Raw genomic sequence first — 115,343 nt, 5'->3', positions numbered from 1 at the left:
ATGTGCATGTCATTGTGTTTGATTTATTTGGGCACGGTTCTTCACAAGTAGAAGATAGTTACACAATGGACGAACAAATTGATGCCATTGACCGTGTGCTCGCAGGTTTTGACGAATTTGCGCTACTCGGCTACTCTATGGGTGGACGCACGGCGCTAAGTTATGCGGCAAAATATCCCCATAAAGTAACACACCTTTTATTAGAGAGTGCTTCACCAGGTTTGAAGCGTGCAAGTGAACGTGCTGAGCGTCGTAGTAAGGACGAGGCACTGGCTTGTAAAATTGAAGCAGAGGGCATTGAGGCCTTTGTGGATTTCTGGCAAGACATTCCTCTTTTTGCGACGCAACGAGATTTACCAGTAGAAGTACAGCAAATCATTCGTGAGGAGCGGCTTTCGCAAACAGAGGAGGGGCTTGCTTTAAGCTTGCGCTCGGTAGGAACAGGTGCGCAAGCTTCACAGTGGCATAATTTAAAAAATTTGCCGATGCCCGTGACCTTAATTACAGGAGCGCTTGACCAAAAATTTTGTGCAATTGCGCAGGATATGGCAGAGTGCATCCCAAAGGTAAAACATATTGTAGTTAACGGCGCAGGTCATGCAATTCATGTGGAAAATCCCGCTGAGTTTGCTACAATAGTAAAGGAACAACTTAAAACAAATTTAGGGGGCTAAACTAGTATGACTCGTCAATGGGAAACAATTCGTGAATACGAAGACATTAAATATGAGCTATACAACGGCATTGCTAAAGTGACGATTAATCGTCCAGAAGTACGCAATGCATTCCGACCAAAAACGGTTATGGAATTAATCGATGCATTTTCACGCGCGCGTGATGACCAACGCATTGGTGTTATTATTTTAACAGGTGAAGGCGAAAAAGCATTCTGCTCAGGCGGCGACCAAAAGGTACGCGGTCACGGCGGTTATGTGGGCGACGATGAGATTCCTCGCTTAAACGTTTTAGATTTACAACGTTTAATTCGTGTAATTCCTAAACCAGTTGTAGCAATGGTAGCAGGCTATGCTATTGGTGGCGGTCATGTATTACATGTAGTATGTGATTTAACCATCGCAGCGGATAACGCACGCTTTGGTCAAACAGGACCAAAAGTTGGCTCATTTGATGCGGGCTATGGTTCAGGCTACTTAGCACGTATTATCGGTCATAAAAAAGCACGTGAAATCTGGTACTTATGCCGTCAATATGACGCGCAACAAGCATTAGACATGGGCTTAGTTAACACAGTTGTACCTTACGCTCAATTAGAGGACGAAACGGTACAATGGTGTAATGAAATGCTACAAATGTCACCAACAGCATTACGCTTCTTAAAAGCTGCAATGAATGCTGATACAGATGGCCTTGCTGGTCTTCAACAAATGGCTGGTGACGCTACGCTTCTTTACTACACAACTGATGAAGCTAAAGAAGGTCGCGATGCCTTTAAAGAAAAACGTGAACCTGACTTCGGTCAATTCCCACGTTTCCCTTGATGTAACAAACTCCGTTTCGATGACGAAACGGAGTTTTTTTTATACAATAAAAGCAGGAGGGTGATAGCTTATGCAAAACTGGTTACTGCAACGTGCTTACTTAACACCAGAGCGTGCGGCGCTCACATATAAAGAAACAACCTATAGCTGGTATGAGTTAGTGGACGCAGCCAAACATCGTGCGCGTCAATTAACTACAGCTACCATTAAAAAAGGAGAACGAGTGGCGATACTTGCCCCAAGTACAGACGAGCTTGTTATTACGATTTATGCTTGTATGCTATTACAATGCGAAATGGTAATGCTAAATCGCCGTCTTTCAGCAACAGAGCTAGCGTATCAAATTACAGATGCCGAAGTAGATCATGTAATTGTAGCGCGCTGTGATCGTGATAAGGTAAACACGACCTATGTATTATTGGAAGATGTACGCGCATTAGCGCCAAGTCGTGTATTACTTGATGAGCAGTGGCAAGAGAAAGCTACCTTATCCATTATGTATACTTCAGGCACAACAGGCTCACCTAAGGGCGTGCGTCAAACGTATGGCAATCATCAAGCAAGTGCCTTAGCCGCTGCATTAAATGTGGGCGTTTCGCCAACAGATGTTTGGCTATGCACAATGCCTATTTTTCATATTAGTGGTTTGTCGATTTTAATGCGTGCTGTCATTTATGGCAATGAGGTTGTATTATACGAAAAATTTGATGTCATTAAAGTAGTAGAGGCGATTGTGCAGGGGCGTGTGACGCATATGTCAGTCGTAGCTTTTACTTTACAACAAATCCTTCAGCAAATGACAGAGCAAAACATTGATGTGCCACCGAGTTTTAAACTAATGCTAGCGGGTGGAGGCGCAATACCAGAGGCGTATTTAACTAAGGCAAATGTATTGGGCTTAGCTGTAGCACAAACGTATGGTATGACCGAAACCGCCTCGCAAACGGCAACGCTTGCGCCAGAGTATGCGCTTAGTAAACTAGGTTCTTCAGGTAAGGCATTATTTTTTAATACCATTCGTATTGATGGTGCAACGGCTGCCTATGAGCATGGAGAAATTTGTATTAAAGGGCCGCATATTACGCCTGGCTATGTTGGGCGCTTTAACGAACTGTCTGCGACTAGTGACGGTTGGTTGTACACGGGTGATATCGGTTACTTTGATGAAGAAGGCTTTTTATATGTTGTTGACCGTCGTTCGGACTTAATTATTTCAGGTGGAGAAAATATTTACCCAGCTGAAATCGAAAATGTCTTGCATGCGCATGCTGCCGTACATGAAGCGGGTGTTTGCGGTGTTACAGATGATAAGTGGGGGAGTGTGCCTGTTGCCTATGTGGTAACAAAGGAAGCAGTTACTGCCGAACAATTACGTGAGCATTGTACAGCGCAACTTGCTGCTTATAAAGTACCAAAGCAAATTTACTTCGTGGACGCGTTACCACGTAATGGTGCTAATAAATTATTGAGACGTAAATTAAATCAATCTGAATAAAACAAGAGTCCTGCTTAAAGTAGCGGGGCTCTTTCATTTATTCGTGTATCGCGATGCTTTCAAACACAGCACTTAATGCTTGCTCTAATGTAAAATCAATCTCTTGCTCATAGTTTGTAATATTGTGTGCCATTGTAGCAATAATTGATTGGTCTGTTAACTCATCTAATGATTGTTCGTTTAGCTTACGCACAATACCGCGTGCATTTAAGTAGTGAAAGTTTTCTTCTTCTGGACCAGGTAGGAAATGGTCAATAAAAATTGGGATACGTTTACGCATCACCTCAGCCATTGTAACACCACCTGGTTTTGTTACGATGGCTGAGGTGTTTTCATAGAGTGCATTCATTTCAGCGCGTTCTGTAATATAGCCTTGAGCAATTAAGCGTTGGTTATTAGCGCCATCAACTTTAGCAAATAATTTTTTATTATTACCACATAGCACGGTAAAAGTTGTATCAGGCATACGGTTTGTTAGTTCAATTAAGTCATCAACATCTAAAAAGCCAATATTGCCACCAGCAAGTAAAATATTTGGTTGAGAAGGTGTAGCTTTTGTTTTAGTAATACCCGCATGTACAGGTATACCTGTTACAAAGATATTGTCAGCTGGGTGATGGTAGCTGGTAATGAGTTTTTGTTTTGCCTCTTGATGTGGTACAAAGTGAAACTCACTTGTTTGCTTTGCCCAAACATCATTCATAAAAAAGTCAGTATAAGCATTAATGACGGGGATGTTACTAAAATGCCCTTCACGTTTTAAAATCCCTAAAATGCTCGAAGGGAAGGCATGTGTACAAATAATAATATCAGGTGCGTGTTTAGTGACGAGTTGCTTCATCTTTTTTTGAAAAACTTTAGAAATTACAGGTAGCTCGTCGTTTTTTTCTTTTGTAGATTTGCGGTTAACGAGCTTGCCATACATAAATTGATAAGTTTTAGGTGAAGATTGAATCCACTTAATATAAAAAGAGCCAACGCCTTTTTCTAATACGGGATTGGTATAGCTAAGCAAATCAACCATATCAATTGTGGCAGTAGGGTAAACACGTAAAATGGCATCTTCTATCGCTTCGGCAGCTTTAGTATGCCCTGTAGGAAATCGGAATAATGGCAGTAATAAAATTTTCATTTGGCGTTTGCCCCTTTCAGCTTGTTTTTAATAAATTGAATAATGAGATGTAGCACAAATAAACCAAATAATACAAAGCCGATTGAGGATATATAAACTGGCGGGATTGCAAATTTACTACCGATTAAGTAGCCAGCGCCTAAATAGGGCACTACCCATAAAATAGCGCCAAGCACAGCATAAAAGAAAAAGAACGGAAATTTTAATTTGGCGACACCTGCGACATACGGGCTAATTTGACGGATACCTGGTAAGTAAAAGCCACCCATAATGGCAAGGCGACTACGTTTTGTATATTTGTGCTCAACCTTTTCCCAGCGTGCCATAGTAAAGCCAACAAACTTGCCCCAGCGCGCCATAATAGGAAGCCCTAAATATTTACCTAATACATAACCTACGACCATACCAACAACAGTACCTGCAATGGCTACAAGACTTGCTTGCATAAAATTCATGGTGTGATGTACGCACGCCATGCCAATAATAACGAGCAATGATTCTTCTGGTGCGGGTATACCAATAATGCCAAAGAAGGCACAAATAAAAATAATAATATAGCCGTAAGTAGCAAAGGCATGAATAATATAATCAACACTCATTGTCTTCACCAGGCAGTGCTAAAAATTGTTGAGTGGCTGTTGCTAAAAATCCTTCAAGGGCTTTAAGCATTACTGAAGGTGCTGTACTATCCGCGCCTTTCGTGTCACCATTGTCATGCAACAATAAAATAGAGCCATCTGCAATAGGGTGCTTTAATAAATGTAAGTTGTTATGTGTGGCCTTCCAGTCTTTAAAAATATGTGACCATAATACAACATAATCATGCTTTGCAATATGCATCGTAGCGGCATTAAAATGTCCCCAAGGTGGGCGATAAAGATGTGTACGTACACCTGTAATAGCATAAATAATGCGTAGCGTTTGCTCAATTTGCTGCTGTAGTTGATGTGGTGTTAATTGCCATGCTGATTTATGCGCGTAATGATGGATACCAATCGCGTGACCTTCTTTATGCATACGACGTAGTAAATGAGGGTATTTTTGTGCTAACTCACCTACCACAAAAAACGTTGCCTTTGCATCGTAGCGTTTTAAAAGGTCTAACAGTTGCGGTGTGTAGTAAGGGTTAGGACCATCATCAAAGGTGAGATATACTGTGTTAGGTGAGGCTAAGCTACGTGTAATGCGACTGGGCTTTTTCATGCGCGCATACAGCGTTGCACCTACTGTATATGCGAGTGGAAGTGTAGCTAAAGCTAACCATTTTTTCATAGGGATTACCTCCTTTGTCATAGAGTAAGACTTCTTTTATACTGTTTAGTTGCCTAATAGGTTTCAAAAAGCTTGTAGTAATGCTATACCCCTATATTGCCAATTAAAAAACGAGCACGCTTAATTAAGTGTGCTCGTACAAGTTATTGCAATGCTTTTTGCAATGCTTCTTTATTTTTTTGCATCAATGTAAAGTAGTCTTCCTTATTGGCGATGTCGTCTGTTGTTAACACACTTAAATTGTGCAACACAGCAGCTTCAGCACCAACTTCTTTTTGGATAACTTCTGTTAATTTTGACGAAACATTTTGCTCAAAGAAAATTGTTGAGATTTTTTCATCTTTTGCTTTTTTAACGATTTGCATTAAAGCTTTTTGAGAAGGCTCACTTTGTGAATTTAAGCCAGCAATCGGTACTTGATGTAAACCATAATTACCTGCAATATAACCAAAAGCTGCATGGGATACAAAGAAGGTATGTTGTTTAACATCTTTCAGCGCGTTACGGTAATCAGCATCGAGTGCATCGAGTTCTTTTACAAGTGCGTCATAGTTTTTTGTAAAGGCTTGCTCTTGCTCAGGCATTTTTGCGACTAATGTTGTTAAGATTTCTTTTGCAAGCTGTTGGCTAATTTGTGGTGATAACCATACATGTGCATCTACTTCTTCGCCTTCGTGTCCATGGTCATGCCCTTCATGCTCATGATCATGTCCGTGTTCGTCTTCCTCAGCATGCACATGCCCTGTGCTTACATCAAGTAACTCATGAGGTACTTGATCAGCTGTTGCTACAAAAGTAATATTATCACTTTTAGCTAGTGTTTTTTGTGCTTTATCCACAAATGACTCAAGTCCTAAGCCAATATAAAAGAATACATCTGCCTCAGCAAGTTTCATCATATCCTTTTGTGTTGGCTCAAACGTATGCTCATTAGCACCTGGTGGATAAATAGATTGTACAGTAACCGCATCACCTGCAATACGCTCGGTAAAATAGGTTAGGGGATAAACGGTTGTATAGACATTGAGTTTTTCTTTAGTTGCGCCCTCATCACTCTTAGCACTACAAGCAGCTAATAAAGCTACGGTTGCTAGGAGAAGTAGCGAGACGATTTTTTTCATCTTTGCTCACCTCTTAATAGTAATCATTACGTTTTGTATTGTAACGTACTTATTTATAAAAAACAAGTACAAAAAAACCTTCGACAGCAATTATTTGTTCGAAGGTTTTTTTTCTGGCACAGGATCAAAGCCACCAGGATGGAAGGGGTGGCATTTTAAAATCCGTGTAATCGTTAAATAAAGCCCTTTTATTGCACCATGCTTTTCAAATGCTTCAAGCCCGTAAGCTGAGCACGTAGGATGGAAGCGACATGTGGGCGGTGTCATTGGCGATATGTAGTTGCGGTACACGTTAATAAGCCAAATGAAAACATGCTTCATTAGCGCACATCATCTTTAGAGTACGCTTTTTGCACTGGTGTTTCATCAACGGTTTGTTTTAACGATACTTTTTTCTTTTTAATAATAATAATAGCTGCCATTGCGAAGATAAACATAATCATGGCAATCATAATAATAATAGCTGTAGGTACACCCATGTTTTTTTCACTCCTCATCTACCTCTATTATAAGAGATAGTGTAGGGTTAATGAAGTGAATGAATTTCGACAAAGGTGGTAAACTACTAAGGAGGAGGTGCAGGATGTATACATTTACAGATATGAATGGTTTGCGAGTAGATTTATATTTTAATCAACGACCAACAACTCACTGTGGGCATGTTTTAGTGCTCGTAAAGCAACGTGACAAATGGCTGTGCACCGTACACAAACGCCGTGGCGTAGAGTTTCCTGGAGGTAAGGTAGAGCAAGGCGAAACTATCGAGCAAGCCGCTAAACGCGAAGTATTAGAAGAAACAGGTGTCGTAATTACACCACCACAGTGGTTTGCTTACTATGAAGTCCAAGATGCTAAACCATTTTGTAAAACAGTTTTTATTGCTCAAGTAGTGAGCGAGGGGCCAGTGCCTTATGATGACGAAACTATTGGCAAGCATTGGCTGACTGAGCAAGAAATTTTTGAGCAACCTAAACTCAGCTTTTATATGCGCGATGAGGGAATGCAAAAAATTATTGAGCGAGCGCGTACACTATGAATAATGGTGATATTATTGCGATGCGCTCATGTCCTTCGCCTAGTGATACAGTTGAGTTATATGAAATTACGTATTGGTCTGAGCGTACACGTGTAAAGGGTTTGTTAGGTATACCGCGTGAACCGACAGCAGATGGCTTGTTATATTTACGTGGAGGGATGCAACGTATCGGTATGGTGCGCCCTGCTCGTATTGTACAATATGCACAACAAGGCTTTGTCGTGTTTGCTCCTTACTACCGTGGCAATCGTGGGGGCGGAGGGCGCGATGAATTTGTAGGCGTTGACCGCTTTGACGCTGTTCATGGTGTAACGGTACTACGTAAGTTTATGACAGCTAATGTTTATGTGATTGGTTTTTCACGAGGTGGCGCAATGGCCTTATGGACAGCTATTTTACGCGATGATATCTGTGCTGTTGTGAGCTGGGCAGGTATGACAAATATTGCATTGACCTATCAAGAGCGCCTAGACATGCGTCGTATGATGAAGCGTGTTATTGGTGGCACACCAACAAAAGTGCCAGAGGCTTATGCCATGCGCACACCGCTTGAGCGCGTAAAAAATATTAAAGCGCGCATACTTATTATTCACGGAGAGCGTGATGAGCATGTATCATTCAAACATGCTGAGCAATTAGCCTCTGCTGCTAAGGGACGTGCAGATACATGGTATTACCCAAAGTTTGCGCATGCTTTTCCACCGAAGGAAAATCGTGAAGTTGTACGAGCATTAAGTGAATGGATGAAGGAGGGGAGCGTATGAAGAAGTTTTTATTTATGACGACAACAATTATTATTGCGGTAGCTGCTACAGCTTTACTAGCACCTGCAGCTGCACAAACAAATGAATAACAAAAAAGCTAGGACATCGTGTCCTAGCTTTTTGTATATTACGCTAATGGTCCGCCTTTTTTAGCAATAGCGTCTGACACATCAGCAAATTTTGTGAAGTTTTCTTTGAAAAGACCTGCAAGGTGAGCAGCTTTTTCGTCGTATGCAGCTGTATCTGCCCAAGCATCGCGTGGGTTTAATACTTCTGATGGTACACCTTCAACTGAAGTTGGAATATTTAAACCAAATACAGCGTCTTGTGTTGTTTCAACGTCATTTAATTTGCCGTCGATTGCAGCGCGTACCATTGTACGTGTGTAAGAAAGTTTCATACGGCTACCAGTACCGTATTCGCCACCAGTCCAGCCAGTATTAACTAGGAATACTTGAGCACCGTGTTGGTCGATTTTTTCGCCTAACATTTCTGCATACACTGTTGCAGGAAGTGGAAGGAATGGAGAGCCGAAGCATGTAGAGAATACTGGTTCTGGCTCAGTTACGCCACGCTCAGTACCTGCTAATTTAGATGTAAAGCCACTTAAGAAGTGGTACATTGCTTGCTCTTTTGTTAATTTTGAGATTGGAGGTAATACGCCGAATGCGTCAGCTGTTAAGAAGACGATTGTTTTCGGGTGACCTGCAACCGATGGTGTTACGATATTGTCAATGTAGTGAATTGGGTACGCTACACGAGTGTTTTCTGTTAAAGAGCCATCATCGTAATCAGCGATGCGTGTTTTGGGATCGATTACTACGTTTTCTAATACTGAACCGAAGCGGATAGCATTATAAATTTCTGGTTCTTTTTCTGCTGAAAGGTTGATTGTTTTTGCGTAGCAGCCGCCTTCGATGTTAAATACACCGTTGTCAGACCAGCCATGCTCATCATCACCAATTAATTTACGGTCAGCATCAGCAGATAAAGTTGTTTTACCTGTACCTGATAGGCCGAAGAATAAAGCAACGTCGCCAGCTTCACCTACGTTAGCTGAACAGTGCATTGGTAAAATGCCTTGCTCTGGTAATAAGTAGTTCATGATACCGAAAATTGATTTTTTCATTTCGCCAGCGTACTCTGTACCACCGATTAAAATGATTTTCTTTTCTAATGAAACAATAATGAATGTTTCAGAGTTTGTACCATCAATCTCAGGGTTAGCATGGAATGTTGGCGCAGAAACGATTGTAAAGTCAGCAACATGTGCTGCTAATTCGTTTGCAGTAGGGCGAATGAATAATTGGTGGCAGAAAAGGTTATGCCAAGCATATTCGTTTACTACTTTAATGCTTAGGCGGCTATCTTTATCAGCACCAGCAAAGCCATTAAATACGAAAACTTCGTCTTTAGCTTTTAAATAGTTCACTACTTTAGTGTATAATTTATCGAATACCTCTGCAGAAATCGGACGGTTAACTTTACCCCAGTCAATTTTATCCTTAGAGCCTTCTTCTTCAACCATATATTTATCTTTAGGTGAACGGCCTGTATATTTGCCTGTTTCAGCACAAACTGCTCCGTCAGCTGATAGTTTAGCTTCACCACGAGCTGTTGATTTCTCAACAAGTTGTGCTACAGAAAGTTGATCTTGAATATTGCTACCGCTTAATAATTCCTTCAGTTCGTTATGGATATCTACTGAATTCATCGCTTACATACCATCCTTTTTTATCGTATTCCCAAAATAGTTTGGGGAGAGTTTCCTAATTTCAAAATTAGTATAACACATTTGATTTAATAATCTATACTAATTATGCGAAAAGCATGTGAAAAATATTCATACTTTCGCAAAATGGACAAAAAATATTTGACATTGCTGAGCGCATTACGTAACATTGATGGCGAACGGATACTCTTATCCCGAGCTGGTGGAGGGTCAGGCCCTATGAAACCCGGCAACCTGCATTATATTTTTATATAAGGTGTTGGTGCTTAACCTGAATGCAAGGGGACTACCCTTGAACGATAAGAGTGAAAGGATACAAAACGTCAACTCCTTTCCTCACGCAAGTTAATGTGAGCGAAGGGTTTTTTTGTTTCTTCGATATTTAATAAGTTATGTACTCCCATTTTCCTTATTAAAGTACCTTTCTGTAATCCTTGTGTTAAAAGCAACTAACGGCTTTGTTGTTCACTACGAACTAACATGGGAAGAGTACCGTATCAATGCGTAAATTGCGCAAACATACTAGGAGGAAATTTTAATGACAAACCGACGTCTTTTTACATCTGAGAGTGTAACAGAAGGTCATCCGGATAAAATCTGTGACCAAATTTCAGATGCCATTTTAGACGCTATTTTAGCGAAAGATCCAAGTGCTCGTGTAGCATGCGAAACAACAGTAACTACAGGGCTTGTTCTTGTAGCTGGTGAAATTACAACTTCAACGTACGTAGATATTCAAGGTGTTGTACGCGCCACAGTCGAAGAAATTGGCTATACACGCGGTAAATATGGCTTTGATGCCGAAAACCTTGCTGTCCTAACAGCTATTGGCGAGCAATCACCTGATATTGCACAAGGTGTTGACCAAGCATTAGAAGCACGTGAAGGTACAATGACAGACGCAGCAATCGAAGCTATTGGTGCAGGTGACCAAGGATTAATGTTTGGTTACGCATGTAACGAAACACCAGAGCTTATGCCTCTACCAATTAGCTTAGCACACAAACTTGCACACCGTTTAACAGCAGTGCGTAAATCAGGCGAGCTAGGTTATTTACGTCCTGATGGCAAAACACAAGTTACTGTTGAATATGACGAAAATAATAATCCAGTACGTGTGGATACGATTGTTATTTCAACACAACATGATGAAGCTATTACATTAGAGCAAATCCAAGAAGATATTAAACGTGTAGTCATTGCACCAATCGTAGATGCAGCTTTATTAGATGACGCGACTAAATACTTCATTAATCCAACAGGTCGCTTTGTTATTGGCGGACCAAAAGGTGACGCTGGTTTAACAGGTCGCAAAATCATTGTAGATACGTACGGTGGTTATGCACGTCACGGTGGTGGTGCTTTCTCTGGTAAGGATGCCACTAAAGTAGACCGTTCTGCAGCTTATGCAGCACGTTACGTAGCTAAAAATATTGTCGCTGCTGGCCTTGCTGACCGCGCAGAAGTGCAACTTGCTTATGCAATTGGTGTTGCACAGCCCGTGTCAATTGCAGTCGATACATTTGGGACAGGCAAAGTTTCGGAAAGCGATTTAGTAACTTGGGTGCGTGAATTATTTGACTTACGCCCAGCAGGTATTATTGAAATGCTAGACTTACGTCGTCCAATTTATAAACAAACCGCAGCATACGGACATTTTGGTCGTACTGATGTTGCTCTTCCGTGGGAAGATACAACAATTGCTGAGCAGTTAAAGCAAAAAGCTGGTCTGTAAGATAACGCTGTTTTCAATGTTCTGATAATTTATCGAGCATTGAAAACAGCTCTTTTTTATTTTTGCATTGCTTTGTAGTAGCTACCCTTTTCGACATACTCTCGTACGATGCGTGCCATATCTTTTTTGTCCTCGTCGTTAAGTTCGCGCACAACTTTAGCAGGTCTGCCAAGTGCTAATGTATTTGGTGGTATTACCTTGCCAGGGGGCACTAAACTGCCTGCGCCAATAAAAGCACCTTCGCCAATTTCCGCGCCATCTAATATAATAGAACCCATACCAATTAATGCATTATTGCGAATTGTACAACTATGGAGGGTTACTTGGTGTCCGACAGTTACCTCATCCTCAATAATGAGTGGAAAGCTAGGGCTTTGATGTAAGCAACAATTATCTTGAATGCTTACGCGTTTGCCGATAATCGTTGGTGAAACATCACCACGAATAACTGCGTTATACCAAATGGATGTCTCAGCACCAATCGTGACGTCGCCTGTGACAACGGCGTAGTCAGCAATGAAAACAGAATCATCAATAGTAGGTTGTTTACCTTTATACGGATATATCAATAAAATACACCTCACCTTTACACAATGTACTCATATCGTATCAAAAGCTGAAATTAAAGCAAATAGTAAATTAATGTTTTGTAAATATTCGTTATAATAGAAAATAGAGAAGTGATAATTAAGGGGGATAAAATTATGTGGAAGTGGGAAGCTGAAGGGCAGCCAAGGGCAGTTGTTACGATTATCCATGGTGCTTATGAGCATCATGGTTGGTATGCTTGGTTAATTGAGCAACTGCGAGGCGAAGGCTATCACGTGTTAACAGGTGACTTGCCGGGTCATGGTGAATTAAATCGTAATTTACAGGCGCATGACGAGAGTTTTGAACGTTATGACCTGCATGTGAAAAAATTAATGAAGATGGCATTCTCTTATGATTTACCTGTATTTGTCATCGGTCATGGGCTTGGCGCACTGCTTGCTATTCAGGTAATGCGTAAAAAATATCCATTAGCGGGTGTTATATTTACGTCACCTTGGTTACAATTAAAACTACAACCAGGAAAGATGGTCAATGCATTAACGAGTATTAGTGCGCTCACTTCAAGCATGAAGGTAACACATGAAATTGATATCGCTATGCTGACAAAAGACAGTGAAAAAATCGAAACAATTATCGACGACATTCCTTACAATACAACCGTATCAGTGAAGTGGTATCGCGAGTTACAATTATTACAACGTGATATTACGATTTTAATGACGCATAAATTTCCGAACGTGCCAGTGCTTGTGATGACGGGGGAGAACGACCCCATTATTGATTTAACCGCGTCAAAAAAATGGCTGTATCAGCAAAAGCTATCAGAAGTGCATATGAAGGAATGGGCAAATTGTTCGCACAGCTTATTTCATGAGCCTGAGCGCGACACAATCTTTTTATTTATGGTTGATTATATGAACAATGTGCTTAGATCAATCGGCTATATTGTTAACTAAGGGGGACTTACATGGAGAGCGTATTAAAAACAATTTACAGTATAATTTGGGGACCAGCATTAGTTTATGGTATTTTACTTGTCGGTATTTTGTATACCGTGCTAACACGATTTGTGCAAGTTCGTTTAATTAAGGATAGTGTAAAATTAATGTTTGCAGGCGAAAAATCCGACTCAGGTGTTTCTTCATTTGAAGCACTGTCGATGGCACTATCAGGACGTGTAGGTACAGGTAATATTATTGGTACAGCAACTGCTATTGCTTTTGGTGGTCCTGGTGCAATCTTTTGGATGTGGGCGACAGCATTTATTGGTGCTGCCACAGCGTTTGTTGAGTCAACGCTTGCGCAAGTATATAAAGAAGAATCACAGGGCGTATACCGCGGTGGCCCTGCTTACTATATTGAAAAAGGCACAGGGCAACGTTGGTTTGGTTTAATATTTGCCTTTACAGCGATTGTGGCAACGTCATTCCTAATGACGGGTGTACAAGCTAATGCTATTTCGAGTGCAACGCAAAATGCGTTTGGTATTGCACCTTGGGTAACGGGGTTAGCACTTGTTGTTATTTTAGGTTTTATTATTTTTGGTGGTGTGCGTCGTATTGCGCGTGCAGCTACCTTAATCGTACCGTTTATGGCGGTAGTTTATATTGCTGTGGCACTTATTATTATTGTCATGCATATTACAGAAGTACCTGCAGTGTTTACCTTAATTATTAGCAGTGCTTTTGGTGTTAACTCAATTTTTGGTGGCTTAGTTGGTTCGGCAATTGCTTGGGGGGTTAAGCGTGCTATCTTTCTAACGAAGCGGGGCAAGGTAACGGGGCTCACCCAGCTGCAGCTGCAGAAGTATCGCACCCAGCAAAACAAGGACTTGTGCAAGCCTTCTCAGTTTATATTGATACCATTTTAGTATGTTCGGCAACAGCTTTATGATTTTATTTATGGGCACATATAATGTGCAAGATGGCAACGAAAATGGTGCTATGATTGTCGAAAACCTACCAGGGCAAAGCTACTCAGAGTATACACAAGTAGCGGTAGATACAGCATTTTCGGGCTTACAAGGTTTTGGCTCAGCTTTTGTAGCGATTGCTTTATTCTTCTTTGCCTTTACTACGATTATGTCGTACTACTATATTTCAGAAACAAATGTTGCCTATATTATGGGGGACCGCGATCAACGCTTTGGTGTTTGGCTCGTGAAAATAATCGTACTAGTAGCTACATTTTTAGGTACTGTGCGTACTGCCGATATGGCGTGGCTTGTTGGTGACATTGGACTTGGCTTAATGGTTTGGGTCAATGTGATTGGTATGCTTATTTTAACGAAGCCAGCAATTAAAGTGTTAAAAGATTACGAGCGTCAAAAGCGTGAGGGTAAGGACCCAACATTTGACCCGCGTAAGCTAGGGATTAAAAAAGCAGATTTTTGGACGAAAGAAAAATAAAAACGTTTGGCTCACGAGTTGGTGAGCCAAACGTTTTTTTACTGTGGAAAGGCTTTTGCCTTTTCAAGCGCAATAACAAAAGGTGGAGAGTTGAGTTGATTTAAAAATTGATACTGTAAAACATGAATGTATTTTTGGTCATATTCACTTACATAATCAATAATCGCATCACGCTCTGTAGCACCGCCCTCATGTCCATGATAAATAACAAGGACAATTACACCACCAACTTCTAGTAAATCAAGGATTTCGTCAATGGCACGCAGTGTCGTTTTAGGTGTTGTAATAATGTTGTGATCGCCACCAGGCAGGTAGCCTAAATTAAAAATCGCAGCGCTCACAGGTTGTTTTACATAGTTTGCTACACATTCATGTCCATCATGGATTAATGTTACACGCTCTTGTAAATCACCGAGGCGCTCCTTCGTATTTTTAAGTGCTTCTTCTTGCACATCAAAAGCATAAACATGTCCATCTTGTACAAGCTCTGCTAAAAATAATGTATCGTGACCATTACCAGCTGTTGCGTCAATCACGTGACTTTTGCTTGTAACAGCTTGTGTAATTAATTGTTGTGCATAGGGTAATACGCGTTGTAATTTCATGTCGTCGCCTCAAATTTCTTGCCTTGCCAGCTATTACGTCGTGCTAGCTCCGCATCAATGCCGTTCAGTACTTCCCATTTATTAACGCTCCACATTGGTCCAATCATTAAATCAATTGGTCCATCACCTGTAATGCGTTGTACTACCATTTCTGGTGGGATTACTTCAAGTTGGTCTGCTACAAGGTTAATATAAGCATCCTTATCTAAAAATTCTAGCATGCCTTTTTCGTATTGTTTGACCATTGGTGTTCCTTTTAATAGGTGTAGTAGGTGAATTTTAATGCCTTGGACATCAAGTTTAGCTACAGCTTTTGCTGTTTCCATCATCATGTCGTAATCTTCGAGTGGTAGTCCGTTAATAATATGGCTACAAATACGAATGTTGTGCTTGCGTAATTTTTCGACACCTTCTACATAAGTTTGGTAATCATGTGCACGGTTAATAAGTGTTGCTGTTTTTTCGTGTACCGTTTGAAGCCCAAGCTCTACCCATAAATACGTGCGCTCATTTAATTCAGCTAAGTATTCCACTACGTCATCAGGTAAACAGTCAGGACGTGTAGCGATAGATAAACCCATTACGCCTTCCTGCGCCAATGCTGCTTCAAATTTTTCTTTTAGCTCAGCTAATGGTGCGTGTGTATTTGTGTAAGCTTGGAAGTAGGCCATTGTTTTGCCGTCTTTCCACTTTTGTTGCATTTTTGCTTTGATTTCAGCAAACTGCACATCAATAGGATCTACACGATTGCCTGCGAAGTCACCACTGCCTGCTGCGCTGCAAAACGTACAGCCACCGAAAGCTACTGTGCCATCACGGTTAGGGCAGTCAAAGCCAGCATCAAGTGCTACCTTAAATACCTTATGCCCAAATTCATTACGTAAAAAACGATTCCATGTATAGTATCTTTTGCCGTCTGACGGAAAAGGAAATTGTTCTGTCATTGCTGTTCACTCCTCTAACCGTTTATTTTAGCACGACTTGCTATAAGAAGTAGAGAAAAATTAAATTCATCCGATATTTACTTATAAGCAGGGAGGCTGATAGTATGAAAATTTTAAGCGGCAGCGTTATGCAACAGGCAGCTATGCAAATGAAGCAGCAAACAATGAGCGATAAAAACACGCTGTTTCAAAAAAATATTGCGCGCAAGGAAGCGCCAATGGCACATAGCAGTAAATCGCTAGTAGCCGAAGTAATGAAAGAAAAGCTTGAAAAGGAAAATGTATTACGCAAGATTGCAAGAGGTGAACGTTTGAGTGAGCAGGAGAAGGCTAAGTTGGAAGAAATTAGTCCTGACGAACGCCAAAAAGCTGAAGCAGCAAATGAAGAACGTAAAAATTTGAGTCAGCGTGTAGCTCAAGCCAAAACCGAAAAGCAGGCGCGTGAAGTAATTGCACAAGCAAAAACAGGCGCACTAGCTATATTTGATAAGGGCGATCAATTGATGGGTATGTTATTGCTAGAAGTAGCAAATAAAGTTGAAGAAGAAATAAAAGGTCAAAAAACAACGGATTTTGGACTTCCTATAAAATATAGTGAACGAGCTAAGCAGTCGAAAGAAGATATCCCGCGACTTTTTGACCAAAAAAAATAACGAAAACAAGTGCTATAGCTCATGAGTTATAGCGCTTTTTTTGTGCTTGAAAAATCGAGCGTAAACCTATACACTGTTACAATTGATAATGTAGAGGGAGGTGCACCGATGCCGAAGAAAATGTGGTTTTTAATTATCGGTATGCTTGTGAATAATACAGGTGGTTCGTTTTTATGGCCACTGAATGCGATTTATATACATGATCATCTAGGGAAGTCACTCGTCATTGCAGGTTTAGCGTTAACGCTTAACTCAGCAGCTGGTGTTGTGGGCAATCTTGTAGGTGGTTTTTTATTTGATAAATTAGGTGGTTATCGTGCCATTATGATTGGCATCAGCTGTACGATTATATCTGTGGGGTGTTTGACGTTATGGCATGGTTGGCCGCAATATATGTGGTTTTTAACATTACTCGGTTTTAGTAACGGTATTGTATTCCCAAGTATGTTTGCGATGGCGGGAGCAGCATGGCCAGAAGGAGGCCGACGTGCATTTAATGCTGTATTTTTAGCGCAAAATGTTGGTGTTGCTGTAGGGCCTGCACTTGCTGGTATTGTTGCAAGCTATAGTTTCGAATATTTATTTATTATTAATTTAACAATGTTTGTAATCTTCTTCTTTATTGCACTGACAACATATAAAAATATTGGGGTAGACCATGTTGCGGATACACCGCGTTCGGTATTATCCGAAAGCCAGCCGATTAAATATAAATCGCCGTTTTACGCGCTGTTAATTGTTTCTTCAGCTATGATGCTTGTATGGGTAGCCTACTCGCAGTGGAGTGCAACAATATCGTCGTATACGCAAGATTTAGGCTTAACACTAAGGGAGTATAGTTTACTATGGACCATTAACGGTTTGTTAATTGTGTTAGGTCAGCCGCTTATTGCGCCACTGGTCCGACGTTGGGAAGGTAAGAGCAAACGCCAGTTAATCTTTGGTATTTGTATGGTGCTCGTATCCTTTATCGTCGTAGGTTTTGCCGAAAACTTAGCGATGTTTGCGACAGCCATGGTCATTTTAACTTTTGGTGAAATGTTCTTTTGGCCAGTTGTGCCGATGATTGCTAATCAACTTGCACCAAAAGGGCGTCAAGGTTTTTACCAAGGTATCGTTAATAGTGCCTCAACAATGGGACGTATGATTGGTCCTCTTTTAGGTGGTATTTTAGTAGAGTCTTACGGCTTTACTTTAATGGTAGGTGTGATGGTAGGTTGTTTAGCACTCGCAGTTGTACCAAGTTTATTGTATGATTTACCATTAAAAAAGCAAAGCGTAGCAAAATAAGTTGCACTCGATGTAGCTATAGCTTAAAATGAAGGCATACAAGATGGCTAAGATAAGGACTAGTAGACACAACAACTTTTATAGAGAGCTAGCGGGTGGTGTAAGCTAGTAAAGTCGTATGTCGAACTCACCTTGGAGTCAGCAGTAGCGAAGTAGTAGTAGCTAATGCCGTACGTCTGCGTTAAAGATTTTAAGCTGAGTGTCGTCACTAATTTGGGTGGTACCGCGGGAAAACTAATTCTCGTCCCTTTCTATTATGGAAGGGACGATTTTTTATTTCCAAAATTTTACGTAGGCAAGTTGAAGGAGGAAAAAACATTGAGTTATAATCACGAACAAATCGAAAAAAAATGGCAGCAGTACTGGGCAGATAATAAAACATTTAAAACGGTAAACGACGAAAGCAAGCCGAAGTTTTATGCATTAGATATGTTCCCGTATCCATCAGGTGTTGGCTTACACGTAGGTCACCCACTAGGTTATATTGCAACAGATATTTTAAGTTCATTTAAACGTAAGCAAGGCTACAATGTGCTTCACCCAATGGGCTGGGATGCATTTGGTTTACCAGCAGAGCAGTACGCATTAGATACAGGTAATGACCCTGCGGAATTTACTGCGAAAAATATCGCAACATTCAAACGTCAAATGAACGACCTAGGCTTCTCTTATGACTGGGATCGTGAAATTAACACGACTGATCCGAAATATTATAAATGGACACAATGGATTTTCATTCAACTATATAAAAAGGGCTTAGCTTATGTGGATGAAGTAGCTGTAAACTGGTGCCCAGCACTTGGTACTGTGCTATCAAACGAGGAAGTTATTGACGGGTTATCAGAGCGTGGTAATCACCCAGTTGAGCGTCGCCCAATGCGTCAATGGGTTCTTAAAATTACAGAGTATGCAGACCGCTTAATCGAAGACTTAGAAGACCTTGACTGGCCTGAAAGTTTAAAAGAAATGCAACGTAACTGGATTGGTCGCTCTGAAGGTGCTAATGTGACCTTCCAAATCGAAGGTACAGATAAAGACTTTACGGTATTTACAACACGTCCCGATACATTATTTGGTGCAACGTATGCCGTACTTGCGCCAGAACATAAGTTAGTTGCACAAATTACTACACCTGAGCAACAAGCAGCAGTAGATGCGTATTTAGATAAGGTCAAAACAAAATCAGATTTAGAACGTACAGATTTAGCTAAAGAAAAAACAGGCATCTTTACAGGTGCTTATGCAATTAACCCTGTTAACGGCGAAAAAATGCCGATTTGGATTGCAGACTATGTATTAGCTACGTATGGTACAGGCGCAATTATGGCAGTACCTGCTCACGACGAGCGTGATTATGAATTTGCGAAGGAATTTAATTTACCAATCATCCCTGTACTTGAAGGCGGCAATATTGAAGAAGAAGCCTTCACAGGTGACGGTGTTCATATTAACTCTGATTTCCTAAATGGATTAGGAAAAGAAGATGGTATTGAAAAAGCCATTGCATGGTTAGTAGAAAAAGGCGTAGGTGAAAAGAAAATCTCTTACCGCTTACGTGACTGGTTATTCTCACGCCAACGTTACTGGGGCGAGCCAATCCCAATTATTCATTGGGAAGATGGTACAATGACACCAGTGCCAGAGGATGAGCTACCACTTGAGTTACCAAAAGCGGATAATATCCATCCATCAGGCACAGGTGAGTCACCACTTGCTAACATTACGGATTGGGTAAACGTTGTAGATCCTAAAACAGGTATGAAAGGTCGCCGCGAAACAAATACGATGCCACAATGGGCAGGTAGCTGCTGGTATTACTTACGCTATATTGACCCAGACAATGACGAAATGTTAATTGACCCTGAACTAGCAAAACGCTGGTTACCAGTTGACATTTATGTTGGTGGTGCAGAGCATGCCGTACTTCACTTATTATATGCACGTTTCTGGCATAAAGTGCTTTATGATTTAGGTGTGGTTCATACAAAAGAGCCTTTCCAAAAATTATTTAACCAAGGTATGATTTTAGGTGAAGGGCATGTGAAGATGTCTAAATCGCTTGGTAATGTTATTAACCCAGATGATATTGTAGCTTCACACGGCGCAGATACATTACGTCTGTACGAAATGTTTATGGGTCCACTTGATGCATCAAAAGAATGGACAACAAACGGAGTAGATGGTGCACGCCGCTTCCTAGACCGTGTATGGCGTTTATTTATGAACGAAGATGGTACATTAAGTGCTAAAGTAAACGGCGAAGAAGGCGGAGAGCTTGAAAAAGTGTATCACCAAACCGTTAAAAAGGTAACAGAAGACTATGAGCATATGCGTAATAACACAGCGATTTCGCAACTGATGGTTTTTGTAAACGAAGCTAACAAAGTTGACCGTATCCCAACGAAATATGCAGAGGGCATTGTGCTATTACTATCACCAATTGCTCCGCATATTGCAGAAGAGATTTGGCAACAACTTGGTCACAATGAAACATTAACATACGCAGCTTGGCCAACATTTGATGAGGCAAAGCTTGAAGATAATGAAATCGAAATGGTTGTACAAATCAATGGTAAAGTGCGTGCTAAGCTTAAAGTAGCAAAAGACATTACTAAAGATGAGCTAGAGAAGGTTGCCCTTGCAGATGAAAAGGTACAAGAGCAAATGGCTGGTAAAGCATTAGTAAAATTAATTGCCATTCCAGGCAAATTAGTTAATATTGTAATTAAATAATAAATAAAAGAGAAGCCACTGTGCTTCTCTTTTTTAGGAGGAAAATAGATGAGTTTTTATATTGAAGTGCCAAAAAAATTAACACCGACAGAACAGCAGATGATGCGCGAATTAGAGCAAGATGCCTTTCCAGACTTTGGTGCAGTAGATGAGCAAACTTTTGTACCTATTGCACGCTACGGCAAATTAATTTGGTATAAACAAGAGCAAGACGAACGCCCTGTAGCAGTAGCCGAAGTGTTACGCGATTATGATGCACCTCAGACAGCGTATATTTTTGGCTACTATGTACGCTCAGATTATCAAGGGCAAGGTTTAGGCAAACAATTTTTACAAGAGGTATTACGTTTAATACAGGAGGATGGCTTTAATGATGTAGTATTAACGGTAGCCACGGCTAACCCTAGTGCCGTACGTGTATACGAAAAGTTAGGCTTTGTAATTGAAGAAACACGAGAGGATGAGTTTGGCGAGCAAGAGCACCGCTATTTTATGCGCCATACATTCTGTTAAGTAATGTTCATTTAAAGTTCATGTTGCCACCTTACACTGTAAGTAACATAGTACAAGTGAGGAGCAGACAGCATGAAAACATTACGTGAAAAGAAAAGATGGCTTGGTATTGTAGCCGTATGGTTAGTGGCGATGGTTGTATTAACAATGGTAGCGCCAACAGCCAAAGAGGTAACAACACCAGCTAAAAACTCAGGTTTACCTGATAACGCTCTATCAATAGAAGCAAAACAAATGATTAAGGAGTATTTCCCTTCCTCTGATGGCGCGCCATTATTTGTCGTTATGCATGATGAGGCAGGTTTTGACACAGCTAAATACGAAAAGACAATTGCTACTGTTGAAAAGCTCGTAGATGAAACAACATTAGATGCAACAGTTATCCCTTTATCAAAAATGCCTGAGCAAGCTTGGAAAGGCTTTACCTCTGAAAACGGAAAGACTTTCTTTATTCCTGTAACATTTACGGGTGAGTTAGAGGGTAAAGTCGTTAAAGCTGAGCTAGATAAAATGAAAGCCGAAGCGGATGCAACACTTGGCACAACAGACGTATACTTTACAGGTCCTGTGGGCATTGTAGCAGATGCGTACGAAATGTTTACTAAGGCTGACGTAGTACTAATGATTAGTACAGTCGTTGTCATCTTAGTATTACTTATTGTAATTTATCGTTCTCCATTACTAGCCTTTATCCCATTAGTAGGCGCAGGGATTGTATATATGGTAGTTGACCGCGTGATTGGGTTAGTAGGGGGAGCAGGCATTATTGCCATTGATGGGCAAGCATTATCTATTATGCTAATTTTATTGTTTGCGGTTGTAACAGATTATTCTTTATTAATTTTCTCTCGTTTCCGTGAGGAGCTCGAAAAAGATTTAAGCTCAACAGAAGCAATGAAAAATGCTATTAAGCATGTACGTGAGCCAATCATCTTTAGTGGTAGTACAGTTATGCTTGGTATGCTGACATTATTCTTTGCCGTATTTGAAATTTACCGTGTATTTGCACCAGTATTTGCGATTGCTGTGGCCTTTATTTTCTTAGCAAGTTTAACATTAATCCCAGCGTTATTTGCATTAGCGGGCGCAAAAGCATTTTGGCCATTCAATCCACGCGTAGCAAAAAACAAGCCAAAGAAAGAAGGCATTTGGCACCGTATTGCACGTTTTGTAACAAACAAACCTGTACTATCTATGGTTCCTGTTATTGTATTACTTGTGGTATGTACATTAAACATTAACTCAATGAAATACACATTTAACTTATTGGATTCTTTCCCAGACGAAATGTCATCAATTCAAGGCTACCATCAATTGGAGGATTCATTCTCTAAGGGTGATATTGCTCCAACTACGATGATTGTTAAGGCAAAGGAAACATTAACAGAAGATAAACTACAAAATGTAATTACTGTTATGGAGCAACAAGAGGGCATTCATACGGTAACTATGCAAGGTGGCGGCAATGCTATTTCTAAAGAGGATGACCATGTTGCTAAATTAAATGTCATCCTAGCAGAAAATCCGTACTCAGAAGTTGCGTTTGATCAAATTGAAGCTATTCAAGAAAATAGTGCGAGCATTATGAAAGAAGCAGCATTAACAGATGCTACATTATATATTGCGGGTGAAACTGCAGAGCAAGCAGATATTCGTGCAACAAGTAAAAGCGATATGTTACGCGTAGGGATTATTATGTCTATCCTAATCGCAGTAATGTTAGGCTTCCAAACACGCTCACTCATTGCGCCAATTTATATGATAGCAACAATTATCCTATCATTTGGTGCAGCACTTGGTATTACGGTATTTGTGTTCCAAGACATCCTTGGCTATGCAGGGGTAAGTTATCGTACGCCAATTTACGCGTTTGTATTCTTAGTAGCGCTTGGTGTCGATTATAGTATTATGCTAATGGCTCGTATACGTGAAGAGCAAAAGCATTTACCATTAAAAGAAGCTGTACTTGAAGGAGTAGGTAAAACAGGTGGCGTTATTTCGTCAGCAGGTTTAATTTTAGCAGCTACCTTTGCTGTATTAATGACACAGCCTGTGCTTGATTTACGTGTCTTTGGCTTCTCAGTATTTATTGGGGTATTAATTGATACCTTCCTTGTACGTACAATTGTAATCCCAGCGATTATTGTATTATTAGGTAAGTGGAGTTTTTGGCCAAAAAAACAATAAAAAATTAAAACACGTTAGCAAATGCTAGCGTGTTTTTTTGCCGTTGTATAACAGATGAAAAATACACATTGTAGCAAAATCCGAACATTAAGGAAAAAGTATGTGATTAAGTGCACAAAGAGCTAAAGTTTTTCACTTATAATGAAAAAAACATATAAAGCGTTGCGCATAAAGGTGGGTATTCTCGAATAGATTAAATATATCTATAAAATGTTTCTATTTTCTGCTTTAAGTATATAAAAATAGTTTATAACAGTATGTGAAGGTTTATGCAATTACATATATGGAAATAACTTTATATTATATGAATTATGTTATGAAGGTATTTTAGAAGTGCTTATGTGAATTATTAAACATTGAATCTAAAGCTTTTGACAACAATATTAACTATATTATTTTCTGCTTTATGTGTTGTATTTCTTTTGTTATATAATAATCTCTTTTCGCATGAAATAATAAAAAATGAAAAAAATAGCTTGCCAAGTTATAAATATCAATGGTATCTTGTTTAACATAGCCGTTCATAAAGTATTCACAAATAGCAAGAAGGGGGATTAGTGAGAAGATATGAATAAAAACAGATGGTTAATTGCATTATCTGCAATAGCAATCCACTTATCAATTGGTGCGGCATACGCATACAGCGTGTATAAAATGCCAATCGCAGAACAGATGGGGTGGAGCGACTCAAAAATTACAATTGCGTTCACGATTATGATGGGATTAGCGGGGTTTGCTGCAGCATTATTCGGTAGCTTCGTAGAAAAACAAGGACCAAGACGTTCAGCCATGTTAGCAGCTGTATTGTTCGGATTAGGTCAAGCAGGTGCTGGGGTAGCAATCCTGATTGACTCAGTAGTTTTATATTGGTTAACATACGGTTTATTAAGTGGATTAGGGATGGGTATCGGCTATATTGCGCCAGTTTCTACACTTGTTAAATGGTTCCCGGACCGCCGAGGTTTAGCAACGGGTATGGCAGTATTAGGATTTGGGGCAGGTTCGTTAATTACAGCACCTGTAGCTGTAAGTTTAATGAGTTCTGTAGGGATTTCAAATACGTACTTTATTTTAGGTGCAAGTTACTTTACATTCATGATGTTAGGAGCGCTTTACATTGCGCCACCACCACGTGACTATACAGTAGCAGGCATGGAAGCAGTCGTTGCAAAAGGCAACAAAAAAACAACTGCGGATTTAGCACAGTTGTCTGCAAGAGAGGCTGTTAAAACAAAACGCTTTTGGATGCTATGGACAATGCACTTAATTAGCGTTACAGCCGGTATTATGATGATCTCAGTTGCCTCACCAATGGCACAAGAAATTGCTGGTCTTTCGGTAGCAGGAGCAGCGACAATGGTAGGGATTATGGGCCTATTTAACGGTGGAGGCCGTTTAATATGGGCAGCAGCATCAGATTATTTAGGACGCGCTAACGTCTTTATTTTATTCTTTGCTGCAGAAGTAGTTATCTTCTTCCTATTACCAATGACAACAAACACATTGATTTTCCAATTGTTTATTTTCCTTGTAGTTAGCTTCTACGGTGGAGGCTTCTCAAACTTACCAGCATTTGCAGGTGATATGTTTGGTACAAAGCAACTTGGAGCCATTCACGGATATTTATTAACAACGTGGTCACTTGGCGGTATTTTTGGACCGATGATTGTGACATTTGTTAAGGGTGCAACAGGTAGTTATATTCCTGTGTTTTATATCTTTACAGTGTTAGCGGCTTTAGCACTTATTGTAGCAATTACACTGCGCATGGATGTTACACGTGAGCGTCGTAGTATTGCAGCTAAGGCACAAGCACAGCAAAACACAGCAGATACAGTTTCACATGCATAAGATAAAAGTAGCGTGCAGCGATGCACGCTACTTTTTTAGTGTTGGTTGTTGTATAACACAATTCGTATATTACACATACAATATAACAGCTCGTGCTTACTGTCAACAGTATTAAGCAAACTAATCAGAATAGTTCTTAACCTACAGAAATAGTGCTCAACAATTAGCGGCACTCATACCTGCAATACGGCCTGTAACTAATGCTGCAGTAATGTTGTAGCCACCTGTGTAACCGTGAATGTCTAAAATCTCGCCGCAGAAATATAACCCCTGCATTTTACGAGAAGCCATCGTCTTTGGTTCAATCTCTTTAACAGAAACACCACCGCCTGTAACGAATGCTTTTTCCATAGGTTGTGAGCCAGAAATTTGCATCGTAAATGTAGTGAGTTGCTCAGCAAGTGCGCGCAACTCCGCTTGAGAAACATCCGCTCCAGTTTTATTAGGATCAAGTCCAGCTTGTTCAAATAAAAATAATAGCCAACGTTCAACAGCTAATGCTTTGTACGTATTTTTTAGCGCTTTTTTTGGTTCATCCTTTGCAAGCTTTTGTAGTTGCTGCGTAACATTGTGGGCATTGTCTTCAATAGTTTGAATTTGCAAAGTAACAGGTTTGCCACCGTTTTTCATTTGCTCTTTTACCGCAAATTGACTACAGCGTAAAATGGCCGGGCCACTAACGCCAAAATGTGTGAAAAGCATATCCATTTTATGAGTGATTAACGTTTTGCCTTTGGCGTTTAATACACTAACTGCTGTATCACGTAAGGCAAGACCTTGTAGTGTTTTATTTTGAATGAATTTTTCTTGTGATAAAAGCGGTACTTCTGTAGGGAAGAGCGTTGTAACGGTATGTCCTGCGCGCTCAGCCCACGCATAGCCATCACCTGTTGAGCCAGTATGCGGTACAGCTTTACCACCAACAGCTACAATAACGGACGTAGCCATAAAATCAGTAGTAGCAGTACGCACACCAATAACATGTGTATCGTTCATTATTAATTTTTCTACTGCAGTGTGTAACATGATTGTTACATTTAAGCGCTCAAGCTCTTCAAGCAAAGTTTCGACAATATCTCTTGCGCGGTCCGAAACAGGGAACATACGCCCGTGGTCTTCTTCTTTTAATGCTACACCTTTACTTTCAAAAAATTGAATAATATCTTCGTTGTTATAAATACTAAATGGACCATATAAAAAACGTCCATTGCCTGGAATGTTTTTTATAATTTCTTCAGTGGGAAGACGATTAGTTACATTGCATCGTCCTCCACCTGATATAGCGAGCTTGTTACCTAATTTTGTTCCTTTTTCGAGCAGCAAAACTTTTTTATGTTGTTCAGCTGCGGCAACAGCCGCCATTAAACCAGCTGTACCGCCACCAATTACGATTACATCATACATATTCAATACTTCCTCTCTTAACGATATGCAACTTGCATACAAAAAATTACGTTTTCATTACAAAAGCATTTGAGTAAATGCTGTTTCAAGGTTAAACTATACTTTAGGTTTAATGCAATGTTTGATTTTTAATAGAATGGGTGGCTACTTAATGTCCTCGAATAGTTTAATGAAGGGCGCTGCGATTTTAACCATTGGGTTATTTTTATCAAAAGCGCTAGGTTTAATTTATATTTTCCCTTTTTACGCCATTATTGGCGAAAGTAATGTGGCCCTATACTCGTATGCATACATACCATATTCCATTATGCTGACGTTTGCCATTTCAGGTGCGCCAAACGCAGTCGCGAAGTTTGTATCAAAGTATAATACTTTAGGTGACTATGACACGGGGCGTAGGTTGATGCGCTCAGGGCTTTTTGTAATGCTAGGCACGGGATTGATTTCGTTTATTGCGCTCTTTACCTTAGCGACACCAATTGCTGAGATGGTTATTAAAAGTGAGGAGCAAGTATTTACGGTTGCACAAATTGCCAATGTTATTCGTTGGTTAAGCTTAGCGTTACTCGTTGTACCATTTATGAGCTTATGGCGAGGCTTCTTCCAAGGTTATGGCATTATGACACCAACAGCAATCTCTCAATTAGTAGAGCAAATTGTGCGTGTTGCCTTCTTATTAATTGCATCATTTTTAGTCATGATTGTTTTTAGTGGTAAGGTCGAAACAGCAATCTCGATGGCGGTATTTGCGGCATTTGTCGGAGCCATTGCTGCGATGTTTGTACTATTATATTACTGGCGTAAATATGTACCAGAGTTTGACCGTTTGCGTGCAACAAGTATTTCAAGTGGTGAACATATTTCTATGGTAACCATTTATAAGGAAATTTTAACGTACTCTATTCCTTTTGCTTTTGTTGGTATGGCAGACCCACTGTTCCAATTAGTGGATATGTTAACGTTTAATGATGCGATGACATCAATTGGGCTAGCGAAAGTAACAGATGAGTATTTTGGTATGATTAACTTTTTAACAAATAAAATTGTAATGATTCCCGTTATGCTTGCGTCAGGTTTATCTATGGCGTTAATTCCTGTTATTACGCGTTACTATACGCAAGGAGCACAAACATCATTACGTTATACAGTGGATAAAACTTTCCAAATTATTTTATTTGTTATGTTACCAGCAACAGTTGGTATTATGACACTTTCATATGAAATCTACTATGCGTTTTATTCGAAAAGTGAAGCAGGTGCTACAATTTTAATGCACTATGCACCAATTGCAATTTTATTTGCACTCTTTGCTGTAACAGCAGCACTTATGCAAGGTATCAACTATCAAAAATGGGTAGTGTTTAGCTTATTAACAGGTATTTTTATGAAGCTAGCACTCAACATTCCGTTAATTAAGCTTTTTGCGGCGGATGGCTCGATTATTGCAACAGGTATTGGTTACACAACAGCTATTGCAATTAATGTAGCAGTTATTGTAATAGTGTTAAATTACCGACCAACAGTAGTGTTAAAGCGTTTTGTATTAATTGCACTTGTAACAGCTACAATGGCAGTGGTTGTACTTGGCGTGAAGTGGATTTTAGCGCTAATTGTAGGCGAGCCTGATACGAAATGGTTAGCCATTTTATATGTAGTTGTTTGTGCACCTCTTGGCGCGCTTGCATATGCAGCGATTACCTTGAAAATTGGTTTAGCACAAAATGTTTTAGGTGAGCGTATTACACGTATTACGAATAAGCTAGGTTTATAAGGAGTTTGATTATGCGTTTAGATAAATTACTTGCTAATATGGGCTATGGCTCACGCAAGGAAGTAAAGCAATTAGTTAAGGATAAAGTAGTGTCAGTAGACGGCGTGGCAGCAAAGAGTACGTCACAGCATGTTGACCCCATAGCGCAGGAAGTTATGGTATTTGGTGAAGTTGTAGAGTACCGTGAATTTATTTACGTTATGTTACACAAGCCACCAGGTGTGATTTCAGCTACGGAGGATTTACGCGATACTACAGTGATTGATTTACTCGACCCGATGTTACAACATTTCGCACCGTTTCCTGTAGGACGTTTGGATAAAGATACGGAAGGGCTATTATTGATTACCAATGATGGTCAGCTGACGCATAATTTATTGTCACCTAAAAAGCATGTGCCTAAAGTATATTATGCACGCATTGAAGGTGAGGTAACAGAAGCGGACGGTGAGGCGTTTGCGAAAGGCGTTATTTTAGACGACGGCTACGAAACGAAGCCAGCAAGCCTAACGATTTTAGCGGCAGGGGAGCAATCCGAAATAGAGCTAACAATTCAAGAGGGCAAATTTCATCAAGTTAAGCGTATGTTTGAGGCAGTTGGTAAGAAGGTTGTTTACTTAAAACGCTTATCAATGGGGTCACTTCATTTAGATGACAGTTTAGCGCTTGGCGAATATCGTGAGCTAACAAATCAAGAGTTAACACAATTAAAAAGAGCAGGCGAGTAGCCTGCTAAACAGTAAAGAAATGACCCCGACGAAAGGTCATTTCTTTTTTGGGTTAAGATGGAATTTTTACTTTTTTGCTCGTCGTTGTCCATTTGCCACGACTTGGACTCTGTACCAAATCGTTAAATGCTAGTACGTTCAAATCTCTCTGAACAGTACGTGGAGTCATGCTAAATTCGTCGACTAAATCCTGTGTAGTAACAGTACCTCTATCTAAGATAAATAAATACACACTTTTAATACGATTAAGCATTCGGTCAGTAGTAGGTTTCATAAGTAAACCACTCCTTCATCTCAATTCTCTTGGCAAAGACTAGCGGACGACATGAATGTTTGTGCGGAGTGCACTAAGGCTTTTGTTTAATTGCCTGAGACATCCCCTTTTTTTAGTTGTAATTGTCAGTTGAATCTGACAACTTCATTATACAAAAAAAGTATAAAAAAAACTAGGGTATGCGCGGCTTCTTAACAAAGAAGCTATATCTTCTTTACAATGCACATAACATTCATTTGATGTATACCCGTTTTGTAAAAACAAAAACATCATATCAAAATGCAATAATTAATTGAAATTTCACTGATTAGGAGTAGAATAGCTTTAACAAGCATAGAAGGGGGCAATACAATTGGATTGGTTACAATTAGCCACTGAGAGACAACAAGAACTGATTACCGAGTTACAACAATTGATTTCAATTAAAAGTGTATTAAATGAAGAGGAAGCTTCAACAGCCACACCGTTTGGTAAAGGACCATTTGAAGCGATGCAATGGTTACTCACAAAAGGTGAGGAGCAGGGCATGACCACTAAAAATATAGATAATATGGCAGGGCATATTGAGATGGGTGAAGGCGAAGATTTACTAGGTATCCTGTGCCATGTTGATGTAGTACCTGCTGGTAACGAAGCAAATTGGCAGTACCCACCATTTGGCGGCATTATTGAAGATGGTAAATTATTTGGTCGTGGTGCAATTGATGACAAGGGGCCAACGATGGCAGCTTGGCTTGCGATGAAGTTAGTTAAGGACGCAGGAGTACCATTAACAAAGCGCGTGCGTATGATTATCGGAACAGACGAAGAAACGGGCTTCCGCTGTGTAGACCGTTACTTCGAAAAAGAAGAGATGCCAACGATGGGTTTTGCGCCTGATGCGGACTTCCCTTTAATTAATGCAGAAAAGGGTATTGCTGATTTATTATTGCGTCGTGATATGACAAGTGGTGAACAAGAGCAGATTGTATCCTTTACAGCAGGTCATCGTCTAAATATGGTGCCAGATTTAGCTACGGCTGTTTTAACGCAAATGCCAGCTACGACAAAGGCCGCATACGAAGCTTTTTTAGCAGCACAACAATTTGAAGGAACAGCAACAGTAGAAGGTAATGACCTTGTATTAACAATGAAGGGACGCTCTGCACACGCGATGGAGCCGTTTAAAGGACAAAATGCAGGCGTTAGGTTAGCAACATTTTTAGCAGATGTTGTAACAACACCCGCAAGTAAAGCATTCGCTACTTTTGTTACAACAACTTTCGCCAAAAGTTGTACGGGCGAGGCAATCGCACTTGATTTTAATGATGATATGTCAGGAGATACAACATTAAACCCTGGTATTTTTAGTGTTAGCGCAACAGCAGCTGAAATTAAAGTAAGTATGCGCTACTCTGTAACATTCCCATTTGAAGAAAAACTTACAGCAGCACAGCAAGCTGTACGTGAACATGGCTTTACGCTAGATGTGATTGATAACTCACCGCCCCACCATGTTAGTGCGGATAATGAATTAGTACAAGCGTTAGAAAATGTGTACCGCAAATACTCTGGCGACTACGAAACACCACTGCTATCTACAGGTGGCGGTACGTATGCACGCGCAATGGCAGAGAAGGGCAATGCACCTTGCGTAGCTTTTGGTATGTTATTTCCTGGTGAGCCTGATGTGGCACATCGTGCAGATGAGTTTGTTGTGGTAGAAAATTTAATTAAGGCCGCTGCTATTTACGCTGAAGCTATCGTAAAATTAGCAAGCACTGAAGAAAAGGACGATGCAAAGTGAGCTATGTTTTATACAAAGATCAAATCATGAAGCAAGATGAAGTAGTAATTTCTCAAGAGGACCGCGGCTATCAATTAGGCGACGGGGTTTATGAAGTGGTAAAGGTATATGATGGCCAGTTCTTTACAGCAAAAGAACACATTGACCGTTTATATGCGAGTGCAGATAAAATTAGCCTTGTGATTCCGTATACAAAGGATGTACTGCACAAGTTACTACATGACCTTGTCGAAAAAAATGAGTTAGGCACAGGGCATGTATACTTCCAAGTGACGCGCGGTGTAGCACCACGTAATCACATTTTCCCAGAGCCAGCGGTAGAGGCTATTTTAACAGCTAATGTAACCGAAAACCCACGCCCAAAGGCTAATTTTGAAAATGGTGTACGCGTTATTGTAGCCGAAGATATTCGTTGGTCACGCTGTGATATTAAATCTATCAGTTTATTAGGTGCTGTTATGTTAAAGCAACAAGCACACGCAGCAGGCTGTTATGAAGCGATTTTGCATCGCGATGGCGTTGTGACAGAGTGTTCGTCTTCAAATGTGTTAGCTATTAAAGATGGTGTACTATACACACACCCTGCAAACAATCTCATCTTAAACGGTATTACGCGCCAAGTAATTTTACAATGCGCAAACGAAATTGGTCTACCAATTAAAGAGGAGGCTTTCCGCGTTGAAGATATTGCAATGATGGATGAGCTAATTGTTTCTTCTACAACATCAGAGGTTACGCCAATTGTTGAAGTAGACGGCAATAAGGTTAACGGTGGTATTGTTGGCGAATGGACACGCAAATTACAGCAAGCCTTTAATGCAAAAGTAGAGGCACTATAATGTTACTGAGCTACCTGCGATTCGTAGGTAGCTTTTCTTATCGTAGTACAGGTAAAATAGATGTAATGCAAAATAAGGAAAGGTGAAGATATACATATGGCACAGCTAGTAAAATTGCAAGACTATACATCACGCTATCAAATCGACTTAGCGCGTTACCCAACACAGTTTGTACGTTTAAAGAAAAATCAATGGGACCGCGTAAAGCATCAATGGGAACAAGGTGATGAGGTAGATGATTGGCAACATATCGAAGAAGCGGAGGAGGAGAAGCCACGCTTTTCTTTTGTGCGTAAATTTTTTACGAAAAAGGAGCCATCAGCGTTAGAAGTTGCACCTGAGGAAATTGTAGGGGAGCAGGAGTTGCTCGCTAGTGAAGATGAAATCCCCGATGAAGAAACGACACTGACGTTTAATCCTAAAATTGTGTATGCACCGCAGACAATTAAAGAACTGCGTCAAATGTTTATGAATCAATTTTTTCATTTTCAATTGAAATGGGCGAGCTCTACACTACGCGAAAAATCCTATGTTGACCCTAAATTTATGCGCGACTCTTTTTTACGCACAGTGTTACTGCGTTTACCTGATACGTACCTTGTCTTTTATTATCCTATTATTAAAGTGAAAAAAGCGCCGATTGAGCTAGCTATTATTATTATTACACCAACAGAGTGCATTTGTATTAATAAGCTAGAGCAAGAGGATCAAGCTGTGTATGTAGCAGATGGCGATCGTTTTTGGACGAAAAAAGTAGGGAAGAAAGATAGCAAGGTGTTAAATCCTTTCATTAGTTTAAATCGTACCGAAGCGGTGCTAGAGCAATTATTTGATAGCGAAAATATTACAATTCCCATTCGTAAGGTATTGCTGTCACGCAACGGTTATTTTGATTATCCAGGCACTGCTTTTAATACGCGTTTAATTGATAAGCGTAGTTATACAGAATGGTTTGATCAATTAGCACGCTCAGCTTCACCGATGAAACATATGCAAATTCGTGCTGCACAGACGTTGCTCGCGCAAGCGCAAATCACATCTTTTAACCGTAATATTTGGCAAACTGATGAAGAAGAGCAAGACGGGCAAGTATAAAACTACAACCGACTGAATAATAAAATTCGTGACCGCCCCGTATAAAAGACGTACAATATAAAAGTATGTATACAACTAGCAAAAAGCTGAATAAGGTATAATGTCGTAATATGGCGCGAAAACGTAATAAAATTTTGCAATAGCGATATTTTTATCAGAAAATAGTGTACAATTTAAATTAGTAAGAAAAGAGGAAATAGCATTGAGATTACGAAATAAACCATGGGCAAATGACTTTATTGAAAGTCACCCAGAAATCATTATTCCAAACCCTGAGACGCATATTGGTAAATGGCATGAGGTGTTTGGCAATTCTAACCCCCTACATATTGAGGTAGGCACGGGTAAGGGACAATTTGTAACAGGCATGGCCTTACAAAATCCCGATATTAACTATATTGGCATTGAACTTTATGATAGCGTAATTGTTTGCGCGCTTGAGAATGCCATTGAAGCGAAATCTCCTGCCAATTTACGCTTGTTAAAAGTGAATGGCGCAGATTTAAATAAATACTTTGCGAAAAACGATGTTTCTCGCGTGTACTTAAACTTCTCTGATCCATGGCCTAAAGTACGTCATGCAAAGCGTCGTCTAACGCATGAAGGATTTTTGAAGTTATATGAAGATGTGCTGATTGATGAGGGTGCTATCCATTTTAAAACGGATAACCGCGGTCTTTTTGAGTACTCATTAACAAGTATTTCAGCTTATGGCATGTTATTAACAGATGTATCACTCGACTTACATGTTAATATGCCAGAGGATAATATTATGACAGAGTACGAAGAAAAGTTTTCTGCTAAGGGGCAACCGATTTATCGCTTAGAGGCACAGTTTCAACTGAAATAAGCAGATGATAAGGGGGAAATGTAATGGATAAATTTCAATTTCACGACATGACATTAACATGGCTAAACGGGGGCGTGACTTGCTTAGATGGTGGTGCAATGTTTGGTGTTGTACCAAAACCGCTATGGTCACGAAAGTATCCAGTTAATGAAAAGAACCAAATTGAGTTACCAACAGAGCCAATCTTAATCCAGTACCAAGGTAAAAATATGCTGTTAGATACAGGCGTAGGTTTTAATAAATTAAATGAAAAGCAACTCCGTAATTATGGTGTTACTCAAGAGTCGGCGTTAAAAAGTAGTTTGGATGAGCTAGGCTTAACTGCTGCTGATATTGATTATGTATTAATGTCACATTTGCATTTCGACCATGCAGGTGGCTTAACAGAGTGGCAGGACGATGTATTAGTGCCTGCGTTTCCAAAGGCTAAAGTATATGTGTCACAAATTGAGTGGGACGAAATGCGCGAGCCTAATATTCGTTCACGTAATACGTATTGGAAAGATAACTGGGAGCCTATCGTGGATCAAGTTGTTACTTACGAGGACCAAATTGAAATTATGCCTGGTATTGAAATGATTCATACGGGTGGACATAGCAATGGACATGCAATTTTAAAGTTTACACAAAATGGTGAGACAATTTTGCATATGGGCGATATTATGCCAACACATGCCCATCAAAATCCACTATGGGTATTAGCCTACGATGATTATCCAATGACATCTGTTTTTGCGAAGGAACGTTTAATGAAGGAAGCTTTAGCTAATGGTTATTGGTTTAGCTTCTATCATGATGCTTACTATCGCATGATTAAATGGGATGAAACGGGTAAAGAAGTTGTTGATTCTCTAAAACGTAGCAATGAAGCGAGTATTACATTTACAAAATAAGCAAAAGCATGGTGACATACGACAATTGTCATCATGCTTTTTTTCTTTGTAATAAAGCATGAGTAACGTTGGTGCTAAAGTAATGAAAGGGTTTTCAAAGTAGGTGTGTGTCAGTAACATAGTAATACTTTGTTAAGGAGTTAATACATGTTTGTAATATGTTTGTAACAAAACTTCTGTAAAGTAAGCCTCAGTGAGTTACAAAACACACCTATTGGAGGAAATAAAAATTGAAAAATAAAGTAGTTGCTCTTATCGGAGCTTTATTATTAAGTGCAGGCATTTACGCTTCAACAGCAAGCGCAGCAGAAGCACCAACGCATATCGTACAACCAGGCGAAACATTATGGTCAATCTCTAAAGTTTATGGCACGACAATTGAAGAATTACAAAAAATGAATAGCTTACAATACAACCTTGTGTACCCAACACAAAAATTAGTAGTTGGCGTAGCACCACCAGAGCCAGTTGTACAACAACCAGCAAAACCAACTGTTGAAACAATCAACGGTAAAGAAGTAGCTCGCACAATGCGTGTGTCAGCAACAGCTTATACAGCATTTTGCTACGGTTGTTCAGGTATTACAGCAACGGGTATTAACTTACGTGCTAACCCTAACTTAAAAGTAATCGCAGTTGACCCACGTGTTATTCCATTAGGTTCACGCGTATGGGTTGAAGGTTATGGCGAAGCAATCGCAGGAGATACTGGTGGCGCAATTAAAGGTAACCGTATCGACGTATTTATTAATAACACAAATCGTGCTTATGCATGGGGACGTAAAATGGTAACAATTAAGGTATTAAAATAACAGAGCAAACTTGGGCTCTCTTAGGATGTCAGCAAATGCTGGCATCTTTTTTTGTACAAAAAAACACCGACGCAATGAGCGCCGATGCTAATTATTTATACTTGTTGTAAATCGACAACTACGCCCGTACGCGCGTCAGCTGCGAATTCAAATGTTTCTGTGTTGCCATCTGTTACACGAGAAATTCCGCCGCGGTAAACAGGAACAGTTGATACACCGTTTGAGAACTCTTCAGTTTTCATGAAAATCCAAGAACCATCAATCGGGGCTACTTCTTTAAATTCATTTTTAATGTTTTCAAGCACTTTGTTAGCTGGTTTGTACGGAGCAACTTGCTCAGTAGTTTCTTTAATGATGACAGCAACAGCTAAACCTGTAGCTACACCAATTAAAAAGTCACGTAATTTCATTGTAAGAAAACCTCCTATTAGATAATATCTTTATTTTACCATAGCTTAGTTATATTATGCACCCTAACTGGTATGATACAATGAAATAAAAGCTAGCACGCTAGCAAAATGTATAACATAAGGGGAGAGTCAACGATGAATGAAGCAACACTACAAATGTTTAAAACATTAACAGAGTTACCAGGTGCACCTGGCGACGAAGGGGCAGTACGCAAATTTATGCGTGGCGAATTAGAACCATATACAGATGAAATTATTCAAGATAAATTAGGTAGTATTTTTGGCGTACGTAAAAGTAAAAATGCTGATGCACCAACTATTATGGTTGCAGGGCATATGGATGAAGTTGCTTTTATGGTAACGTCGATTACAGATAATGGCATGATTCGCTTTCAACCATTGGGTGGTTGGTGGAATCAAGTAATGCTAGCACAACGCGTAGATGTGTTTGCAAAGAATGGTAAGATACCAGGTGTGATTGCATCTATCCCACCTCATTTACTGACAGAGGCTGAGCGTAGTAAGCCAATGGACATTAAAAATATGCTAATTGATGTAGGTGCGGATAGCAAAGAGCATGCACAGCAATTAGGTATTCGTCCAGGTCAATCGATTATCCCAGTATGCCCATTTACGCCAATGGCAAACCCTAAAAAAATTATGGCTAAAGCATGGGACAATCGCTACGGTTGTGGTTTAGCATTAGATCTTGCTAAGGCACTTCATGGACAAGAAGTTAGCAATCATTTATATGTAGGTGCTACGGTGCAAGAAGAAGTAGGGTTACGCGGCGCACAAACTGCGGCTAATATGATTAAGCCAGATTTATTTTTCGCACTAGATGCTTCGCCAGCAAATGATGCAAATGGTGATAAAACACAGTTTGGTCAGCTAGGACAAGGACCATTACTACGTATTGTAGACCGTACAATGGTAACTCATCGTGGTATTCGCGAATATATTTTAGATACAGCTGAGAGCAATAACATTCCGTATCAATACTTTGCCTCACAAGGTGGTACAGATGCAGGTCGTGTGCACCAATCACAAGAAGGTGTGCCAAGTGCAGTAATTGGGATTTGCTCACGTTATATTCATACGGCAGCTTCTGTTATGCATGTGGATGATTATGCTGCAGCAAAGGAATTATTAATTAAATTAGTACAAGGCGCAGACCGTTCAACAGTTGATGCGATTCGTGCTAACGTATAATTTGACAAAGAGCTCCTTTAGGGGCTCTTTTTTTAAGGAGAGAATATATGATGAAGGTGGCCGTCGGTACAAAAAATAAGGCGAAGGTACAAGTCGTTAAGGCAGTAGTAACACAATTTTATGGTGCAAGTATAGAGGCGCTAGCAGTAGCTTCGGATGTAAGTGAGCAACCTATGACAAACGAAGAAACAAGACAAGGTGCTATTAACAGAGCAAAACATGCACTCTGCGAAGGAAACGCAGATCTTGGCTTTGGGTTAGAGGGCGGTGTTACGTTAATTGATGGGCAATTATATATTTGTAATTGGGTAGCACTAGCAACACCTCAACGCATATATACCGCAGCGGGCGCACAGCTACCGTTACCACCAATTGTAGCTGATGCTGTGTTGGCTGGTGAGGAGCTAGGGCCTGTGATGGAGCGCTATGCACAACAAAAAGACGTACGACAAAATCAAGGCGCTATTGGTATTTTTACGGATGGTTTAGTGACGCGACAGCAAATGTTTGAGCATATTTTATTATTAGTTATTGGGCAATACCGCTATCAGTAAGCCGCGCATTTGCAAGTTAGCGCAAAATTTTCTACACTGAATAAGATTAAAGGGGGCGTAACTATGAAAGAACAACAAATGGTAGAGGAAATTAAAAAGCGTCTCGGTGAAACGCGCTTTACGTATACATTTGATGAAAAAGGACAGCGTTTGCATTTACAACATACAGTATTACAACGAGGTATGGACATTGCGATTTCTCAAGTAGTGGCAAAATACCACGAAAAGAAAGAAGCGGCAATTGACGAGGTAATTTACACAATTGAACAAACTTTTACGGCAATGGAGCAGGAGCAACAACAAGGGTTTACAGGTAAAGCAACAATTTATCCTGTAGTACGCTCAACCTCATTCCCGCAGCAGTCTAAAGAGGGAGTAGCATTTGTTACAACCGAGCATACTGCAGAGACACGTATTTTTTATGCGCTGGATTTAGGCAATACGTACCGCCTAATTGACGAAGCGATGCTTGAGCAATTGCAACTGACAACGCAACAGGTGAAGGAAGCGGCACGCTTTGCTGTAACAGGCCTAGGTACTGATGTTAAGCGCGATGAAGTTGCTGGCAGTGTCTTTTATTTTGTTAACTATAATGATGGCTATGATGCGAGCCGTATTTTAAACGAAAAGTTTTTACAAGAGATGAAATTACAAATTGAAGGCGATATGACCTTGTCAGTTCCGCACCAAGATGTTTTAATTATTGGGGACATTCGTGACGAAGTAGGCTATGATGTGCTTGCTCAACTGACAATGCATTACTTTTCAGTAGGTATGGTGCCAATCACTTCACTATCATTTGTTTATGATGATGGTGAGCTTGAGCCAATCTTTATTTTAGCGAAAAATAAAAACACTAAAGGAGAATAACAAATGAACGTAGCATACAATAAGCCGTACGTTGGCGACGTACTATTAGTACAATTAGCGAGCGAGGCAATTGTAAAAACAGTAGTAGAAATGAAAGGTGATGTTGCTTTATTAAAAGAAGCATCAACTGGAGAAATTAAAGCGTTCAATTTATTTAACGCAAGCAAATACATGACACTAACAGCACAAGGTATTATTGAAGTAACACCTGAGTTTGTTGACGCGCTTGAAAAAGCATTAGCAGCTAACGATGCTGTCGTTAATTTAGATGTAGATTTCTCACCTAAATTTGTAGTGGGCTATGTGGAAACAAAAGAAAAACACCCAAATGCAGACAAATTAAATATTTGCACAGTAAACGTTGGCGAAGAAACACTACAAATCGTATGCGGTGCACCAAATGTGGATGCTGGTCAAAAAGTAGTTGTCGCAAAAATTGGCGCTGTAATGCCATCAGGTATGTTAATTAAAGAAGGTAACCTTCGTGGTGTCGATTCATTTGGTATGATTTGCTCAGCACGTGAGCTAGAAATCCCAAATGCACCATCTGAAAAAGGCATTATGGTTTTAGCAGAAGATGCAAAAATTGGCGAGGCTTTTGAAGCATAATAGTAGTACAGATCGCGGTAAATCCTTACCGCGGTTTTTTTATGCAATTTATCGTGTAGCTACGCGCTTTTTCAAAGATTTTAACATAAAAATATGGTATTCTTGGGTAGAGTAACTGTTATATACAGCACGCTAATACAGCAAAAAGTTAAGAAATGAGTGAATGCGATGAATTGGTTTAAAAAACAACTAACTAAAATTTTTTCAAGCGAAGATGAATACGAAGAACAGCAACAACAGCCGACCACGCCACCGCCGTCACAACCACAGCAGCCTCAGCCAAGTAAGGGGAATTTTACATTTCCTTTAATCCCAGATGAGGAGCAGTATGTTCCTTTGTCAGAACGTACAGCCGATCAACCGGCACCGTTAGATAACGATACCTATGAAATTGAAAACCCAGGCATTAGTGAAATTTTAGCGGCGCGTTCTACAAAGAAGACGGTTCACCGTACAAAGGGACCTGCGCTTAGCACAGAGCCAACTATCCGCGATATGATTAATGCTAAGCGTGCATATGAGGCGGTACCAGAGCCAGCGCCAGTAGCCAAAACAAAAATCAAACCAACCACAACAAAAACAAAGCCAATTGAAAATACAACTCAGCGTACGATAACGTCAGAACGTAAAACACCATTCAAGGCAACAGATGTACCATCACCTGTCCATGGCTTTGTAAAGTCCACAGGCTTAAGCAAAAAGCTAGAGGAGGCTCGTGTACAGCACGAAGAAGAACAGTTCAGTGTACAGGAAAAACCCGTGCGCAAACTACCAATTACGCCTCGCCCGCAAGCAACAGATATTGAAGTAGAAAAAACACCAATTACGGAACTACTCGCTGATATAAATGAGTCAGTTACAACAGAGAAAACAGAAGTGTTAGAAATGAAGAAACACGAAATAACTGTTGATGTTCCACAAGAAGAAGTAGCGCATGAACTAGCGTTAGAAGTTTCAACAGAAGAAGAGATGCTTAAATCAGAGTCAGAAGTTTCAGAAGCAGAAGAAGAGATGGTTGAATCAGAGCCAGAGGTTTCAGCAGAAGAAGAGACGGTTGAATCAGAGCCAGAGGTTTCAGCAGAAGAAGAGATGGTTGAGCCAGAGCCAGAAGTTTCAGCAGAAGAAGAGACGGTTGAATCAGAGCCAGAGGTTTCAACAGAAGAAGCGATGGTTGAATCAGAGCCGGAAGTTTCGGCAGAAGTAACAGAAGGTATGCCAGAGCTAGGGCCAAAAGATAAGGAACGTGTATTACCGTTTAATGTAATTATGTTAAAGAGTGATAAAGAAAAATTAGCGCAAAAAAAAAGTAGTGCGGCGCTAATTAGCGCTATGCCATCTGCAACAACAGAGGCACCAATTGCACAAGAGAAAACGATTGAACAACAAGCACAGCCTGTGAAGGAACAAGTAAGTGAGGAGCCAACTACACAAGCTACTCTAAATGAAGATGCACCAATCGAAAAATCAATTATTCAGTGTTACCATAAACCATCAACGGATTTATTAATAGCACCAGAGGATAATTTAGAAGATACACAATGGATGGCAGAGCAGGGTGAACAGCTAGTGGAGGCATTATCCCACTTCCAAGTAAGTGCAGAAGTTGTTAATATTGTACAGGGGCCAGCTGTGACACGCTTTGAAATTACGATTGGTCAAGGAACAAAAGTTAATAAAATTCGTAATTTATCGGATGATTTAAAGCTAGCGTTAGCGGCAAAGGATATTCGTATCGAAGCGCCAATCCCAGGGAAGAGCTCAATTGGTATCGAAATCCCTAACCGCGTCAGTCGTCCTGTTCGTATATCAGAAGTGATTACTAGCAAAACGTTTACGGAAGCGGATTCACCGATGCAGGCAGCGCTCGGGTTAGATTTAACAGGTCAGCCGATTACAGTAGATTTACGTAACATGCCCCATGGCTTAATTGCAGGTGCAACAGGCTCAGGTAAGTCGGTATGTATTAACTCGATTTTAGTGAGTCTATTATATAAGGCGGCACCTGATGAGTTACGTTTAATGCTTATTGACCCGAAATATGTAGAGCTTGCTTCATATAATGACATTCCACATTTAGTAACACCTGTTATTACGGATCCTAAGATTGCGACAAGTGCACTCAAGTGGGCTGTTACAGAAATGGAAAATCGTTATAAGTTATTATCAGCTGCTAAAGTACGTAGCATTGAGCGTTACAATGAACTAGTTGAAGCGCACGACACAACACAAAATAAAATGCCATATATGTTAATTGTAATTGATGAATTAGCAGACCTTATGCAGTCTACTGCGAGTGAAGTAGAAGAGGCTATCGGCCGATTAGCACAAAAGGCACGCGCTTGTGGCATTCACATTATTGTTGCAACACAGCGACCTTCTGTTGACGTAATTACAGGCGTTATTAAAGCTAATATTCCGACGCGTATTGCCTTTTCGGTATCATCGCAAATTGATTCACGCACGATTTTAGATGAACAGGGAGCTGAGCGTCTATTAGGGCGTGGTGATATGTTGTATATTGGTAGCGGTATGTCGAGCCCGATTCGTTTACAAGGTACATTTGTAACGGATGATGAAATTGAAGATGTTGTAGCTTATGTAAAAACACAAGGGAAGCCTAACTACTTCCTTGATCAAGAAGAGCTCGTAGTAAAAGACGTTGAGCTTGCAGAGCAAGATGAGTTATACGAAGCGGCATGTCATTTTATTTATAAAACAGAGCGCGCCTCAGCATCAGCCTTGCAACGCCAATTTTCGATTGGTTATAACCGAGCTGCACGAATCATTGATATGTTAGAGGAACAACAGCTCATTTCTGGAGCGGTTGGTAGTAAATCCCGAGATGTGTACATTACACAACAACACTTAGATGAGATGTTCGGATAAGCACTGTTTATCTATACTGAAAATGGTATACTAATATGTAAAAACGATTGATGAATTAACGTAATGGGTATAGTATGAAACTAGCAATGTTGAAATGAACAAGCAGCGGAACAGGCTTGTATAAAAAAGTGCGAATTACTTGCACAGTTTACTTCGTTTATTAAGGGATGTAAGTATCCCAGGGGGTTTAAAATAATGACACTTTTTCACTTTACAGGAATTAAAGGCTCAGGCATGAGCTCACTTGCACAAATTTTACATGATGCAGGTGAACAGGTGCAGGGCTCGGATATTGATAAATATTTCTTTACTGAGGCACCACTACATGAACGTAATATTACTGTGCTACCATTTGATCCACAAAATATTAAAGAAGGCATGACGGTTATTGCAGGCAATGCCTTTCCAGACGACCACCCAGAGCTTGTACAAGCTGCTGAGCTAGGCGTCGAGATTATTCGTTATCATAAATTTTTAGGTGAGTATATTAACCGTTATGTATCAGTAGCTGTTACAGGCGCACATGGTAAAACATCAACAACAGGTCTACTTTCGCATGTACTAGGCGGTTATAAGCCAACGTCTTATTTAATTGGTGACGGTACAGGTGTAGGTCATAGTGATGCTTCCTTCTTCGTCTTAGAAGCGTGTGAGTATCGTCGTCATTTCCTTGCTTATCATTCGGATTATGCGATTATGACAAATATTGATTTTGATCACCCAGATTACTTTGCAGATGTTGATGATGTGTTTGATGCTTTCCAATCATTAGCGCACCAAGTGAGTAAAGCTATTATTGCTTGTGGTGATGATGAGCAACTACAAAAAATTCAAGCGAATGTGCCAGTTGTTTATTATGGCTTTAGCGAGTCTAATGACTTCCAAGCGCGCAACATTAAAAAAACAACAGAAGGTACAACATTTGATGTGTACTTGCGTAATGATTTTTATTACACGTTCCATATTCCGTTATACGGCGACCATACCGTATTAAATACATTAGCGGTCATTTCGTTATGTCATTATGAAAGCATTCCAGCAGAAATTGTGCAGGCACGACTTTCAACATATGGTGGCGTAAAGCGACGTTTCACGCAAACAACAATAGGGGATACTATACTCATAGACGATTATGCACATCACCCAACGGAAATTAATGCGACATTACAATCAGCACGCCAAAAATTCCCGGATAAAGAAGTCATTGCGGTATTCCAACCACATACATTTACCCGCACAAAAAAATTCCTACAAGAATTTGCGGACAGTTTAGCGAAAGCGGATAAAGCATATTTATGTGATATTTTTGGTTCAGCGCGTGAGCAACAGGGCGAATTAACCATCCATGATTTAGTAGCATTAGTTGATGGTGCAGAGGCACTAGCACTTGAGCATATTGAAGTTTTACTTAAACATAAGGACGCTGTATTTTTATTTATGGGTGCAGGCGACGTCAACAAATTCCAAAAAGCATTTGAACAATTATTGCGAAATAATTAAAGGGATTTCTTTGCGCGTGTCGAATTTAAGTACATATGCGTAAATCTAAATAAAAACTTTAGGAGGTATTCGTATGGAAATCGTATTATACGTAGCAGCATTAGTTGCGGCCATTGCTTTTCTAATCTTATGTGTTAGCTTAGGCATGACTTTATTTACTGTAAAAGATACAGTTAAAGATTTAACAAAAGTTTTAGGTGATATTGAGGGTCAAATGCAAGGTATTACACGTGAGACAACATTCTTACTAGAAAAAACAAACTCACTTGCAGAGGATATCCAAGATAAATCACAACAATTAAACACAGTAGTAGGTGCTGTTAAGGGGATTGGTGAGTCAGTTAATGGCTTAAACAACTCAGTACAACGCATTACATCTTCAGTAGCAACAAGCGTAGAAACAAATAAAGACCAAATTGCACAAGTTGTTCAATGGAGCAACGTAGCAATGGGTATTGCTGACAAATGGAAAGAGCGTAAAACAGACGAAGTACAAATTACAACATTAACTTCTGACGAAGCACAAAAAAAACGTTTTTGGAAACGTAGCAAGTAATTAACACACAAAGGGGTGTAGTTAAATGACACAGCAAAAACCAAATTATAATGAGGTAAAGCACAATTTACCTCAGGTGTATAAAGAGGATCAAGTGATTTATGAAGAAGCACGTACATGTGCAAAAGACTTTGTAGTAGGCGCAGTGGTAGGTGGTCTTATTGGTACAGCAGTAGGTTTATTGTTAGCACCAAAGTCTGGTAGTGAGCTACGTGACGATGTAGCAGTTCAAGCACTTAATCTAAAAGATAAAAGCTTAGAGCTATCAACTACAGCAAAAGATAAAACAGCCCAGTTGTCGCAACAAATACAAAACCAAACTAATCAACTAGTCGGTAAAGTTAAAACGCTTAAAGCAGATACCGTGCCATCAGATGATGGTACAGTTTCAGTAGAAGGCGAAGAACCACTTGAAGATTTACCTCAACATTAAAAAAGAAGGAGTTGCCGATTGGCAGCTCCTTCTTTTTTATTCGTCAAATTGAATGGCTAACGTATCGCCACCAAAAATTAAACTGTCAAAACCTACTTCGCTATCATTACGTAACACTTTAAAGCTACTTGCTACTGTAGGTAATTGCCAATCTGAAAAACGGAAAACATCTTGAAAAATAAATGGTGAGGTTTCACGCGGGATAAATTGAAGGCTTGCGCCAGTTGTAACAGTAGCTGTTGGCTTTACTGCCACGCCATTAAGTTGCGCTTCATTTTCGATTTTTTCGAGCGTAATTGCCTCGCCTTGAAACGTAACTTCGATGGCTTCAATTAAACGGATGCCTGCTTCGCTTGCGATTGATTGAACCGTTGGGCTAGCACCTAGCTGTAAGCGCAGGCTGTCACCATTTTTAATAGGGTAGCTAAGTTTAGTTGGCTTGTCATTAATAAGGAGCTCCGCCGAAAACCTTGGTAGGTGCATCGGCTTATTATTAACAAACACAGAGAAGCTTGTACACTGTTGAATGAGTGTGCGCTTATTAGCAAGAGTTAGTGCATCCTCAATTGTGTGTGCCATCATATAGCTCACCTTGTCTCGATCTTTTAAACGAGTTTGTAATGTAGCGGGCTCATTATTAACAGTAATGTTAGGCTCTAGTATAAATGGTTGACCTTCAATAGTTATTGTTTTTGTAAGAGTAGCATCTAAAATATCTTTGACCGCAGCGCTCGCTGTTTTACCATCCTTGCCATCCATAATAGTAATTTCGTCATTAGAGCTAATGCGTGTTTTAGTAGAGGCAGGCTCGCCATTTAACAAAATGGTAGCGGGCTGACCATGTTCGCCAGGGATAAAAATATCTTGACCATTAACATTAATCGCAAGTGCTTGACCAGGTTTGCCAAATAATTGCTTAGCCCTAATATTTGCGGCTAACATCGCGTCGCCCACAGTCATATCTTTTACTTCAAATAAGCGTACAATTTGTCCGTTTACTTTTAATGACATATATTGAATAGGCATTTTTTTTGCGGCAATGGCAATGCCAATTGGTGTAACTAGCTCAGGTGTAGCTGTAATATGCGCTTCTCTTGTCACATTTTGGATAGCATCAATACCGCGCACAGCAATTCGGTTAGCAGGGAGAGCTAGTACCTCGCCGAGTAATGCGGGTAAGTGTGGTGTTAAGCTACCACCGCCTACAAGCATAACGGCTTTAGGTGGTACGTTATTATTGAGTAATAAAATTTCATTGCCAATGGCTTCTGCAAGCTGTTTAACTGTAGGCAAAATCGCATGTACCACATCTGCATGTGCGTGTGTTTCGTCAAAGCCTAAAATGTCTTGCATAATAATAGGTTCGTCTGTACCTAACGTACGCTTAATACGTTCAGCTACAGGAAAGTCTAGCAAGTAGGTATCACTTAATGCCTCTGTCACCTCGTCGCCTGCTGTTGGGACCATGCCGTACGCTACTACAGTATTTTGGTCGGTAATAGCAATATCTGATGTACCTGCGCCAATATCAACAAGTGCTACATTTAAGCGGCGCATCGTTTGAGGGATAAGCACGTTAATCGCTGCGATAGGTTCAAGTGTTAATGCATCCATTTCTAAATCAGCACGTTTTAGTGCCGCAATTAATGATTCGACAACAACACGCGGCAAGAAGGTAGCAATGACCTCTACTGCAGCCACCTCACCTTGTTGGTCAAGCAAGCTTCCAATAGCTTCATTATCTAAGCGGTAATGTAAAACAGAGTAACCAACGCAGTAGTAATGTGAGCTAGCAATATCGTCGCGCTGTTGCACGAGCTGTTGTTGGGCTTGTTGTACAGCTTGTAACTCTAAGCGATTAATATCTTCTTCTGTAAAAATGGCACGGTTACGAATGTTTAAGGTAACGGTAGCTCTTTCTGTTTTAAGTGAGCGCCCTGCAGCCGCAACGCTTACTTTAGTTAGCGGGCCGTGCTTTTGCTCAAGCTCCTTGCGTATTTCTGCAATAAGCTCAGCAACGTAAACGACATTATGAATTTGTCCGTCCACCATAGCGCGCTCTTTATGTTCTCTAACGATAATATCTGCGACGTGATAGGTATCATTAGTTTCTTCTAAAATAATGCCCACTACCGAGCGTGTGCCGATATCGAGTGCAAATAATTTTGTAGCCAAATGAAACCGCTTCCTTTCAATCTCTTGCGAAATACACTTTAGTGGTTTAAACTGCTAAAATGTTTTACGTGACATTCTTCACTATATTGATTATAATAAATGTATTCAATAAAATGTAACATAGTTTTCAGACTTCTGAAAGAGTCTGACAGTTGGAGAGAGGGGAAAGAATATGAGTCAACAAGATTTAGATGGTCTACGTAGTCAAATTGATGACCTAAACCTAGAGATTTTACGCTTAATTAATGAGCGCGCTGCAGTAGTAAATGAAATTGGCAAGTTTAAAGAGAAGCAGGGCGTACATCGCTATGACCCACTACGTGAGCGACACATGCTAGATTTAATTAAAGAGCATAATAACGGTCCATTAAACCAAATGACGGTTGATTATATTTTTAAACAAATCTTCAAAACAGCATTAAAGCAATTAGAAGCTGAAAAGAAAAAAGAGCTTTTAGTATCGCGTAAGCAAAAACCAGTCGATACAATTATTGATGTAAACGGCGAAAAAATTGGTGACGGTAAACCATCATTCATTTTTGGACCATGTGCAGTGGAGTCTTACGAGCAAGTAGCAGCTGTAGCAGCCTCAATTAAAGCAAAAGGCGAAAAGTTAATTCGCGGCGGTGCATACAAACCACGTACATCTCCGTATGACTTCCAAGGGCTTGGCCTTGAAGGTCTGAAAATTTTGAAACGTGTGTCAGATGAGTATGATTTAGGCGTAATTGCTGAGATTGTAACACCAGCACATTTAGACGAAGCACTTGATTACATTGACGTAATCCAAATTGGTGCGCGTAACATGCAAAACTTTGAACTATTAAAAGCAGCAGGTGCTACAAACAAACCTGTATTATTAAAACGCGGATTAGCAGCAACAATTGACGAGTTCATTCACGCTGCCGAATATATTATGTCTAAAGGTAACGAAAACATCATTTTATGTGAGCGTGGCATTCGTACATACGAAAAAGCAACGCGTAACACATTAGATATTTCAGCAGTTCCTATTTTAAAACAAGAAACACACTTACCTGTATTTGTGGACGTTACACATTCAACAGGTCGTCGTGATTTATTATTACCATGTGCTAAGGCTGCAATCGCGATTGGCGCTGACGGTGTTATGGCAGAAGTTCACCCAGACCCATCAGTTGCACTATCAGATTCACAGCAACAAATGGATATTCCAACCTTCGATGCGTTTTATGAATCAATTAATAAATTCATGAAAACACATGAAGTGAATGCATAATGACCAGCACACCTTAAAGTAGGCTTACTTTGAGGTGTTTTTTTGTCGTGCATTGGTTGAAAAAGTGAATTATTATAGCGTATGATTGAGGTAAGGACAGGAGGCGTTAAACGATGACAGTAACAATTTATGATGTAGCAAGAGAGGCAAGCGTTTCGATGGCAACGGTTTCGCGCGTTGTTAATGGTAACCCTAACGTAAAGCCAGCAACTCGCAAGCGCGTGTTAGAAGTAATCGAGCGGTTAGGTTATCGACCAAACGCTGTAGCGCGAGGCTTAGCGAGCAAGCGTACAACTACGGTTGGCGTAATTATACCTGATATATCTAATAATATTTATGCAGAGCTTGTGCGTGGCATTGAAGATATCGCGACGATGTATAAATACAATATCTTTTTAGCAAACACCGACCAAAAAGAGTCAACACTACTACGTGTTATTGATACAATGCTCGGTAAGCAAGTAGACGGGATTGTATTAATGACCGATGAAGTGACAAAAGCTGTAAAGGAAGTGATGGAAACATCACCTGTACCAATTGTATTAGCTGGTTCTGTTGATCAATCCGCTACAATCCCATCAGTGAATATTAATTATTTCGATGCGATGTATGAGGCAACTTCTCTTTTATTACAGCGCAATAACACAGTAGCACTCATTGTAGGGCCTAAAGAATATACGATTAATAGTGAGTATAAAATTAAAGCCTATAAAAAAGCCATTCAAGATGCGGGTATAAACTACCGTGCTAATTTAGTAGTAGCGGTTAAGTCAGGCTATGAGGGCGCGATTACTACTGTTGACGAAATGCGCACAGCTGTTGTAAAACCTACCGCATATATTGCGGGAAGTGATGAGATTGCCCTTGGTATCATCCACGGCTTACAAGATAATGGCGTACGTGTACCTGAAGATGTAGAAGTTATTAGTTTTGAGGATACTAAGCTTGCGCAAATGGTGCGACCAAAGCTCTCAAGTGTAGTGCTTCCCTTATACGATATTGGTGCAGTAGCTATGCGCTTGTTAACGAAATTTATGGATAAAGAAAAAATCGAAGAGCAACATGTAATTTTACCGTACCGCATTGAGTTACGTGATTCAACAAAACAATAAGCAATACTACTACACGACAAAGTCATTGGATTTTGTCGTGTTATTGTCTAGAGGAGGAATGGTATGACAATTGTGCATGATACGAAGTACATACTAGCAGAGGCACTTTTACAAATCTGTACAGAAAAGCGGTTTAAAAAGGTGAGTATCTCAATGATTACAGCGCATTGCGCACTGAATCGACAAACTTTTTATTATCACTTTGCAGATAAGTACGAGCTGCTAGCTTTTACCTATGCGACCCATGCGTTAGCAGAGTTAGACGACTCTACTACGCTAGAAAATTGGGAGCAACATACAGCAAGCATGTTGGTAGCTATTAAAGAGGCGCGTGCTTTTTACCGTAACACAACATGCGATGAGGTTGCTGTATTAGCCGAAACCTTTTCGACAATTACAACACGCCTACTGCTAGAAATGTTTGAACGGTTAGATATCAATCATCAAATCGAAGGAAGCAACCGTGAATTTTATGCACGCTTTTTTTCGTATGGCTGTAGTGGTGTGTTAATTGATTGGATTTATAGTGATTTTAAGGAGTCACCAGAAGTAATTGCTGAAGGTTTGCACCGTTTAGCAAAAGATGTTGAGCTAATTGCATATCACCGCTATGTTTCGTTAGACAATTAATGATAAATGTCTAATAACTAGACAAATGTGCCAAAATGTCGAGTTAATTTTTCCATAAAAGTGGTTATAGTATAAGTAAGCAATTAACGACGGAGGGATTAATAATGGACAAGAAAAAAGTATTTGGTGCAGTAGCTTCAACGGTAGCAGTAGGAATGGCAGCAAAAAAAGTAGCAAATGTGGCAAAGGATGCCCGCGAGAAAAAAGTAGATGAAGAGATTGCTACACGTGATTATGGTGATGCGCAAGCTTATTTAATCGGCGGTGGTATCGCAACGCTTGCTTCAGCGGCTTACTTATTACGTGATGCTAACTTTAAAGGTGAAAACATTCATGTGATTGAAGCACTACCTATTTTAGGTGGTAGTAATGATGGTTCTGGTACAGCTTCAGAAGGTTTCTTATGTCGCGGTGGTCGTATGTTAAATGAAGAAACGTACGAAAACTTTTGGGATTTATTTGGCAGTATCCCATCACTTGAAATGCCGAACCAAAGTGTAACCGAAGAAATCTTGAACTTTGACCATTTACATCCAACACACGCACAAGCACGCCTTGTAGATAAAGAAGGCAATATTGTAGATGTTACAACAATGGGCTTTAGTAATAATGACCGTGCTCATTTAACAAAGTTAATGACAACAGACGAAACAACGCTTGATAATATGACCATTCAAGAATGGTTTGAACCAGCATTTTTTGAAACAAACTTTTGGTATATGTGGCAAACTACATTCGCTTTCCAAAAATGGAGCAGCTTGTTTGAGTTCCGCCGCTATATGAACCGTATGATTTTAGAGTTTAGTCGTATTAACACGCTTGAAGGTGTAACACGTACACGCTATAACCAATACGAAAGCCTAATCTTACCGCTTAAAAAATATTTAGAGTCGCAAGGGGTAGACTTTACCTTCAATGCAACTGTAACAGATATTGATTTTGCAGAAGGCGATAGTATTACGGCTACAGCACTGCATTTAGATAGTGGTAAAGTAATTGAGGTACGTGCACAAGATACTGTGATTATGACCAATGCCTGCATGACAGATAGTGCCACAGAGGGTGATTTAACTACAGCACCACAAGCACCAACGAAAAAACCATTGTCAGGTGAACTTTGGTACAAAGTAGCACAGAAAAAACCAGGTATGGGTAACCCAGAGCCATTCTTCGGTCATGAAGACGAAACAAACTGGCATAGCTTTACTGTAACTTGTAAGGGTGATGCCTTATTAAAACGCATTGAGCAATTTAGTGGCAATATCCCAGGTAGTGGCGCATTGATGACATTTAAAGACTCAAGCTGGTTAATGAGTAGTGTTGTAGCAGCACAACCACACTTTAAATCACAAGATCCTGACACAACAATTTTCTGGGGCTATGGCTTGTATCCAAGTGCAATTGGGGACTTTGTTAAAAAGCCAATGAAAGAGTGTACAGGGGAAGAACTACTATTTGAATATATTTCACACTTAGGTTGGCAAGATGATTGGGAAGAGATTAAGAAGGATGTAGTCAATGTTATTCCGTGCTATATGCCATACATTGATGCGCAGTTCCAACCGCGAGCGATGACTGACCGACCACAAGTTGTACCCGCAGGTAGTACAAACTTTGCGATGGTTAGCCAATTTGTCGAAATTCCTAAAGACATGGTATTTACAGAAGAATATTCTGTACGTGCAGCGCGTATTGCGGTGTATACTTTGTTTGATATTGACAAAGAGATCTGCCCAGTAACACCTTATAACCGCGACCCTAAAGTATTAATTAAAGCAGGACAAACATTATTCCGTTAATAAAAAAGTGAGTTGGAGAATTTCTCCAACTCACTTTTATTTTGTGTTACGAATAATGTGCAGTGCTTTATCTAGCATCATAGCATTTTTTTCTTCGATTTCGGCTTTACGCGGTATAGCTTCATAGAGCGGACTTGGATCTTGCCACGTAGTAATCAGTGGCACAGGTGCTTCAGGTTGCCAACGGTCAAGCCAATCTTTAGGTAATGCACCTGTTGGAAGCGGCTGATCTGTCATCTCCGTCCAAATCATTGACCAAGCGCGCGGTACAACACGCCAAATATCGTAGCCGCCACCACCTACAGCAATCCATTTGCCTCCACAATATTCATGTGCTAGCTTATGTGCTAACTTGGGGATTTCTTCATAAATGTTCATAGTGCCATATAAATGTGTAAGTGGGTCAAAGAAATGTGCATCAGCACCATTTTGTGTTAACACGACATCCGGTTTAAAAAATTCAAATACTTCACGCATGGCCTGTTCATAAATCGTGAGGAAGCTTTCATCCTCTGTAAAGGCATCAATGGGGAAGTTGAAGGATGTCCCGTAACCAGCCCCGCTACCACGTTCTGTAATATTGCCTGTGCCAGGAAATAAATAGCGACCCGTCTCATGAATCGATAGGGTACAAACATCCGGGTCATCGTAAAAACTCCATTGTACACCATCACCGTGGTGGGCATCAGTATCTACATAGAGTACACGTGCGCCGTATTTTTGTTGTAAATATTTAATGGCCACCGTACTATCATTGTAAATACAAAAACCGGAGGCACGACCTTGGAAGCCATGGTGTAGCCCACCGCCTAAATTAAGCGCATGTTCCGCATGACCTTGCATCACTGCGTCAACAGCAGTTAATGTACCACCAACAAGCTGTGCGCTAGCTTCGTGCATATTTTCGAAGATTGGTGTATCTTCTGTACCAATACCATAAGGCTCGCCTTGGTTTTCGCGGAGTTCGCCATGCCCAGCTTTTTTTACAATTTCAATATATTTTGCTTCATGTGCAAGAAGCAGCTCCTCGTCAGTTGCAATACGAGCAGGAATAATTGCTGTTTCATCTAATGCATTAATTTTACGTAATAAATCCATCGTTAACGTGAGTCGTTTATGATTGAAGGGATGCGTATCAGAAAATTTATAACCTAATTGCTCAGGTGAATAAACGAAAACAGCTTTTTTCATTTAAAACTCTACACCTGGGTATCGAGGTCCTAATACGTCATAGCCCTCTTTTAATAACGCTTCGATTAATTCAATCGGATTAACGGTTTGTACACGAATGGATAATACACGATGGTTTTCACTTAATTCGTCAGGGTAAACGAGTACGCTTTGCACATTCGTATTCGTATTTGCCATGATTTGTGTAATGCCTGCGAGTGTGCCAGGGACATCCTCGATGCGAATTTCAATTTTTGAGCCAGGTTGATGTGCGCCAGTTAGCTCCACATACGTATAAAGCAAATCGGTTGTAGTAACGATGCCTACAAGCTCGCCATTTGAAATAACAGGCAAGCAGCCAACCTTTGTATCGTAAAAAGTTAGTGCTAAGTCCTCAACCGTGTCGAGTGGATGAGCCATAATCGGATTTTTAATCATAAAGCGTTCGACCGCGACATCAAGCAAGTGCTCGCGTTCATCAGGCTCTAATGAAGAGGGCAGCGCCTCTTTTAAATCGCGTTGTGTCACAACACCAATCACTTCTCTATTAGTTGTAATAATGGGAATGTGACGAATTTTTTGTTCGCGCATAAGCGTCATAGCATCACGAATGGTGCTATCTTTAGTGAGCGTATACGGTGTAGCATTCATAATTTGTTCGACTAACATAACTACATCTCCCTTTGTGTAATAGTACTGCTAATACATAAAGCGGCTTGCGAAACGTAATTTATCAAAGCGCTCCATTGTATCTTGTTCAACACGCGCCCCTACGCGTGCCATTAAGCAGTTTGCGGGATGTGAGGTAATCTCAGGATCATCAGTTGCATAATACTCAAAGCCTTGAGAGCTCATCATCCTTTCCATCATTTTACGGTAGTCCCATACATTTAATCCAGTCCCTTTTAAATCCCAATGCCAATAATACTCAGTTGTCATAACTAAATAATCTTCCATTTCGTCACCCATAAAAGAAACTTCTAGTAGCGCTTTTCCTACACCAGTGCCGCGGTATTCTTTAACGACTTCTATAGCACCAAGCTCAATCATATTAGGGATGCGGTCTTCTGCCCAGCGCTCTTGAGGGTCAGGGTAAAGGTATGTCACATAGCCAACAATGACACTGCCATTCCGAATAATAATAATGCGTCCTTCGTCTAGTTTAGCGATGCCAATAATTGCTTCGTGCTGTTGTTTAGGAAGACGAAACGCTACAAGACCCTCATGGAACGTATAGTTAGCTAAATCCTCAGGGCTTACAGGACCCTCTACAATAACAGTACCATGTTCTGTTTCTTTTTCTATCGAATAAAACGTTTTTTTATGCTCCATTTTCAAACACCACCTGATTTTTATAAACTCATTATAACGGATATTATGCGAAAATACGCTATTTTTTGCGAAATATACATAAAGTTTTTAAAAAGTGTAAATTTTAAGATAATTGAAAGATGGTAGTGATAGAATAGTAAATATTCTGTTATATAACAAAGGGGGAAATGAATATGCAAGCAACAGAAAATGAAAAATTAAAAGCTAAGCTAGCTGATTATCAGATGAACGACTATGCCTCGACAGCAAAAACGCATCGTTGGGAAGATACAGAAAAGCAATTTAGCTGGTATAACACAGGTAATTTGAATATGGCATATGAAGCCATTGATCGTCATACCGAAACTTATCGCAAAAATAAAGTCGCGCTTTATTTTGACGATGGCAAGCGTAAAGAGGCGTACACCTTTAATGATATGAAAATGAAAACAAATCAAGTGGCAAATGTGCTACGTGCAAACACAACACTTGAAAAGGGTGACCGCCTGTTTATTTATATGCCGCGTTCGCCAGAGCTATATTTTACATTGCTAGGTGCATTAAAACTTGGTGTTATTGTAGGTCCGTTATTTGAAGCCTTTATGGAGGCTGCAGTATATGACCGCCTCGACGACAGTGATGCAAAAGTTTTAGTTACTACACCAGCGCTTTTGGCGCGTGTGCCGCTTGATAGGTTACCAAAAATCGAAACTGTTTTTCTTGTAGGGGATGACATTGAAGAAACAGCGACGACGAAAGATTTAACAAAGCAAATGGCGCAGGCTTCAAAACATTTTGATATTACGTGGGTCAATCGTGAAGACGGTATGATTTTACATTACACATCAGGCTCGACAGGTACACCAAAAGGCGTGCTACATGTGCACAATGCCATGCTGCAACAGTATCAATCTTCACAGTGGGTATTGGATTTGCGTGATGATGATATTTATTGGTGCACGGCTGACCCAGGTTGGGTAACAGGCACATCGTATGGTATTTTTGGGCCGTGGCTTAATGGCGTAACGATGCTCGTAGTTGGTGGGCGTTTTTCGCCGCAGGCATGGTACAGTGCATTGGATCAATATAATGTAACCGTTTGGTATAGTGCACCAACAGCATTTCGTATGCTAATGGGAGCAGGGCAAGGCTTATTAGAGCAATATGATTTATCATCGTTACGCCATGTATTATCAGTAGGCGAACCACTTAATCCTGAGGTAATACGCTGGGGTATCAATGAGCTCGGTCATCGCATTCATGATACATGGTGGATGACCGAGACAGGTGCGCATATGATTTGTAATTATCCTTCTATGGATATTAAGCCGGGTTCTATGGGCAAACCACTACCAGGTGTACATGCTACAATTGTTGATGACCAAGGCGAGCCAGTTAAGCCATATACGATGGGCAACTTAGCTATTCGTCGAGGCTGGCCAGCAATGATGCGTGCGATATGGGGCAATGAGGAGCGCTATGATTCCTACTTTTTAAAGGGAGAGTGGTATGTATCAGGGGACTCTGCGTATATGGATGAAGATGGTTACTTCTGGTTCCAGGGGCGTGTAGATGACGTTATTATGACTGCAGGAGAGCGCGTTGGGCCATTTGAAGTAGAAAGTAAATTGCTAGAGCATCCAGATGTATTAGAGGCAGGAGTAATTGGCAAGCCTGACCCTATCCGCGGTGAAATTATTAAAGCGTTTATTGCCTTGCGTGAGGGTGTAGCGCCAAGTGATGAATTAATTGAAGAAATCCGTACATTTGTAAAAACAGGCTTAGCTGCACATGCAGCACCTAGAGAGATTGAATTTAAAGATAAGCTACCTAAAACACGTAGTGGTAAAATTATGCGTCGCGTTTTAAAAGCGTGGGAACTCGACCTTCCTACAGGTGACTTATCTACAATGGAAGATTAAACATACAGCTTACTTGCATGAATATGCGAGTAAGCTTTTTTATTTAGACGATACTGAATTGTATAAAAATAAATAAAAATGCGGTTGACTTAATATTTATACAGACTTATACTAGGTTTAACACAATTCAGAGGTGAAGAAAATGAAAGTTGGAATTATTGGTGCAACAGGCTACGGCGGTATTGAACTGATTCGTTTCCTGCATAATCATAAAGAGATGGAAGAATTACACTTATTTACTTCATCCGAAGAAGGCGTGTCATTCTCACAAAAATTTGGTCACTTATCACATATTGTTGACCATAGCTTGCAAAAAATTGACAATGCAGCACTAGCGCAGCTAGATGTCGTGTTTACAAGTACACCAGCGGGTGTGGCAAGTAAGTTAATGCCTTCATTAATCGGAACAGGTCCAAAGTTAATTGATTTATCAGGGGACTTCCGGCTGAAGGACACAGCGTTATATGAGGCTTGGTATCACAAGCCAGCGGCAGATGCAGATGCAGTAGCTAAAAGTGTATATGGTTTAACTGAGTGGAATGAGCAGGCGGTAAAAGATGCAGCGCTTATTGCTAACCCAGGTTGCTACCCAACAGCTACCTTATTGTCAGTATTACCGTTAATTAAACATAAACTGATTGACCCAAGCTTCCTAATTGTAGATGCCAAAAGTGGTATCTCAGGTGCTGGCAATAAGCCATCACAAGGTACACATTATAGTGAAGCAAATGAAGGGTTTTCGATATATAAAGCAAATGAACACCAACACATACCAGAAATTGAGCAAGCAATTAAAAACTTTGCGGGCGTAGATACAACAATTACATTTAACACACACCTTGTGCCGATGACGCGTGGTATTTTAACAACGTCCTATGCACCAGTGATGCCAAATGTTACAGAACAACAACTATATGAGTGCCTACAAGCAACTTATCAAAACCATCCTTTTGTGCGTGTATTAAAGGATGCAAATGCAATTAGTACAGGACGTGTAAAGGGCTCTAACTACTGCGATATGTTTGTCAAGGTTGATCCACGTACCAACCGCGCGACTATCGTAAGTGTAATTGACAACTTAGTAAAGGGTGCGGCAGGTCAGGCGATCCAAAATATGAACGTACAATTTGGTTTTGACCAAATGACTGGCTTAGATGTTGTACCATTATTTATTTAAACAAGCGCCTCGCGTTATGCGAGGTGCTTACCTATTCTAGGAGGAATTTTTATGACAATGACAAAATTATCAACTAAAAATCTTGTATCACCTAAAGGATTTAAAGCAGCAGGCTTACACTGCGGGCTTAAACATAAGAAAAAAGATTTAGCGATGTTAGTGAGTGATGTACCTGCAAGTGTGGCTGGTGTATTTACGACAAACGCGATTCAAGCAGCACCACTTGGTGTAACAAAAAAAGTAGTATACGAAACAAAGCAAATGCAGGCCCTAATTGTCAACTCTGGCAATGCTAATGCATGCACAGGCAAGCAAGGTAAACGAGATGCAGAGGAAATGCAACAATTAGCTGCAGCTAAAGTGGGTATTGACGCTAATTTAGTAGGTGTATTTTCGACAGGTGTCATTGGTGAGATTATGAATATGCCACCTGTACGTGAAGGGGTTAAACAATTAGAGGTTAAAGACTCACTAGAAAGCGCGATTGACTTTGCTCAAGCGATTTTAACAACAGATACTGTAATGAAAAACACAGCTTATGCCACAGTAGTTGACGGCAAAGAAGTTATTATTGCTGGTACAGCTAAGGGTTCTGGGATGATTGAGCCAAATATGGCAACGATGTTAGGCTTTATTACAACAGATGCAGCTATTTCTTCAGAGGTGCTACAACAAACGCTATCTTCATTAACAGATGTTACGTTTAATGCGATTACAGTAGATGGTGATACCTCAACAAATGACTCGGTCGTTATTATGGCAAATGGCTTAGCAGGCAATGAACCACTAACTCCTGCACATAAAGATTGGGATAATTTTTATAAAACATTACAAGTTGTGGCAGAAGATTTAGCGAAGATGATTGCTAAAGATGGTGAAGGTGCTACAAAGTTAATCGAAGTTACAGTAGAGAGCGCATTAACGGATGAGGAAGCACGTAAAGTAGCTAAGACAGTTGTAGGTTCTCCACTAGTTAAAACAGCTGTGTTTGGTGCAGATGCTAACTGGGGACGTGTGATTGCGGCAGTAGGCTATAGTGGTGCGAGTGTAGATCCTGAAAAAATCGGTATCAAAATTGGTGGTAAGCAATTAGTAGAAGACGGGGAGCCTGTACCATTCTCTGAAGAAGAGTTAATGCAAATTTTAAAACAGCATGAAGTAAAAATCGACGTTTCTTTAGGGCAAGGTCAAGGAAGCGGTTTAGCATGGGGGTGCGACTTAACATATGACTATGTACAAATCAACGCCTCATACCGCTCGTAAACGCATGGTGATTAAGCTTGGAGGCAGTACGCTAGAGGGCTTAACACCAGCATTTTTTACTAACTTTAAAAAACTACAGCAAACGTATGATTTAATTATTACACATGGCGGAGGACCAGCGATTAATCGTACACTTGAAGCGCAAAATATTACCTCTTATACCGTTGGTGGCATTCGTGTTACTAGCGAGGCGGCAATTGATGTGGTGCAGTCAACATTGATTGGTTTAGTAAACCCAGCGCTTGTACATGAGCTCACGACAGCAGGTATTACTGCAATTGGCTTGAACGGCTTCGATAGTAATTTAGTACTGTCTACTTTCTTAGATGAAGCCACATATGGTTTTGTTGGTGAGGTAGCTTCAATTAATACGGCGTTACTTAATCAGCTTATTGCAGCGGGGATTGTTCCTGTAATTGCTTGTGTGGGCGTTACTGCTGATGGGCAGGCGCTTAATATTAATGGTGACACAGTAGCTAGTGAGGTTGCGCTTGCAGTAGAAGCAGAGAGCCTATTATTAGTAACGGATGTAGATGGCATTCGTATTGAGGATGTTTACCAAGATGAGGTAACGCCTACTCATATCGCTCAATGGATTGAGCAAGAGCATATTTATGGTGGGATGATACCAAAGGTACAAGGAGCGTTAGCATGCTTACATGCGGGCATTCCGACGGTACAAATTGTAGGTGCTGCATTAACAGGCACTGTAATTAAAAGTGAGGGACAATAAATGACAGTATTATTTAATAACTATGGACGTCGATCTGTACATTTAGTAAAGGGTAAAGGCACAGAGGTATGGGATGATAAGGGCAAGCGTTATTTAGATTTTACGAGCGGTATTGCAGTGTTAAGCCTAGGCCATGCCAATTCTTTGCTAAACGAAGCGCTACAACAACAAAGCGAAAAATTATGGCACGTCTCTAATTTATTTGAAAGCCCAGAGCAAGAGCAATTGGGTGCGTCTTTAGTAAAAGATACACATTTAGCACATGCTTTATTTTGTAATAGTGGTGCTGAAGCAAATGAAGCGGCAATCAAATTAGCGCGCAAACATACAGGTAAGCATCATATCATTACCTTCGAAAAATCTTTCCATGGTCGAACGTATGCTACTATGGCAGCGACAGGTCAAGAGAAAGTGAAACAAGGCTTTGGCCCATTAGTCGAAAAATTTACGACTGTACCGTTTAATGATGTAGCAGCATTAAAGGCAGTTGCAGATGCCTCAGTAGGTGCGATTATGCTTGAGGTCATTCAAGGCGAGGGTGGTGTAAATGCTGCAACACCTGCATTTATCCAAGCAATTAATGAAGTGAGTGCTGAACATGGTATTTTAGTGATTGTGGATGAGGTACAAACAGGGATTGCGCGTACAGGTAAACGCTATGCATTTGAGCATACTGCACTTAAGCCAGATATTGTATCATTAGCAAAAGGGCTAGGCGGCGGTTTCCCTATAGGTGCTATTTTAGCGCAACCGGCCTTATACGATACATTAGGGCCAGGCTCGCATGGTACAACATTTGGTGGTAACCCATTAGCAGTAGCTGTAGCGCAAAAAGTAATTGATACGGTATTTGAGCAGGAGTTCCTTGAGCAAGTGCAAGCGTTATCAGCTTATGCAAAGGACCAGCTCAGTAAAAAGCTACCACAATTTAAAGTTGTAGGAGAGGGTTTACTACTCGGACTAGATTGTGGAGAGCCAGTCGCAGCAGATTATGTGAAAAAAGCTGAGGCGGCAGGTTTGCTAGTTGTGCAAGCAGGTACGGATGTTATTCGTCTAGTACCACCATTAACAGTAACAAAAGCAGAGATTGATGAAGCAATCAGCATATTACAAGAACTATAAAAAAGCGCAATTACTCGATTGGGAGTAATTGCGCTTTTTATTATTCTGTTGGATCCTCCGCAGGTTCAGCAGGTTGCTCTGGTTCAGGTTCTGCTGGTTGAGAAGGTTGTTCCTCAGGTTCCGCAGGCTCATTTTCTGTCGGTTGTTCAGGAGCTGTTGGTTGCTGTACTGGTGGTGGTGCTGCCGGTGCAGCAGTTGCTGTGTTTGAAGCACCAGAAGACAGTCCTTCAATATCAACAGCTACTACAATATAAGCACCGCCTGCGCCTACAGTTATACTGTAAGGACCGGCTTCTGGTATGGAAGCAACAAGCGATTGCCCACCGCCAGATACATTATAAATACGGTAACCTACAACATCGTTAGATGCGGAGCGTGACCAACTTAACGTATTACCACTAATCGAAGCGCTTGGTGCAGCTGGTGCTACCCCGTTTACAGGGAAGCTAACGGCAGCGCCACCACTTGCGAGTGTTGAACCTTTTGGTACAAGACGACTTGGGTCGCCACCTAAAGGTCCAAGCATACGACGAACGAACTCAGGGTTTAAGCCTCCGCCACTACGACGTACAAATTCACCTGGTGTATTAGCGAGAGCTGTATAATAAGTGCCATTAATGAGCACAACAGCTGAGCTTGACATACTGTCATCCGCTTTAGAAGGTAAAAATACCTTGGCATTAAATAAATCTGAACGAACAAGACCAGCATTTGCGCAAGCATTTGATGGAGCCATGCCTGACATACCACAGAATGAAGCATAAATTACGTTTTGCGGTTTCACAAAGCCTTGCTTAGGTGCTGCCCAATCAGGGTGTGTATCATATACACCGTTCATAAGTGTTGCCCATAAAAGGTTAATACGTTTACTTGGTTGCATATACGTATTATTGAATGTATAAAGCGAACGCGGTTGGTCATAACCCATCCAAACACCTAGTGTTACAGCGGAGTTATACCCAACAAACCAAACATCTTTATATTCTTCAGATGTACCTGTTTTACCAGAGAATTGATAGCCAAATTTTAAATTTTGCTTAGCACTTTGTCCTGTACCATTGTTTAATACATCACGCATCATATCTGTCATAATGTAGGCAGTTTCAGGACTAAATACAGGTTCGGCTACTGATTCATGTTGGTAAACAACATTACCTGTAGGGTCTTCGATTTTTTCGATAATATAAGACTCTACATATTGACCACCGTTTGCAAATGTTGCAAAGGCGTTAGTGTTTTCTTCAACAGTCGTACCATACTTTAAACCACCAATACCAGTTGCTAAGTTTTCACGGTCTTCTGCAGTAATTTTAGAGAAGCCCATTTTTTCTAAAAACGAGGCAGGGCGTTGATCTAAAATACTATAGTAAAGACGTAGTGCTGATAAGTTAAGTGATTGTGCTAATGCTTCACGCGCAGGTACAAGTCCAGCTTCATAACTAGAAGTGTAGTTGCCTGGTGTATAGCCGCGTAAATTAAATTTCACATCGACAAGTGGGCTACCTGCACCGATTTTACCGTACTCAATCGCTGGACCGTATACGAGTAGAGGTTTCATAGTAGAGCCATTTGAGCGATACGCTTGTGTTGCGTGGTTTAGCTCTTCGATAGCAAAGTCGCGTCCACCAACAAAACTTAAAATACGACCTGTTTTATTTTCAATCAGTACACTACCTGTTTGTACAGGTTGTTGAAGTTCAACATCTTCACCTGATTGTGGGTCTTTAACGGTTTGTGAATAAGTTTGCCCGTAGTATTGATAGTCCTTAGTAATTTTTTGCATAGCATCATACATATCTTTTTTGACAGTTGAATGTATGCGGTAACCTTTAGAGCGAATTTCGCGGTCTGCAAGAAGCATATACTTATCACGTAAATTTTCTTCTTCTTTTAAGCGAGCAGGGTCAATTTGGTCCTGTTCGGCTAGCATACCAGCAACAACCTCTTTCGCACGGCGTTCAATTTCGTACGTTAACCAAGGATATACGTCTTCAGGACGTTGTTGTGGTGTTGTAAAATCTTTTGTAATATCATAAGCCAGCGCTTTTTTATGTTCTTCCTTTGTAATGTAACCTGTTTCTAGCATGCGATTTAATACTGTTTTCATACGTGCTAGTCCATCAGCTAAATACTCTTCACTTTTAACCGTACCTAAGTTAGTAAATGGGGTAAAGGTGAAGGGATTTTGCGGGATGCCAGACAAAAAGGCAGCCTGCTCTAATGTAAGGTCTGCGGCATTAACGCCGAAAACACCTTGAGCTGCTGTTTCAATTCCGGCGATATTACGGCCAGAGGCGTTACGTCCATAGGGAATGACGTTTAAATAAGCTTCTAAAATTTCTTCTTTTGTCATAAAGTGTTCAAGACGCATGGCTAGTAAGATTTCCTTTGCCTTACGCTCATATGATACTTCATTCGTTAAAATTTGGTTTTTAACGAGTTGCTGTGTCAACGTTGAGCCACCTGTTTGGTTAGCAGAGTTTAAAACATCTTGTAACACACCACGAATTAATGCTTTAGGTACAATACCATCATGCTCGCGGAAGTATTCGTCCTCAGTAGCAAGTACGGCATTAACAACGAAGGGTGATACCTTATCAATAGAAGTTTCGCGACGGTCTAAATCGGTACGGATATTACCGATATAAATATTGTCTGCGAAATACATTTCACTCGTTTCTTCATAATTGAAGACAAGATCGCGCATCTCTTTTTCGGTGCGTAATGGCTCTTTACTTACTAGTGATGCAAAATAACCGGCGCCTACAGAAAAAGCAAAAACGCCACCTACAATAGCCATAACAAGTAATAATAAAGCAAGATTCCAAGTAATTGCACTCGAAATACGGACTTTAGCCATCCACGGTTTTTCAAAAAGTTGTTCGATGCGATTGTTGACTTTAGCAATCCAATCTTTCACTTCATCGACCTCCTATAAATCTTGTCCATTATAGCATAATAAAATATTTACGAATATATTTATTGACAATGAAATAAAAATCGGTAAAATAGCTAGTATAGTTTTATACAATTTTTGCAAAGATTGATTTGCAGTAGTTTTTATACTCCCTGTTTGAGAGAGTTGGCGGTCGCTGTGAGCTAACCATAGTATAAAAATGAATTACGTATCAGGAGCAAAAACGTGCCACGCCGCGTTATGGTGAATGAAGTGGAAGAGCAATCTTCAAGCTGGGTGGTACCGCGTTTATACATAAACGTCCCTGCATGCATATTTTATGCATGCAGGGCTTTTTTTATCTGCACGTAAAACTTAGGAGGAAACTACAATGACAAACGAATTAATTCAAGATTTAGAATGGCGCGGGCTGTTATACCAACAAACGGATGCAGCAGGCATGGAAAAATTATTAAGCGAAGAAAAAATTTCATTATACTGTGGCGTTGACCCAACAGCAGACTCAATGCACATTGGTCATATTGTACCTTTACTAACACTACGTCGTTTTCAAATGCACGGACACAAGCCTGTACTATTAGTAGGCGGAGCAACAGGTATGGTTGGTGACCCATCAGGTCGTTCAGAGGAGCGCCAATTACAAACTACTGCTCAAGTAGATCAAAACGTACAAGGTATTAAAAAACAATTAGAAATGATTTTTGATTTTGATGCAGCAAGTGATAATGCAGCAAAATTAGTGAATAATAAAGATTGGATTGGCAAGTTAACATTAATTGACTTCCTACGTGATTACGGTAAATTATTAAGCGTTAACTACATGTTAGCAAAAGACAATGTAGCATCACGCCTAGACCAAGGGATTTCATTTACAGAGTTCTCTTACATGTTAATGCAAGCAGCAGACTTCGTGCATTTATATGATAATCATGGCGTACGTATGCAAATCGGTGGCTCGGATCAATGGGGTAACATCACAACAGGTTTAGAAGTATTACGTCGTACACATGACGAAGAAACAAAAGCTTACGGCTTCACAATCCCACTTGTGACAAAAGCGGATGGTACAAAATTCGGTAAAACAGCTGGTGGTGCAGTTTGGTTAGATGCGAAGAAAACATCACCATATGAGTTTTACCAATTCTGGATTAACGCAGCGGATAGCGATGTTGTCAAATACTTAAAAATCTTTACCTTCCTAAGCCGTGAAGAAATCGAAGCATTAGCTGTTTCTGTTGAGGAAGAGCCGCATTTACGTAAAGCACAAAAAGCGTTAGCGCAAGCTATGACAAGCTTAGTGCATGGTGAAGCAGCACTTGAGCAGGCGGAGCGTATTACACAAGCTTTATTCTCAGGCGATTTAAAAGCACTTTCAGTAGAAGAAATGCGCGATGCATTTAAAGGTGTACCAACAGCTGAAATGGCAAAAGAAGATAAAAATATCGTGGACTTTATTGTAGAAGCGGGTATTTCTTCTTCAAAACGTCAAGCACGTGAAGATGTGACGAACGGTGCAATTTCAATTAATGGTGACCGCGTACAAGATTTAGACTTTGTAGTAGACGCATCTGTACGTTTAGACGATGCCTTTACCATTGCACGTCGTGGTAAAAAGAAATATACAATGGTTACATTTAACTAATCCTAAAACGCCGACTTTTAACGAAGTCGGCGTTTTGCGTTATACTAGAGCTATGACAGACAAAGGGAGTGGTAATATGCACTATATTAAAAAAGAAAATGCCATCTATGCGATGGACAAGTACAATGTACCAGTTTGTAAAGTAAATAGTGGGGAGACCATTACATTTGAAGCGTACGATTGCTTTACTAATCAGTTAACGGATGCCTCGTCTTTTACTGCACTCGACTGGGATAAAATCAACCCTGCAACAGGACCAATTTATGTTACTGATACAGAGCCAGGTGACATTTTAGCTGTTCATATTAAAGAGCTAGCGATTGGTGATACCGTAACAATGGTGACGGGACCTAATATGGGGGTACTAGGCGATGAGTTAACAGATACAACATTTAAACGCCTTGCAATAGAAGATAATCATATTCAATTTACAGAAGCTATTAAAATTCCTTTAAATAAAATGATTGGTGTTATCGGTACTGCACCAGCAGGAGAGGCAATCTCTTGCGGCACGCCTGATGCACACGGGGGCAATATGGATTGTAAGGACATTACCGAAGGAACCACATTATACTTACCAGTCAATGTTGATGGAGCCTTACTTGCTATGGGCGATTGTCATGCGGCAATGGGGGATGGTGAGGTATCCGTTTGTGGTGGCGAAGTACCTTGTGAGATTACAGTAACCATTGAGGTTATTAAAGGTGAACAATGGCCGACACCGTTTTACATTAAGGACGGGGAACTTAATACACTGTCTTCACAAAAAACGTTAGACGCAGCAAGTATAGAAGCTACAAAGCATATGGTAGACTTTGTCGTACGTTACAGTGATTTAACTAAGGGAGAGGCGGCGCATTTATTATCTCTTGTGGGTAACTTGCGTATTTGCCAAGTTGTTGATCCTAATAAAACAGTACGTATGGCGTTACCGCTCAGTTACTTACCTAAATGGTAAAAAAATCCTCCAGCCATAAAGGTTGGAGGATTTTTGTTGTTGCACTATGCAACGAAATGCTATTAACGAGAGTAGTACTCTACGATGTAAGCTTCGTTGATTTGGCCGTCTAGCTCAGAACGTTCTGGCATACGGTTGAAAGTAGCAACTTTAGTATCAGCATCGAAAGTGATGTATTCTGGTACGAAGTTGTTAACTTCTAAAGCTTCGTTAACAGCAGTAAGGTTTTGTGATTTTTCGCGTAGAGAAATCGTTTGACCTACTTTAACGCTGTATGAAGGAATGTCAAGACGTTTGCCATCAACCATGATATGACCATGGTTAACTAATTGGCGAGCACCACGACGAGTACGAGCTAAGCCCATACGGTATACAAGGTTGTCAAGGCGAGTTTCAAGAAGAATCATGAAGTTTTCACCGTGTTTACCTTGCATTTTGCCAGCTTTGTTGAAAACTGTACGGAATTGGCGTTCGTTTACACCATACATGTGGCGTAATTTTTGTTTTTCTTGTAATTGTAAAGCGTACTCAGATAATTTCTTACGTTGAGTTGGGCCGTGTTGACCTGGCGCGTAAGGACGCTTTTCGATTTCTTTACCTGTACCGCTTAATGAAATACCAAGGCGGCGTGAAAGTTTCCATGATGGACCTGTATAACGAGACATAATTGTGTCTCCTCCTTTAAAGTTGGTTTTTGTTGTAAAACAAACCAGATGTATCTAGAGCACTAATTATTTTGTTTTCATGCATCTTCACCCATGCAGCCGACGTAAAGGTTACGCGATGCACCATCTATTACGTATAATAGAGGAACAAACTAAAAAAAGTACGCATACAACTGCTGCACTATTTTACACATAGTGTATCTTAACGTTATTATGTAGAGAAGTCAACTGCAAAGTAAGTACTAAACTATTGGCATGGAAATTAGCCTATTAGGTCTAATTACTAATTCTATAGAAGAAATACATTGAAATATCATGAAAATGCGGTAAAATTGTGTATAAAGATATAATAAGTAATAGTCAAAATGTCACGATTGGGTTATACTATAACAACGAAGTGAAAATCGAAGGATTGGAAATAAAGGTGATACGATGTCAAATCATGAACAAAAACTTAAAGATATTAAATCAGACTTGCTTGGTTTAATTACAGATGCTGAACTAGAATTTAATGACTTTAATAAGTATGTGCGCGTCTTAGATCCCTGCTTTAATAAGCACTTCGCTATCACCAACAGTGTTTTCTTGAAGTGTGAATCAGAAATTTTACTACCTGTAAAAAAAGATCCACAAGATAACAGCATCCAAGACGCTATTTCCTGGGCAATGATTGAGCCCTACTTTTTTCAAAATAAAGTAGTAAGAAAGCCTGTCCTTTTAGAAGGGTATAAAAAATACGAAAACATGACAGATGCGATATTGTTGCAACGCCTTAACGAAAAGCCTGTAGGAGTGTTACTCATTGAATCTACAGCTGAGTGGCAAGCCTTTTTGTTAACGCCAAGCTTCGAACAGTTCCTCTTATTATTAACGGATCTTATGTATAAAGTGGATCGTATTACAAATGAAAAAACAAATGAAGAGCATTACCGAAAGTTATTTAAGATTACGGATTTATTTCATTCGACAATGGATGTTGATATTATCCTCGAAAATATGCTCGTGACATTACAAAAACAAATCCCTCATTTAAATGTTAATTTGATTTTATCAAATGATCAAGATCGAGAGCTTACTTTAAATGTGAAACTATTTGATTATACGTCTGAGCGTGCTTCCACCATCGAAGCTTTTGTATCAGGTGAATTAACCTTTGAGCAAGCTGCAGACTTAAAGTGTCGTATGTTAAATGCGCCTATTAAAGGACGTCAGGCTATTTACGGTATCCTACAAATCTCAGGTCCTGAGAACTATGTATTTTCGGGTAAAGAAAAAGATTTTATTAGAATGCTAGCAGATGCTTGTGGTAATGCACTCGAAAATGCCAAGTTACACCGCCAATCCAATCGCTTAATTAGTGATTTACAATTAATTAATGAAACATCCCATCGACTTAACATGAAGATGGACATAGATGAAATGTTTGTTTACTTAAAGTCCCAGCTACAAAAATCATTTCAACCTCAAGAAATTTGCTTTATGTTTAAAGAGCGGGGGCAATTGAAATTAAAAGAGGCATCGGCATTCTTTTTTAAAGATGCCGCGCGCATTTATACAACATATATCCAAGATCGCTTTGAAACTACAAAGGATCCTGTATTCATTGCTGATTTCAGTAGACAGGTAAATCAACCTGTAATCTACAACTCTATGATGGCAATTCCTATTTTAATAGAAGAGAAAATTCATGGTTATTGTGTTGTACTTCACCGTGACTCCTACTTCTTTCCGTTTGATAGTTTTAAATTAATGCAATCACTTATCCATCATTCTTCTTTAGCGATGGCAAATACCATTTTGCAAAACCAGTTACAAGAGATGGTAGACCGCGATCATTTAACAAAGCTTTATGCACGAAGTTATTTAGATAAATATGTAGAGCAAGCGTTAGATGACTATGCAAAAGGTATGTTCTTTTTAATTGATATTGATAATTTTAAACGCATCAACGACACGCACGGGCATCAAATTGGTGATGAAGTATTAGTGCAAATTTCGAAACAACTAACAGCGATGGTAGGTGAGCAAGGGATTTGTGCTCGCTGGGGTGGGGAAGAACTTGCGGTTTGTATTCCAAATGTAAGTGTAGCCTATGCAAAAGAAGTAGCAGCTAAATTTGTTGAAGTAATGCCTAAAATTACTAAGCCCCAGGTGACAATTTCAGCAGGTTTAATTACTTGGAATACGGATGAACAGCCTATATTTAAATCAATATTTTCACAAGCAGATGACGCTTTATACCAGGCTAAAAACAGCGGTAAAAATCGTTTCGTCGTTTATGGAGAATAATGAAATAAGCAACTGCTAAAAGGGATATGAATTCCTTAAAGCAGTTGCTTATTTATATTGGTTTATAGTGCTTGTTCAAGTAAGCGGATAATATTCTCAAGCCCTTGCTTGTCTTGTTCTGTAAAACGAGCAGTAACAGGACTATCGATATCTAACACGCCAATAACCTCACCATCTCTATGAAGAGGAATTACAATCTCAGAACGAGACGCGGCGTCGCAAGCGATATGACCTGGGAATTGATGGACATCTTCTACTACGAATGTTTTATCCTTAGCAGCGCTACTACCACAAACACCGCTACCGAGTGGGATGCGTACACAAGCAGGTAACCCTTGGAAAGGCCCTAATACAAGTTCATCACCTTCGCGTAAATAAAAGCCTACCCAGTTTACGGTATGTAAAAATTGATTAAGTAGTGCAGATGTATTGCTAAGATTAGCAATCATGTTTGTTTCGCCTGCTAATAAAGCGCCTAGCTGTTGTTGTAGTGATGCGTACTGTGTTTCAAGTTCGCCGTTATAAGTTGTTGGTTTAAACATTATAGTAACTCCTTTATTGTGTCATATTGTTGATGCAACCCTTTAATGGTATGTGCATCTGAGCCAAATACAAGAGGGATACCTAACGATTTAGCATATGTAATCATTGGATAGGGAGGGTAAGGCTCTAAGCAAAACTCTTTTACTAAGCCAGCACTATTTACATCCAACTCATAATTATGTGTATGCATTGTGCGTAAAACTTGCTGAATCATAGCTGTATCATTTATGTTTTCCTTATGGGCTAATTGAAATTTATGCACAAGGGTAGGGTGGCCAATGCGCTTTGGTTTATAAGGTCCTAAATCAGCTACTATAGATTTTTCAACTGTGTTGTAATAATGTTCATAAACGCGTGTTGTGCTACCAAGTTGCGTAGCAAACGCCATAAAAACTTCTGGTGAATAATCAATGCAAACATAACGGCTTTGGTCGCGTAAAAAGTGGACAGAAAGTATAGCATCATCAAGGTGTTCGCCGTATTGATTTAAAAAATGCGTTGTTTGTTGCTCAAACCCTTCGATAAAATCTACCTCTAAACCACAAAGGATTGAAATATCTTTTGCGTATTGATGTTTAACTTTAGCGATAGACGTGAAATAAGCTTCTAGTAGGGCAAAATCCATACCGCTATCCTTTAATGGTGTAGGGTCGATAAAAGAGTCGGGCAGGGGCGCATGTTCTGTAAAGGAAATTTCTTTAAAACCTGAAGAAATTGCTTTTTCAATATAACCTTCTAGGGCATCTGTCGACCCATGTGGGCAAAATGGCGTATGAATGTGTTTGTCTTGTCTCATACTAGGAACACAACCTTCCATAAATTATTCGAATTCTACAAAAAAGCCTACAAATTAACGTATGTTAGTATATAATGTATACTAAACTAATTGTATATTAAAATTTTGAAGTATGAAAGCGTAAACGAAATAACAGGAACTACACTAGGAGGCTTACGATGCAGTATATCATCATTCCAATTGTCATACTACTCGTTATCATAATCGTATTATTACAACAGCAAAGAAAACACCGAAAAATCATGGAAGTGCTAGAACAACAGCGTCGAGAAATGCAGAATAAACCTATCAACGAGGAGTTAACGAAAGTTAAAGCATTAAACATGAATGGTCAAACCGAGGAAATGTTTGATCGCTGGCGTGGTATGAATGATGAGATTAAGGGTGAGTATGTTGAGGTAATTAATGAATTACTTCAAGATATTGAAGATAATATTCGTGGTTTTAAATTTAAAAAGGCTACGATCTTAGAAGAAGAAATTAAAGGATATTTGAAAACAGCTAGCCAAACACAAGATAAAATTGTGGCAGAGTTAAATGAGCTAATTGGCAGCGAAGAAAAAAACCGCATTGAAATTGAAGAATTAAATGAAAAATATAAAGCGGCACGTAAAACATTACTTGCTCACCAACATGCTTTTGGCGATGCATTACCGGCGCTTGAAGAGCGTTTAGAGGCCTTTACACCACAAAGTGAGCAATTTAAAGAGCTTACTGACAATGGTAATTATTTAGAGGCGAGGGAGTTAGTGGAGCAGTTGCAACGAGAGGCAGAAAACTTTTTGCAACTCATTCAAGATATACCTACACTATTAACAGACGTACAAACTAATATCCCTTCATCATTAGCAGAAATCCGTGGAGGCTATGCTGAAATGGAAGGGCAGGGCTACTATCTTCGTCATTTGGAGCTACTAGATGCATTTGAGCAAGTTGATGAAGAAATTACTGTGCTAAAAAAAGATATGAAAAATTTAGAGTTAGATACGATTCGACAACGTATTGAGGATTTAAATGAAACAATTGACTACTTTTATGATGTATTAGAAAACGAGGTAATGGCTAAGCAGTATTTAGATAAACATTGCGATAGTATGTTTGGTAAGATTACAAAATTACAACAAAGTTTGCGCCACACGATTACAGAAGCGGAGTATGTGCAAGAGAGCTACCATTTATCTGAGGAAGATGCTGATGTGCCAAGAGAATGTCTGCGTCAGTTAGACTTACTTCAAAAGCGTTATGACTTAGTAGCTATGCAAGTACGTGAGGGCAAATCTGCTTACTCAAGTCTACGTGATGAGCTAGAAACAATTGATTTAGCAGTAGGAAAAATAATGAATATCCATGAAGAATTCTCGCGACGTATGAAAAATTTACGCGTAGATGAGGAAGACGCGCGTAAGCGTTTAGTTGTCATTGAACGTACCTTGCAAAATACAGAGCGTATGCTTAATAAAGCCAATATTCCTGGTGTACCTGCCCAGTTACAAGTAGAGCTTGAAGGCGTAGCTGAATTAATTTATGTTGTGCATGAAGGCTTGCGTCAAGTGCCCCTTGATATGAATGATGTAGGTCAAAAAGTTGAAGAAACTGAACAGGCTATGGCTAATGTATCTGAGGCTTCTCAACAATTAGTTGAGGATGTTTTAGCAATTGAGCGTATTATTCAATATGGTAACCGTTATCGCGCTACAAACCAGCAACTTGATGAGCGCTTGACTGAAGCGGAACGAGCATTTGTCAATGCGCAATATACAAAGGCACTTGAAGAAGCGGGAGCTGCGGTAGAAGAAGCAGAACCAGGTGCATTAGAAAAGGTACAACAAATGGTAGAGGCCGATTTGCGAGAGCTCTAATATTAACGGTGTACGTTGACCATGAAAAGCGTTATAATGATTGAGGCTATCCAAATCGGGTAGCCTTTTTCTTGTTAAATTTTGTGAAGGAATGATACCATGATTTATTTTGATAATAGTGCAACAACAAAACCTTTTCACGATGTGCTACAAGCCTTCGTAAAAATAAACGAGCAGTACTATGCAAACCCTGCATCGATTCATGAAGCAGGTGTAGAAGCAAATGCTTTACTGTCACGTGCACGCGAGCAAGTTGCGACCATTTTGCGAACAGAGCCAGCGCATACAATTTTTACATCTGGGGGTACAGAATCAAACAACCTTGCGATATTCGGTTTAGCAAAGAGTAATGAGCATATTGGGAAACATATTATTACAACAGCAATCGAACACCCTTCTGTATTAGAAGCTATGAAAGTGCTGGAGGAACAAGGCTATAGCATTACTTATTTGCCTGTGAATGCAAGTGGTGAAGTAACGACAACTTCTATACAACAAGCTTTGCGTAAAGATACGGTGTTAGTAAGTATAATGCATGTAAATAATGAAATAGGTGCTGTGCAACCACTTGCAGAAATCGCAAAAATTGTGCATGAGCAAAGTCGTGCGCATTTTCATGTAGATGCCGTACAAAGTTTTGGTAAATTGCCTATTTATTTTAACGGTGAGGCTGGGCCTGATTGTATTACTATTTCCGGTCATAAAATTCATGGCTTAAAGGGCACAGGCTTATTAGCATTTCGCAAGCGTCCATTAATAACCCCTCATATCGTGGGAGGCGGACAGGAGTTTGGCATTCGTAGTGGTACAGTAGCTGTAGCCCAAAATGTTGTACTTGCTAAAGCAATGCGATTAGCATTTGATGAGCAAGAAATACACTTTGCTAAGTATGTAAAATGGCGCCATCAGCTTGTGGCAATGCTACTTGAATTACCAGATGTCAAAGTAGTATCCACTAAGCAAGGTGCACCTCATATTATTACGTTTGCTGTCAAAGAGCTACGTGGCGAAATTTTAATTAATGCATTGCAAGGTAAAGGGCTAATTGTTTCGACATCAAGTGCCTGTTCATCTAAGCAACAGCAAACTAGTCATGTGTTAGAAGCAATTAAGTTAGATCCACGTTATAAAAAGGGTGTTGTGCGCATGAGTTTAGGTGCGCTTACTACCGATCAAGAGGTAACAGAGGCTGCGCGTATTTTACGTACAGTAATTACACAATTAAAAGGAGCATCATTATGATTTGGAAAGAAATTTTAATTCGTTACGGTGAACTATCAACAAAAGGTAAAAATAAAATGGACTTTATTCGTCGCTTGCGCGAAAATATTCGTTACTCAACAGCTGATTTAGGGCATTTAACAATTCGTACAGAGCATGACCGTATGTTTATTGCGTTAGATAATGAGGAAATGAAGGATGAGCTTGTAGAGCGTCTTAAGCATGTATTTGGTATTCAATCATTTAGCCCAGTAGCTGCGTGCGAAAAAGATATTGAAGTAATGAAGCAACTAGCGAAAGATGTTATGAAGCAATACGAAAATGAAACGTACACATTTAAAGTAGAAGTAAAGCGTACGGATAAAAAATTCCCGTTAGAGTCACATGCTATTCAACGTGTAATTGGCGCAACGGTATTAAGCACTTACCAAAACCTAAAAGTACAAATGCGCAAACCGCAAATCGAAATGCGTATCGAAGTACGTATGGATGCGGTTTATATTATGGCGCAAGTTATCCAAGGTGCTGGTGGTATGCCAATCGGTTCAAATGGCCGCTCTGTACTTATGCTGTCGGGTGGTATTGATAGCCCAGTTGCTGGCTACCTTATGATGAAGCGCGGCGTACGTTTAGATGCTGTACACTTCTTTAGCCCACCGTATACAAGTGATAACTCATTAGAAAAAGTAAAGGATTTAGCGAAGGAATTAACAAAGTTCGGCGCGAAAGTACGTCTACATGTTATTCCCTTTACGGAAATCCAACTGCAAATTAAAGAAGATGTGCCTGAAAATATGTCAATGACAGCAACGCGTCGTATGATGTTACGTGCTGTTGATAAAGTACGCGAGGATATTAATGCCTTAGCTATCGTAACAGGGGAGAGTTTGGGACAAGTAGCAAGCCAAACTTTAGACAGTTTAACAGCGATTAATGATGTGACAAATACACCAATCCTGCGTCCACTTATCGCATATGATAAACTAGATATTATTAACATTGCCGAAAAAATTGGCACATATGAGACATCAATTCGTCCGTATGAGGATTGCTGTACAATCTTTACGCCAGCAAATCCAAAAACAAAACCAAAGGTAGAAAAGGTTGCACACTACGAGGAGCGTACAAATTACGAGGAATTAATTGAGCGCGCAGTGACAAATCGTGAGGTTTATGTGTACCCTGAAAAGAAAAAGGCAGAGGATAAATTTGCTGACTTATTATAAGGAGGAGTTAAGATGAATCCAAAAAGATGGACTGCACTCGTTATTGCATTAGTGCTCTTTGCGGTATCGATTGGGGTTAACACGGTCATTATAGCGTTAAAATCTTCGGCTACTGCAACAGCGGATCAAATTATTGAGGAGCAATCAACTAGTGTGCCAACAAAGGTGATGCAACCAGGTAATGCGAAAGAGAAAATTGCTTATTTACAAGTAGATGGCACTATTCAAAATGTAGAAACAGGTGCATTTGCTGTAGGTTATAATCACAAAAACTTTTTAGCGCAACTTGATGCTGTCAAAAGTGATAAGACAATCAAAGGCGTTGTATTATACGTTAACTCACCAGGTGGTGGCGTTATCGAATCTGCTGAAATCCGTAAAAAGTTAATTGAGATGAAGGAAGCGCGTGACATTCCGGTTTATGTAACAATGGGAGCAATGGCGGCATCAGGTGGTTATTATATTTCTGCACCTGCTGACAAAATCTTTGCAATGCAAGAAACCATTACAGGCTCAATTGGTGTCATTATGCAAACAATTAATTACCAAGAGTTAGCTAAAAAAATTGGCGTACGCTATGAAAATTTCCAATCAGGTGAGCATAAGGATATGTTAAGCCCAATGCGTCAAGTAACGCCTGAAGAGCGTGCCATGATGCAGGAAATGATTAATGAATCTTACGAAACTTTCGTTGATATTATTGAAGAAGGTCGTGGCATGAAAGAGGCAGACGTGAAAGAAGTAGCGGATGGTCGTATTATGAGTGGTACGCAAGCAATTAAAGCAGGATTAGTAGACGAAATCGCTGACCGTGATCAAGTGATTGAAGCTATGCGAAAAGATTTTGATTTAGCTGATGCTCAAGTGATTGAGTACCAAGACCCATCAACAAACTGGCGTTCACTACTAGGTTTAAAAACGGCTAATTTCTTTGGCCCATCGCTAGAAGAACGCTTTATGATGAAGATGTTAACAAATCACAATACACCACAAATGATGTACTTATATGGTGATAACTAAGGAGGGGCTAGCATGACACACGAAACAGACATGTCATATATCGAAACTCCCGTAATAAAGATGGATGTGTACGAAGTAAAAGCAGCAGGCTTTTGGATACGCTTCTTTGCCTTTATTATGGATTCACTCCTTGTTGTCGCATTAACCGGGCTGTTAGTTAACCCCTTGTTTTATTTATTTGGGATATCCTTTGACGACAAGCTATGGTATGCACCGATTGTTGTAGCGTCAGCAGTAGTGTATTATGGTTATTTTATTATCATGACACTATTCTTTCAGCAGACACTTAGCAAGATGATATTTGGCTTGCGCGTGGTGAAAATAAATGGCGAAAAGCCAAAATTACTTGATATCATATTCCGTGAATGGATTGGTCGCTTTATTAGTAATTTTATTATTTTGCTGTATATTTTTGTAGCTATTTTGCCAAAGCATCAAGGCTTGCATGATTATTTTGCTGATACGTATGTAGTGCATGAAGGTGTTTACGTTAAACTTACACAAAGTTAAACAACAGAAGCTACGCAAATTAGCGTAGCTTCTTTTTTATGCTTTCCAAATTTCCGTGCGTAGTGCGAGTCAAAGACGAGTGGTATATGCTATTATTAAGGATATAACGAGGAGGTCATAATGATGGCAACAATTACATTTAAAAATAACCCAGTAACACTTTTAGGCAACGAAGTTAAAGTAGGTGACAAAGCACCAGACTTCACGGTGCTTGCAAACGATTTATCACCAGTAACATTAGCAGACTCACAAGGTAAAATTCGTTTATTTAGTGTAGTACCTTCATTAGACACAGGCGTTTGTGATGCACAAACACGTAAATTTAACGAAGCGGCTGCAGAGCTTGGCGACGATGTAATCATTTATACGGTATCTGTTGATTTACCATTCGCACAAAAGCGTTGGTGTGGTGCAGCGGGGATTGATGCAGTACAAACGGTATCAGATCACCGTGACTTATCATTTGGTAAAGCATATGGCGTAGCAATCGAAGAATTACGATTATTAGCGCGTGCGGTATTTGTAGTAGATAAAGAAGGTACTGTCACTTATACAGAGTATGTACCAGAAGCTACAAATCATCCAAATTACGAAGCTGCAATTGAAGCAGTTAAAGCATTAGCATAAAATTTTAGCTGTTTAGCGGCAATGAGCTAAACAGCTTTATTTTTTTGAGAGGACGTTTGATGAATGGAAAAAATGGAACAATTATTTGCAGCCTTAAATGAGAAAGCAGATCATTTTGTAGATACTCAACAGGTGAGCTATTTAGAGGGCGTGTTAGACGCACTAGATACGGCACTAGCAGGCGATTATGTATTACCAACAGCTGATGCAACGAAAGATGATATTCGTAAAGCGGTCCAAATTGCTGTATTAAAAGGCATGCGTAAAGCATCTCAACCTAACCACCAAATGACGCCAGACACACTTGGTTTTTTAGTAGGCTATTTTGTTGAACAGTTTTATCAAGATAGTGACAACGTTACATTACTTGACCCAGCACTTGGTACAGGTAATCTTGTTTTTACGATTATGAATATGGTAGGAAAAGTAGAAGCAACGGGTATTGAAGTGGATGAGTTACTTATTCATTTAGCATCTGCAACAGCCGAGCTTTTAGCGCAACCTATTACCTTATACCGTCAAGATGCGCTTGAAAAACTGTTAGTAGCACCTGTAGATGCAGTCGTATGTGATTTACCTGTTGGCTATTACCCAAATGAAGAAGTAGCGCTTGAGTATGAGCTATGTGCTACTGAGGGGATGAGTTATGCGCATCATTTATTTATTGAGCAATCCATGAATTATGTAAAAGAGGGCGGCTATGCGTTCTTTTTAATCCCAGCTACACTATTTGAATCAGAGCAGGCAGCCCAGTTGCATAAATATATTAAGTCTCATGCGTGGATTCAGGCAGTTATCCAATTACCTGATGGTATGTTTACAAGCCGTGCACATGAAAAAAGCTTGTTAATTTTACAAAAACAGCATGCAGAGATGCGCGCGCCTAAGGAAGTATTATTAGCTAAAGTACCGAGCTTACAAAATAAAAATGCCCTTGGCCTATTCTTCGAAAAAGTGAAGATTTGGCAAGAGCAAAAGTAAAAAGGATGTGCCGCGGCACATCCTTTTTATGTATTACTTTTCAGGCGTACGGATTACAAGTACGTCACATTTCGCAGAGCGAACGATTGCTTCAGATACTGAACCAATTAAAAAGCGTTCAACAGCGTTAAGACCTGTTGCACCACAGATGATTAAATCTGCTTCTACTAAGTTTGAAAGTTCTTTAGTGATGATGTTTTTTGGTGCACCGTATTCAACGATTAAGTTAACTTGGTCTACACCTTCAGCTGCTGCTTCTTCTTTGTAGCCAGCAAGTAATTGATCCGAATTTTCCTTCGCGCGTTGAGCGATAGAACGGTCATAAGCTTCAACTGCTGCGAATGAGCGAGTGTCGATAACGTTAACTAGGTGAATTGTAGAACCCGGGTTACGCTTTGCCACGTCGATTGATTTACGGAACGCATAGTGAGCTTCTGGAGAACCATCAACTGCAACTACGATGTTTTGATAATTATTAGCCATTAAAATTACCTCCTCTATGTTTATACCTTGATTATACCAAATGATTTGTTAAAGGAAATAGCCATGTCAGAAAATTTTAGAAAAATCGCTAATAATGCATCGAAAGTGTGTGGATTATAGCGCAATTGTTATAACTTTGTTGAAAAGTTGCAACTTACTGTTCAGGTGTACGAATAACAAGGACATCACAGCTTGCATGACGCACGATAGCGCCAGATACTGAGCCGAAGAATAAGCGCTCAACAGTATTTAGACCTGTAGCTCCGCAAATGATTAAATCAGCATCAATGGATTTAGCAATTTTTTTAGGAATCACACTCTTTGGTGCCCCGTACTCAATAGCGACAACAATATTGTCAACGCCCTCTTCAGTAGCCTCTGTTTTATAATCAGCTAATAGTAGTAGCGCCTTCTCTTGAATGTTTTGTAAATATAAATCGACAGAGTCAATGGCATGCGTATCGACAACATGAACAATGTGTAGTGTAGCACCCTCATTACGCTTAGCTACAGCGATGGCCTTGCGGAAGGCGAAGTGTGCTTCAGTTGAGCCATCAATGGCGACTAAAATAGTTTGATAGTGATTTGTCATATAAACAACCTCCTCTAGTTGGCATGGTTTTAGTATACCAAATTTACGCTTTCAAAAAATGAGGAAGAATTTTCAGATAAAATTTGCTAAAATAGAGAAGAAGCTTAAAACCTCTTGTCACATTATGTAGACAGGTTTTTTAGAGAAGGGAGAAAAGAAAAATGAAAATTGGTGTTCCAAAGGAATTAAAAAATAATGAAAATCGTGTGGCGATGACGCCAGCCGGTGTTGTTACACTTGTATCAAACGGACATGAGGTTTATATCGAAACAAACGCAGGGCTTGGCTCAGGCTTTAAGGATGAGGACTATAAAGAAGCGGGTGCTCATATTGTAGCTACAGCTAAAGAAGCTTGGTCACATGAAATGATTTTAAAAGTTAAAGAACCAATCGAAAGTGAGTATGATTACTTCTTCGAGGGGCAAATTCTTTTCACATATTTACATTTAGCAGCAGAGCAAACATTAACAGAAAAAATGTTAGAGAAAAAGGTAGTAGGTATCGCGTACGAAACTGTACAATTACCAAATAATACTTTGCCATTACTTACACCAATGAGTGAGGTCGCAGGTAAAATGGCAACACAAATTGGTGCGCAATACTTAGAAAATATTTATGGTGGCCGCGGTATTTTATTAGGCGGTGTATCAGGTGTTCAGCGTGGTCGCGTTACAGTAATTGGTGGCGGTGTAGCAGGTACAAACGCTGTGAAAACAGCTATTGGTATGGGTGCGGACGTAACAGTGCTTGATTTAAACCCAGAGCGTTTACGTCAGTTAGAAGATGTGTTTGGTCGTGAAGTACAAACGTTAATGTCTAACCCTTACAATATTGCAGAGTCAGTTAAGCGCTCAGATTTAGTAGTTGGCGCAGTGCTAATCCCTGGTGCTCGTGCACCAAAATTAGTAACAGAGGCCATGGTTAAGGAAATGCAGGAAGGTTCAGTAGTAATTGATATTGCGATTGACCAAGGTGGTATTTTTGAAACATCAGACCGCGTAACAACACATGATGAGCCAACGTATGTCAAACATGGTGTTGTACACTATGCAGTAGCTAATATGCCTGGCGCAGTGCCACGTACATCAACTGTAGCTTTAACAAACAATACGGTAATGTATGCACTTCAAATTGCAAACAAGGGTTTTAAAAAGGCTTGTTTAGACAATGAAGCGTTACGTAAAGGCATTAATACATTAGATGGCCATGTAGTATTTAAAGGTGTGGCTGAAGCATTTGATTTACCATACGTAGATGTTACAACGTTATTAGCATAAAATGAGGAGGCTAGGACATTGTCCTAGCCTCCTTTTTATTAGCGAATAATTGTTAATTGTTTTGGGAATTTAGTTAAAATTTCAACGCCATCTTTTGTAACGACCACATCATCCTCGATGCGTACGCCTGTTACATCACCCTTATAAATACCAGGCTCAATCGTAAATACCATATTTTCTTCTAGCTTCATATCATTAGCACCACTAATGTCAGGGAACTCATGTACTGAAATGCCAAGACCGTGACCAAGGCGGTGAGGGAAGTATTCACCGTAGCCTGCGTTAGTAATAATATCGCGTGCTGTTTTATCAAGATGAGCAGCTGTTACACCTGGCTTGATTTCAGCGATTGCACCTTCATTAGCAGCTAATACTGTGTCGTAAATTTCTTTTTGAGCGGCTGTTGGTTCGCCAAAGGCTACCGTACGTGTAATGTCTGAGCAATAGCCTTCATAAATTACACCAAGATCGAATAATACCATATCGCCCTTTTGTACTTTATTGTGTCCTGGGTTACCGTGTGGTGAAGCAGAGTTTAAACCAGTAAGTACCATTGTGCTAAATGACATATCGTAACCTTTATTTTTAACAGCTGCTTCAACTTCTCCAAGGATTTCGAGCTCCGTTTTACCTTCAGCGATTGCATCAACACCCACTTGAACGGCAAAATCTGCAAGCTTAGCAGCTTCGCGCAATTTAGCTAGCTCATTTTCGTCTTTAATCACGCGGATATAATTCATTTTTGTATCAAAACCGCTAATCGCTTGCTGAGAAAAATGACCGACTAGGTTTTCGTAGCGCGCTACATTTAGTTGGTGTTTTTCAATAGCTAAAGATTTTACACCGCGTGCCTTCATAGCTTCTGCTAATACATCCATTGAGTTTTGGGTATCATAATAACCAATGACATTGCTAAAGCCAGATGCACGTTTAGCATCAGGTACTTCCATTTGTGGGCAAATAATAAGCGGTTCACCTTGTTTAAAATATACAGCACCTAGTAAACGTTCGTGGGGTTCACTATGAAAGCCTGTTAAATAAAATACGTTCTCAGGCGTCGTAATTAACACAGCATCAGTTGCTGATTGTTGTAAATATGTTTGCATTGTTTCTTGCATGAAGAAAACCTCCTATATAAATGTACTTCATGTATAAGGATAGCAAAAATAGCAGGATTTTTGCGAATAATAACGAATATAAGGGTATAAGATACATTGAGGAGGAATAGATTATGCAAATTACGTATCATGGACATGCAGCAGTAAAAATTGTTACGGGTGGTAAGACAATATTGATTGACCCCTTCATTACAGGCAATCAATTGTCCGATTTAGTAGTAGAAAATGAAATGCCTGATTATATTTTACTTACACATGGACACAATGATCATTTTGGTGACACTATACAGCTTGCTAAGCAAAGTGGTGCAACTATTGTTGGTTCACATGAGTTAGCAACATGGCTAGGCGCTCAAGGATTTACTACGCATGGTATGAATATTGGTGGTGCATGGCAATTTGATTTTGGTAAAGTAACATACACACAAGCCTTCCATAGTTCATCATATATTACAGAAGACAATGAAATTATTTATATGGGGATGCCAATGGGGCTTGTAATAGAAGTCGAAGGCAAAACAATTTACCATGCAGGTGATACTGCACTGTTTGGTGATATGGCGCTCATTGGTAACAAACATGATATAGATGTGGCCTTTCTACCAATTGGGGATAATTTTACGATGGGGCCAGAGGATGCGGCGCAAGCAGTTAAATTATTGCGACCTAAATCTGTTGTACCAGTACATTTTGATACATTCCCACCAATTAAGCAGGACCCACAAAAATTTGCTGAGCTAGTGCAAGGTGCTAGTGTACAAATTGTACAGCCAGGCGGAGCTGTTACACTGTAAAAAACCTGAAAGCATCTTCTGTTTCATTATGGCAGAAGATGTTTTTGTAGTTATATCAACGTTTAATGATAAAAAGTGGAAACTGTTATACAATTTAAACTATTAGTTGTACTACAAAGTAATAGGGCAAGTATGGTACACTAAAGGCATAGTAAAACAGCTATAGAAACAGGTGATTGTATGTCAACAAAACATGAAAAAATACTACGTTATATCGAGTCTTTACCAGTAGGGGATAAAATATCTGTACGTCAAATTGCGAAAGAAATGGCAGTCAGTGAGGGCACAGCCTACCGCGCAATTAAAGAGGCAGAGAACCGACGACTTGTAAGCTCGATTGAGCGTGTAGGTACGATTCGTATCGAGAAAAAGAAAAAAGAAAATATTGAACGCTTAACATTTGCGGAGATTGTTAACATCATTGATGGGCAAGTATTAGGTGGAAAAGGTGGCTTGCACAAGACCTTAACGAAATTTGTTATAGGTGCGATGCAATTAGAGGATATGATGCGTTATACAGACGCAGGTAGCTTACTTATTGTAGGTAACCGCTTTAAAGCGCATGAAAATGCATTAACAGCAGGAGCAGCCGTATTAATTACAGGTGGCTTTGATACCACAGAAGAAAACAAACAACTTGCAGATGAGTTAGAGTTACCAATCATTACAACGAGCTATGATACATTTACAGTAGCTACAATGATTAACCGTGCCATCTATGACCAGTTAATTAAAAAGGATATTTTATTTATTGAAGATATTTATGTAGCTATTGACGAAACGAAAGTGCTACAAACATCACAAACTTTAGCCGACTTTAAACGCGAAAATGAGCGTACTACTCACGGGGCATACCCTGTAGTAACCGCTAAAAATAAATTAGTTGGTATGATTACAGTGAAGGATGTTATTGGTCGCCCAGAAGAAGAGTTTATTGAAAAAGTTATGACAAAAAATCCAATTGCGGGCTCAATGAAAATGAGTGTTGCCTCTGCTAGCCATTTAATGATTTGGGAGGGGATTGATTTACTGCCTGTTGTGGATGATGACAACGTACTACAGGGAGTAATTAGCCGCCAGGATGTATTAAAAGCTTTACAGTTAGCACAACGTCAGCCGCAGCAAGGTGAAACAATTGACGATTTAATTAAAAATGAAATTAAGGTGCTCAGTGATGAGGAGTTACAAGTAGAGTTTAAAGTAACGCCGCAAATGACCAATCAATTTGGTGCAATTTCTTACGGGGCATTTACAACTTTATTAACAGAGGCTGGTGCATTTGCGTTAAAACGACGTAAGCGCGGTGATGCTGTTGCCGAAAATATGACGATTTACTTTATGAAACCTGTGCAGATGGACAGTGTATTAACAGTAAAGCCAGTTATTTTAGATATGAGTCGTAAATTTGTTAAAATGGATTTTGAAGTATATAACAATGCCTTATTAGTAGGTAAAGCTATGATTACTTTCCAACTATTAGAGCGATAAAAAAGAGTGTAGGATTTTCTCCTACACTCCCTTTATTTTTTATTTAATGCGTATTCTTCTTCTACAAATTGACCATAGTGTTTAGCACGTTTGTAGTTTTCGAAGCCTGTGCCAATCCCAACAAGTAAAAATACTGCCACTACAACAAATGTAAGTGTGTCTGGGAATAAAAGCGCAGAGTTTAAACCAAATAAAACGATAAAGGCAGCAAGCGCTACACCCGCTTTACTTTTATACCATTTCTTTGCGATAGGCAAAGAAGAGCGGAACTGCTTCGTTTTAAAATAGAAATAGGCAACGAAAGCAAGTACAATTAATACGACAAAGATAATATTAAGCGCATTCAAGATGAGTAACCTCCTAGCTTATTGCTGACATTATTGTAACGATTTTTTAGCAAAAAGGCTAATGGATTTTACTTTGCGCAAGGAGGATGACAGCATGCAACGACAAATCATCGACAAAATTGAACAATTCGATACGATTATAATCCATCGCCACGTACGTCCCGATCCAGATGCTTATGGTTCACAAATGGGTTTGCAAAAGCTTATTCAACATAATTACCCTACTAAAAAAGTATACGCAGTAGGTGAACATGAGCCATCACTCGACTTTTTAGGCACGCCAGACGTAATTGCGGATGATGTGTACGAGGGCGCACTTATTATTGTGACAGATACTGCTAATACAGAGCGTGTAGATGATATGCGCTACACAACAGGTGCCGCACTTATTAAAATTGACCACCATCCAAATGATGATGTATACGGCGATATTGTGTGGGTTGATACAACAGCAAGCTCTGTAAGTGAATTAATTTTTGATTTCTTTGAGCTTGGGCAACAGGAAAAAGGCTGGACTTTACCAACAGCGTCAGCACGTTTACTATACGCAGGTATTATTGGGGACACAGGGCGCTTCCGCTACCCAAGTGCAACACTAAAAACATTTACAGCGGCTGGTAAATTAATTACGTATGACTTTGACCGCGAGGCATTGTATAACGGTATGTATGAACTAGAGCGTAAAGTGTTACAACTGCAAGGTTATATTTATCAAAACTTTACAATGGACGAAAATGGTACAGGACGTATGGATATTACGCGCGACGTGCTTGAGCAATTCAATACAACAGCATCCGAGGCATCATTACTTGTTAGCTCGCTTGGCAATGTTAAGGATATGAAGGCTTGGGTAATGTTTATTGAAGAAGCGGATAGCATTCGTATTCGACTTCGTTCGAAGGGGCCTGTTATTAATGGTTTAGCGAAAGAGTTTGGTGGCGGTGGGCATCCACTTGCATCAGGCGCTAGTGCGGCTAACTGGGACGAGGCTAATGCTTCATACCAACGCCTACAAGAAATCTGTAAATAAGGAGGAGTTTATATGGTCGTTTATTCGCAAATTCGCACAAGCGCAGATGTATTGCAAAGTACGATCCGGTTAACGTCCCTCACATCCTTTTTACAGCAGCAACAAGCAACAGCCTGTGCAATCGTAAACACTACGTTGCATGGGCTGTTGCCATTTGCAAGAGCTTGTGAGGAAGCAAATGTGCATGCAGTTTTTGGTGTGGAGGTGCCTGTTCAATTTGCTGATGATAGTAAGGCAGCCGTTATTTTTTATGCAATGAATGCGCAGGGCTATGCTAATTTACTTAAGCTTTCAAGTGCGGTAGAGACACAAGGTGGCTTTATCCAGTGGCGCTGGCTGAAAAGCTATCATCAAGGTTGCATCATGGCGCACCACACAACCTATGATCAACTTGTTGCGCTACAACAACTGGCCCCTGATACCGTGTATACAAGCGTAGCAAATGATTTGGGCGTACCTCTGATTATTAAGCACCCAACTTATTTTTTAACTGAACCAGAAGCTTTTAGTTATACGATAGCACGTAAAATGGCAGGGGAGGAACTAGCGGTAGAGGACGTGTTGCACTACTGTGCCTATACAAAGGAGCAGTGGGAGGCTATGCAGGCAGAACTTTGTCAAACTACTGAGCAAATGTTAATGCGCTGTCAAGTAACACCACCAGTAGGACAGTACATGCCAAAATTTCCTGTAGTTGAGCAAAGTGCTGAGCAAATGCTACAACAACTTGCCTTCACACAGCTTAAGCAACGCTTACATTGTGAGGAGTTACCAACTGCGTATCATGAGCGCTTAAGCTATGAGCTTGAGGTTATTATCACAATGGGCTACGCAGATTATTTTTTAATTGTCGCAGACTTTATGCAGTTTGCACGTGATAAAAATATTTTAACAGGACCAGGGCGTGGTTCTTCGGCAAGCTCCTTAGTAGCGTATGCCTTAGCTATTACGCATGTGGACCCTTTGCAATATGGCTTATTATTTGAGCGTTTTTTAAATCATGCGAGGCGCACACTACCTGATATTGATATTGACTTTGTAGACTCAAGGCGGCAAACGGTCATTCAGTATGTGGCACAGAAGTACGGCAAATTGCATGTAGCACAAATCAGTACAACAGGTACATTAGCCATGCGTGCAGCCGCACGTGAGGTAGCGCGAGCAATGGATTTTGATGCAAATGTAATTGATTATATTGCAAAGTTATTGCCTCGTAGGGAAAGTACGCTACATGAAGCTTACCAAGGGAGTGCGGAGTTACGTCAGTTTATAGCGGCTAACCAAGCGCATCAACTATGGTGGCAAACAGCTTGCCAGCTTGAGGGTCTACCACGTAATCAGTCGATTCATGCGGCGGGTATTGTGCTGTCACCTGTGCCAATTATTGAAGTTGCCCCTATTCAATTAGGGAATGATGAGTTATTTGCTACACAGTGGGCAATGCAAGAGGTGGAGCAGGCAGGGCTATTGAAAATTGATTTTTTAGGCCTACGTAATCTAACTATTTTGGCGCAAATCCGTTGGCTATATTACCAACAGTATCGTCAGTGGTTAGATTTTAATACGTTGCCGTTAGATGATGCAGCCACTTTCACTTTATTACAACAAGGTGATACTACAGGTGTTTTTCAGCTAGAGTCAGTAGGTATGCGCGAGGCACTTGGATTAATTCAGCCCACTAATTTTTTAGACATTGCGGCAGTCAGCGCACTTCATCGCCCAGGCCCTCGTGATTTTATTCCATTATATGCACGGCGCAAACATGGCGAAGAGCCAATTGTTATGCCGCACCCAGATTTAGCGCCCATATTGACAGAAACCTATGGTGTAATTGTGTACCAAGAGCAGATTTTACAAATTGCAACGACTTTTGCTGGTATGTCAGTAGGCGAGGCTGATATTTTACGACGAGCTATTAGTAAAAAAGATAGTGCGCAATTAAATAATGAGCGCTCGCATTTTATTACAGGCGCGCTAAATAATGGCTATGACGAAAAAACAGCGACAACCATTTTTGAAATGATAGTGCGCTTTGCCAATTATGGTTTTGTTAAAAGTCATGCGGTAGCTTATAGTTTAATTTCTTACCAGTTAGCCTTTATGAAAGCTAACTACCCATCGCTATTTTATGCGGCTTTATTAACTAATGCTGTAGGTGATGCTACAAAGACCCAGACTTTATTACACGAAGCTAAGCGTCACGGCGTAATAGTTAAGGCACCAGACATTAATCAAAGTGAACGCTATTATACAACAGTTCAAACTACAATTTTTGTAGGACTAGCAGCCATAAAAAATGTGCCGAAGACCTTTATACAAGCGCTCCTAACCACACGTAAGGCGGAGGGGGCTTTTACTTCTATTTTTGACATGGCTATGAAGCTAAGTGCAGAGCATTTCAATGAAAAGGCTGTTGCCCAGTTAATTTATGCGGGTGCATTAGATAGTTTTGACCAACCGCGCGAGGTATTGCTTGCAACGGTGAAAGCTGCGAAAGCACATGCTAAGTTACATCGTAAAACACAAGCCATCTCACTTGCTGAAGCACAGCGTGTGATATTTGGAACTCCTAAGCATGAAAGGGCTAATGATGTGACGTTACGTGAACGTTTACAGTGGGAGAAGGATACTCTAGGTTTTTATGTAAGTGAGCACCCGCTGACAGCCATTAACCAAGCAAGTATCACGGCTCCTGATATTGAAAAATGTTTAGCAGGCACACAAGTGAAATGGTTTGGTATTGTACAAGAGGTAAAAGTATTACGTACAAAAAAAGGTGAGCAAATGGCTTTTGTACAAGTAGAGGATGAGTTTGCAGGTTTATCTGTTACCGTGTTTCCAAAAGTATATCGTCAAGCTGCACCCTTATTAATAGAAGAAACTATTATTTGTGTGGAAGGTGTTGTAGAACATCGCAATGGTAAAGTGCAAATCCAAGCGAAACAAATTACTACACCAAGCTAGAATTGTGTTATATGACACGAAATATAAGTGTAAACGTGATAAAAAGCGACATGAAGTTGCTTTTTATCACGTTTTTTCTTTACAAAGCTTTCGTGATTCGTTATGATTTTAAAAGTGGTCATACCACTTTGGGAGGTCGAGAGATGATGCAACCTAAAAAACGCTTCATCGAAATCGTGCAACAACTACGTACACTTATTCGCGAGGAGCATATTGAGGAGGGGGGCAAGTTACCTTCTGAACGTGTCCTATCTGAACGACTACAAGTAGGTCGCTCAGCTGTACGCGAGGCATTGCGTAGTCTAGAGCTATTAGGTTTAATCGAAACAAAACATGGCGGCGGCACATTTTTATCTGCTTCGCCTCAACATAAATTAATCGAGGTGCTAGCAACATTTATTATGGATGATGCAGGCTCTATCGAGGATGTACATAAAACACGTATCCTACATGAGCAGGAGGCAATTCGTGTCGTGTGTACAAGCGCTGAGCTACGTGCGCTACCTGTATGGGAGAGCTTATTTATTCGTTTAGAGGTAGCAGAGGATGTTGTGCGTAAGGATGTACTTAGAGAAATTATTATTACAGCAGGCAATCGTCTATCCTTACGTATTTGGTTACAGCTACAGGCATACAGTGGACGTCCATTAGGCGCACTTATTACAACGCAAGAGAAACCATACGTGCTAACACTAGTGAAGGCTTTACAGTTAGGGTTAACAGAGGATGCACTTCAAGCGCATGCGGCATGGGTAAATAACAACAAAGATAAAGGGGTTATGTGAGATGGCAATTCGTAGTTTTTTTACATTAAGTCGTAAACGACATACAGCAACACCAAAACAAAAGAAGAAGGATTTTCCTGAAGGTATCATGACAAAATGTCCTGAATGCCGTGCGATTTACTTAACAAAAGAGTTAGAGCATAACGCCAAAGTATGTACAAAATGCAATTACCATTTTAAAATGACTGCTCATGAGCGTGTAGCCATATTTTTAGATGAAGGTACATTTACACCGTTAGACGAAAATTTGCGTACGACCAATCCATTAGGTTTTCCAGGCTATGTCGAAAAGGTGCAAGTTGACCAAGAGAAAACAGGCTTAAACGAGGCGGTATTAACAGGTGTGGGAGAGTTGAAAGGGCAAAAGATAGTTGTTGCTATTATGGATTCGCATTTCCGCATGGGGTCTATGGGTTCTGTAGTAGGTGAAAAAATTACGCGTGCTGTTGAAAAAGCAACTGCATTAGGTGTACCATTCATTATTTTTACAGCAAGTGGTGGTGCACGCATGCAAGAGGGAGTATTGTCTTTAATGCAGATGGCGAAAACGAGTGTCGCATTAAGACGTCATAGTGAGCAAGGCTTGTTATTTATTTCGATTATGACTCACCCTACAACAGGTGGCGTCTCCGCAAGTTTTGCTTCAGTAGGCGATATTAATTTAGCTGAGCCTCAAGCATTAATTGGTTTTGCAGGGCGACGTGTAATTGAACAAACCGTACGCGAAAAGCTACCGGCAGATTTTCAAACAGCAGAGTTTTTACTAGCGCATGGGCAACTAGATGCGATTTATGATCGTAAAGTTATGCGTGATAATGTAGCTAAGCTCGTGAAGTTACACACAACAGGGGGCGAACAACATGTCTAAACTATTAAAAATTGAAGAGCCAATTATTCAATTAGATGCCAAAATTGAGGAACTCAAAAAAATGGCGGCAGATATTGACGTCGATATGTCTGCCGAAATTGAGAAATTAGAAGACCGACTAGAACAATTAAAAAGTGAAATTTATGATAACTTAAAACCATGGGATCGCGTACAAATTGCGCGTCATGCGGAACGTCCAACGACGCTTCACTATATTGAAGCTTTGTTTGAAGATTTTTTAGAGCTTCATGGTGATCGTTTATACGGAGACGATGCAGCTATTGTAGGAGGTATTGCTAGCTTTAATGGCCAACCTATTACGGTAATTGGGCATCAGCGTGGTAAAACAACGAAGGAAAACATCCGTCGTAATTTCGGTATGCCCCACCCAGAGGGGTATCGTAAGGCACTACGTTTGATGAAACAAGCGGAAAAATTTAAACGACCTATTATTTGTTTTATTGATACGAAAGGAGCCTACCCTGGTAAGGCAGCTGAGGAGCGTGGCCAAAGTGAAGCTATCGCACGTAATCTAGTTGAGATGGCGGGCTTAACAGTGCCTGTAATTAGTGTAGTAATCGGTGAGGGAGGTAGCGGTGGTGCGCTAGCACTAGGTGTAGCAAATCGTATTTATATGTTAGAAAATGCGACTTACTCGGTAATCTCACCTGAAGGAGCGGCATCAATTTTGTGGAAGGATGCAAGTCTTGCTAGTGAAGCTGCAACAGCTATGCGTATCACGGCTAAAGATTTAAAGGAAATGCATGTAATTGACGGTATTATTCCTGAAGTGCTTGGTGGAGCGCATCATGATATTGCAAAACAAGTAGTAGCAATGGGCGAATGTTTGCGCGCAGCTTTAGTTGAGTTAGCGCCATTAAATGAACAGCAATTAGTCCAGGATCGTTATGATAAATTCAAACAAATTGGTGAGTACGAGGAAGTATAAAAACAGGTACAGGGAAAAAGAATGTGTGAAAGCGCATTCTTTTTCTTGCCTTTGTAAAAGTTACGTGTTTCCTCGCTTCGGCTACTTACATAGTTTGTTTTTTCGTGTTAATGTGAATACAATAAAGATAGACAGCAGGAGGGTAAAACATGAAAAAAATTGCGATTTTAACGAGTGGCGGCGATGCTCCTGGCATGAATGCAGCAATTCGTGCAGTTGTTCGTAAGGCGAAAGTACATGATGTAGAGGTAATGGGGATTTATTATGGCTACGAAGGCTTTATGGAAGGTAACATGACGTTACTTGAGGTTGGCGACGTAGGCGGTATTATCCAGCGTGGCGGTACAAAGTTATATTCAGCACGCTGCCCAGTGTTTAAGGAGTCTGAAGCGCAGGACCAAGGCATTGCTAAAATGCGAGAAGCTGGAGTCGAAGGACTAGTTGTCATTGGTGGTGACGGTTCTTACCGCGGTGCTATGGATTTAGTACGCAAAGGCTTCCCTTGTGTGGGTATTCCAGCAACAATTGATAATGATATACCTGGTACACAGTACACAATTGGCTTTGACACAGCGCTTAACACTGTTATTGATGCAATTGATAAGATTCGTGATACAGCAACATCCCACGAAAATTTATTTATTGTAGAGGTAATGGGGCGTGATGCAGGCGATTTAGCTTTATATGCAAGTGTTGCAGCAGGTGCAGGTGCTGTTATTATCCCAGAAGTAGACTTTATGATTGAAGATGTTATCGCGCGCATTAAAAAAGGGGAGTCGCGTGGTAAAAAGCATAATATTATAATTGTAGCTGAAGGTGTAATGTCAGGCACCGAGCTTGCACGTCAGCTGAAAGATAACGCGGGTATTACAACGCGTGTCTCTGTGCTTGGTCATATGCAACGCGGAGGTTCACCAACCGCACAAGACCGTGTCCTTGCAGGCCGCTTTGGCGCACATGCTGTAGATATTTTACTTGAGGGTAAAACAGGGCGTGCTGTCGGTATTCGTAATCATAAGCTTGTGGATTATGATATGACAGAAGCGTTTAAGGACGAGCACAAAACGGATTTAAGTCTTTACACATTAGCAACAGATTTATCAATTTAATTTGAGGTGGGCAACTTTTATGAGAAAAACGAAAATTGTTTGTACGATTGGTCCAGCAAGTGAATCACCAGAAATGTTAGAAAAATTAATCGAAGCGGGTATGAATGTCGCACGACTTAACTTCTCGCATGGTGGTCATGAGGATCACGCTATCCGCATTCACACAATTCGTGAGGTAGCAGATAAATTAGGTAAGCAGGTAGGTATCCTACTAGATACAAAAGGTCCTGAAATCCGTACGCATAATATGGTAAACGGTGAAGTACACTTAAAAACGGGCCAAGTTATTGATATTTCAATGACAGAGGTAGAGGGTAATGAACAAGTATTTTCAGTAACTTATGACAAATTAATTGAAGACGTTGATACTAACGCAATGATTTTATTAGATGATGGTTTAATTGAGTTACGTGTGTTAGCAAAGGATATGGATAAAGGATTAATCCATACAATTGTAGAAAACGCGGGTGTATTAAAAAATAAAAAAGGCGTTAACGTACCTGGTGTATCAGTACAGCTCCCAGGTATTACTGAAAAAGACGCAGAAGATATTTTATTTGGGATTGAAAATGAAGTAGACTTCATCGCAGCTTCTTTTGTACGTCGTGCTAAAGATGTGTTGGAAATCCGTGAGCTACTTGAGCAAAACGGTGGTAGCAACATTCAAATCATTCCTAAAATCGAAAACCAAGAAGGTGTTGATAACATCGATAGCATCATCCAAGTATCAGATGGTGTAATGGTTGCGCGTGGTGATTTAGGTGTGGAAATCCCAGCTGAGGAAGTACCATTAGTACAGAAAGCTTTAATCTTAAAATGTAACCAAGTAGGTAAACCAGTTATTACAGCGACGCAAATGCTAGATTCGATGCAACGTAACCCTCGCCCAACACGTGCCGAGGCAAGTGACGTAGCCAATGCGATTATGGATGGTACAGATGCGATTATGCTATCAGGTGAAACAGCAGCGGGTATGTATCCTGTAGAGTCTGTACAAACAATGAATAAAATTGCATCATATACAGAAAATTCATTAGACTATAAATCAATTGTGTCAGCACGTAGCCGTGAGCGCGAGCCAAATATGACAGAAGCAATTTCACAAGCTGTAGCTTATACATCAATTAATTTAGGCGTTAAAGCTGTGCTTGCCCCAACTGAAAGCGGAAATACAGCACGCATGATTGCTAAGTACCGCCCAGGTGTACCAATTGTAGCTGTAACAGGTTCAGTTGACTCAGCACGTAAGTTAACATTAGTTTGCGGCGTATTCCCTATTGTGTGTCAGCGTGTATCAACAACTGACGAAATTTTAGAGTTAGCTGTTGATGAAAGCTTAAAACATGACTACGTATCGCACGGGGATGCTGTAGTAATTACAGCTGGTGTGCCAGTAGGTGAAGCAGGTACAACTAACTTAATGAAAGTGCATATTATTGGCGATTTAGTAGCGCGTGGTCAAGGTATTGGTAAAGCATCTGTGTTTGGTAAAGTTGTTATTGCAAAAAATGCAGACGAAGCTTTAGCATACGATACAGATGGTACGATCCTTGTCACAGTAGGTTCAGATCGTGATATGATGCCAGCGCTAGAAAATTGTGTAGGGTTAATTACGGAAGAGGGCGGACTAACAAGCCATGCTGCAGTAGTAGGCCTAAGTTTAGGTATCCCTGTAATCGTTGGTGTTAAAGATGCAACCGAGTTGATGCGTCATGGACAAGAAATTACTATGGATGCGGAAACAGGTGTGATTTATAAAGGTCATGCTAGCGTACTATAAAATGAGAAAGAGCTTAGCGCAAAACGCGTTAAGCTCTTTTTAGTTGCGAGCGTATTAGTACGAAAAGTGAAACAATTGGCGTATAATCATAAATAGAGAGGAGCATGTTATGCGTAATTTATTCTTAGCGATTGTCGCATATGGTGTCGTGGAAATCTCATTGTATTTAGCCATTGGTAAGGCCATTGGCATTTTACCAACGCTACTCATTATTTTAGTAACAAGTATTATTGGGGGCATTGCGATTCGCACGACAGGTATCCGTACCATCGCTAATATTCAAGCAGATTTAGCAAAAGGCATTATGCCAGGTGTGGCGTTAATTGAGGGATTAATGTCATTAATTGGTGGTGTTTTACTCGTTTTACCAGGTGTAGTAACGGACGTGTTAGGTTTGATTTTATTAATTCCGCTAACACGAAAAATGTTCCGTCCACTAATTATGTCTTGGCTTCGACGCAAGACAAAAAATCGTCAAATGGTTATCATTCAGAAGTGAATGGGTGCTCAATAGTGAGGAATTTGGCGGATAAACGAGCAAATTCGTTAATTTTTGTGAAGTAATAAAGGAGTTTTTTAGGAAATCATACTTACTTAGTCCTAAAAAATCTGTTTAAAGTAAGAAAACCATCGAAAAAACTGATTTTTCTTTATTTAATCCCTTTTCATTCACAAAGATGACAAAATTTATTATAATAGCAATGTAAGCGATTTACTTAACTATTCATTTATGAGCAGATGAATATTGCACAGCGCATGTGCAACACTTAAATTTTATTGTAAAAGGGAGCGATTTTTTATGACAGCAACTAAAGGTTTAGAAGGTATCGTAGCAGCGGAATCTAAAATTAGTTCGATCATTGATGACACACTTACTTACGTGGGTTACAACATCGACGATTTAGCAGAGAACGCGTCATTTGAAGAAGTAGTTTACTTATTATGGCACACACGTTTACCAAAAGCAGATGAACTTGCTGAGTTAAAGCAACAATTAGCGGATAACATGTCAGTAGACAAAGCCGTTATTGACCAGTTCCGTACATTCCCATTAGATACAGTTCACCCAATGGCTGCATTACGTACAGCAGTATCAGCACTAGGTGTATTTGACGCTGAAGCAGACGATATGAGCACAGAGGCTAACTACCGTAAAGCAATTAAGCTACAAGCTAAAATTGCAACTGTAGTAACAGCTTTCTCTCGTATCCGTAAAGGTTTAGAGCCAATCGAGCCAAAACCAGAGCTTGGCTATGCAGCTAACTTCTTATACATGCTAAAAGGTGAAGAGCCAAAAGAAATCGAAATCGAAGCATTTGACAAAGCATTAGTGTTACATGCTGACCATGAATTAAACGCATCTACGTTTACTGCTCGCGTATGTGTTGCAACACTTTCTGATGTTTATTCAGGCGTTACAGCAGCAATTGGCGCACTTAAAGGTCCATTACATGGCGGCGCTAACGAGCAAGTTATGAAAATGTTATCTGAAATTGGTACGCTTGATAATGTTGAGCCATACATCCAAGGTAAATTAGATAACAAAGAAAAAATCATGGGCTTCGGTCACCGTGTATACCGTAAAGGTGATCCACGTGCACCGCACCTACGTACAATGTCAGAAAAATTAACGAAATTAACTGGCAAACCAGAACTTTACGAAATGTCAGTTAAAATTCATGATATGATTGTTGAGCAAAAGAAATTACCAGCTAACGTTGACTTCTTCTCAGCATCAGTTTATGACTCATTAGGTATTGAGCATGATTTATTCACGCCAGTATTTGCTGTGTCACGTACTTCAGGTTGGGTTGCGCATATCCTTGAGCAATATGCTAACAACCGCTTAATCCGCCCACGTGCTGAGTACGTAGGTCCTGGTATGCAAAAATACGTTCCAATTGACGAACGTTAATTTTTAACATAAGGTTATACTATAAAGTAGGGCTGTGTTTGAATGTTAGCACAGTCCTATGATTATGATATTTAGGAGGAAACAATCACAATGACAAACAAAATTGTAGTTGAAAACGGTGTACTTAATGTACCTAACAATCCAGTAATTCCTTTCATCGAGGGTGACGGAATTGGTCCAGATATCTGGGCAGCAGCATCACGCGTAATTGACGCAGCAGTAGAAAAAGCTTATAACGGCGAGAAAAAAATCGAGTGGTTAGAAGTTTTAGCTGGTCAAAAAGCATTCGACAAAACTGGTGAGTGGTTACCACAAGATACACTAGACAAAATCAATGAGTACTTAATTGCAATTAAAGGTCCTCTTACTACACCAATCGGTGGCGGTATTCGTTCCCTAAACGTAGCATTACGTCAACAATTAGATTTATACGTATGTTTACGTCCAGTACGTCACTTTGACGGTGTTCCATCACCAGTTAAACGTCCAGAAGATGTTGAAATGGTTATCTTCCGCGAAAACACTGAAGATATCTACGCTGGTATCGAGTACGCTGAAGGTTCTCCAGAAGTTAAGAAAGTAATCGACTTCTTACAAGAAGAAATGGGCGTTAAAAACATCCGTTTCCCAGAAACTTCAGGTATCGGTATTAAGCCAGTATCTAAAGAAGGTACTGAGCGTTTAGTGCGTTCTGCAATCGAGTATGCAATTAAACACAACAAACCTTCTGTAACATTAGTACACAAAGGTAACATCATGAAATTCACTGAGGGTGGATTTAAACAATGGGGTTACGATCTTGCTGAGCGCGAATACGGCGATAAAGTATTCACTTGGGCTCAGTACGATAAAATTAAAGAAGCAGACGGCGAAGAAGCAGCTAACAAAGCACAAGCAGACGCTGAAGCAGTTGGCAAAATCATCGTAAAAGATTCAATCGCTGATATCTTCTTACAACAAATCTTAACTCGCCCTAAAGAGTTCGACGTAGTTGCTACAATGAACTTAAACGGTGACTATATCTCTGACGCACTAGCTGCACAAGTTGGTGGTATTGGTATCGCTCCAGGTGCTAACATCAACTACGTAACTGGTCACGCTATCTTTGAAGCTACTCACGGTACAGCTCCAAAATACGCAGGTCTTGATAAAGTAAACCCATCTTCAGTATTACTTTCAGGCGTATTAATGCTTGAGCACTTAGGATGGCAAGAAGCAGCTGACTTAGTAACAGCTTCAGTTGAGAAAACAATCTCTTCTAAAGTTGTAACATATGACTTCGCTCGTCTAATGGACGGCGCTAAAGAAGTTAAATGTTCTGAGTTCGCTAACGAATTAATTACAAACCTTTAATTCAAACTGAGGGAGGAGAAGAAAATTCTCCTCCCTTTTTTTACATATAAAATGAGGAGTGATTGATAATGACATTACAACGTAAAAAAATCTCAGTAATCGGTAGTGGTTACACAGGTGCAACAGCAGCATTTTTAGCAGCACAAAAAGAGTTGGGCGATGTAGTATTACTTGATATTCCTGATGCAGAAAACCCAACGAAGGGTAAGGCACTTGATATGTGGCAAGCAGCACCAATTCAAGGCTTTGATTCATATGTTACAGGTACGGCAGATTACGCAGATACAAAGGATTCGGATGTAGTGTTAATTACTGCAGGCGTTGCACGTAAGCCAGGTATGACGCGTGATGATCTTGTGCAAATTAACCAAAAGGTAATGAAGGCAGTTGCCAAAGAAATTGCTAAGTATTCGCCGAATGCGACAGTTATTGTTTTAACAAATCCTGTAGATGCAATGACATATACCGTATACAAAGAAACAGGCTTCCCTAAAAATCGTGTAATTGGTCAATCGGGCGTCTTAGATACAGCACGCTTCCGCGCGTTTATTGCAGAGGAGTTAAATATTTCAGTTAAGGATATTACAGGCTTTGTATTAGGTGGTCACGGCGATACAATGGTGCCATTAACACGTTATTCGTTTGCTGGTGGCATTCCACTAACATCATTAATTTCACCTGAGCGCTTAGAAGAAATTGTTGACCGCACACGTAAAGGTGGCGCAGAAATTGTTAATTTACTTGGCAATGGCTCAGCTTATTATGCACCAGCAGCTGCAATGGTGGAAATGGCAGAAGCAATTTTAAAAGACCAAAAGCGTATTCTACCTTCAATTGCTTATTTAGAAGGTGAGTATGGTTATAATGATTTATACTTAGGTGTACCAACATTACTTGGCGCAAATGGTATCGAAAAAATCTTTGAATTAACATTAACCGAAGAAGAACAAGCAGCGCTAGATGCATCAGCTGAAGCAGTGCGCGCTGTCAAAAATATTTTGGCGTAAATTTAAGCTAGAGCGGTAAGGTCATAAAGACTTTACCGCTTTTTTACGAGTTGATTTGTACTTTTGTGAAAACATTGTTATTCTTATTGTAAAGATTGTGTCGCTTATTTGAAATGGGGGTTTCAAATATAGAACGGAGGCAATACCAAATGAAAAAAATTTTAGTTGTTGAAGACGAATTATCCATTGCTACATTATTAAAGTACAATTTAGAGCAAGCAGGTTTTGCGGTAGAGACGGCAAATGACGGACAAGAGGGCTTTGATAAGGCACTTGCAATTCAACCCGATTTAATACTGCTTGATTTAATGTTGCCTAAATTAGATGGCATGGAAATGTGTAAATTACTACGCCAGCAACAAATGAATACACCTATTATTATGCTAACTGCGCGTGATGATGAGTTTGATAAGGTGTTAGGACTTGAGCTAGGTGCGGATGACTATATGACAAAGCCCTTCAGCCCACGTGAGGTTATTGCTCGTGTGAAGGCTGTATTGCGAAGATTTGCGCCAACTATTGTTGAGCCAACGTTACAAGTAGAGCGCGTCTATGAGTTTGGTGAATTAAAAGTATACCCTGAACGCTTTGAGGTTTTTTTAGGCGAAAACTCACTAGAGTTTACCCCGAAGGAATTTGAGTTATTGCTATATTTACTAGAAAATAAAAATCGTGTATTAACGCGTGATCAATTATTAAGTGCTGTATGGAATTACGATTTTGCGGGTGATACGCGCATTGTGGATGTGCATATTAGTCATTTGCGCGATAAAATCGAAGAAAATAGCCGTAAGCCTATTTTTATTAAAACTATTCGTGGACTTGGCTATAAATTTGAGGAGCCACGTGCCCTATGAAGTCAACAGGGAACCATATTTACGCCACGTTAATGTTGTTTACTGGCATTGTGTTAGCTGTCCTGGGTTTGATTATAGGGCAGCTTTTTCCTATTTATATGAGCCAGTTTAATGCTGAGGATGAGCGTCATACAAAGCACGCTATTGAGCAAACGACAAAGCAATGGGCTATTAGCGACGATGAGCGCAAGGCACTTATTACCGCTGTTGTGCGTGATGATGAGCAAGAGCGTGTAGAGAAGGTAGCCAAACAAATCATTATTACAGTTTTTATTGTATTAGTGGGCGGTTATTTATTTACTATGTTTGTGTCACGTAAAATTATTATGAAATATACCGAGCCTGTTGACGCAGCAATTAAAATGGCTCAAGAGCTATCAAAGGGTAATTACCGTGCACGGACATATGAGGATGAGTTTAATGCTAATTTGCCATTAAGCAATACCCTAAATATGCTGGCGCGTAGTCTACAAGATTTAACAACCACACGAAAGGTCGAGGATGAGCGATTAAAAACCTTAATTGAAAATATGGGTAGCTCATTAATGATGATTGACCGTGAAGGTAATATTACAATTGTTAACCGCGTTTTTTTAGAGCGTTTTTCATTAGAGATAGCAGATGTGCAGGATAAGGTGTTTCGAACAATTGGTCTGCCTGAAACGGTTACGGCATTTATTGACCATGTATTTTTAACGGAGATGCCTTACCGCAAACAAATCCAAGTGACACATGGTACAGAAACAAGGCATCATGAAGCGTATGGTGCTCCTGTTATTGGAGATCATGGACGCTGGTTAGGTGTTGTTATTGTGTTACATGATATTACTGATTTAATTCGATTGGAGCAGGTGCGCAAAGACTTTGTGGCTAATGTCTCGCATGAGCTTCGTACACCAATTACGTCAATTAAGGGATTTTCGGAAACCTTACTTGATGGTGCTTATAAAGACGAGGCAATGTTACTATCCTTCCTTGAAATTATTCATAAGGAAAGTAATCGCCTGCAAATGCTTGTGCAAGATTTATTAGAGCTATCAAAAATTGAGCAACAAAGTTATGCCATTACCTTAATGCCAACCAGTATGCGCGAAATTGTTATACAAGGAGCTGAGCTTACCGCACAGCGTCTTGAGGATAAAAATATGGCGTTTAATGTGGAGATTGACCATGATGTAATGGTAAGCGGCGATGCTAACCGCCTTATGCAAGTTGTAACTAACCTTATCACCAATGCCATTAACTATTCGCCAGAAAATACAGTCGTAACCATTCGGTTAAAAGAAGACGAAACATACGGTATTTTAGAAATTGAAGACCAAGGCATTGGTATTGAAGAAAAAGAAATCCCGCGTTTGTTTGAACGCTTTTACCGCGTGGACCGTGCGCGTAGCCGTAACTCTGGCGGCACAGGGTTAGGTCTTGCGATTGTAAAACACTTTGTAGAAGCCCATCATGGGAAAATTGCAGTGAAAAGTGAAGTAGGTAAGGGGACGAATATGATTGTAGCTATACCTAAATCATCTTAACAAAACCTTTACAATAGTTGTATGTTAGATTAACAAATGGGGGTTATAGTAAGAACTGTAGAAACCCCCTACTGTTAAGCAGATACAAGCTGCTAGAGTTCCTTCGAGCTCACCACTTTGTCTTAGTTTCTTTTGTTGCCTTTATTAGCTCACATTGAGCTAGTAGAGGTCTTTTTTTTGAAACTTTTTGCTGTGGTAGTGCGTAAAAGAGAGAGAATAATTGAGGAGGGGTTGTATGAGTGTGAAACGTGCATTACTACTTGTAGCGCTAACATTATTAGCAGCTGTGGGGTTAGTTACAGTAATTACGTCGTGGTATACGGTTGATGAGTCGGAGCAAGCGGTTGTGATTACATTTGGTAAAGCAACTAACACTGTAACAGAGTCAGGGCTTCATTTTAAAATGCCATGGCCTGTACAACAAGTTAAAGTACTATCAAAGGAAACATTTAGCTTGAACTTTGGCTATAAGGAGAGCGATTTAAAAGCGCTCGAAAAAGAACCTAAAGCATTAGAAACTAAAATGATAACAGGTGACGAATATATTGTGCTGACAAATTTAGTTGTACAATGGAAGATTACAGATCCTGTGAAATATTTATTTGATTCAGAGGATCCAAAGAAAATTTTACATAGTGCTACGTCAAGCGCTATCCGCTCGATTATTGGTAGTTCGACCATTGATGCGGCGCTGACAGAAGGTAAGGCAGATATTGAGGCAGATACGCGGGATTTATTAGTAAAACTGATGGAGCGTTATGATATTGGTGTGGGTATTTTAGGTGTTAAACTCCAGGAGATTGAGTTACCTAATGAGGAGGTACGTGCAGCCTTTACTGCAGTAACCGATGCGCGTGAAACAAAGTCAACGAAAACCAATGAGGCTAATAAATATAAAAACCAACGTTCAAGTGAGGCCCAAGGGGAAAAAGACGCAATTATTTCTAAGGCAGAGGGAGCAAAGACTGCCCGCATTCAGCAAGCGCAGGGGGATGTTGCTGTATTTGATAAGCTATATGCACAGTATAGTGGCAACAAGCAAATCACTCGTGAGCGTTTAATCATTGAAACACTCGAAAGCGTATTACCTAAAGCACAAATTTATATTATGAAGGATGACGGTAGCACAATGAAATATTTACCGCTCCAAATGATGCAACAGGAGGGTGAGAAGAATGACGGAAAAAAATGATGATATTAGTAAAGTGCTTCGTTTTTTAAAGGGTGGAAGCGATAAGCCTAAGCCGCCATCTACTTCAACAATACCTGTGTCACCTAAAGAGCCTTTCTCTTTTAAAAAATGGTTACCTACAACAATTGTAGTAACAGCTATTTTTGCTGTATTAGTTACGTTATTTGCCAATGTGTATATTGTGCGTGAAAATGAATATAAAGTGGTACGCCAGTTTGGTGAAGTTGTAAAATTTGAAAAAACCCCAGGGTTATACATGAAAATTCCTTTTATCCAAAGTATATCGACCTTACCTAGTAATCAACAAATGTATGATAGCTTAGAGGAAGAAATGAATACTAAAGATAAAAAACGTATTATTATTGATAATTATGCGGTATGGCGCATAATTGACCCGCGCGCATTAATTACTAATGCAGGTACGATTGCTAATGTAGAGCGTCGTATGGAGGAATTTATTTATTCGGTGGTACGTAATGATGTTGGTCAATTGGAGTACGGCGAAATTATTAGTGATGATGAGTCGTCACGCGGGGGCATTAATGACCGTGTTACTAAAAAGGTCAATGAATTACTAGCACAGGATAACTATGGTATCGAGGTAGTTGATGTACGTATTCGTCGCACAGATTTACCAAAGGAAAATGAGCAATCAATTTATACGCGTATGATTTCGGAGCGCCAATCTACTGCACAGCGCTATTTATCCGAAGGGGATGCAGCAAAGCGCCGTATTGAGGCACAAACCGATCGTGAAGTACAAGAACTACTAGCGACAGCTAATAAAGATGCAGCTGTAATTATTGCACAAGGTGAGGAAGAAGCGGCGAAAATTTATAATAAATCTTTCTCTAAAGACCCAGAGTTTTACTCACTTTACCGTACGCTAGAGTCTTACAAAAAAACAGTTGGTGATGATACAATGATTATCTTACCAGCAGACTCACCGTATGCTCGTATGCTAACAGGTCAAACAAAATAACAAGCGCAGTCTCTTTTCTTTTCACCGTGGTGACATGGTAAAATAGAAAAGAGATTTTTTATTACACAAAAGGACGTGGGCATTATATGACAAAAGAAAAAATCGTATTAATTGATGGTAATAGTTTAGCGTACCGTGCATTTTTTGCGCTACCACAATTAACGAATGATAAAGGTGTTTTTACAAACGCGACGTACGGTTTTACCATGATGCTAGAGCGTATCGTAACGGATATTAAGCCAACTAAAATGCTAGTGGCATTTGATGCAGGCAAAACAACTTTCCGCCACAGCACTTACGAGGCATATAAAGGTGGACGCGATAAAACACCCTCAGAGCTTAGTGAACAATTTCCATACATCCGAAAATTAATTGATGCCTATCATATTGCGCGCTATGAGTTACCAAATTATGAGGCAGATGATATTATTGGCACACTCGCACGTCAAGCAGAGGCACAGGGCGATGAAATTATTGTTATTTCAGGTGATAAGGATTTAACGCAACTAGCGAGCGAGCATATTACTGTGCAAATTACGCGTAAAGGCATTACAGATATTGATGCATATACCCCTGCCTTCATTGAAGAAAAATACGGGCTAACGCCTTTGCAGATTATTGATATGAAAGGGTTAATGGGTGATAAATCTGATAATATCCCTGGTGTACCAGGCATTGGCGAAAAAACAGCCATTAAATTATTGAAAGAGTATGGTTCTATCGAGAATCTTTATGAGCATGTAAGTGATATGAAACCATCTAAAATGAAAGAGAAATTGATTGATAATCGTGAACAAGCCTTTATGAGTAAAGAGCTAGCTACAATTTTAGTAGAAGCACCGATTACAATTGGCCTTGATGATTTAGCCTATGAGGGCGAGGATAGCGAGGCAGTTACAGCAATTTATGAAGAACTACAATTTAAAACATTGTTAGCGAAGCGTGATACAACGACTGCAGTAGTAGAGGCAGAAGCATTAGATGTACGATGTGTGGATGAAGTGACAGCACAGATGCTTACATCCCCAATGGCACTCCATGTAGAGTTAGAAAATGAACGTTATCATAACTGTGCCATTTTAGGGCTAGGTTTAAGTAATGGTGACCATAGCTACTATATTCCGTTTGAGGTAGCGAAGCAAAGTACATTATTAACGGATTGGCTAGCAGGTGATAGCGTAAAGTATGTGAGTGATAGTAAAGCAGCCCGTGCAGCACTTTTACGCTTTGATTTACCACTTAACCATGTGGCGTTTGATTTATTATTAGCCGCTTATATTGATAATCCTGCGCGTTCAGGTGTAGATGTAGCACCATTAGCTGAAGATTATGGCTATGGTGGTGTGCAAACGACAGAGGCTATTTATGGTAAGGGAGCAAAATGGCAAGTGCCTGAGCAGTCAGTACTTGCACAGCATGTTGGGCGCATTGCACATGCCATTTATAGTGTACAGCCTAAAGTCGAAGCGGCATTAAAGGATAAGGAGCAGTTTACTCTTTACAATGAGCTAGAGTTACCATTAGCAGCGATTTTAAGCGCGATGGAAAGTGAAGGGATTACAGTTAATGCTGAAACACTACAGGTAATGGGTGAGCAACTTACAACAAAGTTACACAAACTAGAGCAAGCGATTTACGAACTTGCGGGTAGTGAGTTTAATATTAACTCTCCAAAACAACTTGGTGTCATTTTATTTGAACAACTAGGACTACCCCCTGTTAAAAAAACAAAGACGGGTTACTCTACGGCAGCAGATGTATTAGAAAAGCTACGTCCACAGCACGCTATTATTGAATATATTTTACAATACCGTCAACTAGGCAAACTACAATCAACATATATTGAGGGCTTATTAAAAGAAATCCACGACGACCATAAGGTGCATACGCGCTTCCAACAAGCATTAACAGCAACTGGACGCTTAAGTTCAACAGACCCTAACCTTCAAAACATTCCAATTCGTTTAGAAGAAGGACGCAAAATTCGCCAAGCTTTTGTTGCTTCTGAAAAGGACTGGGTATTATTTGCGGCAGATTACTCTCAAATTGAGTTGCGTGTTCTTGCGCATATGTCACAAGACGAAAACTTAGTGAGTGCCTTTAAGGAAGGTATGGATATTCATACGCGTACAGCTATGGATGTTTTTCATGTAGCGCGTGAAGCAGTAGATGGCAATATGCGTCGTGCAGCTAAGGCTGTTAACTTTGGTATTGTTTATGGTATTAGTGATTATGGTTTGTCACAAAATCTCGATATTCCACGTAAAGAGGCTAAGACCTTTATTGATAAGTATTTCGAGGTATTCCCAGGTGTTAAGCAATACATGGAGGATATCGTAGAAATTGCGAAGAAGGACGGCTATGTCTCTACATTATTAAATCGTCGCCGTTATTTACCTGACTTAGCGAGTAGTAACTTTAATGTGCGTAGCTTTGCAGAGCGTACAGCAATGAACACACCAATTCAAGGGAGTGCGGCAGACATTATTAAAAAAGCTATGATTGATATGAATGCGCGCTTACAAAAAGAAGGGTTACGTACGCGACTGTTACTACAAGTGCATGACGAATTAATTTTCGAAGCGCCGCAAGATGAGATTGAGCGTTTAATACAAATCGTACCAGAAGTTATGGAAAATACCGTTGCGCTTTCTGTACCACTTAAGGTGGATTATTCGTACGGGCCAACTTGGTATGATGCAAAGTAAGGAGGCGGTAAAATGCCAGAGTTACCAGAGGTAGAGGGAGTAGTGCGTGAACTGCGCCCTATAATAGAAGGAAAAACAATAAAACATGTTGACATATCGCCTGTTGTGATTGCATCACATCGCGCAGGCAAGCAAAGTATTGTGAAGGGCAGTGAACCAACTGCCTTTGCCGAAGCGCTAGAAGGTATGCAAATTATACAAGTAGAGCGTCGCTCAAAATATATCTTTTTACATTTAATGAAGCAGGGTGAGCCGTATGTGCTAATCAATCATTTAGGTATGACAGGTGCATGGTTTACGGTACATACCCTTAATGAAATTCGAGAGGAAAAATTTCGCAAACATGCCCATGTCATCCTGACATTTACGGATGATACGATGCTAGTATATGCTGACATTCGCCGCTTTGGTGAGTGTCGCCTTGTGCGCGAGTTAAGCGATCATCCGCCTTTATTAAAGATGGCACCTGAGCCATTTGATGATGATGCCTATGCTTTCTTTTTAGCGCAGAGTGAGTTGCCAAAGTATGCAAAAAAAGCAATCAAGGAAGTTATTATGGATGGTCATGTCATTTCGGGCTGCGGTAATATATATGCGACAGAGGCGTTATTTCATGAGCGTATTCGACCAACACACGTAACAGGACAATTACATGAGTCACAAAAACGTGCGCTATTTATAGCTATTACAACAGTATTACAACAAAGTATTGACCGTGGTGGCTCGTCTATTTCCGATTATCGAAATATTAACGGCGAGGCTGGCGGTATGCAAGATTATTTACAAATGTACGGCAAAAAGGTTTGCCCACTTTGTGGTGAGCCAACGTTGCAGGAGACCATTGCAGGTCGTACCTCTACGTATTGCGGTAGATGTCAACATTAACAAAGGGGAACGGAAGTATGATTATAGGATTAACAGGCAGCATTGCCAGTGGTAAGAGTACAGTAGCAAAAATGATGCGTGGTTATAAGCTACCTATCGTTGATGCTGATCAAGTAGCACGTGATGTAGTAGAGCCAGGCTCACCAACACTCGCTAAAATTGTAGCAGCATTTGGTGAGGCGGCATTATGTGAAGATGGTACGATGGATCGGGAGTATGTAGGGCAATTGATTTTCCATGAGCCAGCCAAACGTAATGTATTAAATGACATTATTCATCCAGCGATACGTACAGAGATGCTACGCCAACGTGATGAGTATGTCACAAATGGTCATCAGCATGTCGTAATGGATATCCCGTTATTATTTGAGAGTAAACTACAGCATTATGTCGAAAAAATCATCGTAGTATCCGTAAAAGAGGATGTCCAATTAGCGCGCTTAATGGCACGTAATGGATTGAGCGAAGCGGACGCACTTGCGCGTATTCGCTCGCAATTGCCGATGTCTGTTAAAGAAGCGGGCGCAAATGCTGTTATTTATAATAATGGCAGTGAGGAACAAGCGGCTGTACAGTTATCGCGTATTTTAACGGAGTGGCATATCATTTAATTATGTCTGAAAAAGTAATCTGAAAAAAATAACTATTGTTTTGTTACGTTAATAGGTTTCACAAATTTTAAAATGTGCTATACTAATCAACGTATAAAGAAAACACAATTATAATTGCATTTACAGGAGGATTTTCCAATGACAGTTTCTATTGCTATTAATGGTTTTGGTCGCATCGGACGTATGGTTTTCCGTCAAGCGATGACACAAGGTTTAAATATTGTTGCGGTAAACGCAAGCTACCCAGCTGAGACATTAGCACACTTAATCAAATACGATACAAATCACGGTCCATTCGAAGGTACAGTTGAAGTAGGCGACAATGCATTAATCGTAAACGGTAAAGAAGTTAAATTAATTAGCGAACGTGACCCAGCAAAATTACCTTGGGCAGCAATGGGCGTTGAAGTTGTAATTGAAGCAACAGGTAAATTCAACGAACGTTCTGGCGCGGCAAAACACATTGAAGCAGGCGCGAAAAAAGTAATCTTAACAGCACCAGGTACAAACGAAGATATTACAGTAGTACTTGGCGTTAACGATGAGTTACTAGACCTTTCTAAGCACGAAGTAATCTCTAACGCTTCTTGCACAACAAACTGCCTAGCTCCAGTAGCTAAAGTATTAAATGATACATTTGGCATTAACAATGGTTTAATGACAACTGTACATGCATACACAAATGACCAAAATAACTTAGATAACCCACATAAAGATTTACGTCGTGCACGTAACTGTGCGTCATCTATCATTCCAACATCTACAGGCGCTGCTAAAGCATTAACATTAGTATTACCAGAGCTTAAAGGTAAACTACACGGTATGGCATTACGTGTGCCAACACCAAATGTTTCTTTAGTAGACTTAGTAGTAGATTTAAACAAAGATGTTACAGCTGAAGAAGTAAACGACGCGTTCCGTAAAGCGGCTGAAGGTCCAATGAAAGGCATCCTTAACTTCACAATGGAGCCACTTGTTTCTTCTGACTTCAACACAACAACATTCTCATCAACAGTTGATGGCTTAACAACAATGGTAATTGGTGACCGCAAAGTTAAAGTACTAGCTTGGTACGATAACGAGTGGGGCTACTCAGCTCGCGTAGTAGATTTAACAGCACGCGTTGCTAACGAACTTAGTACAGTAAATGCATAATTTACAAAACGGGGTGGCATTGCCGCCTCGTTTTTTTAATGAAAAAAAGCCTAGCATAGTTGCTAAGCTTTTTTCATTAGATCTTCAATTGGACCTTGCCATGTAATATCCGCATGAGGGTAATTGATGGTAATTTCTTTAGTTAAATAAATAAAATCATCTCGCGTAAAGCCTTGCAGACGCGCAATATCTGGCGTGCTGATTAAAATGGAGACAACCTCAAATGCTTGGTCTGTTGTACCTAAGTATTTTTCACCTTCAAATAATGCACCGCGATACGTAATAAAAAAGTTTTTGCGCACATTTTTTACATCATCATAAAAATAAAACTGCCCTTTTTGATGCGCCTCATCGAGTTTTCGCTTAGGATCTAACAAATAGCGCACACCGCGGTAAAAGGCATAAATGATAAGGGCAATAATCACTAAACGAATGAGTAATGCCATAATTGATATTCCCCCTTGTACAAAGGCTATTCTTTCATTTACGATTAGTAACATAAAAGGTTTCAAAATAAGGAGAGTTTAAATGAATTTACAAAAGTTATTTGAAATGCAGGCGGCACTAGATGCATTTATCGAGAAAACCCAAAATATTACGCATGATGTTTTTCGTGAGAAAGGGCTTGCGCTACTTGTAGAGCTAGGCGAGCTAGCGAATGAAACACGATGCTTTAAATTTTGGAGTACAAAGGGTCCATCAGCACGTGAAGTTATTTTAGAGGAGTTTGTGGACTCTATTCACTTTATGTTATCACTAGGCATTATGCGTGAGTTAGCATTTGAAGAATGGCAAATTACTGAGCAATCTCATAATTTAACAGAGTTATTTTTGCGTGCACAAGCAGATATTATTACCTTTTTAAATTCGCCAACAGAAAATACCTACACAGCTATTTGGGATAGCTATGCACTACTTGCGTATAATTTAGGCTTTACACCTGAAGATATTGTGCGTGCCTATATCGCAAAAAACGAAGAAAACTACGCGCGCCAGCGTAGCGGCTATTAAATCGTGAATTTTCACGCTATTTGATATATAATAGGTAAGTAGTTTAAATTTGGAGGGGACAACATGACGAAACTAGATGAAACACTGCAAATGTTTAAAGAATTAACAGATGCAAACGGTATTGCAGGTAATGAGCGCGCACCACGCGAGGTAATGAAAAAGTACTTAGCACCAGTAGCTGACGAAATTGAATTGGATGGCTTAGGTAGCCTTATTGCAAAAAAAGTAGGCGATGAAAACGGTCCTAAAATTATGGTAGCCGGTCACCTTGATGAGGTAGGCTTTATGGTAACGCGTATTGACGACAAGGGCTTTGTGAAGTTCCAAACAGTTGGTGGTTGGTGGAGCCAAGTAATGCTAGCGCAACGTGTTACAATTACAACGCGTAAAGGTAAGGAAATTATCGGTGTAATTGGCTCAAAGCCGCCGCATATTTTACCAGCAGCAGAGCGTAATAAAGTGGTAGATATTAAAGATATGTTTATTGATGTAGGTGTAGCTTCTAAAGAAGAAGCTGAGCAAGCGGGTATTGCACCTGGCGATATGATTACACCGTACTTCGAATTTAATATTATGCAAAATGAAAATTATTTATTAGCTAAAGCGTGGGATAATCGTATTGGCTGTGCGATTGCGATTGACGTGATGCGTGCATTTGAAAACGAATCACACCCAAATATTATTTATAGTGTAGGTAATGTGCAAGAAGAAGTAGGCCTACGCGGAGCAAAAACAGCAACGCATAAAATCAATCCTGATATCGGTTTTGCTGTTGACGTAGGTGTTGCAGGTGATACACCTGGTGTATCTGCTAAAGATTCGACAAGCGAAATTGGTAAAGGACCACAAATCATTGTGTATGATGCTTCATTAGTATCACATAAAGGTTTACGTGATTTTGTGGTAGATACAGCAGAAGAACTTAACATCCCATTCCAATATGATGCGATGTCAGGTGGCGGTACAGATGCGGGCTCTATTCATATTACACAAAATGGTGTACCTGCTATGGCTATTACTGTAGCAACTCGTTATATTCATTCACATGCAAGCATTTTACACCGTGAAGATTATAATAATGCTGTAAAATTAGTAGTAGAAGTAATTAAACGCTTAGATCGCGATAAAGTAAATGAGATTACATTTAACTAATTTATAAGGTAGAGTCCACGTTGGACTTTACCTTTTTTTTATTTTCTGATAAAACATAAAAATTCAGTTGACTTAATATTTATACATTGATATACTGTGATTAACAGCAAGTAACAAGGAGAGAGCGCAATGAAATTGTTAGAAGAAGTACAACTAAAATTAGTGACGAGCCTACAAGGCAAAGATTTATTAACACTACTCGATTACACGAGTGAAGAAGTACAAGGCTTAGTAGACCTTGCAACGCAATTAAAAATTATTACAAAGGCTGGCAAGTGCCCAACCCTTTTAGAAGGTAAAACACTAGGTATGATTTTCGAAAAGCACTCGACACGTACACGTATTTCATTTGAAGTTGGTATGAATCAGCTAGGTGGTAAGGGCATGTATATGCACGCACGTGACTTACAAATCGGACGTGGGGAGTCAATTTATGACACGGCTCACGTATTATCTGGCTACCTTGATGGTATTATGATTCGCGCTAATTCTCATGAAATGGTTAAGGAATTAGCTGAGCATGCTAACATTCCTGTCATTAATGGCTTAACTGATATTTATCATCCTTGTCAGGCATTAGCTGATTTAGAGACAATCGCCGAAAATAAAGGCGAACTCAAAGGCTTAAAAATTGCTTATGTTGGTGATGGTAATAACGTAGCTCACTCATTAGTTGTAGGAGCCGCACATGTTGGTGCTGATATTGTAGTAGCCACACCACCAGGTTATGAGTGTGATGCGACTATTATGGCTAAAGCACAGGCAATTGCTAAAGCTAATGGCAGTACAGTAACTACAACACATGATCCAGTAGCAGCTGCAACGAATGCTGATGTGATTTATGCTGATGTTTGGACATCAATGGGGCAGGAAGAAGAAGCTGCGAAGCGCTTAGAAGACTTTAAGGCGTATCAAATTAATGATGCACTTGTAGCGCATGCCAAGCCAGATTACATGTTCTTACATTGCTTACCAGCACACCGCGAGGAAGAGGTAGCGACATCTGTAATTGATGGTCCAAATTCATATATTTTTGAACAAGCTGAAAATCGTTTACATGCACAAAAAGCAGTTCTTGCTTCAGTGCTTGCATAAATTGGGGTATGGGGGTTCTATAGCTTAAGGGTTTGGCAAGGTGGTCAAATCATTAGGTCGCAGTAAAAGTGAAATGGGCGCCAGGGGGCAAGCATTTTACGGTTGGTTAATGATTCCAGGGGGATGATCTAATCAATTACATAGTAAAGCAACTTACGGGAGGCGCTGTAAGTTGCTTTTTTGCATTTCAGCCTAATGTCTAGTACCTAATGTAGCAGTTAGTCGCTATGCTAGAGCAGAGGTGAAGTAAATGACAGCATATTTAATTATTGGTGCAAGCAAGGGATTAGGAGATGCCTTTGCAAAAGGATTGCCTAGTAAGGGAGATACCGTATGGCTAATTGCGCGCTCAAAGCCAGCAAGTTTGTCGTTAACAGATGGCGTCATAAGACACTGGTTACCAATAGATATGGCAACACAGCATGGGATTAGTACATTAAAGCAAGCGTTAGGGCAACAGGCCATTGATGTTGTGATTTATAATGTGGGCATTTGGGAAGAACGAGGTTTTGAGGACGATTATACCTTCGACGCGGACAACCCTGCTTTTATTGCAACAATGATTAGCAGTAATGTCACATCAGCTATTACGTATTGCCAAGCATTATTACCTCATGTACGCCGTGCAGTAGCGGGTAAATTTATTTTTATTGGGTCAACAGCTGGTTTAAATGGCGCTAACAATAAGCAAGTAACGTTTGTAGCTTCTAAATATGCGGTACGCGGTATAGCAGAGGCTCTCCGAGAGCATGTGCGCGAGGATAGTATTGCTGTTACTTGTATTAACCCTGGTGAGCTAGCTGCAGAAATACCTTTTGAAGCAGGTGCTGAAGCGGCGATAGCAGCTTATGAAGGTACGCGTATCCCTGTGCAAGATATGGTCGCATTAATTAAATGTATTACAGCACTTTCACCTATAGCTTGTGTAAAAGAGATTACAGTGCCAGCAATAACAGATGCAAATATGTAAAAAAAGCAGGCCATGTGACGTTACATGACCTGCTTTTACTTTAGACGCGCTCAAGCATACGTGTTAAGGCAAGTTTAGCCTGCTTTGTAGTATGAGCATCCACAGTAATTTGATTTTGAGGTGTACCTGCGACAATGCTTTCAAGTGACCATAATAAGTGTGCAAGGTCAATGCGATTCATTGTTAGGCAAGGGCACATATAAGGATTGAGTGAAATGATTTTTTTGTCAGGGTGCTGCGCAATAAGTCGGTTGACAAGATTCATTTCTGTACCAATTGCCCACTGCGAACCTGCAGGTGCCGCTTCAATTTTATCAATGATATATTTTGTCGAGCCTGCGTCGTCGCTTGCTGCTACAACCTCACGACTACACTCAGGGTGTACAATTACTCGCATAGTAGGGTGTGTTTCTCTAACATGGTCAATTTGTGCTGTTGAGAAGCCCTCATGTACAGAACAATGGCCCTTCCATAAAATAACCTTAATTGTTGCAGGGTCTTGGTCTGTTTCTAGTGTATTGGTTTGTGGATTCCATACCGCCATTGCTTCTAAAGGTATGCCTAAATCAAAGGCTGTATTACGACCAAGATGCTGATCAGGTAAAAAGAAAATACGCTCTTTTTGCGTGAGTGCCCACGCCACCATCTTTTTAGCATTAGAAGAAGTAACACAAGCTCCTCCGTGTGTGCCAACAAATGATTTAATCGCAGCTGTAGAGTTAACGTAGGTTAATGGCAAAATCGTATCACCAAAAAGTTGTTGCAAAATAGGCCATGCTGCTTCTGTTTGATAGATGTCTGCCATATCAGCCATAGAGCAGCCTGCACGCATATCAGGCAAATAGACGGCTTGCTCATTTGTAGTGAGCATGTCCGCGGTCTCTGCCATAAAGTGCACACCGCAAAAAACAATATGCTTAGCTTTTGTATTACTTTCACAGAGCTGTGCAAGTTGTAGCGAGTCGCCTGCTACATCTGCAAATTGAATGACCTCATCTTTTTGGTAATGATGGCCTGGGATAAAAAGAGCGTCACCTAGTTGTGCTTTAATCTGTGTGATGCGCAGAGTCATTTCTTCTACTGATAGGTCACGGTAATGATTTGGTAATGTTGTAGTTTGTAGTAATTCAGGAATTGCCAACTTGAATTGCCCCTTTCGATTCTACTAATGCACTAATATCAAATGCTTCTACAGAGTGGGTTAATGCACCTAATGAAATCCATGCTACACCCGAGGCTGCATAAGCTGCGATGGTATCAATCGTAATGCCACCTGATGCCTCTGTAGCGATATGCTCAGGTACAAGCGGCAACCACTCCTTAATTGTCTCAGGAGAGCAGTTATCAAACATAATAATATCTGCTTGTGCAGCAATCGCTTCTTCTAATTGTGCTTTAGTTTCAATTTCGACTTCGATTTTAACGGTATGACCTACACGAGCGCGCGCTAAACTAACGGCACGCGTAATGCCACCTGCAAAGGCGATATGATTATCTTTTAGCATAATAGCATCATAAAGTCCGCTACGATGGTTAAAAGCCCCACCAACCCGCACAGCATATTTATCAAGCATACGTAAGCCTGGCATCGTTTTACGTGTATCACAAACGCGCGCAGCAGTACCTGCGGTTTCATTCATAGCTCGCTTTGCCATTGTAGCAATGGCGCACATGCGCTGTACTAAATTTAAAATGACGCGCTCGCCTGTTAATAGCACAGGGAGTGGGCCGTTAATAACTGCAATCGTATCGCCATAACGAATCGTGTCACCATCCCGCTTACATGAAATAATGCGGATACTGGGATCTAATAAACGAAAGCCGCGCATAATAATTTGTTCACCGCAAAAAATACCATCATCTTTTGCAAAAAAAGTAAAGCTACCTAGATCATTTGGTGAAAATAAAAACTCACTTGATAAATCCCCGTCACCAATATCTTCATTAAAAAATTGTTTTAATAGAAGGTCGAGCTTAATTACATTCATATGAGTAGTCCTTTCTTAAATAAAATCTTGTAACATTTTCAGTGAAAATACGTTATGCTAAATAATATATTGACACATGTCTTGTCACATAATTTTTACATAAAAAAATAGATAATACAAGAGGAGGTGCAAGCGGTGATTTATTTTGACTATGCAGCAACAACACCAATGAGCGAAGAGGTTATTGACATTTATGCACAAACAGCACGTAACATATACGGTAATGCCTCAAGCTTGCATGATGAAGGGAGCCGGGCAAAAGATTGTGTGGCAACAGCACGTAAAATAATTGCTGCAAAATTAGGGGTAAGTACAGATGGCGTGATATTTACGGGGAGCGGTACAGAAGGAAATATTATAACTATTGTTAGCTTAGCGCGCGCGAGCGGAAAGCGTCATATTATTACAACTCAGGCAGAGCATACATCTGTTCATGCGGCTATGAATATTTTACAGCGTGAAGGATATACGATTACAAAATTGCCTTTACAGCAAAATGGTAGCGTGTCATTAATAGAACTAGAGGCAGCTATTACACACAATACCGCATTGATTTCGATTCAACAGGTGAATTCTGAAACGGGAGCAGTACAGCCTATTAAGGAAATTATACAGCTTGCAACAGAAAGAAGTGTGTTGGTGCATTGTGACTGTGTGCAATCTTTTGGCAAAATAACCATTCCTGCTGGACTAGACGCGATGACAATTTCTGCCCATAAAATTGGCGGTCCTAAAGGATGTGGCGCCATCTATTTAAATCCACGGATAAAAGTAACTTCCTTAATGCCAGGTGTTACTCATGAGCGTGGATTGCGTGGAGGTACATTAGATACACCAGCAATTATTGCCTTTGCTCGTGCTGTGCAATTATTTACCTATGATATAAAGTATCAGCAACAGCTACGTGATTATTTTATAGCTAATCTCACAGCAGACTTCACAGTACTTACAAGTACAAATCAATTGCCTTCGATTTATGGTGTGATTAGTGAAAAGTTTGAAGGGCAATATATAATGTTAAGTGCTAATCAATATGGCTTCGCTATTTCAACAGGTAGCGCATGTGATATATTTAATGAAGATGGTACAAAGGCAGTACAGGCTATGGGCTATGAAAAGGAGTCGACTAGGCGCTTCTTTCGTATTTCTACAGGCGCATATACAACAATAGAAAATGTTCTAAACCTCGCGCAAACACTGAATAAAGTGCATGGTTAAAAAACAATTTTAATTTTTTTTATAAAAAGTATTGCATTAAAATGAATTACGATATACAATAGGTTTTGTCCTTGAGACAATGTCTAGTGACTACGGCAAAGAGGTCACACCCGTTCCCATCCCGAACACGGCAGTTAAGCTCTTTAGCGTCGATGGTAGTTGGGGTTAGCCCCTGCGAGAGTAGAACATCGCTAGGCAACA

103 protein-coding genes, 1 rRNA gene, 1 pseudogene, 1 riboswitch and 1 other annotated feature (1 of these 107 running past the window's edge) are annotated in these 115,343 nt (G+C 40.1%); of the genes and pseudogenes, 77 read left to right on the top strand and 28 right to left on the bottom strand.

Annotation, left to right across the window (positions count from 1 at the left end; all coding sequences use genetic code 11):
• The 3 genes from menH to CH76_RS02710 form a co-directional block, all read left to right on the top strand.
• Positions 1 to 674: the 3' portion of a 2-succinyl-6-hydroxy-2,4-cyclohexadiene-1-carboxylate synthase gene (gene menH, locus CH76_RS02720; protein WP_051910169.1), read on the top strand. 73 nt of this gene lie to the left of the window's left edge; the window shows 674 of its 747 coding nt (coding positions 74–747); the start codon falls outside the window, past its left edge; it ends in the stop codon at positions 672 to 674.
• 6 nt (positions 675 to 680) lie between these two features.
• Complete coding sequence (menB, locus tag CH76_RS02715) at positions 681 to 1,499, top strand: 1,4-dihydroxy-2-naphthoyl-CoA synthase (RefSeq protein ID WP_036142596.1); 819 nt, start codon at positions 681 to 683, stop codon at positions 1,497 to 1,499.
• A 70-nt stretch (positions 1,500 to 1,569) separates the two neighbouring features.
• Positions 1,570 to 2,994: an o-succinylbenzoate--CoA ligase gene (locus CH76_RS02710; protein ID WP_036142593.1), complete on the top strand. Its 1,425-nt coding sequence runs from the start codon at positions 1,570 to 1,572 to the stop codon at positions 2,992 to 2,994.
• Positions 2,995 to 3,031: 37 nt separating this feature from the next.
• On the opposite strand, the gene CH76_RS02705 is transcribed toward CH76_RS02710, so the two are convergent.
• The 6 genes from CH76_RS02705 to CH76_RS13880 form a co-directional block, all read right to left on the bottom strand.
• Positions 3,032 to 4,126: a hypothetical protein gene (locus tag CH76_RS02705; RefSeq protein ID WP_036142591.1), complete on the bottom strand. Its 1,095-nt coding sequence runs from the start codon at positions 4,124 to 4,126 to the stop codon at positions 3,032 to 3,034.
• On the bottom strand, positions 4,123 to 4,725 hold the full coding sequence (locus tag CH76_RS02700) for a DedA family protein (protein ID WP_036142588.1): 603 nt from the start codon (positions 4,723 to 4,725) through the stop codon (positions 4,123 to 4,125). Before CH76_RS02700 ends, CH76_RS02705 begins: the two co-directional genes overlap by 4 nt.
• Complete coding sequence (locus CH76_RS02695) at positions 4,715 to 5,398, bottom strand: polysaccharide deacetylase family protein (RefSeq protein WP_036142586.1); 684 nt, start codon at positions 5,396 to 5,398, stop codon at positions 4,715 to 4,717. Before CH76_RS02695 ends, CH76_RS02700 begins: the two co-directional genes overlap by 11 nt.
• A gap of 143 nt (positions 5,399 to 5,541) precedes the next feature.
• A complete protein-coding gene (locus tag CH76_RS02690; RefSeq protein ID WP_036142583.1) occupies positions 5,542 to 6,519 on the bottom strand; it encodes a metal ABC transporter solute-binding protein, Zn/Mn family in 978 nt (325 codons plus the stop codon).
• A 90-nt stretch (positions 6,520 to 6,609) separates the two neighbouring features.
• On the bottom strand, positions 6,610 to 6,840 hold the full coding sequence (yidD, locus tag CH76_RS02685; RefSeq protein WP_036142580.1) for a membrane protein insertion efficiency factor YidD: 231 nt from the start codon (positions 6,838 to 6,840) through the stop codon (positions 6,610 to 6,612).
• Complete coding sequence (locus CH76_RS13880) at positions 6,840 to 6,998, bottom strand: hypothetical protein (RefSeq protein WP_161769854.1); 159 nt, start codon at positions 6,996 to 6,998, stop codon at positions 6,840 to 6,842. Before CH76_RS13880 ends, yidD begins: the two co-directional genes overlap by 1 nt.
• A gap of 104 nt (positions 6,999 to 7,102) precedes the next feature.
• Between CH76_RS13880 and CH76_RS02680 the strand changes: the two genes are divergently transcribed.
• Complete coding sequence (locus CH76_RS02680) at positions 7,103 to 7,555, top strand: NUDIX domain-containing protein (protein ID WP_036142577.1); 453 nt, start codon at positions 7,103 to 7,105, stop codon at positions 7,553 to 7,555.
• On the top strand, positions 7,552 to 8,319 hold the full coding sequence (locus CH76_RS02675) for a S9 family peptidase (RefSeq protein WP_036142574.1): 768 nt from the start codon (positions 7,552 to 7,554) through the stop codon (positions 8,317 to 8,319). The genes CH76_RS02680 and CH76_RS02675 overlap by 4 nt, the downstream gene beginning before the upstream one ends.
• A 127-nt stretch (positions 8,320 to 8,446) precedes the next feature.
• Here the strand turns inward: CH76_RS02675 and pckA are convergent, their stop codons facing one another.
• Positions 8,447 to 10,033 (bottom strand): phosphoenolpyruvate carboxykinase (ATP), encoded by a 1,587-nt coding sequence (pckA, locus tag CH76_RS02670; protein ID WP_036142570.1) that lies wholly within the window; start codon positions 10,031 to 10,033, stop codon positions 8,447 to 8,449.
• A gap of 204 nt (positions 10,034 to 10,237) precedes the next feature.
• Positions 10,238 to 10,357, top strand: a riboswitch (SAM riboswitch).
• Positions 10,358 to 10,589: 232 nt separating this feature from the next.
• Here pckA and metK point away from each other — a divergent pair.
• Positions 10,590 to 11,786: a methionine adenosyltransferase gene (metK, locus tag CH76_RS02665; RefSeq protein ID WP_036142566.1), complete on the top strand. Its 1,197-nt coding sequence runs from the start codon at positions 10,590 to 10,592 to the stop codon at positions 11,784 to 11,786.
• 56 nt (positions 11,787 to 11,842) lie between these two features.
• Here the strand turns inward: metK and CH76_RS02660 are convergent, their stop codons facing one another.
• Positions 11,843 to 12,355, bottom strand: coding sequence for a gamma carbonic anhydrase family protein (locus tag CH76_RS02660; protein WP_036142563.1), 513 nt, complete (start codon positions 12,353 to 12,355; stop codon positions 11,843 to 11,845).
• 135 nt (positions 12,356 to 12,490) lie between these two features.
• On the opposite strand from CH76_RS02660, the gene CH76_RS02655 reads away from it, so the two are divergent.
• The gene (locus CH76_RS02655; protein WP_036142560.1) at positions 12,491 to 13,294 is read left to right on the top strand and encodes an alpha/beta hydrolase; all 804 of its coding nucleotides are present in this window, start codon (positions 12,491 to 12,493) and stop codon (positions 13,292 to 13,294) included.
• A gap of 11 nt (positions 13,295 to 13,305) precedes the next feature.
• Positions 13,306 to 14,746 (top strand): annotated as a pseudogene (locus CH76_RS02650) (alanine/glycine:cation symporter family protein).
• A 38-nt stretch (positions 14,747 to 14,784) separates the two neighbouring features.
• Here CH76_RS02650 and CH76_RS02645 read toward each other — a convergent pair.
• Together CH76_RS02645 and CH76_RS02640 are read right to left on the bottom strand one after the other, a co-directional pair.
• Positions 14,785 to 15,351 (bottom strand): class I SAM-dependent methyltransferase, encoded by a 567-nt coding sequence (locus CH76_RS02645; RefSeq protein WP_036142557.1) that lies wholly within the window; start codon positions 15,349 to 15,351, stop codon positions 14,785 to 14,787.
• Positions 15,348 to 16,295: a TIGR01212 family radical SAM protein gene (locus CH76_RS02640; protein ID WP_036142554.1), complete on the bottom strand. Its 948-nt coding sequence runs from the start codon at positions 16,293 to 16,295 to the stop codon at positions 15,348 to 15,350. The genes CH76_RS02645 and CH76_RS02640 overlap by 4 nt, the downstream gene beginning before the upstream one ends.
• A gap of 104 nt (positions 16,296 to 16,399) precedes the next feature.
• On the opposite strand from CH76_RS02640, the gene CH76_RS02635 reads away from it, so the two are divergent.
• From CH76_RS02635 to CH76_RS02610, 6 genes are all read left to right on the top strand, one after another.
• Positions 16,400 to 16,948, top strand: a complete 549-nt coding sequence (locus CH76_RS02635) for a hypothetical protein (RefSeq protein ID WP_036142551.1) — start codon at positions 16,400 to 16,402, stop codon at positions 16,946 to 16,948.
• A gap of 108 nt (positions 16,949 to 17,056) precedes the next feature.
• On the top strand, positions 17,057 to 18,238 hold the full coding sequence (locus CH76_RS02630; protein WP_036142616.1) for an MFS transporter: 1,182 nt from the start codon (positions 17,057 to 17,059) through the stop codon (positions 18,236 to 18,238).
• A gap of 40 nt (positions 18,239 to 18,278) precedes the next feature.
• Positions 18,279 to 18,490 (top strand) — a binding site (T-box leader).
• A 66-nt stretch (positions 18,491 to 18,556) separates the two neighbouring features.
• Entirely contained in the window at positions 18,557 to 20,971 is a 2,415-nt protein-coding gene (gene leuS / locus CH76_RS02625) for a leucine--tRNA ligase (protein ID WP_036142548.1), read from the top strand.
• A gap of 48 nt (positions 20,972 to 21,019) precedes the next feature.
• Positions 21,020 to 21,484, top strand: a complete 465-nt coding sequence (locus CH76_RS02620) for an N-acetyltransferase (protein ID WP_036142545.1) — start codon at positions 21,020 to 21,022, stop codon at positions 21,482 to 21,484.
• A gap of 72 nt (positions 21,485 to 21,556) precedes the next feature.
• Complete coding sequence (locus CH76_RS02615; RefSeq protein WP_036142542.1) at positions 21,557 to 23,671, top strand: MMPL family transporter; 2,115 nt, start codon at positions 21,557 to 21,559, stop codon at positions 23,669 to 23,671.
• 567 nt (positions 23,672 to 24,238) lie between these two features.
• Positions 24,239 to 25,522 (top strand): OFA family MFS transporter, encoded by a 1,284-nt coding sequence (locus tag CH76_RS02610; RefSeq protein ID WP_036142539.1) that lies wholly within the window; start codon positions 24,239 to 24,241, stop codon positions 25,520 to 25,522.
• A gap of 156 nt (positions 25,523 to 25,678) precedes the next feature.
• Here CH76_RS02610 and CH76_RS02605 read toward each other — a convergent pair whose 3' ends face one another.
• Positions 25,679 to 26,926 carry an NAD(P)/FAD-dependent oxidoreductase gene (locus CH76_RS02605; RefSeq protein ID WP_036142536.1) on the bottom strand — a complete coding sequence of 416 codons (1,248 nt, stop codon included), beginning with the start codon at positions 26,924 to 26,926 and terminating at the stop codon, positions 25,679 to 25,681.
• Between the two features lie 151 nt (positions 26,927 to 27,077).
• Here CH76_RS02605 and CH76_RS02600 point away from each other — a divergent pair, with 151 nt between their 5' ends.
• Both CH76_RS02600 and CH76_RS02595 read left to right on the top strand, forming a co-directional pair.
• Positions 27,078 to 28,697 carry a polysaccharide biosynthesis protein gene (locus CH76_RS02600; protein ID WP_235190338.1) on the top strand — a complete coding sequence of 540 codons (1,620 nt, stop codon included), beginning with the start codon at positions 27,078 to 27,080 and terminating at the stop codon, positions 28,695 to 28,697.
• Positions 28,698 to 28,708: 11 nt separating this feature from the next.
• The gene (locus tag CH76_RS02595) at positions 28,709 to 29,425 is read left to right on the top strand and encodes a pseudouridine synthase (protein WP_036142530.1); all 717 of its coding nucleotides are present in this window, start codon (positions 28,709 to 28,711) and stop codon (positions 29,423 to 29,425) included.
• A 52-nt stretch (positions 29,426 to 29,477) separates the two neighbouring features.
• Here CH76_RS02595 and CH76_RS02590 read toward each other — a convergent pair whose 3' ends face one another.
• On the bottom strand, positions 29,478 to 29,699 hold the full coding sequence (locus CH76_RS02590) for a DeoR family transcriptional regulator (protein ID WP_036142527.1): 222 nt from the start codon (positions 29,697 to 29,699) through the stop codon (positions 29,478 to 29,480).
• A 352-nt stretch (positions 29,700 to 30,051) separates the two neighbouring features.
• Here CH76_RS02590 and pepV point away from each other — a divergent pair, with 352 nt between their 5' ends.
• From pepV to CH76_RS02560, 6 genes are all read left to right on the top strand, one after another.
• Positions 30,052 to 31,485 carry a dipeptidase PepV gene (gene pepV, locus CH76_RS02585; protein WP_036142525.1) on the top strand — a complete coding sequence of 478 codons (1,434 nt, stop codon included), beginning with the start codon at positions 30,052 to 30,054 and terminating at the stop codon, positions 31,483 to 31,485.
• Complete coding sequence (gene dat, locus CH76_RS02580; RefSeq protein ID WP_036142523.1) at positions 31,482 to 32,324, top strand: D-amino-acid transaminase; 843 nt, start codon at positions 31,482 to 31,484, stop codon at positions 32,322 to 32,324. Before pepV ends, dat begins: the two co-directional genes overlap by 4 nt.
• Positions 32,325 to 32,420: 96 nt before the next feature.
• The gene (locus CH76_RS02575) at positions 32,421 to 33,419 is read left to right on the top strand and encodes a nuclease-related domain-containing protein (protein ID WP_036142520.1); all 999 of its coding nucleotides are present in this window, start codon (positions 32,421 to 32,423) and stop codon (positions 33,417 to 33,419) included.
• 202 nt (positions 33,420 to 33,621) lie between these two features.
• Positions 33,622 to 34,269 (top strand): tRNA (guanosine(46)-N7)-methyltransferase TrmB, encoded by a 648-nt coding sequence (gene trmB / locus CH76_RS02570; RefSeq protein ID WP_036142517.1) that lies wholly within the window; start codon positions 33,622 to 33,624, stop codon positions 34,267 to 34,269.
• Positions 34,270 to 34,292: 23 nt separating this feature from the next.
• Positions 34,293 to 35,162, top strand: coding sequence for an MBL fold metallo-hydrolase (locus tag CH76_RS02565; protein ID WP_036142514.1), 870 nt, complete (start codon positions 34,293 to 34,295; stop codon positions 35,160 to 35,162).
• A 230-nt stretch (positions 35,163 to 35,392) separates the two neighbouring features.
• Complete coding sequence (locus tag CH76_RS02560) at positions 35,393 to 35,974, top strand: 3D domain-containing protein (RefSeq protein WP_036142511.1); 582 nt, start codon at positions 35,393 to 35,395, stop codon at positions 35,972 to 35,974.
• Between the two features lie 95 nt (positions 35,975 to 36,069).
• On the opposite strand, the gene CH76_RS02555 is transcribed toward CH76_RS02560, so the two are convergent.
• A complete protein-coding gene (locus CH76_RS02555; RefSeq protein ID WP_036142508.1) occupies positions 36,070 to 36,384 on the bottom strand; it encodes a peptidase M4 in 315 nt (104 codons plus the stop codon).
• Positions 36,385 to 36,519: 135 nt separating this feature from the next.
• On the opposite strand from CH76_RS02555, the gene CH76_RS02550 reads away from it, so the two are divergent.
• From CH76_RS02550 to CH76_RS02515, 8 genes are all read left to right on the top strand, one after another.
• Positions 36,520 to 37,596: a M42 family metallopeptidase gene (locus CH76_RS02550; protein ID WP_036142505.1), complete on the top strand. Its 1,077-nt coding sequence runs from the start codon at positions 36,520 to 36,522 to the stop codon at positions 37,594 to 37,596.
• 47 nt (positions 37,597 to 37,643) lie between these two features.
• The gene (locus tag CH76_RS02545) at positions 37,644 to 38,150 is read left to right on the top strand and encodes a DUF84 family protein (RefSeq protein ID WP_369792349.1); all 507 of its coding nucleotides are present in this window, start codon (positions 37,644 to 37,646) and stop codon (positions 38,148 to 38,150) included.
• A gap of 63 nt (positions 38,151 to 38,213) precedes the next feature.
• Entirely contained in the window at positions 38,214 to 39,020 is an 807-nt protein-coding gene (locus tag CH76_RS02540) for a DUF1444 family protein (RefSeq protein ID WP_036142499.1), read from the top strand.
• Between the two features lie 3 nt (positions 39,021 to 39,023).
• Positions 39,024 to 39,629 (top strand): YtpR family tRNA-binding protein, encoded by a 606-nt coding sequence (ytpR, locus tag CH76_RS02535; RefSeq protein WP_036142495.1) that lies wholly within the window; start codon positions 39,024 to 39,026, stop codon positions 39,627 to 39,629.
• A gap of 168 nt (positions 39,630 to 39,797) precedes the next feature.
• Positions 39,798 to 42,515 (top strand): DNA translocase FtsK, encoded by a 2,718-nt coding sequence (locus CH76_RS02530; protein ID WP_036142493.1) that lies wholly within the window; start codon positions 39,798 to 39,800, stop codon positions 42,513 to 42,515.
• 195 nt (positions 42,516 to 42,710) lie between these two features.
• Positions 42,711 to 44,015, top strand: coding sequence for a UDP-N-acetylmuramate--L-alanine ligase (murC, locus tag CH76_RS02525; protein ID WP_036142490.1), 1,305 nt, complete (start codon positions 42,711 to 42,713; stop codon positions 44,013 to 44,015).
• Positions 44,016 to 44,088: 73 nt separating this feature from the next.
• Positions 44,089 to 44,571 (top strand): DUF948 domain-containing protein, encoded by a 483-nt coding sequence (locus tag CH76_RS02520; protein ID WP_051910165.1) that lies wholly within the window; start codon positions 44,089 to 44,091, stop codon positions 44,569 to 44,571.
• Positions 44,572 to 44,596: 25 nt separating this feature from the next.
• A complete protein-coding gene (locus tag CH76_RS02515; protein ID WP_051910163.1) occupies positions 44,597 to 45,004 on the top strand; it encodes a YtxH domain-containing protein in 408 nt (135 codons plus the stop codon).
• Positions 45,005 to 45,040: 36 nt separating this feature from the next.
• Here CH76_RS02515 and CH76_RS02510 read toward each other — a convergent pair whose 3' ends face one another.
• Entirely contained in the window at positions 45,041 to 47,179 is a 2,139-nt protein-coding gene (locus CH76_RS02510; RefSeq protein ID WP_036142487.1) for a cell division FtsA domain-containing protein, read from the bottom strand.
• A gap of 172 nt (positions 47,180 to 47,351) precedes the next feature.
• Here CH76_RS02510 and CH76_RS02505 point away from each other — a divergent pair, with 172 nt between their 5' ends.
• From CH76_RS02505 to CH76_RS02490, 4 genes are all read left to right on the top strand, one after another.
• Entirely contained in the window at positions 47,352 to 48,437 is a 1,086-nt protein-coding gene (locus CH76_RS02505; RefSeq protein WP_036142483.1) for a bifunctional 3-deoxy-7-phosphoheptulonate synthase/chorismate mutase, read from the top strand.
• 113 nt (positions 48,438 to 48,550) lie between these two features.
• Positions 48,551 to 49,549: a catabolite control protein A gene (gene ccpA, locus CH76_RS02500; protein ID WP_036142480.1), complete on the top strand. Its 999-nt coding sequence runs from the start codon at positions 48,551 to 48,553 to the stop codon at positions 49,547 to 49,549.
• 63 nt (positions 49,550 to 49,612) lie between these two features.
• The gene (locus CH76_RS02495) at positions 49,613 to 50,179 is read left to right on the top strand and encodes a TetR/AcrR family transcriptional regulator (RefSeq protein WP_036142477.1); all 567 of its coding nucleotides are present in this window, start codon (positions 49,613 to 49,615) and stop codon (positions 50,177 to 50,179) included.
• A gap of 104 nt (positions 50,180 to 50,283) precedes the next feature.
• A complete protein-coding gene (locus CH76_RS02490; protein WP_036142474.1) occupies positions 50,284 to 51,978 on the top strand; it encodes an oleate hydratase in 1,695 nt (564 codons plus the stop codon).
• Between the two features lie 36 nt (positions 51,979 to 52,014).
• Here CH76_RS02490 and CH76_RS02485 read toward each other — a convergent pair whose 3' ends face one another.
• Genes CH76_RS02485 through CH76_RS02475 form a run of 3 tightly spaced genes read right to left on the bottom strand, consistent with a single transcriptional unit; the run spans position 52,015 to position 54,480 of the window.
• Entirely contained in the window at positions 52,015 to 53,169 is a 1,155-nt protein-coding gene (locus CH76_RS02485) for an acetoin utilization protein AcuC (RefSeq protein WP_036142472.1), read from the bottom strand.
• The gene (locus tag CH76_RS02480; RefSeq protein WP_036142469.1) at positions 53,170 to 53,817 is read right to left on the bottom strand and encodes a CBS and ACT domain-containing protein; all 648 of its coding nucleotides are present in this window, start codon (positions 53,815 to 53,817) and stop codon (positions 53,170 to 53,172) included. It abuts the gene before it with no gap.
• A gap of 30 nt (positions 53,818 to 53,847) precedes the next feature.
• Positions 53,848 to 54,480, bottom strand: coding sequence for a GNAT family N-acetyltransferase (locus CH76_RS02475; protein ID WP_036142465.1), 633 nt, complete (start codon positions 54,478 to 54,480; stop codon positions 53,848 to 53,850).
• Positions 54,481 to 54,653: 173 nt separating this feature from the next.
• Here CH76_RS02475 and acsA point away from each other — a divergent pair, with 173 nt between their 5' ends.
• The 5 genes from acsA to CH76_RS02450 all read left to right on the top strand — a co-directional run bounded on the left by acsA (position 54,654) and on the right by CH76_RS02450 (position 60,676).
• A complete protein-coding gene (gene acsA, locus CH76_RS02470; RefSeq protein WP_036142462.1) occupies positions 54,654 to 56,381 on the top strand; it encodes an acetate--CoA ligase in 1,728 nt (575 codons plus the stop codon).
• A gap of 142 nt (positions 56,382 to 56,523) precedes the next feature.
• Positions 56,524 to 57,558, top strand: coding sequence for an N-acetyl-gamma-glutamyl-phosphate reductase (gene argC, locus CH76_RS02465; protein ID WP_036142460.1), 1,035 nt, complete (start codon positions 56,524 to 56,526; stop codon positions 57,556 to 57,558).
• A 51-nt stretch (positions 57,559 to 57,609) separates the two neighbouring features.
• Positions 57,610 to 58,821 carry a bifunctional glutamate N-acetyltransferase/amino-acid acetyltransferase ArgJ gene (argJ, locus tag CH76_RS02460; RefSeq protein ID WP_036142457.1) on the top strand — a complete coding sequence of 404 codons (1,212 nt, stop codon included), beginning with the start codon at positions 57,610 to 57,612 and terminating at the stop codon, positions 58,819 to 58,821.
• Positions 58,784 to 59,554, top strand: a complete 771-nt coding sequence (gene argB, locus CH76_RS02455) for an acetylglutamate kinase (protein ID WP_036142455.1) — start codon at positions 58,784 to 58,786, stop codon at positions 59,552 to 59,554. Before argJ ends, argB begins: the two co-directional genes overlap by 38 nt.
• Positions 59,555 to 60,676, top strand: a complete 1,122-nt coding sequence (locus tag CH76_RS02450) for an acetylornithine transaminase (RefSeq protein ID WP_036142452.1) — start codon at positions 59,555 to 59,557, stop codon at positions 60,674 to 60,676. It abuts the gene before it with no gap.
• Between the two features lie 40 nt (positions 60,677 to 60,716).
• On the opposite strand, the gene CH76_RS02445 is transcribed toward CH76_RS02450, so the two are convergent.
• Positions 60,717 to 63,596, bottom strand: a complete 2,880-nt coding sequence (locus CH76_RS02445; RefSeq protein ID WP_036142450.1) for a transglycosylase domain-containing protein — start codon at positions 63,594 to 63,596, stop codon at positions 60,717 to 60,719.
• Between the two features lie 367 nt (positions 63,597 to 63,963).
• Between CH76_RS02445 and tyrS the strand changes: the two genes are divergently transcribed.
• Positions 63,964 to 65,235, top strand: a complete 1,272-nt coding sequence (gene tyrS, locus CH76_RS02440; RefSeq protein ID WP_036142447.1) for a tyrosine--tRNA ligase — start codon at positions 63,964 to 63,966, stop codon at positions 65,233 to 65,235.
• Positions 65,236 to 65,311: 76 nt separating this feature from the next.
• On the top strand, positions 65,312 to 66,193 hold the full coding sequence (locus CH76_RS02435; protein ID WP_036142444.1) for an acetamidase/formamidase family protein: 882 nt from the start codon (positions 65,312 to 65,314) through the stop codon (positions 66,191 to 66,193).
• Between the two features lie 62 nt (positions 66,194 to 66,255).
• Here CH76_RS02435 and rpsD read toward each other — a convergent pair whose 3' ends face one another.
• Positions 66,256 to 66,858, bottom strand: a complete 603-nt coding sequence (gene rpsD / locus CH76_RS02430; protein ID WP_036142440.1) for a 30S ribosomal protein S4 — start codon at positions 66,856 to 66,858, stop codon at positions 66,256 to 66,258.
• 432 nt (positions 66,859 to 67,290) lie between these two features.
• Here rpsD and CH76_RS02425 point away from each other — a divergent pair, with 432 nt between their 5' ends.
• On the top strand, positions 67,291 to 69,147 hold the full coding sequence (locus tag CH76_RS02425) for a GGDEF domain-containing protein (RefSeq protein WP_036142438.1): 1,857 nt from the start codon (positions 67,291 to 67,293) through the stop codon (positions 69,145 to 69,147).
• Between the two features lie 62 nt (positions 69,148 to 69,209).
• Here the strand turns inward: CH76_RS02425 and CH76_RS02420 are convergent, their stop codons facing one another.
• Positions 69,210 to 69,689 (bottom strand): GAF domain-containing protein, encoded by a 480-nt coding sequence (locus tag CH76_RS02420; RefSeq protein WP_036142435.1) that lies wholly within the window; start codon positions 69,687 to 69,689, stop codon positions 69,210 to 69,212.
• The gene (gene hisJ / locus CH76_RS02415) at positions 69,689 to 70,486 is read right to left on the bottom strand and encodes a histidinol-phosphatase HisJ (RefSeq protein ID WP_036142431.1); all 798 of its coding nucleotides are present in this window, start codon (positions 70,484 to 70,486) and stop codon (positions 69,689 to 69,691) included. Before hisJ ends, CH76_RS02420 begins: the two co-directional genes overlap by 1 nt.
• Positions 70,487 to 70,644: 158 nt before the next feature.
• On the opposite strand from hisJ, the gene CH76_RS02410 reads away from it, so the two are divergent.
• The 7 genes from CH76_RS02410 to CH76_RS02380 all read left to right on the top strand — a co-directional run bounded on the left by CH76_RS02410 (position 70,645) and on the right by CH76_RS02380 (position 77,930).
• Complete coding sequence (locus tag CH76_RS02410) at positions 70,645 to 72,345, top strand: septation ring formation regulator EzrA (RefSeq protein WP_036142428.1); 1,701 nt, start codon at positions 70,645 to 70,647, stop codon at positions 72,343 to 72,345.
• Positions 72,346 to 72,444: 99 nt separating this feature from the next.
• Positions 72,445 to 73,587 (top strand): cysteine desulfurase family protein, encoded by a 1,143-nt coding sequence (locus CH76_RS02405; RefSeq protein ID WP_036142425.1) that lies wholly within the window; start codon positions 72,445 to 72,447, stop codon positions 73,585 to 73,587.
• Entirely contained in the window at positions 73,584 to 74,792 is a 1,209-nt protein-coding gene (gene thiI, locus CH76_RS02400) for a tRNA uracil 4-sulfurtransferase ThiI (RefSeq protein ID WP_036142422.1), read from the top strand. Before CH76_RS02405 ends, thiI begins: the two co-directional genes overlap by 4 nt.
• Positions 74,793 to 74,804: 12 nt before the next feature.
• The gene (gene sppA, locus CH76_RS02395; protein WP_036142419.1) at positions 74,805 to 75,812 is read left to right on the top strand and encodes a signal peptide peptidase SppA; all 1,008 of its coding nucleotides are present in this window, start codon (positions 74,805 to 74,807) and stop codon (positions 75,810 to 75,812) included.
• A 12-nt stretch (positions 75,813 to 75,824) separates the two neighbouring features.
• Positions 75,825 to 76,322, top strand: coding sequence for an RDD family protein (locus tag CH76_RS02390; protein WP_051910161.1), 498 nt, complete (start codon positions 75,825 to 75,827; stop codon positions 76,320 to 76,322).
• A 123-nt stretch (positions 76,323 to 76,445) separates the two neighbouring features.
• Positions 76,446 to 76,949 carry a thiol peroxidase gene (gene tpx / locus CH76_RS02385; protein WP_036142416.1) on the top strand — a complete coding sequence of 168 codons (504 nt, stop codon included), beginning with the start codon at positions 76,446 to 76,448 and terminating at the stop codon, positions 76,947 to 76,949.
• 63 nt (positions 76,950 to 77,012) lie between these two features.
• Positions 77,013 to 77,930 (top strand): class I SAM-dependent methyltransferase, encoded by a 918-nt coding sequence (locus CH76_RS02380; RefSeq protein WP_036142413.1) that lies wholly within the window; start codon positions 77,013 to 77,015, stop codon positions 77,928 to 77,930.
• 33 nt (positions 77,931 to 77,963) lie between these two features.
• Here the strand turns inward: CH76_RS02380 and CH76_RS02375 are convergent, their stop codons facing one another.
• Positions 77,964 to 78,413, bottom strand: coding sequence for a universal stress protein (locus tag CH76_RS02375; RefSeq protein WP_036142411.1), 450 nt, complete (start codon positions 78,411 to 78,413; stop codon positions 77,964 to 77,966).
• Positions 78,414 to 78,567: 154 nt separating this feature from the next.
• Entirely contained in the window at positions 78,568 to 79,005 is a 438-nt protein-coding gene (locus tag CH76_RS02370; RefSeq protein WP_036142406.1) for a universal stress protein, read from the bottom strand.
• Between the two features lie 161 nt (positions 79,006 to 79,166).
• Here CH76_RS02370 and ald point away from each other — a divergent pair, with 161 nt between their 5' ends.
• On the top strand, positions 79,167 to 80,282 hold the full coding sequence (gene ald / locus CH76_RS02365; RefSeq protein ID WP_036142403.1) for an alanine dehydrogenase: 1,116 nt from the start codon (positions 79,167 to 79,169) through the stop codon (positions 80,280 to 80,282).
• Between the two features lie 38 nt (positions 80,283 to 80,320).
• On the opposite strand, the gene CH76_RS02360 is transcribed toward ald, so the two are convergent.
• A complete protein-coding gene (locus tag CH76_RS02360; RefSeq protein ID WP_036142400.1) occupies positions 80,321 to 81,400 on the bottom strand; it encodes a Xaa-Pro peptidase family protein in 1,080 nt (359 codons plus the stop codon).
• 113 nt (positions 81,401 to 81,513) lie between these two features.
• On the opposite strand from CH76_RS02360, the gene CH76_RS02355 reads away from it, so the two are divergent.
• Together CH76_RS02355 and CH76_RS02350 are read left to right on the top strand one after the other, a co-directional pair.
• On the top strand, positions 81,514 to 82,194 hold the full coding sequence (locus tag CH76_RS02355; protein ID WP_036142396.1) for a metal-dependent hydrolase: 681 nt from the start codon (positions 81,514 to 81,516) through the stop codon (positions 82,192 to 82,194).
• 180 nt (positions 82,195 to 82,374) lie between these two features.
• Complete coding sequence (locus CH76_RS02350) at positions 82,375 to 83,682, top strand: DRTGG domain-containing protein (protein WP_036142393.1); 1,308 nt, start codon at positions 82,375 to 82,377, stop codon at positions 83,680 to 83,682.
• Positions 83,683 to 83,714: 32 nt separating this feature from the next.
• On the opposite strand, the gene CH76_RS02345 is transcribed toward CH76_RS02350, so the two are convergent.
• Positions 83,715 to 84,029: a YtpI family protein gene (locus CH76_RS02345; RefSeq protein ID WP_036142390.1), complete on the bottom strand. Its 315-nt coding sequence runs from the start codon at positions 84,027 to 84,029 to the stop codon at positions 83,715 to 83,717.
• A gap of 94 nt (positions 84,030 to 84,123) precedes the next feature.
• Between CH76_RS02345 and CH76_RS02340 the strand changes: the two genes are divergently transcribed.
• The 19 genes from CH76_RS02340 (at position 84,124) to CH76_RS02250 (ending at position 107,708) form a co-directional block, all read left to right on the top strand.
• On the top strand, positions 84,124 to 85,059 hold the full coding sequence (locus tag CH76_RS02340) for a bifunctional oligoribonuclease/PAP phosphatase NrnA (protein WP_036142387.1): 936 nt from the start codon (positions 84,124 to 84,126) through the stop codon (positions 85,057 to 85,059).
• A gap of 12 nt (positions 85,060 to 85,071) precedes the next feature.
• The gene (locus tag CH76_RS02335; protein ID WP_036142384.1) at positions 85,072 to 88,023 is read left to right on the top strand and encodes a DNA polymerase III subunit alpha; all 2,952 of its coding nucleotides are present in this window, start codon (positions 85,072 to 85,074) and stop codon (positions 88,021 to 88,023) included.
• Positions 88,024 to 88,166: 143 nt separating this feature from the next.
• The gene (locus CH76_RS02330; protein WP_036142382.1) at positions 88,167 to 88,808 is read left to right on the top strand and encodes a FadR/GntR family transcriptional regulator; all 642 of its coding nucleotides are present in this window, start codon (positions 88,167 to 88,169) and stop codon (positions 88,806 to 88,808) included.
• Between the two features lies 1 nt (position 88,809).
• The gene (gene accD, locus CH76_RS02325) at positions 88,810 to 89,676 is read left to right on the top strand and encodes an acetyl-CoA carboxylase, carboxyltransferase subunit beta (protein WP_036142379.1); all 867 of its coding nucleotides are present in this window, start codon (positions 88,810 to 88,812) and stop codon (positions 89,674 to 89,676) included.
• Entirely contained in the window at positions 89,669 to 90,625 is a 957-nt protein-coding gene (accA, locus tag CH76_RS02320; protein WP_036142376.1) for an acetyl-CoA carboxylase carboxyl transferase subunit alpha, read from the top strand. Before accD ends, accA begins: the two co-directional genes overlap by 8 nt.
• Positions 90,626 to 90,774: 149 nt before the next feature.
• Positions 90,775 to 91,734 carry a 6-phosphofructokinase gene (gene pfkA, locus CH76_RS02315; protein WP_036142373.1) on the top strand — a complete coding sequence of 320 codons (960 nt, stop codon included), beginning with the start codon at positions 90,775 to 90,777 and terminating at the stop codon, positions 91,732 to 91,734.
• A gap of 19 nt (positions 91,735 to 91,753) precedes the next feature.
• The gene (gene pyk, locus CH76_RS02310; RefSeq protein ID WP_036142370.1) at positions 91,754 to 93,514 is read left to right on the top strand and encodes a pyruvate kinase; all 1,761 of its coding nucleotides are present in this window, start codon (positions 91,754 to 91,756) and stop codon (positions 93,512 to 93,514) included.
• A 109-nt stretch (positions 93,515 to 93,623) separates the two neighbouring features.
• Positions 93,624 to 94,013, top strand: a complete 390-nt coding sequence (locus CH76_RS02305) for an FxsA family protein (protein WP_036142366.1) — start codon at positions 93,624 to 93,626, stop codon at positions 94,011 to 94,013.
• 300 nt (positions 94,014 to 94,313) lie between these two features.
• Positions 94,314 to 95,429, top strand: a complete 1,116-nt coding sequence (gene citZ, locus CH76_RS02300) for a citrate synthase (RefSeq protein ID WP_036142364.1) — start codon at positions 94,314 to 94,316, stop codon at positions 95,427 to 95,429.
• Between the two features lie 84 nt (positions 95,430 to 95,513).
• Positions 95,514 to 96,782, top strand: a complete 1,269-nt coding sequence (icd, locus tag CH76_RS02295; protein WP_200877324.1) for an NADP-dependent isocitrate dehydrogenase — start codon at positions 95,514 to 95,516, stop codon at positions 96,780 to 96,782.
• Positions 96,783 to 96,850: 68 nt separating this feature from the next.
• Positions 96,851 to 97,789, top strand: coding sequence for a malate dehydrogenase (gene mdh / locus CH76_RS02290; protein WP_036142342.1), 939 nt, complete (start codon positions 96,851 to 96,853; stop codon positions 97,787 to 97,789).
• A gap of 149 nt (positions 97,790 to 97,938) precedes the next feature.
• Entirely contained in the window at positions 97,939 to 98,646 is a 708-nt protein-coding gene (locus CH76_RS02285; RefSeq protein WP_036142339.1) for a response regulator transcription factor, read from the top strand.
• Positions 98,643 to 100,175 carry a two-component system histidine kinase PnpS gene (pnpS, locus tag CH76_RS02280; protein WP_036142336.1) on the top strand — a complete coding sequence of 511 codons (1,533 nt, stop codon included), beginning with the start codon at positions 98,643 to 98,645 and terminating at the stop codon, positions 100,173 to 100,175. Before CH76_RS02285 ends, pnpS begins: the two co-directional genes overlap by 4 nt.
• Before the next feature lie 235 nt (positions 100,176 to 100,410).
• The gene (gene hflK / locus CH76_RS02275) at positions 100,411 to 101,367 is read left to right on the top strand and encodes an FtsH protease activity modulator HflK (protein ID WP_036142331.1); all 957 of its coding nucleotides are present in this window, start codon (positions 100,411 to 100,413) and stop codon (positions 101,365 to 101,367) included.
• Positions 101,351 to 102,349 carry a protease modulator HflC gene (gene hflC / locus CH76_RS02270; RefSeq protein WP_036142327.1) on the top strand — a complete coding sequence of 333 codons (999 nt, stop codon included), beginning with the start codon at positions 101,351 to 101,353 and terminating at the stop codon, positions 102,347 to 102,349. Before hflK ends, hflC begins: the two co-directional genes overlap by 17 nt.
• Before the next feature lie 86 nt (positions 102,350 to 102,435).
• Entirely contained in the window at positions 102,436 to 105,057 is a 2,622-nt protein-coding gene (gene polA, locus CH76_RS02265) for a DNA polymerase I (protein WP_036142324.1), read from the top strand.
• Between the two features lie 12 nt (positions 105,058 to 105,069).
• The gene (gene mutM / locus CH76_RS02260) at positions 105,070 to 105,942 is read left to right on the top strand and encodes a bifunctional DNA-formamidopyrimidine glycosylase/DNA-(apurinic or apyrimidinic site) lyase (protein ID WP_036142321.1); all 873 of its coding nucleotides are present in this window, start codon (positions 105,070 to 105,072) and stop codon (positions 105,940 to 105,942) included.
• 17 nt (positions 105,943 to 105,959) lie between these two features.
• Positions 105,960 to 106,553 carry a dephospho-CoA kinase gene (gene coaE / locus CH76_RS02255; RefSeq protein ID WP_036142318.1) on the top strand — a complete coding sequence of 198 codons (594 nt, stop codon included), beginning with the start codon at positions 105,960 to 105,962 and terminating at the stop codon, positions 106,551 to 106,553.
• 138 nt (positions 106,554 to 106,691) lie between these two features.
• Positions 106,692 to 107,708: a glyceraldehyde-3-phosphate dehydrogenase gene (locus CH76_RS02250; protein WP_036142314.1), complete on the top strand. Its 1,017-nt coding sequence runs from the start codon at positions 106,692 to 106,694 to the stop codon at positions 107,706 to 107,708.
• A 62-nt stretch (positions 107,709 to 107,770) separates the two neighbouring features.
• Here the strand turns inward: CH76_RS02250 and CH76_RS02245 are convergent, their stop codons facing one another.
• Positions 107,771 to 108,154, bottom strand: a complete 384-nt coding sequence (locus CH76_RS02245; RefSeq protein ID WP_036142310.1) for a sigma-w pathway protein — start codon at positions 108,152 to 108,154, stop codon at positions 107,771 to 107,773.
• 82 nt (positions 108,155 to 108,236) lie between these two features.
• Here CH76_RS02245 and CH76_RS02240 point away from each other — a divergent pair, with 82 nt between their 5' ends.
• From CH76_RS02240 to CH76_RS02225, 4 genes are all read left to right on the top strand, one after another.
• Positions 108,237 to 108,719: a dUTP diphosphatase gene (locus CH76_RS02240; protein WP_036142308.1), complete on the top strand. Its 483-nt coding sequence runs from the start codon at positions 108,237 to 108,239 to the stop codon at positions 108,717 to 108,719.
• Between the two features lie 63 nt (positions 108,720 to 108,782).
• Positions 108,783 to 109,871 carry a M42 family metallopeptidase gene (locus CH76_RS02235; RefSeq protein ID WP_036142305.1) on the top strand — a complete coding sequence of 363 codons (1,089 nt, stop codon included), beginning with the start codon at positions 108,783 to 108,785 and terminating at the stop codon, positions 109,869 to 109,871.
• A 129-nt stretch (positions 109,872 to 110,000) separates the two neighbouring features.
• A complete protein-coding gene (gene argF / locus CH76_RS02230) occupies positions 110,001 to 110,966 on the top strand; it encodes an ornithine carbamoyltransferase (protein WP_036142302.1) in 966 nt (321 codons plus the stop codon).
• Positions 110,967 to 111,216: 250 nt separating this feature from the next.
• Positions 111,217 to 111,936, top strand: coding sequence for an SDR family oxidoreductase (locus CH76_RS02225; protein ID WP_036142294.1), 720 nt, complete (start codon positions 111,217 to 111,219; stop codon positions 111,934 to 111,936).
• A gap of 40 nt (positions 111,937 to 111,976) precedes the next feature.
• Here the strand turns inward: CH76_RS02225 and nadA are convergent, their stop codons facing one another.
• Both nadA and nadC read right to left on the bottom strand, forming a co-directional pair.
• On the bottom strand, positions 111,977 to 113,077 hold the full coding sequence (gene nadA, locus CH76_RS02220; RefSeq protein WP_036142291.1) for a quinolinate synthase NadA: 1,101 nt from the start codon (positions 113,075 to 113,077) through the stop codon (positions 111,977 to 111,979).
• The gene (gene nadC / locus CH76_RS02215) at positions 113,064 to 113,924 is read right to left on the bottom strand and encodes a carboxylating nicotinate-nucleotide diphosphorylase (RefSeq protein WP_036142289.1); all 861 of its coding nucleotides are present in this window, start codon (positions 113,922 to 113,924) and stop codon (positions 113,064 to 113,066) included. The genes nadA and nadC overlap by 14 nt, the downstream gene beginning before the upstream one ends.
• Before the next feature lie 135 nt (positions 113,925 to 114,059).
• On the opposite strand from nadC, the gene CH76_RS02210 reads away from it, so the two are divergent.
• Together CH76_RS02210 and rrf are read left to right on the top strand one after the other, a co-directional pair.
• Positions 114,060 to 115,142, top strand: a complete 1,083-nt coding sequence (locus CH76_RS02210; RefSeq protein ID WP_036142286.1) for a cysteine desulfurase family protein — start codon at positions 114,060 to 114,062, stop codon at positions 115,140 to 115,142.
• A gap of 82 nt (positions 115,143 to 115,224) precedes the next feature.
• Positions 115,225 to 115,339: ribosomal RNA gene (gene rrf, locus CH76_RS02205) — 5S ribosomal RNA — on the top strand.
• The last annotated feature ends 4 nt before the right edge of the window (positions 115,340 to 115,343 follow it).

This window comes from Lysinibacillus sp. BF-4, assembly GCF_000743635.1.
Taxonomy (GTDB): domain Bacteria; phylum Bacillota; class Bacilli; order Bacillales_A; family Planococcaceae; genus Metalysinibacillus; species Metalysinibacillus saudimassiliensis.
Note: the sequence above shows the minus strand (reverse complement) of the source record. Positions and strands in the feature narration are given on the sequence as shown.

Bases quoted from the DNA above. Each gene is read 5' to 3' on its own strand.
- CH76_RS02450 (WP_036142452.1), top strand. From the start codon at position 59,555: ATGACAGTATTATTTAATAACTATGGACGTCGATCTGTACATTTAGTA.
- CH76_RS02340 (WP_036142387.1), top strand. From the start codon at position 84,124: ATGCAACGACAAATCATCGACAAAATTGAACAATTCGATACGATTATA.
- CH76_RS02250 (WP_036142314.1), top strand. From the start codon at position 106,692: ATGACAGTTTCTATTGCTATTAATGGTTTTGGTCGCATCGGACGTATG.
- thiI (WP_036142422.1), top strand. From the start codon at position 73,584: ATGATTTGGAAAGAAATTTTAATTCGTTACGGTGAACTATCAACAAAA.
- CH76_RS02305 (WP_036142366.1), top strand. From the start codon at position 93,624: ATGCGTAATTTATTCTTAGCGATTGTCGCATATGGTGTCGTGGAAATC.
- CH76_RS02245 (WP_036142310.1), bottom strand. From the start codon at position 108,154: ATGGCATTACTCATTCGTTTAGTGATTATTGCCCTTATCATTTATGCC.
- mdh (WP_036142342.1), top strand. From the start codon at position 96,851: ATGACATTACAACGTAAAAAAATCTCAGTAATCGGTAGTGGTTACACA.
- CH76_RS02555 (WP_036142508.1), bottom strand. From the start codon at position 36,384: ATGAAATTACGTGACTTTTTAATTGGTGTAGCTACAGGTTTAGCTGTT.
- CH76_RS02545 (WP_369792349.1), top strand. From the start codon at position 37,644: ATGATGAAGGTGGCCGTCGGTACAAAAAATAAGGCGAAGGTACAAGTC.
- hflC (WP_036142327.1), top strand. From the start codon at position 101,351: ATGACGGAAAAAAATGATGATATTAGTAAAGTGCTTCGTTTTTTAAAG.
- CH76_RS02615 (WP_036142542.1), top strand. From the start codon at position 21,557: ATGAAAACATTACGTGAAAAGAAAAGATGGCTTGGTATTGTAGCCGTA.
- CH76_RS02605 (WP_036142536.1), bottom strand. From the start codon at position 26,926: ATGTATGATGTAATCGTAATTGGTGGCGGTACAGCTGGTTTAATGGCG.
- CH76_RS02610 (WP_036142539.1), top strand. From the start codon at position 24,239: ATGAATAAAAACAGATGGTTAATTGCATTATCTGCAATAGCAATCCAC.
- CH76_RS13880 (WP_161769854.1), bottom strand. From the start codon at position 6,998: ATGGGTGTACCTACAGCTATTATTATTATGATTGCCATGATTATGTTT.
- pnpS (WP_036142336.1), top strand. From the start codon at position 98,643: ATGAAGTCAACAGGGAACCATATTTACGCCACGTTAATGTTGTTTACT.
- argJ (WP_036142457.1), top strand. From the start codon at position 57,610: ATGACAATGACAAAATTATCAACTAAAAATCTTGTATCACCTAAAGGA.
- ccpA (WP_036142480.1), top strand. From the start codon at position 48,551: ATGACAGTAACAATTTATGATGTAGCAAGAGAGGCAAGCGTTTCGATG.
- CH76_RS02490 (WP_036142474.1), top strand. From the start codon at position 50,284: ATGGACAAGAAAAAAGTATTTGGTGCAGTAGCTTCAACGGTAGCAGTA.
- pckA (WP_036142570.1), bottom strand. From the start codon at position 10,033: ATGAATTCAGTAGATATCCATAACGAACTGAAGGAATTATTAAGCGGT.
- CH76_RS02640 (WP_036142554.1), bottom strand. From the start codon at position 16,295: ATGACAGAACAATTTCCTTTTCCGTCAGACGGCAAAAGATACTATACA.
- pfkA (WP_036142373.1), top strand. From the start codon at position 90,775: ATGAAAAAAATTGCGATTTTAACGAGTGGCGGCGATGCTCCTGGCATG.
- CH76_RS02405 (WP_036142425.1), top strand. From the start codon at position 72,445: ATGATTTATTTTGATAATAGTGCAACAACAAAACCTTTTCACGATGTG.
- CH76_RS02550 (WP_036142505.1), top strand. From the start codon at position 36,520: ATGAATGAAGCAACACTACAAATGTTTAAAACATTAACAGAGTTACCA.
- ytpR (WP_036142495.1), top strand. From the start codon at position 39,024: ATGAACGTAGCATACAATAAGCCGTACGTTGGCGACGTACTATTAGTA.
- CH76_RS02425 (WP_036142438.1), top strand. From the start codon at position 67,291: ATGTCAAATCATGAACAAAAACTTAAAGATATTAAATCAGACTTGCTT.
- CH76_RS02235 (WP_036142305.1), top strand. From the start codon at position 108,783: ATGACGAAACTAGATGAAACACTGCAAATGTTTAAAGAATTAACAGAT.
- acsA (WP_036142462.1), top strand. From the start codon at position 54,654: ATGCAAGCAACAGAAAATGAAAAATTAAAAGCTAAGCTAGCTGATTAT.
- CH76_RS02370 (WP_036142406.1), bottom strand. From the start codon at position 79,005: ATGACAAATCACTATCAAACTATTTTAGTCGCCATTGATGGCTCAACT.
- ald (WP_036142403.1), top strand. From the start codon at position 79,167: ATGAAAATTGGTGTTCCAAAGGAATTAAAAAATAATGAAAATCGTGTG.
- CH76_RS02600 (WP_235190338.1), top strand. From the start codon at position 27,078: ATGTCCTCGAATAGTTTAATGAAGGGCGCTGCGATTTTAACCATTGGG.
- argC (WP_036142460.1), top strand. From the start codon at position 56,524: ATGAAAGTTGGAATTATTGGTGCAACAGGCTACGGCGGTATTGAACTG.
- tpx (WP_036142416.1), top strand. From the start codon at position 76,446: ATGGCAACAATTACATTTAAAAATAACCCAGTAACACTTTTAGGCAAC.
- CH76_RS02505 (WP_036142483.1), top strand. From the start codon at position 47,352: ATGAGTCAACAAGATTTAGATGGTCTACGTAGTCAAATTGATGACCTA.
- CH76_RS02390 (WP_051910161.1), top strand. From the start codon at position 75,825: ATGACACACGAAACAGACATGTCATATATCGAAACTCCCGTAATAAAG.
- CH76_RS02710 (WP_036142593.1), top strand. From the start codon at position 1,570: ATGCAAAACTGGTTACTGCAACGTGCTTACTTAACACCAGAGCGTGCG.
- CH76_RS02335 (WP_036142384.1), top strand. From the start codon at position 85,072: ATGGTCGTTTATTCGCAAATTCGCACAAGCGCAGATGTATTGCAAAGT.
- CH76_RS02475 (WP_036142465.1), bottom strand. From the start codon at position 54,480: ATGGAGCATAAAAAAACGTTTTATTCGATAGAAAAAGAAACAGAACAT.
- CH76_RS02495 (WP_036142477.1), top strand. From the start codon at position 49,613: ATGACAATTGTGCATGATACGAAGTACATACTAGCAGAGGCACTTTTA.
- CH76_RS02240 (WP_036142308.1), top strand. From the start codon at position 108,237: ATGAATTTACAAAAGTTATTTGAAATGCAGGCGGCACTAGATGCATTT.
- accA (WP_036142376.1), top strand. From the start codon at position 89,669: ATGTCTAAACTATTAAAAATTGAAGAGCCAATTATTCAATTAGATGCC.
- tyrS (WP_036142447.1), top strand. From the start codon at position 63,964: ATGACAAACGAATTAATTCAAGATTTAGAATGGCGCGGGCTGTTATAC.
- CH76_RS02595 (WP_036142530.1), top strand. From the start codon at position 28,709: ATGCGTTTAGATAAATTACTTGCTAATATGGGCTATGGCTCACGCAAG.
- CH76_RS02360 (WP_036142400.1), bottom strand. From the start codon at position 81,400: ATGCAAGAAACAATGCAAACATATTTACAACAATCAGCAACTGATGCT.
- CH76_RS02700 (WP_036142588.1), bottom strand. From the start codon at position 4,725: ATGAGTGTTGATTATATTATTCATGCCTTTGCTACTTACGGCTATATT.
- CH76_RS02420 (WP_036142435.1), bottom strand. From the start codon at position 69,689: ATGTTTAAACCAACAACTTATAACGGCGAACTTGAAACACAGTACGCA.
- yidD (WP_036142580.1), bottom strand. From the start codon at position 6,840: ATGAAGCATGTTTTCATTTGGCTTATTAACGTGTACCGCAACTACATA.
- rpsD (WP_036142440.1), bottom strand. From the start codon at position 66,858: ATGTCTCGTTATACAGGTCCATCATGGAAACTTTCACGCCGCCTTGGT.
- CH76_RS02480 (WP_036142469.1), bottom strand. From the start codon at position 53,817: ATGTTAGTCGAACAAATTATGAATGCTACACCGTATACGCTCACTAAA.
- CH76_RS02680 (WP_036142577.1), top strand. From the start codon at position 7,103: ATGTATACATTTACAGATATGAATGGTTTGCGAGTAGATTTATATTTT.
- CH76_RS02695 (WP_036142586.1), bottom strand. From the start codon at position 5,398: ATGAAAAAATGGTTAGCTTTAGCTACACTTCCACTCGCATATACAGTA.
- coaE (WP_036142318.1), top strand. From the start codon at position 105,960: ATGATTATAGGATTAACAGGCAGCATTGCCAGTGGTAAGAGTACAGTA.
- CH76_RS02635 (WP_036142551.1), top strand. From the start codon at position 16,400: ATGAAAATTTTAAGCGGCAGCGTTATGCAACAGGCAGCTATGCAAATG.
- metK (WP_036142566.1), top strand. From the start codon at position 10,590: ATGACAAACCGACGTCTTTTTACATCTGAGAGTGTAACAGAAGGTCAT.
- CH76_RS02675 (WP_036142574.1), top strand. From the start codon at position 7,552: ATGAATAATGGTGATATTATTGCGATGCGCTCATGTCCTTCGCCTAGT.
- argF (WP_036142302.1), top strand. From the start codon at position 110,001: ATGAAATTGTTAGAAGAAGTACAACTAAAATTAGTGACGAGCCTACAA.
- CH76_RS02530 (WP_036142493.1), top strand. From the start codon at position 39,798: ATGAATTGGTTTAAAAAACAACTAACTAAAATTTTTTCAAGCGAAGAT.
- murC (WP_036142490.1), top strand. From the start codon at position 42,711: ATGACACTTTTTCACTTTACAGGAATTAAAGGCTCAGGCATGAGCTCA.
- CH76_RS02620 (WP_036142545.1), top strand. From the start codon at position 21,020: ATGAGTTTTTATATTGAAGTGCCAAAAAAATTAACACCGACAGAACAG.
- CH76_RS02575 (WP_036142520.1), top strand. From the start codon at position 32,421: ATGGCACAGCTAGTAAAATTGCAAGACTATACATCACGCTATCAAATC.
- CH76_RS02485 (WP_036142472.1), bottom strand. From the start codon at position 53,169: ATGAAAAAAGCTGTTTTCGTTTATTCACCTGAGCAATTAGGTTATAAA.
- mutM (WP_036142321.1), top strand. From the start codon at position 105,070: ATGCCAGAGTTACCAGAGGTAGAGGGAGTAGTGCGTGAACTGCGCCCT.
- sppA (WP_036142419.1), top strand. From the start codon at position 74,805: ATGAATCCAAAAAGATGGACTGCACTCGTTATTGCATTAGTGCTCTTT.
- CH76_RS02410 (WP_036142428.1), top strand. From the start codon at position 70,645: ATGCAGTATATCATCATTCCAATTGTCATACTACTCGTTATCATAATC.
- hisJ (WP_036142431.1), bottom strand. From the start codon at position 70,486: ATGAGACAAGACAAACACATTCATACGCCATTTTGCCCACATGGGTCG.
- CH76_RS02375 (WP_036142411.1), bottom strand. From the start codon at position 78,413: ATGGCTAATAATTATCAAAACATCGTAGTTGCAGTTGATGGTTCTCCA.
- CH76_RS02350 (WP_036142393.1), top strand. From the start codon at position 82,375: ATGTCAACAAAACATGAAAAAATACTACGTTATATCGAGTCTTTACCA.
- CH76_RS02225 (WP_036142294.1), top strand. From the start codon at position 111,217: ATGACAGCATATTTAATTATTGGTGCAAGCAAGGGATTAGGAGATGCC.
- CH76_RS02630 (WP_036142616.1), top strand. From the start codon at position 17,057: ATGCCGAAGAAAATGTGGTTTTTAATTATCGGTATGCTTGTGAATAAT.
- CH76_RS02520 (WP_051910165.1), top strand. From the start codon at position 44,089: ATGGAAATCGTATTATACGTAGCAGCATTAGTTGCGGCCATTGCTTTT.
- accD (WP_036142379.1), top strand. From the start codon at position 88,810: ATGGCAATTCGTAGTTTTTTTACATTAAGTCGTAAACGACATACAGCA.
- CH76_RS02655 (WP_036142560.1), top strand. From the start codon at position 12,491: ATGTGGAAGTGGGAAGCTGAAGGGCAGCCAAGGGCAGTTGTTACGATT.
- hflK (WP_036142331.1), top strand. From the start codon at position 100,411: ATGAGTGTGAAACGTGCATTACTACTTGTAGCGCTAACATTATTAGCA.
- CH76_RS02355 (WP_036142396.1), top strand. From the start codon at position 81,514: ATGCAAATTACGTATCATGGACATGCAGCAGTAAAAATTGTTACGGGT.
- CH76_RS02285 (WP_036142339.1), top strand. From the start codon at position 97,939: ATGAAAAAAATTTTAGTTGTTGAAGACGAATTATCCATTGCTACATTA.
- polA (WP_036142324.1), top strand. From the start codon at position 102,436: ATGACAAAAGAAAAAATCGTATTAATTGATGGTAATAGTTTAGCGTAC.
- CH76_RS02705 (WP_036142591.1), bottom strand. From the start codon at position 4,126: ATGAAAATTTTATTACTGCCATTATTCCGATTTCCTACAGGGCATACT.
- CH76_RS02330 (WP_036142382.1), top strand. From the start codon at position 88,167: ATGATGCAACCTAAAAAACGCTTCATCGAAATCGTGCAACAACTACGT.
- CH76_RS02435 (WP_036142444.1), top strand. From the start codon at position 65,312: ATGCACTATATTAAAAAAGAAAATGCCATCTATGCGATGGACAAGTAC.
- CH76_RS02380 (WP_036142413.1), top strand. From the start codon at position 77,013: ATGGAAAAAATGGAACAATTATTTGCAGCCTTAAATGAGAAAGCAGAT.
- CH76_RS02690 (WP_036142583.1), bottom strand. From the start codon at position 6,519: ATGAAAAAAATCGTCTCGCTACTTCTCCTAGCAACCGTAGCTTTATTA.
- pyk (WP_036142370.1), top strand. From the start codon at position 91,754: ATGAGAAAAACGAAAATTGTTTGTACGATTGGTCCAGCAAGTGAATCA.
- CH76_RS02515 (WP_051910163.1), top strand. From the start codon at position 44,597: ATGACACAGCAAAAACCAAATTATAATGAGGTAAAGCACAATTTACCT.
- CH76_RS02590 (WP_036142527.1), bottom strand. From the start codon at position 29,699: ATGAAACCTACTACTGACCGAATGCTTAATCGTATTAAAAGTGTGTAT.
- nadC (WP_036142289.1), bottom strand. From the start codon at position 113,924: ATGAATGTAATTAAGCTCGACCTTCTATTAAAACAATTTTTTAATGAA.
- citZ (WP_036142364.1), top strand. From the start codon at position 94,314: ATGACAGCAACTAAAGGTTTAGAAGGTATCGTAGCAGCGGAATCTAAA.
- CH76_RS02540 (WP_036142499.1), top strand. From the start codon at position 38,214: ATGAAAGAACAACAAATGGTAGAGGAAATTAAAAAGCGTCTCGGTGAA.
- menB (WP_036142596.1), top strand. From the start codon at position 681: ATGACTCGTCAATGGGAAACAATTCGTGAATACGAAGACATTAAATAT.
- CH76_RS02565 (WP_036142514.1), top strand. From the start codon at position 34,293: ATGGATAAATTTCAATTTCACGACATGACATTAACATGGCTAAACGGG.
- argB (WP_036142455.1), top strand. From the start codon at position 58,784: ATGACTATGTACAAATCAACGCCTCATACCGCTCGTAAACGCATGGTG.
- CH76_RS02645 (WP_036142557.1), bottom strand. From the start codon at position 15,351: ATGAAATTACAACGCGTATTACCCTATGCACAACAATTAATTACACAA.